The sequence below is a fragment of the Streptomyces sp. NPDC052052 genome (assembly GCF_040680455.1).
In the GTDB taxonomy this organism is placed as follows: Bacteria; Actinomycetota; Actinomycetes; order Streptomycetales; family Streptomycetaceae; genus Streptomyces.
Map to the genome: position 1 here is coordinate 124713 of NZ_JBFAWU010000010.1, position 112643 is coordinate 237355.

The 112643-nt window shown below is 70.0% G+C and carries 107 protein-coding genes, 2 tRNA genes and 1 pseudogene; 52 read left to right on the forward strand and 58 right to left on the reverse strand.

What is annotated here, in order from left to right; genetic code table 11:
* Together AB0L71_RS14380 and AB0L71_RS14385 are read right to left on the reverse strand one after the other, a co-directional pair.
* Positions 1–1067 (reverse strand): annotated as a pseudogene (locus AB0L71_RS14380) (hypothetical protein); the annotation flags it as partial.
* Between the two features lie 5 nt (positions 1068–1072).
* Positions 1073–2050, reverse strand: a complete 978-nt coding sequence (locus AB0L71_RS14385) for an SMI1/KNR4 family protein (protein WP_365242259.1) — start codon at positions 2048–2050, stop codon at positions 1073–1075.
* A 298-nt stretch (positions 2051–2348) separates the two neighbouring features.
* Here AB0L71_RS14385 and AB0L71_RS14390 point away from each other — a divergent pair, with 298 nt between their 5' ends.
* A complete protein-coding gene (locus AB0L71_RS14390) occupies positions 2349–2873 on the forward strand; it encodes a YwqJ-related putative deaminase (RefSeq protein ID WP_365242261.1) in 525 nt (174 codons plus the stop codon).
* 10 nt (positions 2874–2883) lie between these two features.
* Positions 2884–3417, forward strand: a complete 534-nt coding sequence (locus tag AB0L71_RS14395; protein WP_365242263.1) for an SUKH-3 domain-containing protein — start codon at positions 2884–2886, stop codon at positions 3415–3417.
* A gap of 45 nt (positions 3418–3462) precedes the next feature.
* Here the strand turns inward: AB0L71_RS14395 and AB0L71_RS14400 are convergent, their stop codons facing one another.
* Positions 3463–4788 (reverse strand): histidine kinase, encoded by a 1326-nt coding sequence (locus AB0L71_RS14400; protein WP_365242265.1) that lies wholly within the window; start codon positions 4786–4788, stop codon positions 3463–3465.
* A gap of 155 nt (positions 4789–4943) precedes the next feature.
* Between AB0L71_RS14400 and AB0L71_RS14405 the strand changes: the two genes are divergently transcribed.
* From AB0L71_RS14405 to AB0L71_RS14435, 7 genes are all read left to right on the forward strand, one after another.
* On the forward strand, positions 4944–5816 hold the full coding sequence (locus AB0L71_RS14405) for a hypothetical protein (protein ID WP_365242267.1): 873 nt from the start codon (positions 4944–4946) through the stop codon (positions 5814–5816).
* A gap of 11 nt (positions 5817–5827) precedes the next feature.
* A tRNA-Gln gene (locus AB0L71_RS14410) sits at positions 5828–5898 on the forward strand.
* Positions 5899–6007: 109 nt separating this feature from the next.
* Positions 6008–7456, forward strand: coding sequence for a bifunctional UDP-N-acetylglucosamine diphosphorylase/glucosamine-1-phosphate N-acetyltransferase GlmU (gene glmU / locus AB0L71_RS14415; RefSeq protein WP_365242269.1), 1449 nt, complete (start codon positions 6008–6010; stop codon positions 7454–7456).
* 119 nt (positions 7457–7575) lie between these two features.
* A complete protein-coding gene (locus AB0L71_RS14420) occupies positions 7576–8550 on the forward strand; it encodes a ribose-phosphate diphosphokinase (protein WP_365242271.1) in 975 nt (324 codons plus the stop codon).
* Between the two features lie 182 nt (positions 8551–8732).
* Positions 8733–9326, forward strand: a complete 594-nt coding sequence (locus tag AB0L71_RS14425) for a 50S ribosomal protein L25/general stress protein Ctc (RefSeq protein WP_365242273.1) — start codon at positions 8733–8735, stop codon at positions 9324–9326.
* A gap of 133 nt (positions 9327–9459) precedes the next feature.
* Positions 9460–10053, forward strand: coding sequence for an aminoacyl-tRNA hydrolase (gene pth / locus AB0L71_RS14430; RefSeq protein ID WP_365242275.1), 594 nt, complete (start codon positions 9460–9462; stop codon positions 10051–10053).
* A gap of 104 nt (positions 10054–10157) precedes the next feature.
* Positions 10158–10628 (forward strand): hypothetical protein, encoded by a 471-nt coding sequence (locus AB0L71_RS14435; RefSeq protein ID WP_365242276.1) that lies wholly within the window; start codon positions 10158–10160, stop codon positions 10626–10628.
* 56 nt (positions 10629–10684) lie between these two features.
* Here the strand turns inward: AB0L71_RS14435 and ppc are convergent, their stop codons facing one another.
* Positions 10685–13414, reverse strand: coding sequence for a phosphoenolpyruvate carboxylase (gene ppc, locus AB0L71_RS14440; RefSeq protein ID WP_365242278.1), 2730 nt, complete (start codon positions 13412–13414; stop codon positions 10685–10687).
* A 338-nt stretch (positions 13415–13752) separates the two neighbouring features.
* Between ppc and AB0L71_RS14445 the strand changes: the two genes are divergently transcribed.
* The 5 genes from AB0L71_RS14445 (at position 13753) to AB0L71_RS14465 (ending at position 16850) form a co-directional block, all read left to right on the forward strand.
* Positions 13753–14754: a fatty acid desaturase gene (locus tag AB0L71_RS14445; RefSeq protein ID WP_365242280.1), complete on the forward strand. Its 1002-nt coding sequence runs from the start codon at positions 13753–13755 to the stop codon at positions 14752–14754.
* A complete protein-coding gene (locus AB0L71_RS14450) occupies positions 14751–15437 on the forward strand; it encodes a TetR/AcrR family transcriptional regulator (RefSeq protein ID WP_365242282.1) in 687 nt (228 codons plus the stop codon). Before AB0L71_RS14445 ends, AB0L71_RS14450 begins: the two co-directional genes overlap by 4 nt.
* A 92-nt stretch (positions 15438–15529) precedes the next feature.
* Positions 15530–16132 carry a Uma2 family endonuclease gene (locus AB0L71_RS14455; RefSeq protein WP_365242495.1) on the forward strand — a complete coding sequence of 201 codons (603 nt, stop codon included), beginning with the start codon at positions 15530–15532 and terminating at the stop codon, positions 16130–16132.
* Between the two features lie 110 nt (positions 16133–16242).
* Positions 16243–16593 (forward strand): hypothetical protein, encoded by a 351-nt coding sequence (locus AB0L71_RS14460; protein ID WP_365242284.1) that lies wholly within the window; start codon positions 16243–16245, stop codon positions 16591–16593.
* Positions 16590–16850 (forward strand): hypothetical protein, encoded by a 261-nt coding sequence (locus AB0L71_RS14465; RefSeq protein ID WP_365242286.1) that lies wholly within the window; start codon positions 16590–16592, stop codon positions 16848–16850. The genes AB0L71_RS14460 and AB0L71_RS14465 overlap by 4 nt, the downstream gene beginning before the upstream one ends.
* A gap of 13 nt (positions 16851–16863) precedes the next feature.
* On the opposite strand, the gene AB0L71_RS14470 is transcribed toward AB0L71_RS14465, so the two are convergent.
* Positions 16864–17226 (reverse strand): VOC family protein, encoded by a 363-nt coding sequence (locus tag AB0L71_RS14470; RefSeq protein WP_365242288.1) that lies wholly within the window; start codon positions 17224–17226, stop codon positions 16864–16866.
* Entirely contained in the window at positions 17226–18023 is a 798-nt protein-coding gene (locus tag AB0L71_RS14475) for a trans-aconitate 2-methyltransferase (RefSeq protein ID WP_365242290.1), read from the reverse strand. The genes AB0L71_RS14470 and AB0L71_RS14475 overlap by 1 nt, the downstream gene beginning before the upstream one ends.
* An 86-nt stretch (positions 18024–18109) precedes the next feature.
* Here AB0L71_RS14475 and AB0L71_RS14480 point away from each other — a divergent pair, with 86 nt between their 5' ends.
* A complete protein-coding gene (locus AB0L71_RS14480; protein ID WP_365242292.1) occupies positions 18110–18607 on the forward strand; it encodes a MarR family transcriptional regulator in 498 nt (165 codons plus the stop codon).
* Here the strand turns inward: AB0L71_RS14480 and AB0L71_RS14485 are convergent.
* The 4 genes from AB0L71_RS14485 to galT form a co-directional block, all read right to left on the reverse strand.
* Positions 18566–19357 (reverse strand): response regulator transcription factor, encoded by a 792-nt coding sequence (locus AB0L71_RS14485; protein WP_365242497.1) that lies wholly within the window; start codon positions 19355–19357, stop codon positions 18566–18568. The genes AB0L71_RS14480 and AB0L71_RS14485 overlap by 42 nt on opposite strands.
* A 481-nt stretch (positions 19358–19838) precedes the next feature.
* Positions 19839–21005: a galactokinase gene (gene galK / locus AB0L71_RS14490; protein WP_365242294.1), complete on the reverse strand. Its 1167-nt coding sequence runs from the start codon at positions 21003–21005 to the stop codon at positions 19839–19841.
* Positions 21002–21982, reverse strand: coding sequence for a UDP-glucose 4-epimerase GalE (galE, locus tag AB0L71_RS14495; protein WP_365242296.1), 981 nt, complete (start codon positions 21980–21982; stop codon positions 21002–21004). Before galE ends, galK begins: the two co-directional genes overlap by 4 nt.
* Positions 21979–23022 carry a galactose-1-phosphate uridylyltransferase gene (gene galT / locus AB0L71_RS14500; protein WP_365242298.1) on the reverse strand — a complete coding sequence of 348 codons (1044 nt, stop codon included), beginning with the start codon at positions 23020–23022 and terminating at the stop codon, positions 21979–21981. The genes galE and galT overlap by 4 nt, the downstream gene beginning before the upstream one ends.
* A 229-nt stretch (positions 23023–23251) precedes the next feature.
* Between galT and AB0L71_RS14505 the strand changes: the two genes are divergently transcribed.
* Together AB0L71_RS14505 and AB0L71_RS14510 are read left to right on the forward strand one after the other, a co-directional pair.
* The gene (locus AB0L71_RS14505) at positions 23252–24922 is read left to right on the forward strand and encodes a sodium:solute symporter family protein (RefSeq protein WP_365242300.1); all 1671 of its coding nucleotides are present in this window, start codon (positions 23252–23254) and stop codon (positions 24920–24922) included.
* Positions 24923–24937: 15 nt separating this feature from the next.
* Positions 24938–25225: a hypothetical protein gene (locus AB0L71_RS14510; protein WP_365242302.1), complete on the forward strand. Its 288-nt coding sequence runs from the start codon at positions 24938–24940 to the stop codon at positions 25223–25225.
* A gap of 33 nt (positions 25226–25258) precedes the next feature.
* Here AB0L71_RS14510 and AB0L71_RS14515 read toward each other — a convergent pair whose 3' ends face one another.
* The 4 genes from AB0L71_RS14515 to AB0L71_RS14530 form a co-directional block, all read right to left on the reverse strand.
* The gene (locus AB0L71_RS14515; protein ID WP_365242304.1) at positions 25259–25951 is read right to left on the reverse strand and encodes a LuxR C-terminal-related transcriptional regulator; all 693 of its coding nucleotides are present in this window, start codon (positions 25949–25951) and stop codon (positions 25259–25261) included.
* A gap of 213 nt (positions 25952–26164) precedes the next feature.
* Entirely contained in the window at positions 26165–28081 is a 1917-nt protein-coding gene (locus tag AB0L71_RS14520; RefSeq protein ID WP_365242306.1) for a PQQ-binding-like beta-propeller repeat protein, read from the reverse strand.
* A gap of 49 nt (positions 28082–28130) precedes the next feature.
* Entirely contained in the window at positions 28131–29978 is a 1848-nt protein-coding gene (locus AB0L71_RS14525; protein ID WP_365242308.1) for a PQQ-binding-like beta-propeller repeat protein, read from the reverse strand.
* Between the two features lie 464 nt (positions 29979–30442).
* Positions 30443–32260 (reverse strand): ABC-F family ATP-binding cassette domain-containing protein, encoded by a 1818-nt coding sequence (locus AB0L71_RS14530; RefSeq protein WP_365242499.1) that lies wholly within the window; start codon positions 32258–32260, stop codon positions 30443–30445.
* Between the two features lie 160 nt (positions 32261–32420).
* Between AB0L71_RS14530 and AB0L71_RS14535 the strand changes: the two genes are divergently transcribed.
* The gene (locus AB0L71_RS14535; protein ID WP_365242310.1) at positions 32421–33089 is read left to right on the forward strand and encodes a lipoprotein; all 669 of its coding nucleotides are present in this window, start codon (positions 32421–32423) and stop codon (positions 33087–33089) included.
* A 116-nt stretch (positions 33090–33205) separates the two neighbouring features.
* On the opposite strand, the gene AB0L71_RS14540 is transcribed toward AB0L71_RS14535, so the two are convergent.
* From AB0L71_RS14540 to rsmI, 5 genes are all read right to left on the reverse strand, one after another.
* Positions 33206–34099, reverse strand: coding sequence for a 4-(cytidine 5'-diphospho)-2-C-methyl-D-erythritol kinase (locus tag AB0L71_RS14540; protein ID WP_365242312.1), 894 nt, complete (start codon positions 34097–34099; stop codon positions 33206–33208).
* Complete coding sequence (rsmA, locus tag AB0L71_RS14545) at positions 34096–35019, reverse strand: 16S rRNA (adenine(1518)-N(6)/adenine(1519)-N(6))-dimethyltransferase RsmA (protein WP_365242314.1); 924 nt, start codon at positions 35017–35019, stop codon at positions 34096–34098. Before rsmA ends, AB0L71_RS14540 begins: the two co-directional genes overlap by 4 nt.
* 93 nt (positions 35020–35112) lie before the next feature.
* Positions 35113–35979: a TatD family hydrolase gene (locus tag AB0L71_RS14550; RefSeq protein WP_365242316.1), complete on the reverse strand. Its 867-nt coding sequence runs from the start codon at positions 35977–35979 to the stop codon at positions 35113–35115.
* A gap of 84 nt (positions 35980–36063) precedes the next feature.
* On the reverse strand, positions 36064–36453 hold the full coding sequence (locus AB0L71_RS14555) for a hypothetical protein (protein WP_365242318.1): 390 nt from the start codon (positions 36451–36453) through the stop codon (positions 36064–36066).
* 157 nt (positions 36454–36610) lie between these two features.
* Positions 36611–37507, reverse strand: coding sequence for a 16S rRNA (cytidine(1402)-2'-O)-methyltransferase (rsmI, locus tag AB0L71_RS14560; RefSeq protein ID WP_365242320.1), 897 nt, complete (start codon positions 37505–37507; stop codon positions 36611–36613).
* Between the two features lie 53 nt (positions 37508–37560).
* On the opposite strand from rsmI, the gene AB0L71_RS14565 reads away from it, so the two are divergent.
* From AB0L71_RS14565 to AB0L71_RS14585, 5 genes are all read left to right on the forward strand, one after another.
* Positions 37561–39327: a phospholipid carrier-dependent glycosyltransferase gene (locus AB0L71_RS14565; RefSeq protein WP_365242322.1), complete on the forward strand. Its 1767-nt coding sequence runs from the start codon at positions 37561–37563 to the stop codon at positions 39325–39327.
* Between the two features lie 360 nt (positions 39328–39687).
* Positions 39688–39894 (forward strand): hypothetical protein, encoded by a 207-nt coding sequence (locus AB0L71_RS14570; protein WP_365242324.1) that lies wholly within the window; start codon positions 39688–39690, stop codon positions 39892–39894.
* A gap of 252 nt (positions 39895–40146) precedes the next feature.
* Positions 40147–41778, forward strand: coding sequence for a penicillin-binding transpeptidase domain-containing protein (locus AB0L71_RS14575; RefSeq protein ID WP_365242326.1), 1632 nt, complete (start codon positions 40147–40149; stop codon positions 41776–41778).
* Positions 41779–41859: 81 nt separating this feature from the next.
* Entirely contained in the window at positions 41860–42357 is a 498-nt protein-coding gene (locus AB0L71_RS14580; RefSeq protein ID WP_365242327.1) for a YbaK/EbsC family protein, read from the forward strand.
* Positions 42354–43205, forward strand: a complete 852-nt coding sequence (locus tag AB0L71_RS14585; protein WP_365242329.1) for a DMT family transporter — start codon at positions 42354–42356, stop codon at positions 43203–43205. The genes AB0L71_RS14580 and AB0L71_RS14585 overlap by 4 nt, the downstream gene beginning before the upstream one ends.
* 198 nt (positions 43206–43403) lie before the next feature.
* On the opposite strand, the gene AB0L71_RS14590 is transcribed toward AB0L71_RS14585, so the two are convergent.
* Genes AB0L71_RS14590 through AB0L71_RS14610 form a run of 5 tightly spaced genes read right to left on the reverse strand, consistent with a single transcriptional unit; the run spans position 43404 to position 48055 of the window.
* Positions 43404–44204 carry an SDR family NAD(P)-dependent oxidoreductase gene (locus AB0L71_RS14590; protein ID WP_365242331.1) on the reverse strand — a complete coding sequence of 267 codons (801 nt, stop codon included), beginning with the start codon at positions 44202–44204 and terminating at the stop codon, positions 43404–43406.
* Positions 44201–45388: a serine hydrolase domain-containing protein gene (locus AB0L71_RS14595; protein WP_365242332.1), complete on the reverse strand. Its 1188-nt coding sequence runs from the start codon at positions 45386–45388 to the stop codon at positions 44201–44203. The genes AB0L71_RS14590 and AB0L71_RS14595 overlap by 4 nt, the downstream gene beginning before the upstream one ends.
* Positions 45389–45430: 42 nt before the next feature.
* Positions 45431–46201: an ABC transporter ATP-binding protein gene (locus AB0L71_RS14600; protein WP_365242334.1), complete on the reverse strand. Its 771-nt coding sequence runs from the start codon at positions 46199–46201 to the stop codon at positions 45431–45433.
* Positions 46198–46959 carry a cobalt ECF transporter T component CbiQ gene (gene cbiQ / locus AB0L71_RS14605; protein ID WP_365242336.1) on the reverse strand — a complete coding sequence of 254 codons (762 nt, stop codon included), beginning with the start codon at positions 46957–46959 and terminating at the stop codon, positions 46198–46200. Before cbiQ ends, AB0L71_RS14600 begins: the two co-directional genes overlap by 4 nt.
* Position 46960: 1 nt before the next feature.
* A complete protein-coding gene (locus AB0L71_RS14610) occupies positions 46961–48055 on the reverse strand; it encodes an energy-coupling factor ABC transporter permease (RefSeq protein ID WP_365242338.1) in 1095 nt (364 codons plus the stop codon).
* Between the two features lie 173 nt (positions 48056–48228).
* Between AB0L71_RS14610 and AB0L71_RS14615 the strand changes: the two genes are divergently transcribed.
* Positions 48229–48594 carry an SsgA family sporulation/cell division regulator gene (locus AB0L71_RS14615; RefSeq protein ID WP_365242340.1) on the forward strand — a complete coding sequence of 122 codons (366 nt, stop codon included), beginning with the start codon at positions 48229–48231 and terminating at the stop codon, positions 48592–48594.
* A 202-nt stretch (positions 48595–48796) separates the two neighbouring features.
* Here AB0L71_RS14615 and AB0L71_RS14620 read toward each other — a convergent pair whose 3' ends face one another.
* Both AB0L71_RS14620 and AB0L71_RS14625 read right to left on the reverse strand, forming a co-directional pair.
* Positions 48797–51040: an MMPL family transporter gene (locus tag AB0L71_RS14620; protein WP_365242341.1), complete on the reverse strand. Its 2244-nt coding sequence runs from the start codon at positions 51038–51040 to the stop codon at positions 48797–48799.
* Positions 51041–51171: 131 nt separating this feature from the next.
* Positions 51172–51744, reverse strand: a complete 573-nt coding sequence (locus tag AB0L71_RS14625; protein WP_365242343.1) for a TetR/AcrR family transcriptional regulator — start codon at positions 51742–51744, stop codon at positions 51172–51174.
* 212 nt (positions 51745–51956) lie between these two features.
* Here AB0L71_RS14625 and AB0L71_RS14630 point away from each other — a divergent pair, with 212 nt between their 5' ends.
* From AB0L71_RS14630 to AB0L71_RS14640, 3 genes are all read left to right on the forward strand, one after another.
* Positions 51957–55244 carry a S41 family peptidase gene (locus AB0L71_RS14630; RefSeq protein ID WP_365242345.1) on the forward strand — a complete coding sequence of 1096 codons (3288 nt, stop codon included), beginning with the start codon at positions 51957–51959 and terminating at the stop codon, positions 55242–55244.
* A gap of 63 nt (positions 55245–55307) precedes the next feature.
* On the forward strand, positions 55308–55511 hold the full coding sequence (locus AB0L71_RS14635; protein ID WP_365242347.1) for a hypothetical protein: 204 nt from the start codon (positions 55308–55310) through the stop codon (positions 55509–55511).
* 5 nt (positions 55512–55516) lie between these two features.
* A complete protein-coding gene (locus tag AB0L71_RS14640) occupies positions 55517–55924 on the forward strand; it encodes a hypothetical protein (RefSeq protein ID WP_365242348.1) in 408 nt (135 codons plus the stop codon).
* A 103-nt stretch (positions 55925–56027) separates the two neighbouring features.
* Here the strand turns inward: AB0L71_RS14640 and AB0L71_RS14645 are convergent, their stop codons facing one another.
* Positions 56028–56447, reverse strand: coding sequence for an ATP-binding protein (locus AB0L71_RS14645; protein WP_365242350.1), 420 nt, complete (start codon positions 56445–56447; stop codon positions 56028–56030).
* Complete coding sequence (locus tag AB0L71_RS14650; RefSeq protein ID WP_365242352.1) at positions 56444–56704, reverse strand: hypothetical protein; 261 nt, start codon at positions 56702–56704, stop codon at positions 56444–56446. Before AB0L71_RS14650 ends, AB0L71_RS14645 begins: the two co-directional genes overlap by 4 nt.
* Before the next feature lie 117 nt (positions 56705–56821).
* On the opposite strand from AB0L71_RS14650, the gene AB0L71_RS14655 reads away from it, so the two are divergent.
* Positions 56822–57700 (forward strand): helix-turn-helix transcriptional regulator, encoded by an 879-nt coding sequence (locus AB0L71_RS14655; protein ID WP_365242354.1) that lies wholly within the window; start codon positions 56822–56824, stop codon positions 57698–57700.
* Positions 57657–57998: a DUF397 domain-containing protein gene (locus tag AB0L71_RS14660; RefSeq protein ID WP_365242356.1), complete on the forward strand. Its 342-nt coding sequence runs from the start codon at positions 57657–57659 to the stop codon at positions 57996–57998. Before AB0L71_RS14655 ends, AB0L71_RS14660 begins: the two co-directional genes overlap by 44 nt.
* A gap of 115 nt (positions 57999–58113) precedes the next feature.
* Here the strand turns inward: AB0L71_RS14660 and AB0L71_RS14665 are convergent, their stop codons facing one another.
* From AB0L71_RS14665 to AB0L71_RS14680, 4 genes are all read right to left on the reverse strand, one after another.
* Complete coding sequence (locus AB0L71_RS14665; protein WP_365242358.1) at positions 58114–58308, reverse strand: hypothetical protein; 195 nt, start codon at positions 58306–58308, stop codon at positions 58114–58116.
* 82 nt (positions 58309–58390) lie between these two features.
* Positions 58391–59284, reverse strand: a complete 894-nt coding sequence (locus tag AB0L71_RS14670) for an SDR family oxidoreductase (protein WP_365242360.1) — start codon at positions 59282–59284, stop codon at positions 58391–58393.
* Positions 59281–60303 carry an alpha/beta hydrolase gene (locus tag AB0L71_RS14675; protein WP_365242362.1) on the reverse strand — a complete coding sequence of 341 codons (1023 nt, stop codon included), beginning with the start codon at positions 60301–60303 and terminating at the stop codon, positions 59281–59283. Before AB0L71_RS14675 ends, AB0L71_RS14670 begins: the two co-directional genes overlap by 4 nt.
* A complete protein-coding gene (locus tag AB0L71_RS14680; RefSeq protein WP_365242364.1) occupies positions 60300–61847 on the reverse strand; it encodes an NAD(P)/FAD-dependent oxidoreductase in 1548 nt (515 codons plus the stop codon). The genes AB0L71_RS14675 and AB0L71_RS14680 overlap by 4 nt, the downstream gene beginning before the upstream one ends.
* 168 nt (positions 61848–62015) lie before the next feature.
* Between AB0L71_RS14680 and AB0L71_RS14685 the strand changes: the two genes are divergently transcribed.
* On the forward strand, positions 62016–62666 hold the full coding sequence (locus AB0L71_RS14685) for a MerR family transcriptional regulator (RefSeq protein WP_365242501.1): 651 nt from the start codon (positions 62016–62018) through the stop codon (positions 62664–62666).
* A gap of 139 nt (positions 62667–62805) precedes the next feature.
* Here AB0L71_RS14685 and AB0L71_RS14690 read toward each other — a convergent pair whose 3' ends face one another.
* Positions 62806–63621, reverse strand: a complete 816-nt coding sequence (locus tag AB0L71_RS14690) for an exodeoxyribonuclease III (protein WP_365242366.1) — start codon at positions 63619–63621, stop codon at positions 62806–62808.
* Positions 63622–63671: 50 nt separating this feature from the next.
* Between AB0L71_RS14690 and AB0L71_RS14695 the strand changes: the two genes are divergently transcribed.
* A complete protein-coding gene (locus AB0L71_RS14695) occupies positions 63672–64151 on the forward strand; it encodes a GNAT family N-acetyltransferase (protein WP_365242367.1) in 480 nt (159 codons plus the stop codon).
* Positions 64152–64179: 28 nt separating this feature from the next.
* Here AB0L71_RS14695 and AB0L71_RS14700 read toward each other — a convergent pair whose 3' ends face one another.
* Positions 64180–65037 (reverse strand): acyl-CoA thioester hydrolase/BAAT C-terminal domain-containing protein, encoded by an 858-nt coding sequence (locus tag AB0L71_RS14700; protein WP_365242369.1) that lies wholly within the window; start codon positions 65035–65037, stop codon positions 64180–64182.
* Between the two features lie 227 nt (positions 65038–65264).
* On the opposite strand from AB0L71_RS14700, the gene AB0L71_RS14705 reads away from it, so the two are divergent.
* The 4 genes from AB0L71_RS14705 (at position 65265) to AB0L71_RS14720 (ending at position 68912) form a co-directional block, all read left to right on the forward strand.
* Positions 65265–65867, forward strand: coding sequence for an AAA family ATPase (locus AB0L71_RS14705; RefSeq protein WP_365242371.1), 603 nt, complete (start codon positions 65265–65267; stop codon positions 65865–65867).
* Complete coding sequence (locus AB0L71_RS14710) at positions 65864–66508, forward strand: guanylate kinase (protein WP_365242373.1); 645 nt, start codon at positions 65864–65866, stop codon at positions 66506–66508. Before AB0L71_RS14705 ends, AB0L71_RS14710 begins: the two co-directional genes overlap by 4 nt.
* 74 nt (positions 66509–66582) lie before the next feature.
* A complete protein-coding gene (locus AB0L71_RS14715; protein ID WP_365242375.1) occupies positions 66583–68019 on the forward strand; it encodes a hypothetical protein in 1437 nt (478 codons plus the stop codon).
* A 35-nt stretch (positions 68020–68054) separates the two neighbouring features.
* Positions 68055–68912 (forward strand): SDR family oxidoreductase, encoded by an 858-nt coding sequence (locus tag AB0L71_RS14720; protein WP_365242376.1) that lies wholly within the window; start codon positions 68055–68057, stop codon positions 68910–68912.
* 91 nt (positions 68913–69003) lie between these two features.
* Here the strand turns inward: AB0L71_RS14720 and AB0L71_RS14725 are convergent, their stop codons facing one another.
* The gene (locus AB0L71_RS14725) at positions 69004–69666 is read right to left on the reverse strand and encodes a DUF6082 family protein (protein ID WP_365242378.1); all 663 of its coding nucleotides are present in this window, start codon (positions 69664–69666) and stop codon (positions 69004–69006) included.
* A gap of 403 nt (positions 69667–70069) precedes the next feature.
* Here AB0L71_RS14725 and AB0L71_RS14730 point away from each other — a divergent pair, with 403 nt between their 5' ends.
* Positions 70070–70549: a hypothetical protein gene (locus AB0L71_RS14730; RefSeq protein ID WP_365242380.1), complete on the forward strand. Its 480-nt coding sequence runs from the start codon at positions 70070–70072 to the stop codon at positions 70547–70549.
* Positions 70550–70594: 45 nt separating this feature from the next.
* Here the strand turns inward: AB0L71_RS14730 and AB0L71_RS14735 are convergent, their stop codons facing one another.
* The gene (locus AB0L71_RS14735; protein ID WP_365242382.1) at positions 70595–71254 is read right to left on the reverse strand and encodes a DUF1707 domain-containing protein; all 660 of its coding nucleotides are present in this window, start codon (positions 71252–71254) and stop codon (positions 70595–70597) included.
* A gap of 461 nt (positions 71255–71715) precedes the next feature.
* On the opposite strand from AB0L71_RS14735, the gene AB0L71_RS14740 reads away from it, so the two are divergent.
* Positions 71716–72168, forward strand: a complete 453-nt coding sequence (locus tag AB0L71_RS14740) for a GNAT family N-acetyltransferase (RefSeq protein WP_365242384.1) — start codon at positions 71716–71718, stop codon at positions 72166–72168.
* Between the two features lie 64 nt (positions 72169–72232).
* Here AB0L71_RS14740 and AB0L71_RS14745 read toward each other — a convergent pair whose 3' ends face one another.
* Entirely contained in the window at positions 72233–72904 is a 672-nt protein-coding gene (locus AB0L71_RS14745; RefSeq protein ID WP_365242386.1) for a hypothetical protein, read from the reverse strand.
* A 1010-nt stretch (positions 72905–73914) separates the two neighbouring features.
* On the opposite strand from AB0L71_RS14745, the gene AB0L71_RS14750 reads away from it, so the two are divergent.
* On the forward strand, positions 73915–74598 hold the full coding sequence (locus AB0L71_RS14750; protein ID WP_365242388.1) for a YwqG family protein: 684 nt from the start codon (positions 73915–73917) through the stop codon (positions 74596–74598).
* Positions 74599–74633: 35 nt separating this feature from the next.
* Positions 74634–75812, forward strand: a complete 1179-nt coding sequence (locus AB0L71_RS14755) for a hypothetical protein (RefSeq protein WP_365242390.1) — start codon at positions 74634–74636, stop codon at positions 75810–75812.
* 372 nt (positions 75813–76184) lie between these two features.
* Here the strand turns inward: AB0L71_RS14755 and AB0L71_RS14760 are convergent.
* The 7 genes from AB0L71_RS14760 to galU form a co-directional block, all read right to left on the reverse strand.
* Positions 76185–76258, reverse strand: a tRNA-Ala gene (locus AB0L71_RS14760).
* A 97-nt stretch (positions 76259–76355) separates the two neighbouring features.
* Entirely contained in the window at positions 76356–77480 is a 1125-nt protein-coding gene (glpR, locus tag AB0L71_RS14765; protein WP_365242392.1) for a gephyrin-like molybdotransferase receptor GlpR, read from the reverse strand.
* A gap of 157 nt (positions 77481–77637) precedes the next feature.
* The gene (locus tag AB0L71_RS14770; RefSeq protein WP_365242394.1) at positions 77638–78243 is read right to left on the reverse strand and encodes a GNAT family protein; all 606 of its coding nucleotides are present in this window, start codon (positions 78241–78243) and stop codon (positions 77638–77640) included.
* A gap of 17 nt (positions 78244–78260) precedes the next feature.
* Positions 78261–78827 carry a MogA/MoaB family molybdenum cofactor biosynthesis protein gene (locus AB0L71_RS14775; RefSeq protein ID WP_365242396.1) on the reverse strand — a complete coding sequence of 189 codons (567 nt, stop codon included), beginning with the start codon at positions 78825–78827 and terminating at the stop codon, positions 78261–78263.
* Positions 78824–79324, reverse strand: coding sequence for a cyclic pyranopterin monophosphate synthase MoaC (gene moaC / locus AB0L71_RS14780; protein ID WP_365242398.1), 501 nt, complete (start codon positions 79322–79324; stop codon positions 78824–78826). Before moaC ends, AB0L71_RS14775 begins: the two co-directional genes overlap by 4 nt.
* A gap of 123 nt (positions 79325–79447) precedes the next feature.
* A complete protein-coding gene (gene glp / locus AB0L71_RS14785; protein ID WP_365242400.1) occupies positions 79448–80776 on the reverse strand; it encodes a gephyrin-like molybdotransferase Glp in 1329 nt (442 codons plus the stop codon).
* A gap of 4 nt (positions 80777–80780) precedes the next feature.
* Positions 80781–81683: a UTP--glucose-1-phosphate uridylyltransferase GalU gene (galU, locus tag AB0L71_RS14790; protein WP_365242401.1), complete on the reverse strand. Its 903-nt coding sequence runs from the start codon at positions 81681–81683 to the stop codon at positions 80781–80783.
* 105 nt (positions 81684–81788) lie between these two features.
* Here galU and AB0L71_RS14795 point away from each other — a divergent pair, with 105 nt between their 5' ends.
* Positions 81789–82376, forward strand: coding sequence for a 5-formyltetrahydrofolate cyclo-ligase (locus AB0L71_RS14795; protein WP_365242403.1), 588 nt, complete (start codon positions 81789–81791; stop codon positions 82374–82376).
* Here the strand turns inward: AB0L71_RS14795 and AB0L71_RS14800 are convergent.
* The gene (locus tag AB0L71_RS14800; protein WP_365242405.1) at positions 82366–85113 is read right to left on the reverse strand and encodes a penicillin acylase family protein; all 2748 of its coding nucleotides are present in this window, start codon (positions 85111–85113) and stop codon (positions 82366–82368) included. The two genes, AB0L71_RS14795 and AB0L71_RS14800, sit on opposite strands and share 11 nt — an antisense overlap.
* A 288-nt stretch (positions 85114–85401) precedes the next feature.
* Here AB0L71_RS14800 and AB0L71_RS14805 point away from each other — a divergent pair, with 288 nt between their 5' ends.
* The 5 genes from AB0L71_RS14805 (at position 85402) to AB0L71_RS14825 (ending at position 90813) form a co-directional block, all read left to right on the forward strand.
* Positions 85402–86940, forward strand: coding sequence for a potassium/proton antiporter (locus AB0L71_RS14805; RefSeq protein WP_365242407.1), 1539 nt, complete (start codon positions 85402–85404; stop codon positions 86938–86940).
* A 413-nt stretch (positions 86941–87353) separates the two neighbouring features.
* Positions 87354–88637 (forward strand): MFS transporter, encoded by a 1284-nt coding sequence (locus tag AB0L71_RS14810; RefSeq protein ID WP_365242409.1) that lies wholly within the window; start codon positions 87354–87356, stop codon positions 88635–88637.
* Between the two features lie 66 nt (positions 88638–88703).
* A complete protein-coding gene (locus AB0L71_RS14815; protein WP_365242411.1) occupies positions 88704–89039 on the forward strand; it encodes an FmdB family zinc ribbon protein in 336 nt (111 codons plus the stop codon).
* A gap of 106 nt (positions 89040–89145) precedes the next feature.
* Positions 89146–89979 (forward strand): S-methyl-5'-thioadenosine phosphorylase, encoded by an 834-nt coding sequence (locus AB0L71_RS14820; RefSeq protein WP_365242413.1) that lies wholly within the window; start codon positions 89146–89148, stop codon positions 89977–89979.
* 222 nt (positions 89980–90201) lie between these two features.
* Positions 90202–90813, forward strand: a complete 612-nt coding sequence (locus tag AB0L71_RS14825; protein ID WP_365242415.1) for a hypothetical protein — start codon at positions 90202–90204, stop codon at positions 90811–90813.
* 220 nt (positions 90814–91033) lie between these two features.
* Here the strand turns inward: AB0L71_RS14825 and AB0L71_RS14830 are convergent, their stop codons facing one another.
* The 8 genes from AB0L71_RS14830 to pflB all read right to left on the reverse strand — a co-directional run bounded on the left by AB0L71_RS14830 (position 91034) and on the right by pflB (position 99991).
* Positions 91034–91243, reverse strand: a complete 210-nt coding sequence (locus AB0L71_RS14830; protein WP_365242417.1) for a hypothetical protein — start codon at positions 91241–91243, stop codon at positions 91034–91036.
* 21 nt (positions 91244–91264) lie between these two features.
* Positions 91265–91651 carry a hypothetical protein gene (locus tag AB0L71_RS14835; RefSeq protein WP_365242419.1) on the reverse strand — a complete coding sequence of 129 codons (387 nt, stop codon included), beginning with the start codon at positions 91649–91651 and terminating at the stop codon, positions 91265–91267.
* Positions 91648–92379, reverse strand: a complete 732-nt coding sequence (locus AB0L71_RS14840; RefSeq protein WP_365242421.1) for a Rieske (2Fe-2S) protein — start codon at positions 92377–92379, stop codon at positions 91648–91650. Before AB0L71_RS14840 ends, AB0L71_RS14835 begins: the two co-directional genes overlap by 4 nt.
* Positions 92376–92978, reverse strand: a complete 603-nt coding sequence (locus AB0L71_RS14845; RefSeq protein WP_365242423.1) for a 4Fe-4S dicluster domain-containing protein — start codon at positions 92976–92978, stop codon at positions 92376–92378. The genes AB0L71_RS14840 and AB0L71_RS14845 overlap by 4 nt, the downstream gene beginning before the upstream one ends.
* Positions 92979–92985: 7 nt before the next feature.
* Positions 92986–95310: a molybdopterin oxidoreductase family protein gene (locus AB0L71_RS14850; protein ID WP_365242425.1), complete on the reverse strand. Its 2325-nt coding sequence runs from the start codon at positions 95308–95310 to the stop codon at positions 92986–92988.
* On the reverse strand, positions 95307–96455 hold the full coding sequence (locus AB0L71_RS14855) for an MFS transporter (protein WP_365242427.1): 1149 nt from the start codon (positions 96453–96455) through the stop codon (positions 95307–95309). Before AB0L71_RS14855 ends, AB0L71_RS14850 begins: the two co-directional genes overlap by 4 nt.
* Positions 96456–96607: 152 nt before the next feature.
* Entirely contained in the window at positions 96608–97336 is a 729-nt protein-coding gene (pflA, locus tag AB0L71_RS14860) for a pyruvate formate-lyase-activating protein (RefSeq protein ID WP_365242503.1), read from the reverse strand.
* Between the two features lie 396 nt (positions 97337–97732).
* Positions 97733–99991: a formate C-acetyltransferase gene (gene pflB / locus AB0L71_RS14865; protein WP_365242429.1), complete on the reverse strand. Its 2259-nt coding sequence runs from the start codon at positions 99989–99991 to the stop codon at positions 97733–97735.
* A 464-nt stretch (positions 99992–100455) separates the two neighbouring features.
* On the opposite strand from pflB, the gene AB0L71_RS14870 reads away from it, so the two are divergent.
* From AB0L71_RS14870 to AB0L71_RS14880, 3 genes are all read left to right on the forward strand, one after another.
* On the forward strand, positions 100456–101532 hold the full coding sequence (locus AB0L71_RS14870; protein ID WP_365242505.1) for a P1 family peptidase: 1077 nt from the start codon (positions 100456–100458) through the stop codon (positions 101530–101532).
* A gap of 134 nt (positions 101533–101666) precedes the next feature.
* Complete coding sequence (locus tag AB0L71_RS14875; RefSeq protein ID WP_365242431.1) at positions 101667–102437, forward strand: DUF6227 family protein; 771 nt, start codon at positions 101667–101669, stop codon at positions 102435–102437.
* Between the two features lie 159 nt (positions 102438–102596).
* Positions 102597–103610 carry a YafY family protein gene (locus AB0L71_RS14880; protein ID WP_365242433.1) on the forward strand — a complete coding sequence of 338 codons (1014 nt, stop codon included), beginning with the start codon at positions 102597–102599 and terminating at the stop codon, positions 103608–103610.
* A gap of 86 nt (positions 103611–103696) precedes the next feature.
* On the opposite strand, the gene AB0L71_RS14885 is transcribed toward AB0L71_RS14880, so the two are convergent.
* Positions 103697–104695 (reverse strand): sigma-70 family RNA polymerase sigma factor, encoded by a 999-nt coding sequence (locus tag AB0L71_RS14885; RefSeq protein WP_365242435.1) that lies wholly within the window; start codon positions 104693–104695, stop codon positions 103697–103699.
* Between the two features lie 148 nt (positions 104696–104843).
* Here AB0L71_RS14885 and AB0L71_RS14890 point away from each other — a divergent pair, with 148 nt between their 5' ends.
* Together AB0L71_RS14890 and AB0L71_RS14895 are read left to right on the forward strand one after the other, a co-directional pair.
* Positions 104844–105383, forward strand: a complete 540-nt coding sequence (locus AB0L71_RS14890; protein ID WP_365242437.1) for an N-acetyltransferase family protein — start codon at positions 104844–104846, stop codon at positions 105381–105383.
* Positions 105384–105455: 72 nt separating this feature from the next.
* On the forward strand, positions 105456–106547 hold the full coding sequence (locus tag AB0L71_RS14895) for a questin oxidase family protein (RefSeq protein WP_365242439.1): 1092 nt from the start codon (positions 105456–105458) through the stop codon (positions 106545–106547).
* A 15-nt stretch (positions 106548–106562) separates the two neighbouring features.
* Here AB0L71_RS14895 and AB0L71_RS14900 read toward each other — a convergent pair whose 3' ends face one another.
* Entirely contained in the window at positions 106563–107345 is a 783-nt protein-coding gene (locus AB0L71_RS14900) for a class III extradiol ring-cleavage dioxygenase (RefSeq protein WP_365242441.1), read from the reverse strand.
* A 130-nt stretch (positions 107346–107475) separates the two neighbouring features.
* Here AB0L71_RS14900 and AB0L71_RS14905 point away from each other — a divergent pair, with 130 nt between their 5' ends.
* On the forward strand, positions 107476–107988 hold the full coding sequence (locus tag AB0L71_RS14905) for a MarR family transcriptional regulator (RefSeq protein WP_365242443.1): 513 nt from the start codon (positions 107476–107478) through the stop codon (positions 107986–107988).
* Positions 107989–108280: 292 nt separating this feature from the next.
* A complete protein-coding gene (locus tag AB0L71_RS14910) occupies positions 108281–109558 on the forward strand; it encodes a M6 family metalloprotease domain-containing protein (protein ID WP_365242445.1) in 1278 nt (425 codons plus the stop codon).
* Positions 109559–109912: 354 nt separating this feature from the next.
* Here the strand turns inward: AB0L71_RS14910 and AB0L71_RS14915 are convergent, their stop codons facing one another.
* The 3 genes from AB0L71_RS14915 to AB0L71_RS14925 form a co-directional block, all read right to left on the reverse strand.
* A complete protein-coding gene (locus AB0L71_RS14915; RefSeq protein ID WP_365242447.1) occupies positions 109913–110368 on the reverse strand; it encodes a phospholipase in 456 nt (151 codons plus the stop codon).
* A 116-nt stretch (positions 110369–110484) separates the two neighbouring features.
* Positions 110485–111153: a response regulator transcription factor gene (locus tag AB0L71_RS14920; RefSeq protein WP_365242449.1), complete on the reverse strand. Its 669-nt coding sequence runs from the start codon at positions 111151–111153 to the stop codon at positions 110485–110487.
* Complete coding sequence (locus AB0L71_RS14925) at positions 111117–112388, reverse strand: sensor domain-containing protein (RefSeq protein ID WP_365242507.1); 1272 nt, start codon at positions 112386–112388, stop codon at positions 111117–111119. Before AB0L71_RS14925 ends, AB0L71_RS14920 begins: the two co-directional genes overlap by 37 nt.
* Positions 112389–112643: the final 255 nt, after the last annotated feature.

Consider the following 112643-nt stretch of genomic DNA (forward strand, 5'->3'; position numbering starts at 1 on the left):
GCCCCGGGAGGAGCAGACGGTGCGGGTGGGCCGGGCGGTGCGGGCTGAGGTACGCCGGGATCTCCGGCCGGACCCCGCTGAGGGACGAGCTGCGTCGGCAGATACCCGCCCGCCGGGGCGCCGGGCACACCCGGCCCCGAGGGAGGCGGCACAGCCGGGCCGGGCCGGGCGCCCGGGATGCCGGGGGCGCCGGGCGGCGGCGGGGTCGTCGGACCTGCCCCGCGCGCACCGCGCGGCGGCACCACGGCCTTGCTGGTGGCCGCGTCCGCGATGTCCGCGGCGCCGGGCGTGCCGGGTGCGGGGGCACCGCTCTCCTGCGGCTCCAGACCGGGGGCGACCGCCGTCGGGGGCAGCCGGCTACCGCCGGCCATCAGGGCGGTCGGCGCATTCGCCGACACGGACGGCGGCGGGGTCCCGTCGTCGTCGGAGCCCGAGAGCGGCGGTGCGAACACCGTGGCCGGCAGCGGCACCGCGGCACCGTCGGGGTTCGCGTTGGTGTCGGTCCCGGCCCACGGAGTGGATCCGGCGGGCACGTTCGGCGAGGACACCGGAACACCGTCGTTGGCGGTGGGCTCGTATCCCACCGGTCCGCCCCGCCCATCCGCGGGAGCAGCAGGGGCGGCCGGCGCGACGGGCGGGACGGGCGCCGGGGCCGACGGGGAAGCGTCCTCGCCCCGGCCCGTCCGGTGGTCCGGAATGCCCAGCTTGTCGGCCGCTTCCTGGAGCCACTCCGGAGGGCTCAGCAGGAAGGACGTCTGATTCAGGTCGATGCGCTGCGGCGCCTCCGGGGCAACCGGCGCGACATCCTGCGCGCCGTACTCCTCCTCGTACCGCCGTATCACCTCGCCCACCGGCAGCCCGGGCCACAGCGTGGCCTCCCCACTGTCCCGGGCGATCACCAGCCGCTGCCGGCCGCCGTCCGAGACCGGACCCTCGGCACGGTCCTCGGCCCATACGACGAAGCCCAGCTCGAACTCCCGTACCCGCACCTCCCGGTGCTGATACGCGGGCACGTCACCGTTGATCCACTCGTCCGCGTGCTCCTGCGCCTGTGCGAAAGTCACCATCGCGCTCACCCCTCCACCGGGACGGCCCGCGCGAAGCCACCGTCCACCATCAGGTTCGCCACGGTCTCCAGCTCCGGCGGGTTGCCCGCCAGACGCTGCAGGAAGGCGTCGAAGTCGTCACCGCACGGCAACAGCAACCGGTCCACCCGGTCCTGCACGGTCCAGCCGTCCTGGTCCCTGGCGTCGTCGTACGCGCAGAACCACACCGAGCCGATGCCGCCGCCCTTCACCTTCACCGCGAGCAGGCCCCCCTGGACGAAGCCGACGCCCAGGTAGTCCTTGGTCAGGTGGTCCCGCAGACACTTGTTGACGTACACCAGATCATTCACGCCGGCCTCCTCACGCACCGTGAAGAACGGCTGATCGACCAGCAGACCGAGCGCCGCGTCCAGCGCCGCACCCACCGGGGCCGAACCGCCCGCCGCCTTGAGGAAGGAACGGTAGGCACCGGGCAGCCGGTAGCCGAGATCCTCCTCGACCCCCAGGATCTGCTGCTCGCTCACCGCCACCGCACGCTTGGGCAGCCGGAAGTGCGCGGGCCGGGTCTCCTGCAGCGGGCGGGTGCCACGCTTGTTCTGGTCGACCGCCGTGGTGGCGAGGCCGCCGTGGTGCCGGAGCAGCGCCTTGACCTCGACCGGGATCAGCTCCATGCGCCGACTGCCGGGAACGTGGTGCCAGGTCCAGCCGTGCGGGGTGGCCACCGCGGGAACCGTGTCCCACAGCTCATGGCCGCTCGCCGCCAGCGCCGCATTGGCCGAGACATAGTCGGTGAGCCGCAACTCGTCGATACCGAACCCCTGCGGCGGCTCGGCGATCTCCGCGGCAGCGCGCGCATAGGGCGCGAAGTCCGGGCGTCCGTACTCGTCCATGCGCACACCTCTGGGATGGCGGGACGCCCGGACCGGGTCCGGGAAATGCACGAGCTGCCCGGCATAGGCCGCGTTCGGTGGCGCGGCTTGCTGCCCGAGCCGACCTGTCGTCATGGCGGTTGCCCCCTGCTGCGTCTGACGGGTGAGGACCGACCCCAAGGAGGCGGTCCGGCACAGCCTATGCGGTGCCGCAAGAGCAGGTCTCGCCCCTGCACCACCCCTCCCCTTTCCCTCACGGTCCGTCACGACAACGTGACGGACCGGCAATGCTCCCGTCATCGCCGGGCGACACGGACGTGTGTTTCTCCGCCCCCAGCTTTCCCCTCAGCCGGGACATTTGGCAGGCTGTCACCCCGGCTCGGGGGCGTGCACATCACGCAGCTACCGCTGCGGGCACGGGAGGGAAAGCACCATGCACAACACACAGACAGTCACATCCGGGGACCCACGCCTCGGCTGGAGCAGCACCGGAACCAGCAGCACACCCCGTATGCACCACCGCCGCGACGGCATCCTGCCCGCCGTGGCCGCGGCCCTGTCCGTACGCGGCGAAACACTCACCTGCACAGCCGGCAAGGGCGACCAGCCCCCCGTGCTCCACCCCCTGGTCCAGGACTTCCTCGACACCCTCACCAGCAGCCAGCGCGAACGCTTCACCGGCCGCTGCCCCGAAGCGATCCTGCTCTCCCGACAGCTCACCGCGGCCGAGACCGGCCGCTCCAAGCGCGCCCAGCGCAAACCGCTGACCCCCGGCGAAGCACGCCGCGCACTGAAGCACGCGCGGCTCACCGCTCGCCGCATCCGTGAGGACGGCGACCCGATGCACGACAGCTACGCACCCCCGTGCCGCTCCTGCGCGGCGATGCTCGCCCACTTCGGCGTACGCCCCGTCGACCTCACGACCAACGGGGCGGCCACCACCGCCGAGAGGGGCTGACCGCGTTCCGATGCCTGACCGAACCGACCTGCCCGGACAGACCGGCCCCACGGGCCACGACCGGCACTCCACGACCCGCTTCCCCGTCGCCGTCGACGCCGCCCTGCGCGCCGCGGGCTGGCAGCCCGGCCGCTGGGACATGCGACAGGCCGAGGAATGGGCCGACACCCTGCGCGCCCACACCTCACCCGCCGGCCATCAGCACGCGATCTTCCCCGCAGCCGTGGAGGCATGGGCGGAGTTCGGTGGACTGCGCATCACCGCGTCCACACCGGGCCGCCAGATCGCACCGGCCCCGGTACTCATCGATCCCCTGAGCGGACTGCATCTCGCCCGCACCCTCAGCGACCTCGGACGCGCACTGGAGACCGAGGTCAGCCCGCTGGGCGAGGAAGGAAACGGACAAGCGGTCCTGGCCATCGACGCACAGGGACGCGTGTACAGCATCGATCACACCGGGGACTGGTACCTCGGCCCGGACATCGACCACGCACTGGCAAACCTGGTCAGCGGCATCCAGCCGGAGCGCCTCGCCCCGAGCTGAGCTCCACGACACCGGTGACGGACCCGCCCCGGCCGACGGACGTACTCAGGCCACGCTCTCTCGGGCCACGCCCTGGTCCGGCAGCACCGCCGACACCCGGAAACCACCCGCGTCCGTCGGCCCGGACACGAAGACACCACCGAGCCCCAGCACCCGTTCCCGCATCCCGACGAGCCCGTTGCCCCCGCTCGGCAGCCCGGCGTCCGCCGACGCGGCGTCCGACGGACCGTTCTCCACCTGCATCGCCACCTCCGCGTCCCGGTGGGCGAGCCGCACCCATGTCCTCGCCCCTGCCGCGTGCTTGTGCACGTTCGTCAGGGCCTCCTGCACCACCCGGTACGCGGTCTGCTCGACCTCGGGGGCGTAGGTGCGCGCCTCGCCGTCCACCGAGAGCTCCACGGTCATACCGGCCGCCCTGGACTCGCCGACCAGGGTCTCCACCTCGTCCAGCCGGGGACCGTCCTCCGGGACCTCCGCCGCCGCTGCCACCGCCCGGCCGACCGAGGCGAGCGGCACCTGCGCGGCCCCGGGCGGGGTGGGTCCGTCGCTCCGCAGCACCCCGAGCATCTCGCGGAGCTCGGTCAGCGCCTGCCGCCCCATGTCCCCGACCAGGGCGGCGTTCTTCACGGCCTTCGCCGGGTCCTTCGGCGCGACCGCCTGGAGCGCGGCGGCGTGCACCACCATCAGGCTGACCCGGTGGGCGACCACGTCGTGCATCTCGCGGGCGATCCGGTGACGTTCCTCCGTACGCGCCCACTCGGCCCGCTCCTCGGCCCGGTCGGCGAGCAGCGACAGCTCCCTCTCCAGCGAGTGGGCCCGCTCCCGGAGGCTCTCCATCAGCCGCCGCCGGGCCCCTGTGTACAGGCCGAACAGCACGGGCGGCGCGGTCAGGCCGAGCGACATGAAGGCGGCGACCAGCGGTACGTACCAGTCGCCCGGCCCGAAGTCGGCCTGTTCGGAGACGCTCTGCCGCAGCCGCACGTACATGACGATGAACGACCCCGTGAAGGACATCCCCGACAGGACCACGGTGATGCGCCGCGGCACATCGGAGGCGGCCAGCGTGTAGAGGCCGACCAGCCCCATCAGGTAACCCATCTCGGCCGGTGTGATCGCGACCGACACCAGCACCACGGCGATCGGCCAACGCCGCCGCACCACCAGCACGGAACCCAGGAGCAGCCCGAAGACCACACCGACCCCTACCGGCAACCCGGCGTTCCCGGCGAACCCCACCCCCTCCAGCGCGCACTCCAGCGCCGACAGGATCGCGAGCCCCACATCCAGGGCGACACTCCGCCGCCGTTCCCACCACCCGTATCCGCGGGTGGTCGCACCCGCGGCTTCCCGGTATGCCCCCGTTGCGGTCATGCCGTCCACCCTACGGGTGGGCGCACCTCATTTTCGGGCGACCTGGACAGCACACGCGCCGACCGGACAGGGACGGAACCACCACTGATCGCCTGAATTGCTGAATCGCCCAGACTTTCGCACCGGACGTCCGCATTCCGGACGATGCTCACCCCATGACGGACACCACGAGCAAGTACGCCGACTTCGAAGGCCTGCGCGAGAAGGCCGTCGCTCTGCGTCGGGAGGGGTTCAGCCGCCGCCAGATCCGCGACCGGCTGTTCGTGGACAACAACGACATCCTGAACCGCCTCCTCATGGGCGAACCCGCCCCGGAGTGGACGAAGCGACCCAACGCCAAGGACGACCTGCGCGAGAGGGCCCGCGCACTGCGACTCCAGGGCATGACGTACGACCGGATCCAGGTCGAGCTCGGCTGCTCGAAGAGCTCGATCTCGCTGTGGGTACGGGACCTGCCGAAGCCCGAGCACCGGCGGACACGGGAAGAGGCGTCAGCCATCGCCCGGCGCGGCTGGGAGGCCACACTCCAGCGGCGCGAAGTGGAACGCCGGGAGGTCAAGCGGACCGCGCAAGGGGAGATCGGCACGATGTCCGCGCGTGAACTGTTCCTGATCGGTGTGGGCTTGTACTGGTCGGAGGGAAGCAAGGACAAGCCACACGCGCGCCGCGAGAGGGTTACCTTCGTCAACAGCGACCCCGGCATGATCCAGGTCTTCCTGGCCTGGCTCGACCTCCTCGAGGTCTCTCCCGAACAGCTCCGGTTCCACGTGATGATCCACGAGTCCGCCGATGTGGCCGCAGCGGAGCGTTACTGGGCCGACCTTGTCGACACCGACATCTCCGCCCTCGGCAAGACGAGCCTCAAGACACACAACCCGAAGACCATCCGCAAGAACGTCGGAGAGAACTACCGAGGTTGCCTTGTCGTACGTGTCCTCAAAAGCGCCGACCTGTACCGTCGCGTCGAAGGCTGGTGGTACGGCATAGTAGGGGCTGCAAAACGAGCCGATCATCAAATTCGGACATAAAGGACGAGCTATCCCGGGTCGTCTAAAGGCAGGACAAATGGTTTTGGTCCATTGAATGAGGGTTCGATTCCTTCCCCGGGAGCCCACGGCTGCGGGCCCCGACCACTTCGGTCGGGGCCCGCACCCATGTCCGCCTCAGACGCCCCCGGTATCCTTCAGGTGTCCACCACCTGAAGCCGAAGGGCATTTCCGTGAGCTCCGAACGCCCGGCCGCCGTCGTCGTCCTCGCAGCGGGTGAGGGCACCCGTATGAAGTCGAAGACCCCCAAGGTCCTGCACGAGATCTCCGGGCGCTCGCTCGTCGGACATGTCGTCGCCGCCGCCCGTGAACTGACCCCGGAGCACCTCGTCGTGGTCGTCGGTCACGCGAGCGATCAGGTCACCGCGCACCTCACCGCCGTCGACGAGCGGCTGCGGACCGCCTACCAGGCCGAGCAGAAGGGCACCGGAAACGCGGTGCGCGTCGGTCTCGACGAGCTCGGCGGGACTGTCGAGGGCACCGTGATCGTCGTCTGCGGCGACACCCCGCTGCTCTCCGGCGCGACGCTCGGCGCCCTGGCCGCCACGCACGCGGCCGACTCCAACGCCGTGACCGTGCTGACTGCCGAGGTGCCGGACGCCACCGGCTACGGGCGGATCGTCCGCGACCCGGCCGACGGCGCGGTCACCGAGATCGTCGAGCACAAGGACGCCACCGACGCCCAGCGCGCGATCCGGGAGATCAACTCCGGGGTCTTCGCGTTCGACGGCCGGCTGCTTGCGGACGCCCTCGGCCGGCTCCGTACCGACAACAGCCAGGGCGAGGAGTACCTCACCGATGTGCTCTCCATCCTGCGCGAGGCCGGACACCGGGTCGGTGCCTGCGTGGCCGACGACCACCGCGAGATCCTCGGCATCAACAACCGGGTCCAGCTGGCCGAGGCCCGCCGTCTGCTGAACCAGCGGCTGCTGGAGCGGGCGATGCTCGCCGGTGTGACCGTCGTGGACCCGGCGTCCACGCTGATCGACGCCACCGTCACCTTCGAGCGCGACGCGATCGTGCACCCGGGCACCCAGCTGCTCGGCACCACGCACCTGGCCGAGGACGCCGAGGTGGGCCCGAACTCGCGGCTGACGGACACCGCGGTGGGCGCGGGCGCGCGGGTGGACAACACCGTCTCGGACCGGGCCGAGATCGGTGAGGGTGCGACGGTCGGGCCGTACGCCTATCTGCGGCCCGGCACCAGGCTCGGCCCGAAGGCCAAGGCCGGTACGTACGTGGAGATGAAGAACGCCACGATCGGTGAGGGCACCAAGGTCCCGCACCTGAGCTATGTCGGCGACGCGACGATCGGTGATCACACCAACATCGGTGCCGCCAGTGTCTTCGTGAACTACGACGGTGTGGCCAAGCACCACACGACGATCGGCTCCCACTGCCGCACCGGCTCGGACAATATGTTTGTGGCTCCTGTCACGGTCGGGGACGGCGTTTACACCGCGGCCGGCTCGGTCATCACCAAGGACGTACCGTCCGGTTCGCTGGCCGTCGCCCGTGGCCAGCAAAGGAATATCGCGGGTTGGGTGGCGCGCAAGCGTCCGGGGAGCGCCGCCGCGCAGGCGGCTCAGGCCGCCGTCTCGGAGCCCGAAGGCGAAAGCTGACCGGAAACAGGTGCGCCTCGTACGGCGTACCGTGATAGGTGCTCATCCACTTCGGCTGGCTTGTCGCGCATCGGGACACATACGTGCGACGCCAGGAACACGTCTGAGGAGACTGTGCTGTGACCGGGATCAAGACGACCGGCGAGAAGAAACTGATGCTCTTCTCCGGCCGCGCCCACCCCGAGCTGGCCGAGGAGGTTGCGCACCAACTGGGTGTCGGCCTCGTGCCGACGAAGGCCTTCGATTTCGCCAACGGTGAGATCTACGTCCGCTTCCAGGAGTCGGCCCGCGGCGCCGACTGCTTCCTGATCCAGAGCCACACCGCTCCGATCAACAAGTGGATCATGGAGCAGCTCATCATGCTGGACGCGCTGAAGCGCGCGTCGGCCCGTTCCATCACGGTGATCGTGCCGTTCTACGGCTACGCCCGCCAGGACAAGAAGCACCGCGGTCGCGAGCCGATCTCGGCCCGTCTGGTCGCCGATCTGATGAAGACGGCGGGTGCGGACCGCATTCTCACCGTCGACCTGCACACCGACCAGATCCAGGGGTTCTTCGACGGCCCGGTCGACCACCTCTTCGCGCTGCCGATCCTGGCCGACTACGTCGGTGCCAAGGTCGACCGGTCGAAGCTGACGATCGTCTCGCCGGACGCCGGCCGGGTGCGCGTCGCCGACCGCTGGTGCGACCGGCTGGACGCCCCGCTGGCGATCGTGCACAAGCGCCGCGACAAGGACGTCGCCAACCAGGTGACCGTCCACGAGGTCGTCGGCAACGTCAAGGGCCGGGTCTGTGTCCTGGTCGACGACATGATCGACACCGGTGGCACGATCGTGGCCGCCGCCGACGCCCTGTTCGCGCACGGTGCCGAGGACGTCATAGTGACGGCCACGCACGGTGTTCTGTCCGGTCCGGCCGCGGACCGTCTGAAGAACTCCAAGGTCAGCGAGTTCGTCTTCACCGACACCCTGCCGACCCCGAGTGAGCTGGAGCTCGACAAGATCACGGTGCTCTCGATCGCCCCGACGATCGCCCGCGCGGTGCGCGAGGTCTTCGAGGACGGTTCGGTGACCAGCCTCTTCGAGGAGCAGTAAGCAGCACCTCCCGAAGATCCACTTTGGGTTCGGCCTCCCCTGCCGGGTAGACTCATCGAGTTGCTCGGCGAGGGAGGCCGTACTCATGTGTACGGCGGTCCGTTATCGACGCGCTCTTCGTAGCAGGCCTGTCGTGGGCCGGGTGACCGTCCTTTTTCCGTCACCCGACGAGGAGTGCAGTCATGGCTGAGGTCAAGCTCGCCGCCCAGATCCGTACCGAGTTCGGCAAGGGTGCCGCCCGCCGTACCCGCCGCGCCAACCAGGTTCCCGCGGTCGTCTACGGCCACGGTGCCGAGCCGGTCCACATCACGCTGCCGGGCCACGCCCTGATGATGGCGCTCAAGACCGCGAACGTCCTGATCGGTCTGGACATCGACGGCAAGAGCACCCTGGTCATCCCCAAGGCCGTGCAGCGCAACGCGCTCAAGGGCGACATCGAGCACGTCGACCTGCTGACCGTGAAGCGCGGCGAGAAGGTCACCGTCGAGATCGCCGTGCACGCCGAGGGCGAGCTGGCCCCGGGCGGCAACCTCCTGGAGTACGTGCAGAACACCCTGCACGTCGAGGCCGAGGCCACCCACATCCCCGAGTCCGTGACGGTCTCCGTCGAGGGTCTGGACGGCGGCGCGTCCGTCCACGCCAAGGACATCGAGCTGCCCGAGGGCGTCGTGCTGGTCGGTGACGAGGACGCTGTCATCCTGCAGGTCGTCGCCGCGCAGGCCGAGGAGCCGGCCGCCGAGGGCGCCGAGGAGGCGGAAGAGGTCGTCGAGGCCTGAGCCTCGTCCTTCCTGCTTCACTGACGGGGCGGCGGTTCCCTCTGCGGGGTCTGCCGCCCCGTTCCCCTGTCATCGGGCGGGTCCCGCAACCGGGACCGCCGGAACCATCCGTACGCGAGGAGACCGAGCGCAGATGTCCGACGCCACCGCACCCTGGCTCATCGTGGGCCTCGGCAATCCGGGTCCCGAGTACGCGGCGAACCGGCACAACGTGGGTTTCATGGTCGCCGATCTTCTCGCCGAGCGGATCGGCGGGAAGTTCAAGCGCGCCCAGAAGGCCCAGGCGCAGGTCGTCGAGGGCCGTATCGGCCCGCCCGGTCCGGCGAGCCGTCGGGTGATCCTGGCCAAGCCGATGTCGTACATGAACCTCTCCGGGGGCCCTGTCACGGCGCTGCGGGACTTCTACAAGGTGCCGACCGACCACATCGTGGCGATCCATGACGAGCTGGACATCGACTACGGGACGCTCCGGCTCAAGCTGGGTGGCGGCGACAACGGGCACAACGGGCTCAAGTCGATGACCAGGTCGATGGGTGCGGACTACCACCGGGTGCGGTTCGGGATCGGCCGGCCGCCTGGCCGGATGCAGGTCGCCGACTTCGTGCTGAAGGATTTCTCGTCCACCGAGCGCAAGGAGCTCGCGTACGTCGTGGACCGGGCTGCCGACGCGGTGGAGTGCCTGCTCGCGGAGGGCCTGGAGCGCGCGCAGAGCACGTACAACTCCTGACGGCGTGGGGCGGTGCGTGCCCGTGCCGGCATTTCCGTCGGAACCCTGACGATTTTCGGCCATCCGTTGACCGGGGACACTGCCCTGCCCAAGGATCGCTCCCCATGAAGTGGAGCTCCTCCCACCGCGTCCTGATCCATGCCCGCAACGCCGCCCTGGGCGGTGTCGTCCTGGTGCTGCTCCTGGCGGGTGTGCGCTCCTCCTGGAGCACGGCGCACCACATTGTTCTGGCCAAGGGCCGCGAGCACGGCTCCATGACCGTCACGCAGTGCGGTGCCGATGTGTGCAGCGGTCCGTTCACCCCGTCCGGGCAGGGCGCCGCGCGCCCCCGGGTGACGATCGAGAAGTCCGTCGCGGCGCGCAGGGGGGACCATTTCCCCGTCGTGGTGAAGCCGGGCACGGACGATGTCGTGCGCACCGGTGCACCCGGTTTCCTGCATGCCTGGGTGCCGTTGGGGGGTGCGCTGCTGCTGGCCGCTGTGATCATCGGTGGTGGTCTGCGGCTGTCCCGGATCGCCTGGGGCGCCGGGGCCGCGGGCGCGGCCCTGCTGGTGGCGACGTTCTTCGCGCTCTGAGCAGGGCCGCGTCCGCCTGCCGGGGAGGGGGCCGGTGCCCGCCTCCCCGGAGTGGCTCAGCCGGTGTTGCGCAGGCCCGCGGCGACACCGTTGACGGTGAGCAGCAGGGCCCTGGCGAGCAGCGGGTCGGCGGCCTCGCCGCGTGCGGCGGCTTCGCGCTGGCGGGCCAGCAGGGAGACCTGGAGGTAGGAGATCGGGTCCAGGTAGGCGTCGCGGATGGCGAAGGTCTGCTGGAGCACCGGGTTGGTGCCGAGCAGTTCGGAACCGCCGGTGACCTTCAGGACTTCCTGGACGGTGAGGGCGTGCTCGGCCTCGATGTCGTCGAAGACATGCTTGAGTTCGTCCGGGACGAGGGTGTCGACGTAGTGGCGGGCGATCCGCAGATCGGTCTTGGCGAGCGTCATCTCCACGTTCGAGATGAAGTTCCGGAAGAAGTGCCAGTGTTCGTGCATCTCGGTCAGGACGGTGTCCAGGCCGGCCTCGCGCAGTGCCGTGAGTCCGGAGCCGACGCCGTACCAGCCGGGCACGATCTGGCGCGACTGGGTCCAGCCGAAGACCCACGGGATGGCGCGCAGGCCGTCGAGGCCGGCGCCGGAGTCGGGGCGCCGCGAGGGGCGCGAGCCCAGGTGCAGTTCGGCGAGCTGGTCGACCGGGGTGGAGGCGAAGAAGTACGCGGGCAGGTCGGGGTCCTCGACCAGCCTGCGGTACGCGGCGTGGGCGGCGTCGGAGACGGTGTCCATCGCGGCGTCCCAGCGGGCCAGTGCCTCGTCGGACTGGCGGGGTGCGGTGTGCAGTGCGGAGGCCTGGAGGGTGGCCGCGACGGTCAGTTCGAGGTTCTCCCGGGCGAGTGCCGGGATGAGGTACTTGTCGGAGATGACCTCGCCCTGCTCGGTCACCTTGATCTCGCCCTCCAGGGTGCCCCATGGCTGCGCGAGGATCGCGTCGTGCGAGGGGCCGCCGCCGCGGCCGACGGTGCCGCCGCGGCCGTGGAAGAGCCGCAGCCGTACGCCGTAGCGGTGGGCGACGTCGCGGAGTCGGCGCTGGGCCCGGTGGATCTCCCACTGGGAGGTGGTGATGCCGCCGAACTTGGAGGAGTCGGAGTAGCCGAGCATGACCTCCTGGACGTCGCCGCGGAGGGAGACGAGGCGGCGGTACGAGGGGTCGGCGAGCATCTCGTCGAGGATGACGTCGGCGGCGCGCAGTTCGTCGGTGGTCTCCAGGAGCGGCACGATGCCGATCCTGGCCCAGCCGGCGTGCAGGTCGATCAGTCCGGCCTCGCGGGCGAGGACGGCGGCGGCGAAGACGTCGTCGGCGCCCTGGCACATCGAGATGATGTAGGACTCGATGACCTCGGGGCCGAACCGTTCGAAGGCTTCCTTGATGGTGTGGAAGACGCCGAGGGTCTTCTCGCCCGCGGCGTCCAGCGGGGCCGGGGTCGGGGCGAGCGGGCGGCGGGAGCGCAGTTCCTTGGCGAGCAGCTTCTGCCGGTAGTCGCGCGGCATGTCGGCGTAGCGCCAGGATTCCTCGCCGAGCCGGTCGAAGAGCTGGCCGAGGGCGTGGTGGTGGGCGTCCGCGTGCTCGCGTACGTCCATCGTGGCGAGCTGGAGGCCGAATGCGGCGAGGGTACGGATCGTGCGGTCCATCCGCCCGTCGGCGAAGAGGCCGCCGCGGTGTTCGCGCAGCGAGGTCTGGATGAGTTCGAGGTCGCTGAGGAGTTCCGCGGTGCCGAGGTAGTCGCAGCCGGGGCGGTGCGGGGTGCCGCCGGCCAGGCGCCGGCGGGTGTTGACCAGCTTCTGCCGGATGCAGGTGGCCTTGAGGCGGTAGGGCTCCTCGGAGTTCAGCCGCTTGTAGCGGGGGCTGATCTCGGGGAGGCGCTCCAGGTCGGCCTGGAGCGAGGTGAGCAGCTCGTCGGTGGCGCCGGTGTAGCGGATGGAGTTGGAGAGCTGGGCGCGCAGGTGGTCGACGAGTTCCAGGGCGTCGGTGATGCCGTGCTCGTGCTGGAGGATCAGTACGTCCCGGGTGACGGCGGGCGTCACGTTGGGGTTGCCGTCGCGGTCGCCGCCGATCCAGGTGCCGAAGGTGAGCGGGCGGGTGCCTGCGGGGAGTTCGACGCCGACCCGTTCCAGCTCGGCCGCGAGGTCCTCCAGGACGTCCCCGACGGCGCCGGTGTGCAGTTCGTCGAGGTAGTAGATGGCGTTGCGGGCCTCGTCGGCCGGTTCGGGCCGGACCACGCGCAGTTCGTCGGTCTGCCAGATGAGGTCGATGTTCTCGGCGAGCCGCAGGTCCTGGCGGCGCCGGTCGGCTTCGATGACGGGCGTCTCAAGGAGCTCGGCGATGCGGCGGAGCTTGTTCAGCACGGAACGCCGGGCGGCCTCGGTCGGGTGCGCGGTGAAGACGGGCCGTACGTTGAGGTTCTTGACGGTATCGCGCAGGTGGGCCGGGTCGGCGTCCTTGAGGCGGTCGGCGGTGCGGGCGAGGAGGCCGCCCTCGGCGGCGCGCCGGTCGCGCATCTCGCGGGCGCGGTGGACCTGTTCGGTGACGTTGGCGAGGTGGAAGTAGGTGGAGAAGGCGCGTACGAGTCGCGCGGCGGTCTCCAGGTCCGTGTCACCGAGGAGTTCGGCCGCGGCCTCGCCGTCGGTGCGGGTCAGGGCACGGACGCGTTCGACGAGGTCGAGGAGTTCGGGGCCTTCCTGCCGTACGAGGGTCTCGCCCAGCAGATCACCCAGGCGGCGGATGTCGGCGCGCAGCTCCGGGCTGGCGGCGGGGGTCTGGTCGGCACTGCTCACAGTGTGCGGCTCCTTGCAGTGAATGAGGAGGTGCGTCGCGTTGCGGATCCCAGCAGGGGTGATGGTGGGAGACGCGTGGGCGGGTTCTCCGGGCCGCGGCCTCTGCAGCGCTGCTGACGCCGCCCCGGTGAAGGCAGAGTGCGGACCGCGCTGTCCGACGTCTCCAGGATAGGTCTCCCCCGGATCGGCACGGCTCGCGCCCCGATCGGGTTCGCCGTTCATGAACGGCTCGTCGTGCTCTCGTGCGGCGGGCCCGTGCGCTGCCATACTTACGTGGCCGTAGGTTACGGAGGCGTAGCCAGGGCTTTCCGTCATTCCTCATCCCCAGGGGACTCCGCATGAACACCAGCCCCGCCGCGATCGACGACGCCCGGCGATCAGCGGCCGACGATCAGGTCCTTCCCTCCGCCACGCTCGGCGGGGACAACAAACGTTCGGTCGAACAGATCGCCCTTCTGTTGTTCATCGTGCTGCCGTTCGTGGCGCTGGTCGCCGCGGTGCCGCTGGCCTGGGGCCGGGGCGTGAGCTGGCTCGATCTGGGCCTGCTCGTGGTGATGTACTTCATCGGCTGCCACGGCATCACGATCGGCTTCCACCGCTACTTCACCCATGGTTCCTTCAAGGCGAAGCGCCCGCTGCGCATTGCGCTGGCCGTGGCGGGTTCGCTCGCCGTGGAGGGCCCGCTGGTGCGCTGGGTGGCCGATCACCGCAAGCACCACCGGTTCTCCGACGCGGAAGGGGACCCGCACTCGCCGTGGCGTTACGGCGAGAACCTGCCCGCGCTGCTGAAGGGCCTGTGGTGGGCCCATATCGGCTGGATGTTCGACGAGGAGCAGACCCCGCAGAACAAGTACGCGCCCGATCTGATCAAGGATCCGGCGATCCGTGGCATCTCCCGGCACTTCGTCACCTTGACGATCGTGTCGCTGGCGCTGCCGCCGCTGGTCGGCGGTCTGGTGACGATGTCGTGGTGGGGTGCGGCGACCGCGTTCTTCTGGGGGTCTCTGGTGCGGGTGGCCCTGCTGCACCACGTCACCTGGTCGATCAACTCCATCTGCCACGCGGTCGGCAAGCGCCCCTTCAAGTCCCGTGACCGGTCCGGCAACGTGTGGTGGCTGGCGGTCCTGTCCTGCGGCGAGTCCTGGCACAACCTGCACCACGCGGACCCGACCAGCGCGCGGCACGGTGTGATGAAGGGGCAGGTCGATTCCAGCGCCCGGCTGATCCGCTGGTTCGAGAAGCTGGGCTGGGCGCATGACGTGCGCTGGCCGGACTCCGCCCGGATCGCCTCCCGCCGTATCGACTCCCCGCGCGCCCGCGCAGGTGCCGACGCGGCATGATGGAGGACGTGGCGACCGACTCCAGTACCAGCAGCGAGAACTCCCGTTCCTCCCCCGCCCGGCGTACCCGCCGGGTGCGGATGACCGGCAAGGAGCGCCGCGAGCAGCTGCTGGACATCGGTCGCACGCTCTTCGCCGACAAGGGCTTCGAGGGCACCTCGGTCGAGGAGATCGCCTCCCGCGCCGGTGTCTCCAAGCCGGTCGTCTACGAGCACTTCGGCGGCAAGGAGGGGCTGTACGCCGTCGTGGTCGACCGCGAGATGCGCCGGCTCCTCGACATGGTGACCAGCGCCCTGACGGCCGGTCACCCCCGTGAGCTCCTGGAGCAGGCCGCGTTCGCGCTGCTCGACTACATCGAGACGTACACGGACGGCTTCCGCATCCTGGTGCGCGACTCCCCCGTCGCCCAGTCGACGGGCACCTTTGCCTCCCTCATCAGCGACATCGCCACCCAGGTGGAGGACATCCTGGGTCTGGAGTTCAAGGCCCGCGGTTTCGACCCGAAGCTTGCCCCGCTGTACGCCCAGGCGCTGGTCGGCATGGTCGCCCTGACCGGCCAGTGGTGGGTCAACGCCCGCAAGCCGAGGAAGGCGGAGGTCGCTGCCCACCTGGTGAACCTGGCCTGGCACGGTCTGGAGAACCTGGAGTCGAAGCCACGGCTGATAGGGCACCGCAAGAGCTGAACGGGCGGCCGGTCACTCGTTGTGATGACGCGTGGGGAAGACCACCTCTACTGTGGTCGATAGGGCCAAGAATCCCGTCCATGGGAGGAACCATGACCGCCGAGCCGATCACCGGGCACAGCAGCCGCTGGCCGGTGCCCCCGCAGGACGGATACACGGTGGACGACCTGTTCACCTTGCCCGATCTCCCGCCGCACACCGAACTGCTCGACGGGAGCCTGGTTTTTGTGAGTCCACAGCGCGATTTTCACAGCACCATGATCGATCTGCTGATCGTCGGGTTGCGTGGCGCGGCGTCGCCCGAGGTGAAGATTCGCCGCGAGATGACTGTGGTGCTGGACCGCCGGAACGGCCCCGAGCCCGACATCTCCGTGGTCCGCGCCGAAGCCGTCACCGGCCCTGAGCTGACCCACTTCCAGGCAGCCGACGTTCTCCTCGCCGTCGAGGTCGTCTCTCCTGACTCCGAGGCCCGCGACCGCAATGCCAAGCCGCAGAAGTACGCGGCGGCCGGAATCCCGAACTTCTGGCTGGTCGACATGGCCGGCACCGATCAGCACCCGGTGGTGCGGGTCTACGAGCTGGACCCGGTGACCAGGGCATACGCCCTGACCGGGATCCATCACGACCGGCTGAAGACCGGTGTCCCGTTCCCGATCGACATCGACATCACGCTGGACGCGCTGAACGCGCTGTGAGGTCACTGGGCACGGACCATCGCGCACGGTCGATCACCCCGGGCGCACACCCCACCAGCACCACTAGTCGGTACCGTACGAGGACCGAACCACCCGCACCGGAGGTCACCGTGAGCGCTCAGCCCGACGGCCCGTACGGACCGCTGATCCCCATGCCCGAACTCACGCCCGATGCCCTGCGATCCGCAGTTGCCCGGATCGCTCCCAGCCGCATTCCCGCGCTCACCCAACATCTGTTCGAAGCCACGACCCACGCACAACAGGCGCAGAGCCTCGCTCCGCTGCGGGCATTCATCCACTCCTGGGCCGTTTTCGTAGCGATCGAGCGGCACCCCGACCACGCCACCCGGCTGCGCGCACTGGAGCGGATCGTGGACGCGGGCGAGGAGGATCCGACCGAAGCGATCGCTGAGATACGGCGCATCCATGAGACGGCCGAGGCGGAGGCCGGACTGCTGTGACCGGCTGGACGTGGGACTACAACCCCAGTGCGGAATACATCACGGGTGGGCTGCCGCCCGGTGTCGTGGCGGAAGTCGAGCGGCTCGCCACTGAGCTCGCGGCGCTCGGGCACGATGCGGTGAAGGTCGGCAGACCGCTCGACAGAGAAGGTGGCCTCCGAGAGTTCGATCTCATGGGCGGGCGCGGATTCCTCAGCTTCCTCGCCGTCCCACGCCACGCATGCGTGTATATCTGCAACGTCACCTGGTACGGCTGAACCCGGCCGGCCGTCAGGCGACCCGCTCCAGGAACTCCAGCCGGTTGCCCACCGGGTCGTGGCTGAAGAAGCGCCGGTGCCCCGGCAGCTCGTCGTCCCAGCGCACCTCGGCGCCGTGCGCCTCCAGCCGGGCCGCGAAGGCCTCGATGTCCGTGACACGCAGGCCCGGGTGAGCCTTTTTCGCCGGGCGGAAGCCGGGTTCGACGCCCAGGTGGAGCTGGACCGGGCCCACCTGGAACCAGCAGCCGCCGCGGGCCGCGAGAGCCGGGGGTTTGGCGATCTCCGTCATGCCGAGGGTGTCCGCGTAGTAGGCGCGCAGGGCGTCCTCGGAACCTTCGGGGGCGGCCAGTTGGACGTGGTCGAGGGCGGCGATCATCACCGCCCCTTACGGGCCACGGCGAAGATGCGCCGGAACGGAAAGACGGTGCCGTGCGGGCCCTCGGGGTAGGCGGTGCGCAGCAGGTCGCGGTATTCGGCGAGGAAGGCCTCGCGGGCGTCGGGGTCGTCGGCCAGGGCGGTCAGGACAGGGCGCAGGCCGGTGCCCTTCACCCAGTCGAGGACCGGGTCCGCGCCGTGCAGCAGATGCAGATACGTGGTCTCCCAGACATCCGCCGTGATGCCGGGGCGCGTCAGCGCGTCGAGGTAGGCGGTGGGGCTGAGGACGGCGTCGCCGTGGCGCAGTACGCCGGCCAGCCGGTTGTGCCAGCGCGGGGACTGGGCGAGTTCCCGCATCAGGACGTGGCTGGGCCGGTCGAAGTTGCCCGGGACCTGGAAGGCGAACGTGCCGCCGGGGGTGATCGCGTCCAGCCAGGCCGGGAAGCGGTCGACGTGGCCCGGGACCCACTGGAGCAGGGCGTTGGAGACGATCAGGTCGTAGGGCTCCGCGGGGGTCCAGGTCGTGGCGTCGGCCTCGGCGAAGTCCAGCAGCGGGCCGGCGTGGGCGCGGGCCCGCTCCAGCATCTGCGGGGAGTTGTCGTAGCCGGTGATCCGGGCCTGTGGCCAGCGGTCGACGATCAGGGCGGTGACGTTCCCCGCTCCGCAGCCGAGGTCGGCGATGCGTGGCGCGGGGACGGCCGGGGGATCGGCGACACGGGCCAGCAGGTCGAGGAAGGGGCGGGTTCGGTGGTCCGCGTGACGCAGATACTGCTGCGGATCCCAGGAGGGTGCGGTCATGGAACCAGGATCGTCAGAATTATCTCGATGTCAAGACACTTGAATTCAAGAGACTTCATGTCGACAGACCCTCTACACTGATCCACATGGAGGACGAGGTCGACCGACTGGTCGCTGCATGGCGCCGCGAGCGCCCCGACCTCGACGTGGAACCACTCGAGGTACTCAGTCGCGTCTCCCGCCTGGCCCGCCACCTGGACCGGGCCCGCCGCATCGCCTTCTCCGAGCACGAGCTGGAGCCGTGGGAGTTCGACGTACTGACGTCATTGCGCCGCGCCGGCGCCCCCTATCAGCTCTCCCCCGGGCAGCTGCTCACCCAGACCCTGGTCACCTCGGGCACCATGACCAACCGCATCGACCGGCTGGCCAAGAAGAACCTCGTCGAGCGGCTCCCCGACCCCAGCGACCGCCGCGGCGTCCTGGTCCGGCTCACCGCCGAGGGGCGCGACAAGGCCGACCAGTCCCTGGCGGGCCTGCTCGTCCAGGAACGAGCGATTCTGGGCGAGCTCTCCGGTCGGCAGCGCAGTGAACTGGCCGGACTGCTACGCCAGTTGACTGCCCCGTTCGACAACATCCCCGGTTAGCGACCGGCCCGGTTCCGGCTCCGCCGGGCCGACTCCCGCCCGTCGGGCCAGCGCGACCGCGGCCAGCGTCGAGTGCACTCCCAGCTTGCCCAGCACGTTCTGCATGTGGGTACGCACCGTGTGCGGCGAGAGGAAGAGCCGCTCCGCCACCGCCTTGCGCCCCAGACCCGCCACCATGCAGCGCAGCACCTCGTGCTCGCGCGGGGTCAGCGACTCGATCAGCTCCTCGCTCTCGGTGCGGTGCTTCCGCGCCGCCGTCAGCTCCCTCAGCACCCCGGTGAGCAGGGCCGGGGGCAGATGCGTCTCGTCCCGCAGCACGCCCCGGATGACCAGGAGCAGCCGTTGCAGCGAGCAGTCCTTGGCGACCCATCCCGACGCCCCGGCCTGCAGCGCCCGTGCGGCGCGGAGCGGATCGTCCTTCTCGGCGAGCACCACCGTGCGCACCGAGGGCCTGCCCGAACGGACCCCGGCGACCAGTGAGATGCCGTCCACCGGGCCACCCTCCGCGTCACGGGGGACCGGAACCGGAACCCGGCGGCCTCCCGCCGCGGCCAGGACGCCCAGTTCGGCATCGACCAGCATCACGTCGTAGCCCCGCCCCTCCGCGGCCGCACGTTCCAGACATCGCAGCGCGGCGGGCCCGCTGCCCGCCGCCGCCACTTCGACATCCGGCTCGGCCGCGAGCGCCGCCGCGAGCGATTCGGCGAAAATTCGGTGGTCGTCCACCACGAGAACCCGGATACGCGCCACAGGCACCCCCATGCCCTGTCTGTTGCTGGGCCACCCCCGGCCCGTCGGAGGGTCGTAACGGCGCGGGTACGGCCACCCGGTCGAGGCGATGGACCGCAGTCACACGGCCGCCGCCGTGTGTGCCGACTGCAACCCGCCCCGGGGTGCCGTACCCGACTGTCTCGTACCCCTGAATCAGCACCGGCCCCCACCGGCGCTGTGCATCAGAGTAAGGCCGGGACGCCGGAGCGGAAGGCAAATCGCAGAACTGAAAGGCTCCACACCCCGCAGTGTGCGTCAGTTGTTCCGTCTTGTGACAGAAGTGGACAAAGGGTGGCACGGGCCGTGGAGCCGGCGGCTGTGCGATGACAGGCGCCCCCGCTCTCCCCCGCTCCCGGCCGAGGGGCTGGGATGCCGGGATACGGGCCTCTGCCGGAAACACGCGGTGACCCCGGGCGGGACCGTCCGCCCGGGGTCACCGCGGCCGCGCTGGCCGCTTGCCTCAGGCCAGGCGCCGGGCACCCGCCGAAGGAACGGCGGGGAAGATCCGCGGCGTCGCGAAACCCGCAGCGGCGAAGGCCTCCAGCACGGACCGGGAGACGGTGTCCGCCTGCGCCTCGTCCACCAGCACGATCGCCGAGCCGCCGAAGCCGCCGCCGGTCATCCGGGCACCGAGCGCCCCGGCCTTGCCCGCCGCCGACACCACCAGGTCCAGCTCCGCGCAGGAGACCCGCAGATCGTCGCGGAGCGAGGCGTGCCCCGCGTCCAGGACCGGGCCCGCGGCCCGCACGTCGCCGGCGTCGAGGAGGGCGATGACCTGCTCGACCCGGGCGTTGTCGCTGACCACATGGCGTACGTAGCGCACCACGGACTCGTCCGCGCCGCCCTCGGCCAGGGTGTCCAGGGCGGCGTCGAGCCGCTCGTGGGGCAGGTCGCGCAGCGTCCGCAGGCCGAGCGCGGCGGCCCCCGCCTCGCAGCCGGCCCGGCGCTCGGCGTACGCGCCGTCGCCGAGTGCGTGCTTGACCTGGGTGTCGACGACCAGCAGCCGCAGCCCGTGGGCGGCCAGGTCGAAGGGGACCTGGCGCTGGGTGAGGTCGCGGGTGTCGAGGTACAGGGCGTGGCCCTCGGTGCAGCAGGCGGAGGCCATCTGGTCCATGATCCCGCACGGGACACCGACGAACGCGTTCTCGGCGCGTTGGCCGAGGACAGCCAGTTCCGAGGCGGAGAGCCCCAGTTCGAAGAGGTCGTTCAGGGCGAGCGCGGTGACGACTTCGAGGGCCGCGGAGGAGGAGAGCCCGGCACCGGTGGGAACGGTGGAGGTCAGCTGGATGTCCGCGCCGGTGACCGGGTGACCGGCCTCGCGCAGCGCCCAGACGACTCCGGCCGGGTACGCGGCCCAGCCGTGCCCCTGGCGCGGGGCGAGTTCGTCGACCCGCAGCCGGACGACACCGCCCGGCACGTCGGTGGAGTGGAGCCGCAGCTCGCCGTCGGTGCGGCGGGCGACGGCGGCCCGCGCGGTGTGCGGCAGCGCGAGCGGCATCACGAAGCCGTCGTTGAAGTCGGTGTACTCGCCGATCAGGTTCACGCGGCCGGGGGCCGCCCAGATCCCTTCGGGGGCGCTTCCGTACAGCTCGGCGAAGGAGGCGGTCAGCTCACTGTGGTCGGTCATGGGGCGGTGCGCTCCTCACGGCGGGCGAAGGTCCAGGCGTCGGAGACGATGCCGGTCAGGTCCGCGCGGGACGGGGTCCAGCCGAGCCGTTCCCGGGCGGTGGCGGCGGAGGCGACCAGCACGGCGGGGTCGCCGGCCCGGCGCGGGGCCGCGATCTCGGGGACCGGGTGGCCGGTGACCTCGCGGACGGTCTCGATGACCTCGCGCACCGAGAAGCCGTTGCCGTTGCCGAGGTTGCAGATCAGGTGCTCGCCCGCGGTGGCCGCGTCCAGGGCCAGCAGGTGGGCCTCGGCGAGGTCGGCGACGTGGATGTAGTCGCGGACGCAGGTGCCGTCGGGGGTCGGGTAGTCGTCGCCGTACACGGAGATCGACTCGCGCTGCCCGAGCGCGACCTGGAGCACCAGCGGGATGAGGTGCGACTCGGGGCTGTGCCGCTCCCCGCACGCGCCGTAGGCCCCGGCCACGTTGAAGTAGCGCAGCGAGACCGCGGCCAGTCCGTGCGCGGCCGCCTCGCCGGTGATCATGTGGTCGACGGCGAGCTTGGTGGCGCCGTAGGGGTTGGTGGGCGCGGTGGCGTCGGACTCCGTGATGGGGGTGGTGGCCGGCTCGCCGTAGGTCGCGGCGGTGGAGGAGAAGACCAGGGTCCGCACCCCGGCGTCCCGCATCGCGGCGAGCAGCGCGACGGAGCCGCCGACGTTGTTCACCCAGTACTTCTCCGGGTCCGTGACGGACTCGCCGACCTGTGAGTACGCGGCGAAGTGCAGCACTCCGTCGTAGGAGGCGTCCAGCCACTTCGCCGCGTCCTGGACGCGGCCCTCGATGAACGCGGCCCCGGCCGGGACGCCCTCGCGGAACCCGGTCGACAGGTCATCGAGGACGGTGACCGCGTGGCCGGCCTCCAGCAGATGCTGGGCGACCACGCTGCCGACATAACCCGCACCACCGGTGACCAGGTACTTCCTCTGGGGCTTGCTCACTCGCTCGCTACCTCTCGCAGTCGCTGGGCCGCGGCCTCCGGCGGCACATCGTTGATGAACACGTTCATGCCGGATTCCGAACCGGCGAGGAACTTCAGCTTGCCGGAGGTGCGTCGAATGGTGAAAAGCTCCAGGTGCAGCCCGAAGTCCTCACGCCCGGGGACACCGAACGGCGCCTGGTGCCAGGCCGAGATGTACGGGGTCGGCGGCTCCGAGGGGCCGAAGATCCGGTCGAACCGCCTCAGCAGCTCCAGGTAGATCCGCGGGAACTCGGCGCGGGCCGCCTCGTCGAGCTCGCGCAGGTCGGGGACGCGGCGGCGCGGGTGGAGATGGACCTCGTAGGGCCAGTGCGCCGCGTACGGCACGAAGGCGACCCAGTGCTCGCCGCTGAGGACGATCCGTGAGCCGTCCTCCTCCTCGCGGGCCACCACGTCGTCGAAGAGGTTGCGGCCGGTCTCGGTCCGGTGGGCCTCCATCGAGCGGAGCATCAGCTGGGTGCGCGGGGTGACGAAGGGGTAGCCGTAGATCTGCCCGTGCGGATGGCCGAGCGTGACACCGATCTCGGCTCCCCGGTTCTCGAAGCAGAACACCTGGGTGACCTGCTCCAGCTCGGCGAGTTCGGCGGTGCGGTCGGTCCATGCCGCGAGGACCAGGGCGGCCTGCTCCTCGGTGAGGTCGGCGAACGACGCGTCGTGGTCGGAGGTGAAGCAGACGACCTCGCAGCGGCCGGAGTCGCCGGCGAGGGAGGGGAAGCGGTTCTCGAAGACGGCGACCTCGTAGTCCGCCGCGGGGATCTCGCTCAGCCGGCCCTCGCGCGAGGGGCAGAGCGGGCACTCGTCGGCCGGCGGGTGGTAGGTGCGGCCCTGGCGGTGCGAGGCGATGGCGACGCTGTCGCCGAGCAGCGGGTCACGACGGATCTCGGACGAGGTCGAGACGGCGTCGAGGGGCCGTCCGTCGACGGCGTCACGCACCGTGTCCTCGCGGCTGTCGTAGTAGAGCAGCTCCCGGCCGTCAGCGAGCCTCGTAACCGTCTTCTTCACCAGGTTCCTCCAAACATAACCAAACACAAGAAACCACAAGTGAACATTCGCGTCAATGGAATGAGGGGCGAGATGGGGGGTGTGAGCAGAATCTCTCGGGCCTCTCCCCAGGAATCACGGGCATACGATCACGATCAAACAAAGAACCCCAGAGAAAGTGTTCATTTTTTGAACATATGAGCGTAGTTTCCTTCGCGTTAAGTTCGCGCAACGAAGCGGGTACCCCCACATGCACTACCTGGCCGAAGGGCTTCGGCTCCCCACGAACGGGCTCGACTACACGATCCTGGCGATCTACTTCGTCGTCGTCCTCGGTATCGGCTTCGCCGCACGGGCAAGCGTGAAGACGAGCCTCGACTTCTTCCTCTCCGGCCGTTCGCTGCCCGCCTGGGTCACCGGCCTCGCCTTCGTCGCAGCCAACCTCGGTGCCACCGAGATCCTCGGCATGGCGGCGACCGGAGCCCAGTACGGTGTCGCGGTCGTGCACTGGTACTGGATCGGCGCCATCCCGGCCATGGTCTTCCTGGGCCTGGTGATGATGCCGTTCTACTACCGGTCGAAGGTCCGCTCGGTGCCGGAGTTCCTGCTCCAGCGCTTCGACAAGTCGGCGCACCTGCTGAGCTCCGTGCTCTTCGCCTTCGCCGCCATCCTGATCGCGGGCGTCAACCTGTATGCGCTGTCGATCGTCGTCGAGGCGCTGCTCGGCTGGCCGCAGTGGGTCGCCATCGTGGTCGCGGGCCTCTTCGTCCTCGTCTACATCACCATCGGTGGTCTCTCCTCGGCGATCTACAACGAGGTGCTGCAGTTCTTCGTCATCCTCGCCGCCCTGATCCCGCTGACCCTGCTGGGTCTCAAGCGCGTCGGTGGCTGGGACGGTCTGACCGGGTCGCTGGAGAAGAGCCACGGCTCCAACTTCCTCTCCGCCTGGGGCGGCACCGGCATCGGTGACGCGAACCCGCTCGGTGCCAACTGGCTGACGATCGTCCTGGGCCTCGGCTTCGTGCTCTCCTTCGGCTACTGGACGACCAACTTCGCCGAGGTGCAGCGCGCGCTGTCCGCGAAGAACCTCTCCGCCGCCCAGCGCACCCCGCTGATCGCCGCGTTCCCGAAGATGTTCATCGTCTTCCTGGTGATGATCCCGGGCCTGGTGGCCGCCGTCGTCGTGCCGCAGATCGGCACCTCCGGCTCCGACCTGACCTACAACGACGCCATCCCCGTGCTGATGCAGGAACTGCTGCCCAACGGTGTGCTCGGCATCGCGGTGACCGGTCTGCTGGCCGCGTTCATGGCCGGTATGGCGGCAAACGTGTCGTCGTTCAACACGGTGTTCACGACCGACATCTGGGCGCGGTACGTCAAGAAGGACCGCCCGGACACGTACTACCTGCGCTTCGGCCGGCTCATCACGGCGATCGGCGTGCTGGCCTCCATCGGCACGGCCTTCATCGCCGCGAGCTTCTCGAACATCATGAGCTACCTCCAGACGCTGTTCTCCTTCTTCAACGTCCCGATGTTCGTGGTCTTCATCATCGGCATGTTCTGGAAGCGCGCCTCGATGAAGTCCGGTGTCTGGGGCCTGGTCGCGGGTACCACCGCCGCGATGATCAACTACTTCGTGATCTACAAGCAGGGAATCATCAGCATTCCCACCGACCAGGGCGCCAACTTCGTCTCCGCGATCGTCGGTTTCGTCGCCGGTGCGGTGGTCATGGTCGTCGTCACGCTGTTCACGGCCCCGAAGCCGGAGAAGGAACTGGCCGGTCTGGTCTACGGAACCGAATCCCCGGACGCCGACGAGGCACCGGAGGAGGGCGACAGCGCCTGGTACCGCAAGCCGGCCCTGCTCGGCTGGGGCGCCGTCGTCCTCGCCGCCCTGTGCTACATCCCCTACTCGTTCTGATCGGAGGAACTCACCATGTCCGACCTGCGCAAGGAAGTCTCCGAACTGGAGCAGAAGTCCGCGACCGCGGCCCGTCTCTTCGACATCCGGCGGATCATCGGCGGCCTCTTCGTGGTCTACGGCGTGATCGTCACCATCGCCGGGATCAACCCGTCCGACGCGGACCTGAAGAAGGCCGAGGGCGTCCACATCAACCTGTGGACCGGCCTGGCCATGCTGGTCCTCGGTCTGCTTTTCCTGCTCTGGCTGAAGCTGCGTCCGATGAAGACGCCGTCCGACGCTCCGGCTCCGGCCGACGACTGACGCACACCGCTCCGGCGCCCGGGCCCGGCGGCATCAACCGATGCCGCCGGGCCCGGGTCTGTCCGTGGCCACCCGGTCCAGCAGTCCCGTGCGGGCCGCGAGCGCCGCTGCCTCCAGCCGTGAGCCGACGCCCAGTTTCATCAGCACCCGCTGCACATGCGTCCGCGCGGTGCTCGACGCGATCCGCATCCCGGCCGCGATCATCCGGGTGTCCTCGCCCTCGACGACCCGCATCAGGACCTCGACCTCGCGCGGGGTGAGCGTCTCCAGGAGCCGCTGCCCCTCGTCGTCCGGCGCCGCGGTCGGATCGAGCAGCTCGGCGAAGGCGTCCTGCAGCAGCTGCGGCGCCACCGCGGCCTCTCCGGCCCGCGCCTTGATCATCGCCCGCTCGACGCCCTCCATGCGCTCGTCGTGCCGCACATAGCCCGCGGCACCCGCCGCGAAGGCCGCCGCGATGCCGAGCGGGCTGGGCACCGGCCCGAGCACCACCACGGCCACCTGCGGGCGCTCCCGCCGGATCCGTACGACCGGATCGAAGGCACCGGGTTCGGCCGGTGCCGCGGTGCCGAACAGACAGACCTCCGGAGCCCTGCTGACCACCAGCTCCGCGGCCCCGGCCGTCGGCGCGGTCGCCGCGAGCACCCGGTGGCCCCGCAGTTTCAACGCCGAGGCGAGCGCCTCGGCGAGCAGCCTGTGATCATCGACCACCATGAGCCGCACGCCCATCGAGCACCCCCAAAGCACCGGCGCCAGGCCCCCCGGCCCGCCCTGACCCGGCAAGCTACACGCTTGTTCGACGTTCTGGAGCCCTTACCCCTGAGAAGGCCCCAGAAGTGTCGGATTATGCGCTGCCCGAGGCTGACCGGCAGACGGAAAACGATCGGCCCTGCCGGTCGAATGATCGACCGGCAGGGCCGGATGCCAGGTGCCGCCGGTGGATCAGCCGGTGGCGAAGGAGAGGGCGAGGTAGTCCTTGTCGTCCAGCGAGCTCCCGCTCGGCTTGCTGACCATCATCTCGGATATGTACAGGTGACCGTCGGAGTAGAGCATCTCGGAGTAGTCCGAGGAGAAGCCGCTCTCGGCGTCACGGACGGCCTCGTCGCTCGGGTTCTCCATCAGCACGGTCTGCTTGAAGGTGGTGCCGTCGATGGAGACGATCTGGCCACCCTTGTCGTACGGGGGCGTCTTGTACGCGATGATGTTTCCGCCGTCCATGCGGAGCGGGAACATCGTGTAGCGGTCGCCCGCGTCGGCCCGGTCACCGGTCAGCTTTCCGGTGGTGAGGTCGAAGGCGACGATCTCGTTGGTGTCGCCGTACTCGCCGGTGCCCTCGTGGTCCTCGGTCGGCACATAGATGCGGTTGTTGCCGACGGCCAGCTTCCGGCAGCTCTCGACCTCGGTGGAACCACAGCGCGCGGCGTACTTCTCGCCGTCCGCCGCGATCCGGGTGAGCAGCTTGCCGGTGGAGGCGTCGATCGAGAAGAAGTCCGATATGCCGCTGCCGTCACCCGCGGTTTCGCCGACGTCGGCCGCGACGACGAGCGGCTTGGTGGACACGATGCTCGCGTACTCGACGCCGGGCGGCATCTTGTACGAGGAGAGCGGGGCGCCCGTGGTCGGGTTCAGCGCCTGGATGACGAGCTGCGGGTCGTCGTACGTACCGCACCTGCGGACCACGGCGAGCGCCTCGCCGCCGGCGTAACCCGCGTCGTAGCAGCCGTCGGTGGAGACCTTCGGCTTCCAGCGCTCGGCGCCGGTCTCCAGGTCGAACGCCACGCCGCCCTGGGTGCCGGCCGCGGCGACCGTGGTGCCGCTGAGCGTGATCTCGTCGTACCGGACCGGCTCGTCACCGCTGGTGGCGGCGACCACCGACTTGTTCCACATCATCTTGCCGGTGTTCAGGTCGATCGCGCCGACCTGGTTGCACGGCGGGTACTTCTTGGCCTTGGTCGGCTTGCCGGCCTGGAAGGCGATGGCCGTCTTGTAGTCCTTGGACATGTGCCGGGAGGCCGCGCAGAGCTGGCCCTCCAGCGGGAGGGACCACAGCTTGGTGCCCTTGGCCAGGTCGTAGCCGACGATCTCGTTGACGCCGGTCTTCACATACGCCTTGTCGGTCAGCCAGGAACCGTCGACCGTGGTGACGTCACCGACCTTCGGTTCCGGAAGCTTGAAGGCCACCTTGGACGTGGTGTCCGTCGGCGCCTTCTCCTTCCCTGCGCCATCGGCGGCCCCGCCCTGACCGGCGTCCTTGCCCGCGGTGGCGCCGCCGGACCGGGACGCCTCGTCCTTCTTCCCGTCGTCGCCCCCGCCGGCGGAGAACCAGACACCCACGCCGATGATCAGCACCACGGCGACGGCCGCGGCAACGATGATCTGCATCTGGGTGCTGAACTTCTTGCCCCCCTTGTCCGGCCCGTTCTGCTGCGGCGGGTACGGCTGCTGCATCGGGCTCGTCGGATAGCCGTATCCCTGCTGCGGCGGCTGGCCCGGCGGCAGACCTTGCGAGAACCCGTACCCCTGAGGCGGCTGACCGGGCGCGGCCGCCTGCGGATAGCCGTAACCGGGCTGCGGCGGCTGGGCCTGCGGATAGCCGTAACCCGGCTGCGGGGGCTGCCCCTGCGGATAGCCGTAGCCAGGAGCCGGCTGCTGCGCCGGGCCTGCGGGCGGCGGGGCCTGCGGGGTCTGCGGGGCGCCGAATCCGCCTGCGGGCGGCGGGGTCGGGGCGCCGAACCCCCCTGCCGGAGGCGGGGTCGGGGCACCGAATCCTTCCGCGGACGGCGGATTCTGCGGGGCACCGGTGCCGCTCTGGGGCGGCTTGTCGGACGGCTCGTTGGGCGGCTGCGGGGGCTGCGTCATGTCGTACGTACCTCTGGAGGGGGGAGGGAGTCGGTGGGGCGATGAGCCGTCAGTTGCCGAAGGCCATCATGGTCTTCGTCTCCAGCTCTTCCTTGTCGTTGCGCGCGCTGACCCGTCCGCTCGCGATGAGGGAACGGCCGTCCGCGTAGACGATCTTCTCGTTGTAGAAGGTGCTCTCGATCCCGGCCGTCGACGCGGGGTGCTGCAGCAGCATCCGCACGGTGCCGCCGGTCGGTGCGAGGGTGGCGATCCCGCCGCCCTTCTCGTATCCGGCCTCCACGTAGAGCAGCACGTTGCCGCCCTCCATCCGCAGCGGCTTCACCGTGCGACCGGCCGGGGCGGCGGCCTTCCACTTCGACTTGCCGGTGTTCAGGTCGAACGCCACGACCTTGTTCGTGCGGGCGCTGCCGCTGGAGTCGGGCGAGGTCGACATGTAGAAGGTGTTGGCGTCGGCGGCCACACCGGTGCACCCGTCCAGGGACTTGCCGAAGATGGCGAAGGAGCTGCCGCAGTCCGGTGCGAACGTGTCGCCCTTGTCACTGACGATCGAGGAGCGCAAGGTGCCGTTCTCCTTGAGGGCGAGGACGCTCCACTGCTTGTCCTTCTTCAGGGAGACCACGAGCGGGCTCACCGAGTAGACCCGGTCGATCTCCCAGCCGCGCTTGGGCTGATACGTCCACCTGGGCTTCCCGGTGACCGGGTCGAGCTCCTGGATCTGATGCTGCGGATTGTCGACGTCGTCGGTGCGGCAGCTGGCGGCGGCGATCAGCTTGGCCCCGCCCGCGAAGGCGAACGGCTGGCAGATGCCCGACGGCTTGCCGAACAGCTCCTTGCCGTCGCTGACCCGGTAGGCGTTGGAGTTGCCGGTGCGCCCGACCGTCACGGTGTCACCGCTGATGGCCAGCGAGATGTCCGACATCATGTCCCAGACACCGTTCTGCTTGACCGACTTCTTCCAGCCGGCCTTGCCGGTGTTGAGGTCGATCATCTGGAGGTCGGCGCAGTCCGCCTTGTCGGTGGTGCCGTTCTCGACCCCGATGACGATCTTGCCGTCGGTGGTGGGCTGCGAGGGCGCCGCGCACAGGTCGGCGGGCAGCTTCAGCGTCCACTTCTTCTTGCCGTCGGCCACCGAGTAGCCGACGACCGAGCGGTACATGCCCTTGACCACGGTGTCGCCGGCGACCCAGGGGCCGTACACGTCCGAGCCGTTGCGCGGCAGGTCGACATCGTTCTTCTGCAGCCAGAGAACCTTCGCCTCGCCCTTCTTGCGACCGGCGTTGAGGTCGTCGTCGGCATCGCGGCCGTCCCCACTGCCGTCGCCCTCGTCGACGGAGGGCGAACTGCTCGGACCGGCCTCACCGCTCTTCTCCGCGACGGGCTTCTTCTCGTCGTCACCGCCGCTCACGGCAACGAAGACGCCGGTGCCTATCACCAGGAGCGCGGCAGCCGCGGCACCGATGATCAGCCCGGTCCTGCGCTTGGAGGAGCCGCCGCCCCCCGGGCCACCGGGGACCGGAGCGCCGGGGTACTGCTGCGGATAGCCGTAACCGGGCTGTGCCGGCTGGGCGTAGGGGCCCGGCTGCTGGGCATACGGACCGGGCTGGGCGTAGGGGCCCGGCTGCTGTGCATACGGGCCGGGCTGCGCCTGCTGACCGTACGGACCGGGCTGCTGGGGGTAGCCGTAACCGGGGGCCTGACCCGGTGCCTGGCCGGGGGCGGGCGGGTATGCGTAGCCGGGCTGCGCGGGCGGCGGAGCCTGGGGCGGCATGCCCGGCGGCGGAGCCTGGGGTGGCACGCCCGGCGGTGGACCCTGGGGCGGCTGAGGACTCCCCTGCGGCGGCTCCTGCGGCGCGCCGAACCCTCCCTGCGGCGATGGCTGGCTGGGTGGCTGAGTCATCAGCGCGTCCCCCTTTGTGCGGTCCGGTGCCCGTTCCGTTCTCCCCCGCGATTCCGCAGGCCCCAAGGAGTCCGACAAGCCCCCTTGAACTCTCCGGAAAGGAGCGAATCAGGCATGGATCCCGCGGCGTCACGACAGTCGAGCGGGGCTTCTTTGTACCACCGACCGTCCCTCGGCGACCGGGACAGTCCACCCCCTGTTCCCAAGGAAAAACCGGCCCGTGATGCCCTCGTTACGCCTGGGGCGCTCGTTCGGATCCGGCCCCACCTCGGCTTCCAGGGCCCGCTGTCGGCTTCAGCGGCTCCGTCGGCTTCTCGGCCCCGCGGCCGACCCCGCCGATCCTCGCGCGCACGAGGAAGGGGCGCCCGTTCGGACAGGCGCCCCCACATTCCCGCACCGGACGGGCTCTCGTCCCGTCACCCGCCCCACGGACCCCACCGGTCGCACCGATGGGGCCCCAGCGATCAGGCGTCCTCGGCCAGTTCCAACCAGCGCATCTCCAACTCATCGCGCTCCGAGGCCAGTTCACGCAGCTCCGCGTCCAGCTTCGCCACCTTCTCGAAGTCCGTCGCATGCTCCGCGATCTGGGCGTGCAGCGCGGTCTCCCGCGTGGAGATCTTGTCGAGCTGCCGCTCCACCTTCTGGAGTTCCTTCTTCGCCGCGCGTGCGGCCTGCGGGGAGAGGGCCGGGGCCGAAGCCGGCTTCTCCGTGGCCGCCACGGGTACGGCGGAGGGCGTGGCCGCCTCCTCCATCCGCTGCCTGCGCTCCAGGTACTCGTCGATTCCCCGCGGCAGCATCCGCAGCGTGCGGTCGCCGAGCAGTGCCATCACCCGGTCCGTGGTCCGCTCGATGAAGAACCGGTCGTGGGAGATGACGATCATCGATCCGGGCCAGCCGTCGAGGAGGTCCTCCAGCTGGGTCAGGGTCTCGATGTCGAGGTCGTTGGTGGGCTCGTCGAGGAAGAGGACGTTCGGCTCGTCCATCAGCAGGCGCAGGATCTGGAGCCGGCGCCGCTCGCCACCCGAGAGGTCGCCCACCGGGGTCCACTGCTTCTCCTTCGAGAAGCCGAACTGCTCGCAGAGCTGACCGGCGGTCATCTCCCGGCCCTTGCCCAGATCGACCCGGTCGCGTACCTGCTGGACCGCTTCGAGCACCCGCAGGTTCGGGTTGAGCTCGTGCACCTCCTGGGAGAGGTAGGCCAGCCTGACGGTCTTGCCGGCGACGATCTTCCCGGCGGCGGGCTGGACGTCGCCCTCGGTACGGGCCGCCTCGGCCAGCGCCCGCAGCAGCGAGGTCTTCCCCGCGCCGTTGACCCCGACCAGACCGATCCGGTCGCCGGGGCCGAGCTGCCAGGTGAGGTGGGTGAGCAGCGTCTTGGGGCCGGCCTGGACCGTCACGTCCTCCAGATCGAAGACGGTCTTGCCGAGCCGGGCGTTGGCGAACTTCATCAGCTCGCTCGTGTCGCGCGGCGGCGGCACGTCGGCGATCAGTTCGTTGGCCGCCTCGATGCGGTAGCGGGGCTTGGAGGTGCGGGCGGGGGCGCCGCGGCGCAGCCAGGCCAGCTCCTTGCGCATCAGGTTCTGCCGCTTGGACTCCTCGGTGGCGGCGATCCGTTCGCGTTCGGCCCGTGCGAAGACGTAGTCGCTGTAGCCGCCCTCGTACTCGTGGACGGTGCCGCGCTGGACGTCCCACATGCGCGTGCAGACCTGGTCGAGGAACCAGCGGTCGTGGGTGACGCAGACGAGGGCCGAGCGGCGCGCCCGCAGATGGCCGGCCAGCCAGGCGATGCCCTCGACGTCGAGGTGGTTGGTCGGCTCGTCGAGCACGATCAGGTCCTGCTCGGCGATGAGCAGCTTGGCCAGGGCGATGCGGCGGCGTTCCCCGCCGGAGAGCGGGGCGATGACGGTGTCCAGGCCGTGCTCGAAGCCCGGCAGGGCGAGGCCGCCGAAGAGCCCGGTGAGCACGTCGCGGATCTTCGCGCTGCCCGCCCACTCGTGGTCGGCCAGGTCGCCGATCACCTCATGGCGGATGGTCGCCTGCGGGTCGAGCGAATCGTGCTGGGTGAGAACGCCGAGGCGCAGCCCGCCGCTGTGGGTGACCCGGCCGCTGTCCGCCTCCTCCAGCTTGGCGAGCATCCGGATGAGGGTCGTCTTGCCGTCGCCGTTGCGGCCCACGACACCGATCCGGTCTCCCTCGGACACTCCGAGGGACACACCGTCGAGCAGGGCACGGGTGCCGTACACCTTGCTGACCTGCTCGACATTGATCAGATTGACGGCCATTTCGCTCCTGCTCACGGGGGATCGATCGATATCCCAGGGTAATCGGCTCGCGGCTGCGCTAGCGTGCGGCAACCGATCAAGGGGCGCGACCCCGGTCGGAAGCGCTCGGGGCATCTCGGAAGTGGGGACATCGGTGGGGAATTCCAAGGTGCGTGGCACCGTGCGCGGCGCTGTGCGCAGACCCGTGCGGGGCATGGTTCCGGCGGCGCTGCTGGCGGCGTTCGTGCTGGTGGGCTGTGCGTCCGAGTCGCGGTACGCGGACGTCGGGGAGGACACGGGGGCGTCCGGCGAGAAGCCGGCGCAGAAGACGGAGGCAGCCGGGAAGACCGCCGCCAAGGCGGGCTCGGTCGGCGCCCCCGGCTCGGCCTGCCCGATGCCCGTCTCCTTCGACCTCGCGGCGTCCTGGAAGCCGAAGGCCGCCCATGTCGACAAGGACTCCGAGATAGGCGCCGCGCTGGGGGTGCAGGGCGGGGCCGTCCTGATCTGCGAGATCGACGCGAAGCCCACGGGGAACATCGGGTATCTGCGGGTGTGGCAGGGCGAGAAGTCCGACGGCACCCCACGACGGGCCCTGGAGAGGTTCGCGGCGGACGAGGACGGCGCGGAGAAGTTCACCTACACCGAGATCAAGGCCGGTGACCTGACCGCGACCGAGGTCGATTACACGGTCTACAGCGAGCTGCTGGACGAGCGCAAGAAGGAGCGGGCGTTCGCCGTCTCCACCCCGGACGGCCCGGTCGTGGTCCACCTGGGCGGGATGGACACGGAGGAGCACGAGGCGATGCTCCCGGCGTACGAGCTGGCGAAGAAGAGCGTGCGGCTGGGGTGACGGGGCGGCGGGGACGGGCGTCCGCTCACCCTTGCCCGCCCCCTTACGCAAGACGTACGCGTTTACTCGTCGCACAGGGTGCGGAGTCTACGGGCGACGGGCGACGTACCCGGAGTTCACAGGACCACGGCCCCCGGCGCCGCGGAGACCGCGGTCCGCGCGTTGCGGCACGTCCCCGAGACGACCAGCGCCTCGGCCACCTTCCGGGCCGACTCCTCGTCCGCCACCAGGAACGCGGTGGTCGGCCCGGAGCCCGAGACCAGGGCGGCCAGGGCGCCGGCCGCGGTGCCCGCGGCGAGGGTGTCGGCCAGGGACGGGCGCAGGGAGAGCGCGGCGGGCTGGAGGTCGTTGCTCAAGGCGTCCGCCAGGGCGGCGGTGTCACCGGTCCGCAGCGCGTCCAGGAGCGTGGCGGAGGCGGCGGGCTCCGGGACGTTCGTGCCGGCCGTGAGCCGGTCGAACTCGCCGTAGACGGCCGGGGTGGAGAGGCCGCCGTCGGCGACCGCGAAGACCCAGTGGAAGGTGCCGCCGACCTCGATCGGGGTCAGCTGCTCACCGCGCCCGACGCCGAGGGCCGCGCCGCCGACCAGGCTGAACGGGACGTCGCTGCCCAGCTCCGCGCAGATGTCGAGGAGCTCCTGCCGGGTGGCGCCGGTGGACCAGAGGGTGTCGCAGGCCAGCAGGGCGGCCGCACCGTCGGCGCTGCCGCCCGCCATGCCTCCCGCGACGGGGATGTCCTTGGCGATGTGGAGGTGCACCCGGGGTTCGATGCCGTGCCGTTCGGCCAGCGCGATCGCGGCGCGGGCGGCGAGGTTCGTCGTGTCCAGGGGGACCTTCGCGGCGTCCGGACCCGAGCAGGTGATGCGCAGCTCGTCGGCGGGGGTGGCGGTGACCTCGTCGTACAGGCCGACGGCGAGGAAGACGTTGGCCAGGTCGTGGAAGCCGTCGGGGCGCGCGGCACCGACCGCGAGCTGGACGTTGACCTTGGCGGGGACGCGGACGGTGACGCTCACTCGCCCGTCCCGGGGTGCGTGCTGCCGGAGGTCTCGGAGGTGTTGTCCCCGGCCGGCCCGGACGGCTTGTTCTCGGCGATGGCGGCGAACTCCTCGACCGTCAGCGCCTCGCCGCGGGCCTGGGGCGAGATCCCGGCCGCGACCAGGGCCGCTTCGGCGGCGGGTGCGGAACCCGCCCAGCCGGCCAGGGCCGCCCGCAGCGTCTTGCGGCGCTGGGCGAAGGCCGCGTCGACGACTGCGAAGACCTCGGTCCTGCTCGCGCTCGTGGTGACCGGCTCGGTGCGCCGGACCAGCGAGACCAGACCGGAGTCGACGTTGGGCGCGGGCCAGAAGACGTTGCGGCCGATGGCCCCGGCCCGCTTGACGTCGGCGTACCAGTTGGCCTTCACCGACGGCACACCGTAGACCTTGTTGCCCGGCCGCGCGGCCAGCCGGTCGGCGACCTCGGACTGGACCATGACGAGGGTCCGCTCGATGGACGGGAAGCGCTCCAGCATGGTCAGCAGGACCGGCACGGCGACGTTGTACGGAAGGTTCGCGACCAGCGCGGTCGGTGCCGGGCCCGGCAGCTCACGGACCAGCATCGCGTCGGAGTGCACCAGGGTGAATCGGTCGGCGCGCCCCGGCATGCGGGCGGCGACCGTGGCCGGCAGCGCGCCCGCCAGTACGTCGTCGATCTCGACGGCGACGACCCGGTCCGCCGCCTCCAGCAGCGCCAGGGTCAGCGAACCGAGCCCCGGACCGACCTCGACGACGACGTCGTCCGGGCGGACCTCCGCCGTCCGCACGATCCTGCGGACCGTATTGGCGTCGATGACGAAGTTCTGGCCGCGCTGCTTGGTCGGGCGTACGCCCAGTTTCGCGGCCAGCTCGCGGATGTCTGCGGGGCCCAGGAGGGCATCGGGCTCAGTGGTGCTCACCCGGTAAGCCTACGGCCGCGGCACGGCCGTGGTCCCCGCCACGTCCCGCGCACGGTCCGGTCGGCCGGCTGGCGGGATGCCGGCCGGCACCGGTCAGTAGTCGAATGCGCGGGCCGTGTTGTCGAAGACGGCCGACGCCAGGGTGTCCTCGTCCACGCCCTTCACCTCCGCCATGGCCCGCAGCGTGACCGGGATCAGATACGGCGCGTTGGGCCGCCCGCGGTAGGGGGCGGGGGTGAGGAACGGCGCGTCCGTCTCGACCAGGACCAGTTCCGTCGGCGCGACGGCCAGCGCGTCGCGCAGCGGCTGGGCGTTCTTGAAGGTGACGTTGCCCGCGAAGGACATGAAATACCCGGCGTCCGCGCAGATCCGGGCCATCTCCGCATCGCCGGAGTAGCAGTGGAACACGGTGCGCTCGGGGGCGCCCGCGTCGGCGAGGATGCGCAGCACGTCCGCGTGCGCGTCGCGGTCGTGGATGACGAGCGCCTTGCCGTGCCGTTTGGCGATCTCGATGTGGGCGCGGAAGGACTCCTCCTGCGCGGCCATGCCCTCCGGCCCGGTACGGAAGTAGTCGAGCCCGGTCTCGCCGACGCCCCGTACGTGGTCGAGCGCGGCCAGCGCGTCGATCTCGGCGAGGGCCTCGTGCAGCGCCGCCTGCCCGCCGCCCTCGCGTGCGCCCTGCCGCGACCAGCCGTCGGGGTCGCCGTGCACGATGCGCGGCGCCTCGTTGGGGTGCAGGGCGACCGCGGCGTGCACGTTCGGGTGTGCGGCGGCGGTCTCGGCGGCCCACTGCGAACCGGCCACGTCGCAGCCCACCTGGATCACGGTGGTCACATTGACCGCCGCGGCCCGGGCCAGGCCCTCCTCGACGGTCGCGTCCTGCATGTCCAGGTGGGTGTGCGAATCGGCGACCGGCACCCGGAGGGGTTCGGGCAGCGGCGGGGCTTCGGTACGGCTCATGAAGACGATCGTACGAGCACCGGGCCGATGGGCCCTGCGGTGGAAGCCGGTGCCGCTGCGCGTGGGGGGAGCTGGTCGGTGCCGCTACCCGCGGTGGAAAGGGCGCAGCAGGCTGGAGAGCTGCCGGTGGCGTCCACCACCCGCGGGTGCGACCGCGGCGGCCACCGGGTCGCCCGCGCGGACGTCGGCGGGGCCGCCCGCCGACCGGGTCCGACGGGGGGTGCGGAGCGCCTGCTGGACGGTCGAGACCCGGCCGGACCGCATGATCCGGACCACGTGCCCGTCGCAGTTCAGGCAGGTCGGTGTGGACAGGGGTGAGGGCACCCGTTCGCCGTCCGCCTTGTATATGACGAAGGCGTTGTCCGAACCGTCGACGTGGTGCTCTATCTCGTAAGCCTGTTCCCAGCCGTATCCGCACCTCATGCAGGCGAAGGCATAGGCCTCGTGCACGGTGGTCACTGCGCTCTCACTCATGGCTGCTCCTTGGTCCGTCGGACAGGCACTCCGAAGAACGTGTCCTTGGTCCAGTGGACGCCCTCACCAGCCCAAAGGCATCAGGCCTGTCGAGTGTTGGAGCGGTTTTGGCCTCCGCGTGGCAGAAGAGCCCGGCGCGCGGCTCGCGCTTTACCTTTCACGCCCGTCCTTTGCCGTCCGCGGAACCGGTTCGCTCCGCGTTCTTTGCCGCGACGACGGCATCGAAGACGTCCCGCTTGGGCAGCCCCGCCTCCGCGGCGACGGCGGCGATCGCCTCCTTGCGCCGCTCCCCCGCCTCCTCGCGCACCCGCACCCGGCGTACCAGTTCCGCGGCGTCCAGTTCCTCGGGGCCGGATTCGGCCGCGCCCTCGACGACGACGGTGATCTCGCCGCGTACCCCTTCGGCCGCCCAGGCCGCCAGCTCGCCCAGCGGGCCGCGCTTCACTTCCTCGTAGGTCTTGGTCAGCTCCCGGCACACGGCCGCCCTGCGGTCGTCGCCGAAGACCTCGGCCATCGCCGCGAGGGTGTCGTCGAGCCGGTGCGGGGCCTCGAAGAAGACCAGGGTGCGGCGCTCGTCGGCGACCTCGCGCAGCCGGCCGAGCCGCTCGCCCGCCTTGCGCGGCAGGAAGCCCTCGAAGCAGAACCGGTCGACGGGCAGTCCGGACAGGGCGAGCGCGGTGAGCACGGCGGACGGGCCGGGGACCGCGGTGACCCTGATGTCCTTCTCCACGGCGGCGGCCACGAGCCGGTAGCCGGGGTCGGAGACCGACGGCATTCCGGCGTCGGTGACCAGCAGGACGCGCGCGCCGCCGGTCAGCGCCTCGACGAGTTCGGGCGTACGGGCCGACTCGTTGCCCTCGAAGTAGGAGACGACCCGCCCCGTGGTGTGGACCCCGAGTGCCTGGGTGAGCCGGCGCAGCCGCCGGGTGTCCTCGGCGGCGACGACATCGGCCGTCTCCAGTTCGACGGCGAGGCGGGGCGGGGCGTCCGCCACATCGCCGATGGGGGTTCCTGCGAGTACCAGCGTTCCAGTCGTTCCAGTCACAGAAGCCATCCTCCCAGCACGGGCGACAGCATTCGCACAGACGCGTTCCCTACGATGGCGCAGTGACGAGTACTGCGCCCGAAGCCCCACAGGGTCAAGACGCCGGGACACCGCACGGCGAAGAGCCGGCCTTCTGGCAGCAGCGGCTGCGCCGCTTCGGCCATCGGCCCCGGCCCGGGATCGGGCTGCGCGAACGGCTGGTTCCGCCGTACACCAGGCCCAGCACCCAGATGTGGGCGGTGCTCGGCATCTCCCCGCCCAGGGCCGAGCGCCTGGTGCGGTGGTCCGCCTGGGGCGGTCCGCTGCTGGTGGCGCTGGTCGCGGGGGTGCTGCGGTTCTGGAACCTGGGCAGCCCGCACGCGCTGATATTCGACGAGACGTACTACGCCAAGGACTCCTGGGCCCTGATCCACCGCGGGTACGAGGGGAACTGGCCCAAGGACGTCGACAAGCTGATCCTCGACGACCCGTCGAAGGTGCAGATCCCGGTGGATCCGGGCTATGTGGTGCATCCGCCGGTCGGCAAGTGGGTCATCGGGCTCGGTGAGCAGCTCTTCGGCTTCACACCGTTCGGCTGGCGGTTCATGGTGGCGGTGCTCGGCACGCTGTCGGTGCTGATGCTGTGCCGGATCGGGCGGCGGCTGTTCCGCTCGACGTTCCTGGGATGTCTGGCGGGCACCCTGCTGGCCGTGGACGGGCTGCACTTCGTGATGAGCCGCACCGCGCTGCTCGACCTGGTGCTGATGTTCTTCGTGCTGGCGGCGTTCGGTGCGCTGCTGATCGACCGCGACTGGGCGCGGAGCCGACTCGCCGCCGCGCTGCCGGTCGACGAGGAGGGGGTGCTGCGCCCGGATGCCGGTGTCGCGGAGCGGCTGCGCCTCGGCCTGCGTCCCTGGCGCCTGGTCGCCGGTCTGATGCTGGGGCTGGCCTTCGCCACCAAGTGGAACGGCCTGTACATCCTGGTCGGCTTCGGTCTGATGACGGTGCTGTGGGACGTGGGCGCGCGCCGGACCGCCGGCGCGGTCCGCCCGTACACGGCGGTGCTGAAGCGGGACCTGCTGCCCGCGTTCGTCTCGACGGTCCCGGTCGCGATCCTCACGTATCTCGTCTCCTGGACCGGCTGGATCGTCACCGACAAGGGCTACTACCGCGACTGGGCGCAGACCGACGGCCGGGGCGGCAACTGGACGTGGCTGCCCGACTGGCTGCGCAGCCTGTGGCACTACGAGTACCAGGTCTACGAATTCCATGTGAACCTGACGTCCGGACACACCTACCAGTCCAACCCCTGGAGCTGGATCGTGCTCGGCCGGCCCGTCTCGTACTTCTGGGCGGAGGAACCGGGCTGCGCGGCCTCGGAGACCGGCAAGTGCTCCCGTGAGGTGCTGGCGATCGGGACGCCGCTGCTGTGGTGGGCGGCGTGCTTCGCCCTGGCGTACATCCTGTGGCGGTGGTTCTTCCGGCGCGACTGGCGCGCGGGCGCGATCGCCTGCGGGGTGGCGGCGGGCTGGCTGCCCTGGTTCCTCTACCAGGAGCGGACGATCTTCCTCTTCTACGCGGTCGTCTTCGTGCCGTTCCTGTGTCTGGCGGTCACGATGATGATCGGCGCGATGCTGGGGCCCGCGGCGGGGTCCGGGTCCCGGGAGGAACCCGTCCTGGTGGCCGGTGATCCGCCGGGAGAACGGCGGCGGATGGTGGGGGCGATCGCAGCGGGCGTGCTGGTGCTGCTGATCATCTGGAACTTCATCTACTTCTGGCCGATCTACACGGGCACACCGATTCCGGACGGGTCCTGGCGGAACCGGATGTGGCTGGACACCTGGATCTGACTGGGAAAACGCACCAAGAGGCCGCAGTCGACGACTGCGGCCTCTTGGTGGTTGTTGGCCATCATCGGTAGCCGTGTGGCCCCACACCCCACACAGACACACACGGCAACCCGCTACTAGCTACTGGAGCGTGTCCGACGGGTCGCTTCATGCAGACCGTCCCCACCTCCAGGACTGCCGTCGCTCCGCCGTCCGTACGGCCTTCCCAGCCGGCCGCGAAGGCCTTGGGCGGGCCGGGGCAGCGGCCCCGCTCCCGACAGCCATGCCACCTGAATGGGGCAACATGACGTGCCGCCCACGTGGGCGATGATCAAGCTGGCTAGTACCCCCCACCGAGGCAATCCGTGAAAGGGGAACCACATGCGCATTCGACGAATCCTCTCCGCCGTCATCGCCACGGCAGCCCTCGCCGGACTCGGTCTCACAGGCGCCGCCACCGCCACCGCACAGGGTGCCCCATCCGTCGTCAGCCCTTCTCAGTGCAGGGAGGGCGGCGGGGAGCCCCGCATCGACTTGCCGGGCAACCCCTGCATGGGCGGTACATACGACGGCCAGGCGGTCGACTAAACCCCTACAAGGCGCCCCGCAGCCACGCGCTGCGGGGCGCTCCCGCGCGAGCGTGGCCGGGAGAGTCGCAGGGACTGTGCCGACCCGCACCAGCGTTCGCGGCCAGGCGTGGGGTGAGGCGCCGACGCGTTCACATCCCACGTATCGCATTCCGGTAACAACGGTCCTCCCTGTCCCTGCCCTCACATAGCCTCCACAGCAGCAACACCCTGAACACGTTCAGGGCGAGCTCCTGGGGAGGGGACTGCAGGGATGCGCAGCGGAGCGAAGGTGGCCATCGTCGGCGGAGTGTTCGCGGTCGTCGTCGGCGGGGTGGGCTACGGGGCGTACAACGTCCTGGACGGCCTGACCGGCGGCGGGGGCACGGACAACAGGACCACGTCCGCCGAGGTGAAAACGGGGCCGGTCACCGAGGCGGAGATCGCCGAGGTGTCGAAGAAGTTCCTCAAGGCCTGGGCGAGCGGTGACGCGACCGTCGCCGCCCAGCTCACCAACAACGCGACCGAGGCCGAACCGCTCCTGAGCGGGTACCGCGAGAACGCCCATGTCACCCGGGCCGCGATCACTCCGGGCGCGGCAACCGGCACGAAGGTGCCGTACACGGTCAAGGCGACCGTCTCGTTCGAGGGCAAGTCCGCGCCCTGGTCGTACTCCTCCGCGCTGACCGTGGTGCGCGGCCTGACCACCGGCAGGCCGCTGGTCGACTGGGACCCCGCCCTGATCCACCCGGAACTGACGGCCGGTGCGTCGCTCCGGACGGGCCGGGCGGCCACGCCGTCGATCGAGGCCGTCGACCACAACGGCGAGGTTCTCACCAAGGAGAAGTACCCCTCCTTGGGATCGATCCTGGACGCGCTCCGCGAGAAGTACGGGGAGAAGGCCGGCGGGACCGCGGGCATCGAGACCTGGATCGAGAGCGCGGACGCGGGCAGCCCGGACAAGACCCTGCTGACCCTCGCCAAGGGCACGCCGGGCAAGCTGCGCACCACGCTGGACGCGGGCGCACAGGCGGCGGCCGAGGCGGCCGTGAAGAAGTTCAGCCAGGCCTCGGTGGTCGCGGTCAGGCCCTCCACGGGCGCGATCCGCGCGGTGGCGAACAATCCGGCCACCGGATTCAACGCGGCGATGCAGGGCAAGCAGGCGCCCGGCTCGACGATGAAGATCGTGACGGCGGCGATGCTGATCGAGAAGGGCCTCACCTCGGCCGGCCAGAAGATCGAGTGCCCGCCGACCGCGATGTACATGGGCCGCACCTTCAAGAACCTGGACGGCTTCTCCATCCCCGACGGCACACTGACGACCAGCTTCGCCCGGTCCTGCAACACCGCCTTCATCAAGCTGATCGACGACACCAAGGACGACGCGGCGCTCGCCAAGGAGGCCCGCGACGTCTTCGGGATCGGCCTGAACTGGCAGACCGGTTTGGTGACCTACGACGGCAGCGTGCCCGAGGCCACCGGGGGCGAGGCGGCCGCCCAGTACATCGGTCAGGGCACGGTCCAGATGAACGCGCTCAACATGGCCTCCATCACCGCCACCGCACGCAACGGCACCTTCCGCCAGCCGATCCTGGTCGACCCCGACCTGGACGGCCGGCCGATCGCCACCGCCTCCAGGTCGTTGTCCCCGAACGTCTCCCAGCAGCTCACCAACATGATGCGGCAGACCGCCAGTTGGGGCACCGGCAAGGCCGCGATGGCATCGGTCGGTGGCGACAAGGGGGCCAAGACGGGCTCGGCGGAGGTGGACGGCCAGGCCACGTCCAACAGTTGGTTCACCGGCTTCAGCAACGACCTGGCCGCGGCAGCGGTCGTCCAGTCCGGCGGGCACGGCGGCGACGCGGCGGGGCCGGTGGTGGCGGCGGTGCTGCGCGCGGGGTCCTGACGCGTCGGTGCCGTTGACGCTCATGCCCGCGCGCCCGGAATCTCGTCGCACGCGCCGCGCCGTTTTCGCTAGCGTGCGGGCATGAGTACCCCCGACACCACCGCTGCCGAAGCCCACCCCCGATTCGCCGAAGCCCTGCGGGAGCTGGGCATCCAGGTCGAGGTCCGCCGGTTCCCGGAGGCCACCCGTACCGCCGCAGAGGCCGCCGCCGCGATCGGCTGCGAGCTCAGCGAGATCGTCAAGTCCCTGATCTTCGAGGCCGACGGCGTCCCGGTCCTGGTCCTGATGGACGGCTCCTCACGCGTCGATGTCGAGCTCGTCCGCGCGGAGTTGGGCGTCGGGAAGGTCAAGCGGGCCGGGGCCGACCTGGTCCGGGAGACGACCGGGTACGCCATCGGGGGCGTACCGCCCTTCGGGCACCGCACCAGGACCCGGGTGCTGGCGGACCGCGGGCTGCTGGACCACGATGTGGTGTGGGCGGCGGCGGGCACCCCGCACACGGTCTTCCCCCTCGACCCCAAGACGCTGATCGGGCACGCCGGCGCAACCGTGGTGGATGTGCGCGAGCAGTCGAAGTGACGCCGCTGGTCGCCCTCGCCGTCCTGATCGCCGCGGTCACGCACGCCAGTTGGAACGCGATCGCGCACGCCCTCAAGGACCAGCTGCTCTCCTTCACCCTGATCTCCGGGGGCGGGCTGCTGTTCAGCGCGGTCATCGCCTGCTTCGCCCCGTTGCCGGCCGCCGGGGCCTGGCCGTATCTGCTGACCTCGGCCGCGCTTCATGTGGCGTACATGATGCTGCTGATGCGTTCGTTCACGCTGGGCGACTTCGGCCAGATGTACCCGATCGCCCGGGGCACGGCGCCGCTGGTGGTGACGGTCCTGGCCGCGGTCTTCGTCGGTGAACGCCCCGACGGCTGGGCCACGGCGGGCGTCGCGGTGGCCTCGGCCGGACTCGTCGGGCTCGCCCTGTGGGGCATCCGGGGCTCCGGCACCCGCCCGGACTGGCCCGCCCTGATGGCCGCCCTCGCGACCGGCCTGGCGATCGCCGGGTACACCACCGTGGACGGGGTCGGGGTGCGCGCCTCGGGTACCTCGCTCGGTTACGTCGCCTGGTTGCTGATCCTGCAGGGGGCGGCCGTCCCGGCCTACGCCCTGTACCAACGCAGGGGCGAACTCGCCTCGCAGATACGGCCGTTCCTCGTACGCGGGCTGCTGGGTGCGGCGCTTTCGGTGGCGGCGTACGGCCTGGTCCTGTGGGCGCAGACCCGCGCGGCACTGGCCCCGGTCGCGGCACTCCGTGAGTCCTCGATCATCGTGGGCGCGGCCATAGGCGCGGTGTTCTTCAAGGAACGGTTCGGCACGCCGCGTATCGCGGCGGCGGGGCTGATGGTCGTGGGCATCGGCCTGATACTGCACGCGGCCTGAGCGGCGCGGTGCGCGCGGGCCGGGGTCACACACGGGCCCCGCCGCCGTTCACGGAGCGGGCGCGCGCCGATGCCGCACGCGGCGTGAACGCCGGGAGCGTCGGGCCGACGCCTCACGCGGACCGCTTCCGGCCACGACGTGTCGCGATGCCGGGCCACTGCCCTGGGCAACAGCCCAGCACCGCCGCAACCGCCCCCGCTACTCGCCCGAAATCGCCTGCTGGAAGCCGTAGTTCACCGCGGTCAGCCCGCCGTCCACCCGCAGCATGGTCCCGGTGATCCAGGACGCGTCGCGCGAGGCGAGGAAGGCGACGGCGGAGGCGATGTCGTCCGGTTCGCCGACCCGGCCGAGCGGGTAGAGGCCGCTCACCCGGGACAGTTCGGCGTCACGGCCCGCCCAGGCGTCGGTGCGGATCGTGCCGGGGACGACCATGTTGACGCGGACCCCGCGCGGTCCGGCGTGGCCCGCGAGGGTACGGGTCAGGCTGGCCAGGCCGGCCTTGGCCGCGCTGTAGGCGTGACCGCCGAAGTCCTGCTCGCCGTTGACCGAGCCGATGTTGACGATCGCGCCCCGGCCGGAGGCCACCAGGTGCGGCAGCGCGGCGCGGGCGCAGCGGTAGGGGCCGGTGAGCGTGATGTCCAGGTCGCGCTGCCAGGTGGCGTCGGGCTCGTCCTCGAAGAGCGAGGCGTCGTCCGAGGCCGCGTAGGCGTTGTTCACCAGCACGTCGAGGGAGCCGAAGGCGGCGACGGCGTGGGCGACCGCGGCCTCGACCGCCGCCCGGTCGCCCACGTCGCAGGGGAGCGATGCGGCTGTCGCGCCCGTCTCGCGTATCTCCGCCGCGGTGCGTGCGGCGCGGTCGCCGTCCAGGTCGGTGACCAGGACGCGGGCGCCCTCCGAGGCCAGTCGGCGAGCTGTGGCCGCGCCGATGCCGCGGCCCGCTCCGGTGATGAGTACGCCGTGTCCGTCGAACCGTGAACCGGCGGAGTAGGGAGGAGTCATAGGGCCGACCGTACTGCCCTGATCAGGGCCTGGGCGCGAGGGTCGGCGGTGACTCCCTTCTGCAGACCGTTCGTCACATAGCCCAGGGCGATGCCGGATTCGGGGTCGGCGAAGCCGAGCGAGCCGCCCCGGCCGGGGTGGCCGAACGAGCCGGGGGCCAGGAGCGGGGCCGCCGGTCCGTGCAGCATGTAGCCGAGGCCGAAGCGGGTGTTGACGACCAGGACCCGGTCCGGGCCGGCGGACTCCTCGGTGCGGGCAAGGGTGAGTGTGGCCGGGGCGAACAGGCGCTGGCCGTCGACCGGGCCGATCATGGCGGCGTAGCAGCGGGCCAGTGCGCGGGCGGTGGCGATGCCGTTGGAGGCGGGCAGTTCGGCCGCCCGGTAGGCGGGGTCGTTCTCGTCGGGCTGGGGCGTGATGGCCCCGAAGGCGCGGCGGGTGAGGGACTCCGGGTCGCGGTAGGCCTCGGTGACGGACCGCTTGGCGCGCATCCGCAGGGTGCCGCCGTTCGCCGGGCCGGCCGGGAGATCGACGGGGCCTATCCGGCCCACCCGGTGTGCCTCGTCGGCCGGGAGGCCGAACCAGAAGTCCAGGCCGAGCGGGCGGGCGATCTCCTCGGCGACCCAGCGGCCGACGGTGCGGCCGGTGACCCGTCGTACCAGTTCGCCGATGAGCCAGCTGTACGTCTGGGCGTGGTAGCCGTGGCCGGTGCCGGGCTCCCACTGGGGGCACTGGGCCGCGACGGCATCGGGCCCGGAGATCCCGTCGGCCGCCTCGGAGGGGGTCAGCGGACGGTCGAGGGCGGGGACGCCGGCCCGGTGGGAGAGGAGGTGGCGGACGAGGACGCGTTCCTTGCCGGCCGCCTTGAACTCGGGCCAGTAGGTGCCGACCGGGGCGTCGAGGTCGACCTGGCCGCGCTGGTGCAGCATCAGCGGGACGGCGGCTGCGATGCCCTTGCCCGCCGAGCGGACGATCTGCACGGTGTCGACGGCCCACGGTTCGACGCCGTCGACGTCTCTCGTACCGGCCCACAGGTCGACGACCTTGTGGCCGTCCCGGTAGACCGTGACGGCCGCGCCGCGTTCGCCGCGCTGCTCGAAGTTACGGACGAAGGCGTCCCGGACCGGTTCGAATCCGGCTGCCACCGTGCCCCGTATGTCGACATCTGCTTCTGCGCTCCCGCTCATCCCCCCATGGTGCATCCCGGCGCGGACCGGACGCGGGGCGGGTCACCCCGTGGGCAGCGTCACCGAACGCGGGTCGAAGCCGAAGGGCAGCTCCAGGCGGTGGGAGCGCATCAGCTCCTCGTCGCAGAGCAGGTCCTGGGTGCGGTCGTCGGCGGCGATGACGCCGTCGCTCAGCACGACCGCGCGCGGGCAGAGCTCCAGGGCGTAGGGCAGGTCGTGGGTGACCATGAGCACGGTGACGTCCAGGGACCGCAGGATGTCGGCGAGTTCGCGCCGCGAGGCCGGGTCCAGGTTGGAGGACGGCTCGTCCAGGACGAGGATCTCCGGTCGCATCGCGAGGACGGTGGCGACGGCGACGCGGCGGCGCTGGCCGAAGGAGAGGTGGTGCGGCGGCCGGTCGGCGTACTCCTCCATGCCGACCTGTCGCAGGGCCTCGACGACGCGTTCCTCCAGTGCGGCGCCGCGCAGCCCGGAGGCGGCGGGGCCGAAGGCGACGTCCTCGCGGACGGTGGGCATGAAGAGCTGGTCGTCGGGGTCCTGGAAGACGATGCCGACGCGGCGGCGGATCTCGGCGAGGTTGCGCTTCTCGACCGGGAGACCGGCGACCCGGACGGTGCCGGCTCCGGCGTCGAGGATGCCGTTGAGGTGGAGGACAAGGGTGGTCTTGCCGGCCCCGTTGGGGCCGAGCAGGGCGACGCGTTCGCCTCGGGCGACCGTCAGGTTCACCCCGAAGAGCGCCTGATGGCCGTCGGGGTAGGCGTAGGCGAGGCCGCTGACCTCCAGGGACGGTCCGGGGGCGGGGGGTGTGCTCATAGGGTCCATCCCAGCAGACAGATGACGAGGGCGAGTACGGGGAGTGCCGAGGCGTGGGCCCACTGGGTCCGGGAGGCGGTCACCTCGTCGATGACCGGCATGGATCCGGCGTAGCCGCGGCTGACCATCGCGAGATGGACGCGTTCGCCGCGCTCGTAGGAGCGGATGAAGAGCGCGCCCGCCGTTTTGGCCAGGACGCCCCAGTGCCGTACGCCGCGCGCCTCGAAGCCCCGGGAGCGGCGGGCGATGGACATACGGCGCATCTCGTCGGTGATCACATCGCCGTACCGGATCATGAAGGAGGCGATCTGTACGAGCATCGGCGGCAGCTTGAGCCGTTGCAGGCCGAGCAGGAGTGCGCGCAGTTCGGTGGTGGAGGCCAGGAGTACGGAGGCGGCGACGCCGAGGGTGCCCTTGGCCAGGACGTTCCAGGCGCCCCAGAGTCCGGGGACGCTGACGGAGAGGCCGAGGACGTGGGTCTGCTCGCCGGGCACCACGAACGGCATGAGCAGCGCGAACGCGACGAACGGCACCTCGATGAGCAGCCGCTTGAGCAGCAGGAGCGCGGGGATGCGGGCCAGTGCGGCGACGGCCCCGATCAGCACCGCGTAGAGCGCGAACGCCCAGACCGCCTCGCGTGGTGTGGAGACGACGACCACGACGAAGCCGAGGGCGGCGGCGATCTTGCAGTGCGGTGGCAGGGCGTGGACGGGCGAGTGCCCGGGCCGGTAGAGCCGGTGAACGTGTCCGGCGCCCATGTCAGACCGGTTCCCGGACGTGCGGGCCGGCCGCGGGCGCGTCCGGGGTGCGGCGCCGGCGGACCAGGTAGAAGACCCCGGTGCCGACCACGACCGTGGCGCCCACTCCGATCGCCCCGGCGAGGCCGCCGGAGATGCGGGCGTTGGACACGTCCTTGACGCCGTAGTCGGCGAGTGGGGAGTCCTTGGCCGCGTGCTCCTCGGTCTTCCGGTCGATGCCCTGGTCGGCTGCGACCTTCTCCAGGCCGTCGGGGCTGGCGGAGGCGTAGAAGGAGACGAAGCCCGCCAGGACGAGGGCGGTGACCAGGCCGGTGATCCAGATCCTGCGGGAGGAGCGGGCGGCGACCGGGGCGACGGGCTGCCGGGTCGGGGCGTCGACGAGTTCGCCGTCGACCCGGAGCTTGAGCGGGGTGGTGAGCCCGCGGGCGCCGTGGACCAGGTCGGGGCGTACGGCGACGACGGCACCGACGGTCAGCGCGGTGATCACCGCCTCGCCGATCCCGATGAGGACGTGGACTCCGACCATGGCGGTGAAGACCTTGCCGATCGGGATGTCGGTGGTGCCGCCGATCCAGTAGATCAGCGTGAAGACGCAGGCAGCGGCCGGTACGGAGACCAGGGCGGCGACGAAGGACGCGGCCGTCAGCGAGCGGCGGGTGCGTGGCAGCACGCCGAGGAGCAGGCGGAAGAGCGCGTAGGCGACGACGGTGGTCGTGACGCCCATGACGACCACGTTCACGCCGAGCGCGCTGAGGCCGCCGTCGGCGAAGAGGACGCCCTGCATGAGCAGGACGACGGAGATGCAGAGCACGCCGGTCCAGGGTCCGACCAGGATCGCGGCGAGCGCCCCGCCCAGCAGATGCCCGCTGGTGCCCGCCGCGACCGGGAAGTTCAGCATCTGTACGGCGAAGATGAACGCGGCGACGAGTCCGGCGAGCGGCGCGGTGCGTTCCGCCCCGGTCCCGGCCCCGCTCGCACCGGAGGCGCCCCCCAGTTCCCGGCGGGCGCCGCGCAGGCTGACGGCTACGGCACCGGCGGCGACGACACCGGCGACGGCTGAGACGGGTGCGTCGATGAATCCGTCGGGTACATGCATGGGGGCTCCGCTTCCTGCGCTCCTGCGGACGGCGTGGTGAACCGTTCGATGATAGAGCCTTGTTGCGAACTGTTCGCAAGAGCGGGGACGGCACAACTATTCTCTCGACGTGCCCATGTCGGACAATATGGGACATTAGATAACGAATGAGGAAATACAGGAGGAGTCTGCCCATGCCCCCCGTGATCCATGAGCAGGCCGAGGCCTGGCTCGTCAATGACACCCCTGATCTGCCGGCGGTGCCGGTGGACCTGCTGTACGACTCCGACGACGACGCCCAGACCGTCCATGTCTCCTTCCCCGGCGGTACCGACTGGGCCTTCGACCGCGACCTGCTGGAACGCGGGCTGCGCTCCCCCGCCGAATGCGACGACGTCCGGGTGTGGCCGTGCGGGCGGACCCAACTGGTCGTGGAGCTCCACTCGAAGGACGGCGTGGAGGTCGTGCAGCTGGACAACGCGCCGGTGATCCGTTTCCTGCACCGCACACACGACGAGAACGCCGCCGGTGCCGCACCCGAGGCACATCTGCACGCCTGACACGCACGGACAGACAGCCCCGCACAGCCCCGTAGAGCCCCGTACAGACATGCCGGAAGCCCCCGCGCCGCTCGCACGGGGGCTTCCGCACCCGGTCCCCGTCCCCACAGGTGACCGGCACATCCGGGGCCGCGTTCCGCTCAGACGCGGCCCCGGAGTTCCATGGTCCGGACACGGGGCTCCCGCCCCGCCCGGAACCGGCTCAGACGCCGACGAGCTTGCGCCCGCCGTCACCGTCACCGCCGCGTCCGGCGCCGTCGGCGTCCTCCTCGGACGTCTCGCCGAGCTGCTTGCGCAGCCCCTCGCCCTCGACGTCCACGTTCGGCAGGACCCGGTCCAGCCAGCGCGGCAGCCACCAGGCGCGCTTGCCGAGCAGCGCGAGGACCGCGGGCACGATCGCCATCCGGACCACGAACGCGTCGAAGAAGACGGCGATGGCGAGCCCGAAGCCGATCATCTTGACCATCTGCTCGCTGGAGCCGATGAAGCCGGAGAAGACCGCCATCATGATCACGGCCGCGGCCACGACGACCCGGGCGCCGTGCCGGAAGCCGGTGACGATCGCCTGACGGGGCTCCTCGCCGTGTACGTACGCCTCACGCATCCGGGTCACGAGGAAGACCTCGTAGTCCATCGCGAGGCCGAAGACCACACCCACCATGAAGATCGGCATCATCGACATGATCGGGCCGGTCTGTTCCACACCGAAGAGCGAGCCGAGCCAGCCCCACTGGAAGACCGCGACCACCGCGCCCAGGGCCGCGACGACCGAGAGCAGGAAGCCGAGGGCCGCCTTCAGCGGCACCAGGATCGACCGGAAGACCAGCATCAGCAGCAGGAAGGCCAGGCCGACGACGAGCGCCAGATACGGCAGCAGCGCGTCGTTCATCTTCTGCGAGAAGTCGATGTTCATCGCCGTGGAGCCGGTGACCAGGACCTCGGCGCCGGTGCTGGACGTGATGTCCTTGCCGGTGTCACGGATCGTGTGGACCACGTTCTCGGTCTCGGTGGAGCTCGGCCGGTCCTTCGGGATGACGGTGATCATCGCGGTGTCGCCGGCCTTGTTGAACTGGGCCGGGGTGACGGCGACGACGCCCGGAATGCCCGAGATCTCGTCGGAGACCTGCTGGACGGCGGTCTTGCCGTCGGAGCTCTTCGCGGTGTCGACGACGACCATCAGCGGCCCGTTGAAACCGGGACCGAATCCGTCGGAGAGCAGGTCGTAGGCGCGGCGCTGGGTGGTGCTGGTGGGCTGGGAGCCGTCGTCCGGCAGGCCCATCTCCAGGGACGTGGCCGGGACCGCGATCGCGCCGAGGCCGAGGACTCCGACCAGCAGCACCCACACCGGCTTGCGCAGCACGAACCGCGCCCAGCGGGTGCCCATGTTCGGCTTCGCGTCGGGCCGTTCCGCCGCCTCGGCGGCCTTGCGCGCCTTGCGTCCCATGACCCGCTTGCCCGCGAAGCCCAGCATCGCCGGGACCATGGTGAGCGCGATGAGGACCGCGATCGCGACCGTGCCGGCCGCGGCGAAGCCCATCTTCGACAGCATCGGGATGTTCACGACGGCGAGGCCGACCAGCGCGATGATGACGGTGAGACCGGCGAAGACGACCGCGGAACCGGCCGTGCCGACGGCCCGTCCGGCCGCTTCCTCGCGCTCCCGGCCCTCGGCCAGCTCGGCGCGGTAGCGGGAGACGATGAACAGCGCGTAGTCGATGCCGACCGCGAGGCCGATCATCATCGCGAGGACGGAGGTGGTGGAGCCCAGGTCGAGCACGTTCGCCAGTGCGGTGATCGTCGCGACCCCGATGCCGACCCCGATCAGGGCGGTGAGCAGCGGCAGCCCTGCGGCGACCAGCGAGCCGAAGGTGATGACCAGCACCACCGCGGCGATCGCGACACCGATGACCTCGGTGGCCCCGGTCTCCGGCACCGCCTGGAGCGCGTCACCGCCGATCTCCACGGTCATCCCGCTCTTCTGCGCCGCGTGGCCCGTGTCCTCCAGGGCGTCCCGGGTCTCGTCGGTCAGCTCCATCGAGGTGACCTTGTAGGACACCGAGACATACGCGGTGGAGCCGTCCTTGCTGACGGCGTTGCCGGTGTACGGGTCGGTGACCGAGGCGACCTGGTCCGAGCCGGACTTCAGCTCGCCGGCGATCTTCTTGACCTCGGCCTTGTTCGCCGGGTCGGTCATCTTCTCGCCGTCGGGGGCCTTGAAGACGACCCGGGCGGTCGCACCGTCCGCGCTGGCTCCGGGGAAGCGCTGTTCCAGCAGGTCGAAGGCCTTCTGCGCCTCCGTACCCGGGATCGAGAAGGAGCTGGAGGTGGCGGTGGACGCGGAGGCCGCACCGAATCCGGCGAGCGCCAGCAGAGCCACCCAGATCAGGGCGACATAGCGGCGACGCCGGAAGGTGAGCCTTCCGAGCTTGTAGAGGAAAGTGGCCACGGGGGCGTACTCCCGGTCAGGTCGTGAGGGGAAATGGGCGTGTGGAACCAGCCCGACGACGAGAGCGGCGTGTCAGGTGGAGCATGGGGAGAGGCCGTGCGAAGGGGACATCCGCACGAAGGGGACCGAGGTCAGACTCCGAGAGCGGGGAGGATCACGGAGTCGACGTAGTCGAGCAGGAACGCCCGGTCGACGGGGCGGCCGTCGACGAATTGCCGAGCGGCGAGGGCGCCTATCAGCATGTGCGGTACATATCTCAGCGCCGGGTGGTCCGGACGCAGTTCACCCCGGTCCACGGCTCGGCGCAGCATGGTTTCGAGGCCGGTCATTTCCGGCTCGACCAGCAGGTCACGCAGGGCCTGGAGCAGATCGGGATTGTCGTGGACGGCATGGCTCAGGCCCCGCATCAGCGCGGAGTCCTTCTCCATCTGGCAGTCGTCGGAACGGTTCACCACGGCGTGGAAGTCACCACGCAGCGATCCCGTGTCGACATCCGCGAGAGACACCGGCTTGTTGTGCCGCAGGGCCGTGACGACCAGCTTGGGCTTGCTCCCCCACTGGCGGTAGAGGGTGGCCTTGCTGGAACGGGTGCGGGCGGCGACGGCGTCCATGGTCAGGGCGTCGTAACCGACCTCGCGGAGCAGGTCGAGAACGGCGGCGAACAGCTCGCTCTCGCGCTCGGGTGTGAGCCGGGTGCGGGCCATGGGGCCACTCTCCTCTCTCTGCTTCAGTCCGTGATCAACGAACCGTAGTCGACCGGACCGCGGTTGATCGAACCGCGGTCGATCAACCACCACACGAACGAAACCGTTTCGTACAGTTCGACGTTACCCCACCCCCCGAGCGAAACGAAATCGTTTCGCAGTGTTCCGCACCACAAGTTGCCGGGACCCTCTCGCGCGGAAAGCATGGGAACGTGAGTGACGACGTCGCGTATCTCCGTTTCCCGCACCTCCATGAGGATCTGCTCTGCTTCGCGGCCGAGGACGACCTCTGGGTCGCACCCCTCGCCGCCGAGGGGCAGCGGCCCGGTCGGGCGTGGCGGCTGACCGTCGACCGGACCAGGGTCAGCCACCCACGGTTCTCCCCCGACGGAAGCCGTATCGCCTACACGACCTGGCGCACCCTCGACCCCGAGATCCATCTCGTACCGGTCTCCGGAGGCCCGGCCCGCCGGCTCACCTACTGGGGGTCGATGGACGCCCGGGTCCGCGGCTGGACCCCCGACCCGGAGGACACCGCCCACATCCTCGCCGTGTCCTCGCACAGGCAGCCTTTCTCGCACACCTCCTGGGCCTACGCGGTCCCGACGGACGGCAGCCCCGGCGGCAAGCTGCCCTGGGGACCCGTCTCGGACATCGCCGTCGGCACCATCGACGGCCAACGCCGGACCCTGCTGCTGACCGGCACACCGCCGCACGAACCGGCCTCCTGGAAGCGGTACCGGGGCGGCGCGATGGGGCGGCTGTGGCTGCACGGCGAGCGCCTGCTCCCCGACATCGGCGGACACCTCGACTCCCCCATGTTCGTCGGTGGCCGGATCGCGTTCCTCTCCGACCACGAGGGCGTCGGCAACCTGTACTCCTGCCTGCCCGACGGCACCGATCTGCGCCGCCACACGGACCACGACGCCTTCTACGCCCGGCACGCCTCCACCGACGGCACCCGGGTCGTGTACCAGTGCGCCGGCGACCTCTGGCTGGTGGACGACCTGACCTCACCGGACGCCCGGCCCCGGAAGCTGGAGGTACGGCTCGGCGGGCCGCGCGCCGGACGGCGTACGTACCAGGTGCCGGCCGCCAACAACGTCGACGCACTGTCCGTGGACGAGACGGGCCGGGCCAGCGCCGTCTCCGTACGCGGCAGCCTGTACTGGCTCACCCACCGCGACGGACCGGCCCGGACGATCGCCGACACCCCCGGGGTCCGGGTCCGGCTGCCCGAGATGCTCGGCAGCGGCGGCGAGGTCGCCTACGTCACCGACGCGGACGGCGAGGACGCGATCGAGATCGCCTCCCTGCCGCGCGCCAGCGGCGACCGCGAGCCCCGGCGGCTGGCCTCCGGACTGATAGGACGGGTCCACGAACTGATCTCCGACCCGGACGGCGAACGGCTGGCCATCGCCACCAACGACGGACGACTGCTGCTCCTGGACACGGCCGAGGAGTCCACCGGCGAACCCACCGAACTGATCCGGTCCGTGAACGGACCGGTCCGCGACATGGCGTTCTCACCCGACGGCGCCTGGCTGACCTGGTCCCACCCCGGGGTCGGCCGTTCGCTGCGGCAGATCAAACTGGCCCGCATCCTGGGGACCGGCTCCCCCGTGATCGTCGACGTCACCAACGGCCGCTTCGAGGACGAGAATCCCGTCTTCACCGGCGACGGACGCTATCTCGCCTTCCTCTCCTGGCGCGGCTTCGACCCCGTGTACGACGTCCACACCGGGGACCTCTCCTTCCCGCTGGGCTGCCGCCCCTACCTGGTACCGCTCTCCTCGGCCACACCCTCCCCGTTCGCCCTGACCCCCGAGGGGCGCCCGGCCGCGGGCGGTCTCGACCCGACCGGCGACGTCGTCGGCGCCGTCACCGGCGAGGGGCCGTCCACGGTCACCGTCGAGTTCGAGGGCCTGGAGAACCGCGTCACGCCGTTCCCGGTCTCCGCGTCGAAGTACTCGGCCCTGCGTCCGGTGAGCGGCGGCGGCCTCGTCTGGCTGCGCTGGCCGATCTCGGGCGCGCTCGGCGAGACCTTCGCCAACCCGGCGGACATGTCGGGCCGCCCCACCCTCGAACACTTCAACATCTCCAAGGCCAGGAAGACCGAACTCGTCGGCCATCTCGACTGGTTCGCGGTCAGCGGCGACGCGACCCGGCTGGTCGTCATGGACGAGGGCGAACTGCGCGCCGTCCCCGCCAACGAGCCCGGCGACAGCGACTCGACCGTCTACATCGACCTGCGCCGCATCCTGCACGACGTCGACCCGGCCGCGGAGTGGCGCCAGGCGTACGGAGAGGCCGGCCGCATCATCCGCTCCTACTTCTGGGAGCCCAACATGTGCGGCATCGACTGGGACGGGGTGCTCGACCAGTACCGCCCCCTGGTCGAACGGGTCGCATCCCCCGACGAGTTCGCCGACCTGATGCGCGAGGTCCTCGGCGAACTCGGCACCTCCCACGCCTATGTGGCACCGGCCCGCCGCAACGAGGGCCCGCCGCACTACCAGCGGGCGATCGGACTGCTCGGCGTGAACTTCGTGTGCCGGGAAGGCGACTGGACGATCGAACGCATCCTGCCCGGCGACTCCTCCGACTCCAAGGCCCGCTCCCCGCTGGCCGGTACCGGCATCCGGGCGGGCGCGGTCCTCACCCACGTCGACGGCCGCCCGGTCGACCCGGTGGCGGGCCCCTACCAGCTGCTGGCCGCTGCGGGGGGCACCACGGTCGAGCTGACGTTCCGTCCCGCGGACGGCGACGGCCGCTCGCGTCGCGTCGCCATCGTCCCCCTCGTCGACGAACGACCGCTGCGCTACCAGGACTGGGTGGCCAAACGCCGTGAGGTCGTGAGGGAGTTGAGCGGCGGCAAGTGCGGCTACCTGCACATCCCCGACATGGGCGGCTCGGGCTGGGCGCAGTTCAACCGGGATCTGCGCCTGGAGGTCTCCCGTCCCGCCCTGATCGTCGACGTACGCGGCAACGCGGGCGGCCACATCAGCGAGCTGGTCGTCGAGAAGCTCACCCGCACGATCCTCGGCTGGGACCTCACCCGCAACGCCCAGCCGGTCAGTTACGCCTCCAACGCCCCGCGCGGTCCGGTGGTGGCCCTGGCCGACGAGGCGACGTCCTCCGACGGCGACATGATCACCGCTGTGTTCCGCCTGCTGAAGCTGGGCCCCGTGGTGGGCCAGCGGACCTGGGGCGGTGTGGTCGGCATGACCGGCCGGCACCGGCTGGGCGACGGAACGGTGATCACGGTGCCGATGAACGCGGCCTGGTTCGACACCTACGGCTGGTCGGTGGAGAACTACGGCGTCGAACCGGACCTGGAGGCCCTGCGCACCCCGCTCGACTGGGCCGAGGGCCGGTACGCGGTCCTGGACGACGCGGTACGCATGGCCCTGGACCTGCTGGAGGCGACCCCGGCGGCCACCCCGCCGACATACGACTCGGTCCCGGACCGCCGGCGGCCACCCCTGCCGCCGCGGTAGCCGGACCAGGCCGATTCGTTCGAATCACTCCCGTGGGCCGAGGTCGTCGTTGATGATGTTCGTGTGACTCCCCGCATCAGCGCACTGATCTCGGCCTCCGGCGTCCTCGCCGCCTTGGTCCTGCTCGTCGTCGGCATTCACGAGTACTCCGAGACATCGGCCCTCTGGCTCGGAGCAGAAGCCATCCTCTTCCTCGGCGCCTTGTGCACACTCGTGCGGGACGTGCGGCGGCTGCGCACGGGCCGACGGCCTGAGCAGGCGGTTTGAGCCCCGTGGACTGGTTCGAGCAGGCCAGGGTGGCGGAACAGGGACAGGACTGGGACGTGGCGATCGCACTGGTGAGCGCCCACGCCGAGTGCTTTGCCGACGATCCCTGCCTGCACGACAACCACCTGTGGCACATGGATCTGCTGGCCCGCGCGGAACGGATCCCGGAGCTCACGGAACGCGCTCTGACGGATGTCCACGCCCATCGGAGACTCAACAGGTTGCTTGGCGAGCGGGGCATGGAAGCAGCGCTGCGTAACCGAGCCGAAGACGGTGACCGTGGCGCCCTGTACGTTCTCGTTCACCTGTTGTGCGGGACGAATCGCGTGCAGGAGGCTCAGCAAGCCATTCAAGAGATCGACCCGGAGAACGAGTACGCACGCCAGATCGTGGCCGGGGCTTCTGGGTCATAGGCGTCTGACTATCGCTTCCTGGTGAAGTCGACGGTGCCGGCTTCGGCGCAGGACCGGGCCCGGTTGCGCAGGCGACTCCCCCCAAGGACGCGGCCTTCCCTACTCAAGGCGACCACCCCGTGATCAGTTCCTTGGTCCGGAACAGGGCGGGCGCCCGCAGCTCGCACCAGACCGTCTTCCCGTACGGCCCCGGCTCCACGCCCCACCGCAACGCCAGCGCGTCCACCAGCAACAGCCCCCGCCCCGACTCGTCGCCAGCGGTCGCAGTCCGCAGGGCCGGCCAGGCGCGCGGCTCGGGATCGCTCAGCTCGACGCGGATGCGGCCGGAGCACGTACCGCTGACCCGCAGCGTCACCGGCGTCCCCTCACCGAGATGCACGATGACATTGGTCAGTAACTCACTGACGCAGAGCAGAAGATCGGACGTATCGCCGCCCCCGAACCGCTCCCGCAGCATGTGCCGCAGCTCAGGGACGGCCTTCGGCACGGCGAGCAGGTTCACCGCGAACGGCAGCGGGGTCATCCACCGGCCGCCGCATGCAGCACCTCGGCCAGCCGACGCGCGGTCGCCACATTGCAGTTGCCGAGCGCGACCAGGGGCGGCCCGGCCGTCCGCCCGGCGAGGGTCAGCGGATCGACGCCGAGCGAGGGCAGGGTGATGCCGTGCGCGGCGAGAGCGGCGCGGAGGGTGCCGATGTCCGCGCGGATGTCGTGCGGGGGTGTGCCGGGTGGGGGTGCGGCGTGGGTGTCGCCCGCCGTTTCGTTCAGCGTTCCGTCCATGATGAGCCGTCCACCTTTCGTTGCGTATGGTGACGAACCCCTCACACGCTGCCGCACAGTTCCCTACCTTGAAAGGGTTTCCCGCTCCACAACGCACAGCGCGAAAGGTGGTCAGAAGTGGCTACGCGCAAGGAGATCGACGGCTCGGCAGGCGTCCCGCAGTTCTACGGCAAGGAACTCCGCTTCAAACGGGAGGAGGCGGGCCTGACTCTGGAGAAGCTGGTGGACGGCAGCTTCTACGGCATCACGTACCTCAGCGAGATCGAGCACGGCCATCGCCGGATGCCCGTGGACCTGGCCCAGCATGTGGACCGGGTGCTGAGCACGGACGGGTTCTTCCAACGGCGGTGCGAGGACGTACGGAAGGCGCGGCGCAAGGGTCACGCGGAGTACTTCGAGCGTGTACTGGATGCGGAGAAGCACGCCGAAACCATCGACGAGTGGTCCCCAACGGTCTTCCCTGGCCTGCTTCAGACGAGGCCGTACGCGCGGGCCGTAATCTGCGCCGAGCGGCTACCGGAGCCCCAGGAAGAGACCGACGCGAAGGTCGACGCACGGCTGGAGCGAGCGCAGCTCTTCGAGAAAAACCACCGAACCCCGCAGTACTGGACCGTGCTGAGCGAGTCCCTACTGCGCCTGCCGATCCTGCCGTCACACCAAATGGCCGAGCAACTCGACCACGTCGCCGCTCTCACCCGGCGCGGCCGAATCTTTACGCAAATCCTTCCGTGGAACACAGGAGCTCACGCCCTCATGATGGGCAACGCCCTGATTCTGGACTTCGCGGACGCTCCCCCGTTGGCCTACACAGAAGGCCAGCACCACGGAATTACCGTCGACGATCCGGGCCTCGTGAAGCAGTATCGGAGGTCGTACGATCTCCTGAGGGCCGCCGCTTTGCCGCTGGAGGCGTCCCTCGCCATGATCGAGGATGCGGCAGAGGAATACCGACATGGTGCGCAATCTCATCGACTTGAGCGCCGCGACCTGGCGTAAGAGCAGCCACAGCAACTCCTCCGGAGGCAACTGCCTCGAAGTCGCCGAGGAGTTCGCTCACTGGCGCAAGAGCAGCCACAGCAACGGCAGTGGCGGCAACTGCGTCGAAGTCGCCGACGGGTTCGCCCAGTGGCGCAAGAGCAGCCACAGCAACGGCGATGGCGGCGAATGCCTCGAAGTCTCGGACGGACTCCCCGGCCTCGTCCCCGTCCGCGACTCCAAGCGCCCCGAAGGACCCGCGCTCGTCGTCACCGCATCCGCCTGGACCCCGTTCATCGAGTCCGTCAAGGCGGCCTGACCGCACCACCGCTCACCGCAAGACCCGGGGCGCACCCCGCACCGCGCCACGTGCAAAAGGTGCACCCGGCGTCCCGGGTGCACCTTTCACAGACAATGCGTAGGGTTACGCAGCGTCAGCGGCCGAACTCGTCGCGGAATTCACCGGCCGACTCCTGGGCCTCGTCGTAGCCCTGCTCCGACAGCTCCGAGGCGCGCTCGGACACGTCCTGCGTCCGCTCCTGGACCTCTTCGCGACCCTCTTCCTGACTGCTCTTCGCCTGGTCGGCGAGGTCCTGCGCCTTGTCCTTGAACTGGTCTGCGATGCCCATGCTATTCACTCCTCGTGAGATGCCTGGTGGCCCGTAACGGCCTCGACAAGAGTGACACGATCGGACATTTGGCGCATTTCGATCATCCGGACTGTGAGCGTTCCGCCCGTGCGTCCCGGTCCGCGGCACCCCCCGCGCCCACCAATCCCTTGCTCACGCCCTCCAACCGCGGCCCGAACCGTCGCATCTCCCGCTGCCCGACGACACCGATCAACGAGGGCAGGTAGCCCCGCACGGACTGCATCCCGCGCAGCCACCACTGCGCGTACACGTGCGGGGAACGCCGCTCGATCCCGGCCACCAGCCGGTCGACGGCCGGGCCCAGCGGATACGTACGGTTCGACGGCCAGGGCAGCCGCTGCCGCAGCTCTCGCATCACGTCGTCCTGGTCGGCGCCCCGCACCATGTCCGTGTCGGTCCAGGACAGATAGCCGACCCCGACCTTCACCCCGCGATAGCCGACCTCGGCGCGCAGGCTGTGCGCGAACGCCTCCACACCCGACTTGGACGCGCAGTACGCCGTCATCATCGGCGCGGGCGTGATCGCCGCGAGCGAGGCGATCTGCAGGAAGTACCCCCGGCTCTCCATGAGCACCGGCAGGAACGCCCGCCCGGTCACCGCGCCGCCGATCAGGTTGACCTCGATGACCCGGCGCCACGCCTCTGGATCCGAGTCGACGAACGGACCGCCCGTCGCGACACCGGCGTTGGCGACGACGATGTCGACCTTCCCGAACCGCTCCTTGACCTGCTCGGCGACCCGCACCATCGCCTCGTGGTCGGTGACGTCCGCGAACCAGTGGTCGCTCTCCGAGTACAGCCGCTCCGAGACCTTCTTCAACTCGTCCGGCTCCAGGCCGACCAGCGCCAACGTGGCTCCGCGCGCCGAGAGTTTGCGGGCCAACAGCTCACCCACACCGCGCGCCGCACCCGTGACGACGACGACCTGTCCTTCGAGACTCCGCCTGCCGCTCATGCGACCCCCTCCTTCTCGGCCGTACCGTCCGCACTGTCCACGGCAGCCGCACTCTCCACGGCAGCCGCGCTGTCCACGCCATCCACTCTGTCCGCACCGGCCGCGTCGCAAGCGCCGCCCGCCGGGAGGTACGCGGTGACGAGTTCCCGGATCCTCCCGGTGACCGCCTCCGGTGCCTCCACCGGTGTCATGTGGCCCATGCCCGCCAGTTCGGTGAGCCCCAGGCAGTCGGGCAGAGCTGCGGCGATGGCACGGGCGTGCACGAGCGGCGTCAGCCGGTCCTCCGTACCCGCGATCACGGCCGTGGGCACCCTCAACTCCCGTACCCCCGCGTCGAGATCGAGTTCCGCCAGGACGTGCCCCCAGGCCACCCGGGCCCCCGTCGGGCAGGCGTGCACGATCCGGGCACAGGTGTCGACCCGTTCGGGGGCCGAACCCGCCCCCATCGTCCCGTACTTGAGGAACCGCCTGGACACCGGCGTGACCGGCCCCAGCGGCGCCCGCGCCCCCAGGATCGCGCGGGTCATCCGGGTCCGGGTCGCCCCGGCCCGCATCGGAACCACCAGCGACTCGGCGATCAGCCGCGAACTCCCGGTACTGCACAGCAGTACCGCGGCGGCGTGGTCGCGCAGCCCGGACCGCCGCGCGGCGGCCATCATCGTCATCCCGCCCATGGAGTGCCCGGCGAGCACGGCCTTCTCGCCCGGCTGGAGGGTGGCGTCCAGAACCGCTTCGAGGTCGTCGGCGAGGGCGTTGGTGCTGTATCCGTCGCGGCCGGCCGCGGGTGAACGGCCGTGGCCCCGCTGGTCGTAGGCGATGACCCGGTGGTCCACGGCCAGGTCCCGGATCTGCGCGGCCCAGAAGTGGGTGCTACAGGTCCAGCCGTGTGCGAGAACCACCGCGGGCGCGCTGTCCGGCCCGTGCACCTCGACATGGATCCGGGCGCCGTCGGCGGAGGTCGCGGCCAGTTCCCGCGCGGGGACGGGCGGGGCGTCGTGGAGTCGCAGCAGCCGGCTCATCGCGCGACCTCCTCGGCGACGGACTGCGCGGTGGTGGATTGTGCGGTGGCGGACTGCGCGGCGGCCCGCTCCGGTGCGCGGACGACCTCGTACTCCGCAAGGTCGACCGACCGCGTCACCCTGCGGAACTCGGCGGTCGTACCCGGCCACACCGTCGTGTTGCGCCCGTTGTCGTCCAGGTACCAGCTCGTGCAGCCGCCGGTGTTCCACACGGTGCGCTTCATCCGCTCCTGGACCCGGCGGTTCCAGGCCCCGACCGCCGAGGCGCGCGCGTCGAGCGCGGCGCCACCGCCCAGCACCTTCAACTGACGCAGATAGTCGGCCATGTAGTTCAGCTGGGACTCGATCATGAGGATCATCGAGGAGTTCCCCAGACCCGTGTTGGGGCCGATGATCGTCATGAAGTTGGGGAATCCGGACGCGCTCGCGCCGCGCAGGGCCTGCACGCCGTCCTTCCAGGACTCCGCGAGCGTGATCCCTTCCGCGCCCACCACCCGCTCGGCGACCGGCATGTCGGTCACATGGAAGCCGGTGCCGAAGATGATCGCGTCGACCTCGGCCTGCGTACCGTCGGAGGCGACGAGCGTGGAGCCGCGCACCTCGGCCAGACCGGAGGCGACCACGTCCACGTTGGGCTGGGCGAGCGCCGGGTAGTAGGTGTTGGAGAGCAGGATGCGCTTGCAGCCGATGCGGTACGAGGGGGTCAGCTTGGCGCGCAGGGCCGGGTCCTTGATGGACCGGGCCATGTTGGACTTGGCGATCCGCTCGACCATGCCCAGCTCGTTCGGGTGCTTGGTGAAGGCGCTGACCTGCAACTCCCGTATGCCCCACAGCAGTCCGCGGCGGGCGGTAGCGGTGAGGGGGAGGGTGCGGTGCAGCCAGCGTTCGGCGCCGCTGATCCTGCGGTCCATCCGCGGCATGACCCAGGGCGGGGTGCGCTGGAAGAGCGTCAACCTGGCGGCCTCGGGCTGGATCGAGGGCACGATCTGGATGGCGGAGGCGCCGGTGCCGACCATCGCGACGCGCTTGCCGGTCAGGTCGTAGTCGTGGTCCCAGCGGGCCGAGTGGAAGATCTTGCCGGGGAAGCTGTCGAGTCCGGGGATGTCCGGTGTCTTCGGGTCGGAGAGCGGACCGGTCGCGGAGACGACGACATCGGCAGTGAAGGTGGCCCCGTTGCCGGTCTCTATGACCCAGTGGAGCGCGTCGCGGTCCCAGCTCATCCTCATCACTTCATGGTTCAGCCGGATGTGCGGGCGCAGCCCGAAGGTGTCCGCGACGTGTTCCAGGTAGGCGCGTATGTGTTCCTGCCCGGAAAAGGTGCGCGGCCACTCGGGGTTGGGGGCGAACGAGAACGAGTAGAGGTGGGACGGCACGTCGCAGGCGCAGCCCGGGTAGCTGTTGTCGCGCCAGGTGCCGCCGACGGAGTCGGCCCGTTCCAGGACGACGAAGTCCGTGATGCCTTCACGGCGCAGCCGGACCGCGGCACCGAGGCCCCCGAATCCGGATCCGATCACCGCCACTCGTACGTGCTCGTGCTGGGCCATGCTGCCGCCTCCCGCGGTACGTCACACGACTCTGCCAGCAATCACTGGCAATGTTGGGAGAGTAGAGCAGCTCCGTACCGATGGGTAGGGGCACGACAAGGGAAAGTTACCGGCGGCACAACATAGGGTGCGGGGGTGGCAGAAGGACGCGAGCACCGCGAATACCGCATGGAGGAGCTGGCCAAGGAGGCCGGCATCCCGGTACGGACCGTGCGCTTCTACCGGGAGCGTGGCCTGATCTCACCGCCCCGCCGCGAAGGCCGTATCGCCTGGTACGACGACCACCACCTGGCCCGACTCCGCACCATCGCGGGCCTGTTGGAGCGCGGCCACACCCTCACCGGCATCGCCGACCTCGCCCGCACCTTCGAGAGCGGCCGCGATGTCGCCGAAGTGCTGGGCCTGGGCGAACCGACCGAGGAGACCCCGGTCCGCCTCACACCGGAACAGCTCGCGGACTACTTCGAGGGCGAGGTCACCCCGGAAAACCTGGCCACCGCCCTGGACCTGGGCTATCTGGCCATCGACGGGGACGAGATCGTCCACATCAGCCGACGCCTGCTGAAGGTGTCGGCCGAGCTGGTACGGGAAGGAGTGCCCCTCGCCACGGTGCTGGCGGCCGGCCGCCGGGTCCGCGAGCACGCGGACGCACTCGCCGAACTCTTCGTGACCACCCTCGAAGCCCACGGCGACAAACCCGAACCGGCCCCACTGCGCCCGCTGGCCCACGCGGTGGTGGACGCCGAACTCTCCATGGCCCTGGACCGCCGCCTGCGCCGCGCGGACGGCGCCGCCCCGCCGCAGGAATCCAGCACCTGACCGGAGGGGGCCCGGCCCCTGCCCCTACCCCTGTACTCCGGGCGGACCCCGCCCCTACCCCCTGCGTCACATACTCCGGGCGGACCCCGGCCCCTGCCCCGCACACTCCGCGCGGGGCAGGACCGCCCCCTCCGCCCTCCTACAGCTCGTAGACCACCGTCACCGGGGCATGGTCGCTCCACCGCTCGCCATGCGTCGCGGCCCGTTCGACCCAGCCCTTCACCGCACGCCCGGCCAGCCCAGGCGTCGCCACCTGGTAGTCGATCCTCCAACCCGTGTCATTGTCGAAGGCCCGCCCCCGGTAGGACCACCACGAGTACGGCCCCTCCTCCTCCGGATGCAGCGCGCGCACCACATCGACGTACGCGGCCTCGTCGAAGACCTGGGTCAGCCACGCGCGCTCCTCGGGGAGGAAGCCGGAGTTCTTCTTGTTGCCCTTCCAGTTCTTCAGGTCGGCCTCCTGGTGGGCGATGTTCCAGTCGCCGCACACCACGACCTCACGGCCGTCCGCCGCCGCCCGCTCCTTCAGGCCCTTCAGATACGGAAGGAAGGCGGCCATGAACCGCTCCTTCTCGTCCTGCTTCTCCGTGCCGACCTCGCCGGAGGGCAGATAGAGGCTCGCGACCGTGACACCGGGCAGGTCGACCTCGACATACCGGCCGCTCGCGTCGAACTCCTCGCTCCCGGGATCACCGAAGCCGCCGAACCCTATCTGCACCCGCTCGGGCGCCCGGCGTGTGTAGAGGGAGACGCCGGCCCGCCCCTTGGCGGCGGCCGGGGCATGCACGGTGTGCCAGCCCTCGGGTTCGCGCACCTCAGCGGGCAGCTGGCCCGGTTCGGCCCGCACTTCCTGGAGGCAGATCACGTCGGCTTTGGTGCCGGCCAGCCACTCGACGAAACCCTTTTTGGCGGCAGCACGGAGTCCATTTACATTGACGGTGGTCACAGTGAGCATTCCGGAACGATACCGACACTTCCGTTCCGCATACATGTACCATCGAACGCATGATTATCCACCCTCGGCCCTTCGATCACGCCGACGCCGTCAAACTCAACGACCAGGTGCAGCTCGAATACGCGGCACGGTACGGCGACGAGGGCGATGTCACACCACTCGACGCATCGATGTTCGAGCCGCCGCACGGTCTGTATCTCCTCGCCTACGACGAGCAGGGCCGCCCGGTCGCCACCGGCGGCTGGCGCTCCCAGGAACAGAACGCCGAGGGCTACTCCGACGGCGACGCCGAGCTCAAGCGGATGTTCGTGATACCCGAGGGCCGCGGCAAGGGCCTGGCACGCCGCATCCTGGCCGCCCTGGAGGCCGACGCACGGGCGGCGGGCCGGACCCGCATGGTGCTGGAGACGGGTGCCCAGCAGCCCGAGGCAATCGGGCTGTACACCTCCAGCGGTTACGCCCCGTGCGAGAAGTTCGGCCTCTACCGCACCTACGACAGCAGCCTCTGCTACGCGAAGCCGCTGCAGTAGAGGACGCCCGGCAACCGCCCGGAACCCGTCACCCTTCGCCACCGAGCGCATCGAGGATGTGGGGCCACGCCTCCTCGCCCAGGAGTACGTCAGCTTGAGGTGTGCCCCCGTACCTGAAGTGCGGGGACACCGATGCCGGGCTCTCGCCGGGAAGGCGTACGCGGTGACCGGCGTCGTCGCGGGCGATCAGCCGCACGCTCGCCCCGGCCGAGCGCCGGCGCCGAGCCAGTTGTTCGGCGAAGGGAAGCGACGGCCACATCGCGTCGTCGCCGCCCGCGACGAGGAGCAGATCGGCTCTGGCCGCCTCCACCGGGATCTCCGTCGACGGAAGCGAACGGCCGAAAGTCCGCTCGCTCAGTTCGTACCATCCACGGATCGCCACGGGGCCACTGTCCGGCTCCGCGGGAGTCCAGGAATCGTCCATCGGCACAAAAGGCAGCGGCTGCTCCCGCCACGTCCAGGACGACCGATACGGCTGTTCCGCTCCGTCGCGTCCCGGACCGACGTTGCACCAGACCCGCGACGTGGGCGACAGCGCAATGACCACATCCACCCGCGGGTCGTACACCGCAGTGAGCAAGGCTGCTTCGGCACCCTTGGAGGTGCCGAGGACCCCTATGCGTCGGGCTCCGCCCCGCCGAAGGAAGTCGACGGCAGCGGTGAACGTCTCCAGCGGCACTTCGCAGATCCCCGGGCACTGCCCAGGCCCACCGAACCAGCGGATCGCCAAGGCGGTGAAGCCCTGCTGAGCCAGGATGCGCGCCCGCTCACGTTCGATGCGCCCGCTGGATCCCGCCAGGACCAGAACACCGACATCACTGCCGCGGGCCGGAGCGGCCAGGACACCTTCCCAGGGATCGGTCAGCTCGCGCTCGGTGATGTCCACGCGCTCCCCCTGTCGTCACCACTCGCGGAAACCTCTGCCCAGAACACGGTACGGCTCACCCGCCTCAACAACGTCGCATCCTGCCTCCGCTCACCGCGTCAGAGGACCGTGAGTCCGCGGGTCTCATGGTTCGATGGCCGACAACTTGCCAAAAGTGCGAGCACCACAGTGCCCAGCCGCCTTTAAGCTGAGCCCAGTTGTGTCGAGACACCTCGGGGGCGGACCGCGTGACCACTGCATTAGGCACGAGCACCATCACCCTTGTTCTTGTCGCCGGGTATGCCGGATCGGGCAAGTCGGAGGCCGGCAAGCTACTGGCGGCGGCGACCGGTTGGGCCATGCTGGACAAGGACACCATCAGCCGCCCGATGACCGAGCGACTTCTGTTGGCCCTGGGTGGGGATCCGGATGACCGCCACAGTCCGGTCTACCTGGAGCACGCCAGGCCGCTGGAGTACGAGTGCTTGATGAAGGCGGTCTGGGAGAACCTCGAGTGCGGAACATCAGTGGTCGCCGTGGCGCCGTTCCTCGCCGAGAGCGCCGATGCGCAATGGACTTCTCGGGTGGCGCGTCGATGCCGTAGGACCGGAGCCCGTTTCGAGGCACTGTGGGTGGACAGCGACCTGGAATCGATGCGCGACCGGCTGATTTCACGCAATGCCTCACGCGATACGTGGAAGCTGACGCACTGGCCCACATACACAAGCGGCCTCGACCTCGGCCTCCGGCCGGTGACGTCTCACCACCTCATCGACAACCGCATCGGAACCCCACGCCCCCTGGCCGAGCAGGTGGAGTCCGTCGCGCAACGGTTGCTGGAGGGCTCATGAGCGCGATTGTCCTGTACGGCCCACCCACGGCCGGCAAAGACACCGTGACGACAGCGCTCTGCGCCGCCCATGCACGCTTCGAATCAGTCATCAAACTCAAGCATGGGAGCGGCCGGTCGGCCGGATACCGGTTCGTCACCGCAGAGGAACTCGACGACCTGCGCCATCAGGGCAGGATCGTTGTGGAGACCCGGCGCTACGGCAACATCTACGCAGTCGATGACCTCTCCCTCACGCAGCCGCAGGAGCGGGGACGGATCCCCATCACCCACATCGGCAACGTCACCGACATGCGCACACTGCTCGACCGCAGTCGGACCACCTCATGGCTGCGCGTGCTCCTCTGGGTCCCAAGGGACGTGTGCGAGGCGCGGTCCCGCGAGCGGGGAGACACCGATACGCCGAAGCGGCTCACCGCCTGGGCCGAGACCGCCCAGGACGTTCTCGAATCCGACGTATGGAACCTGTTCGACCTGGTGGTACGCACGGACCATACGGATCCGGAGACGGCGGCCAAACAGATCACCCACGCACTCGACGGGTCCCCGGACGCCTTGAGCACGGAGCAGTTGATTGCGGCTCTCGGGCTCGGAGCGGACAAAGGCAGGGCTCGCCGGACCGCGGCTCGGCGCCGTACGTGAGTACCTCCGAGAAAACGCACAGGAACATCAACAGCCACAAGCAGTAGGGGATGCCGGTGGGAGTTGTCCGGACGTTGGAGGACCTGGCGAGAATCGGCCGCCAGCGCACCGTCAGCGATCGCAGCGTGCATCTGTATCAGGACGAGGTCGCGACGGACCTTCTGCTCGACAACGTATCGGCCGACCGTGTCTCCCTGGACCGTATGAGCATCGACGGGACACTCACCGTACGTTCCTGCCACGTCGATGAACTGGTTGTCGACCACGTGGAGACGGACGCACTCCTGGTGGTCAACTCCCGGATCGGCCGCCTGACCATCCGCAATGTTCCGGTGGGCTGCGAGATCACGATCACCGACTCTGCCCTGGGCTTTCTTGCTCTGCACTCCTGTGGGCAGACTCGGCTGGAGCGGCTCCGTGTGGAAGAGCTCGTACAGGTCAACGCGCTGCGCGGACCGATTCGGATCAGCAACACGCGCGTGTCCTCGCTCACGGTCCGCAGCCAGGCCACGGGTGGCCGTCTCGGCCGCCCCCGTGTGGTGGTGCGAGGGCTGCGGGCCCGTGAGGACATCACCTTCGACGATCTCTGGTTGTCCGCGATCGAGATCGACGACGTCGAGACGCCGGAACTCACCTTGCAGCGTGTGCGACTCGACGAGCCGCTGCGGGCGAACGAGCTGCGTTGCAGCGAGACCGTGCGCGTGAACGGATTGGTCATTCCCGCAGAGGACAGCACCATCAGCAACAGCACCGTCAGAGGCCCCGTGGAGGTACACAACCTCGGGCTCTGTGACAGCCCGGACAGCAATCGAACTGATGCGACCGCTCGCCTTTCCCTTCACAACACCACGGTCATGTCGCTCACTTCGGCGTCCGATACGGCATCTGTGATCAGCCTGCACGGCTCCGCGGTCACGGGCACCCTCGGACTTCCGTCCGGCGGCTCCCGTTACAGCCTCGACAGTTCCTCCAGCGTCGGTGACATGGAACTGGCCGGTGAGGTCTTCCGTAACGGGACTCAAGTCCTTTCCTTCCTGGAGCGCTCTTTCACTGAAGTGACCGCTGCCGCACTGGAGTCCGTGCGCTCGGCGCTGGCCAGAAGGAACCGCAACCGCGAAGTCGACGAGCTCTACTACCTCGCGCGACAGCGTGAGGCAGCAGCTCTACCGCCCCTGCGACGCACCATCGAGCGAGGCATCCTCGGCGGGGTCCTCGGCTGGGGAGTGCGCGCACGCAACCCGGCACGTGTGCTGGCGGTGGGGGTCGTACTGACCGGCTTAGTACTTCATCTGGCCGGGGCAGTACGCGAATCAGGACGAGATCTCACGGACGTGACCAGCGCAGGTAAGAGCTTCGTTCTGGCACTCGCCCTGTGGTTGAACGTCGGCACCGGCATGCCGTCCGAACTCAAAACGGCCGCATGGTCAGCGCTTGCGGTCTCGTTCACGGCTGCGGGAATGCTGTTCACCACCCTCATTGTGGGCATCGTCATCCGCAAGCTGGTGCGTTGACCTCCGACGCACGACCGGATGACAGAGTGACGCCCATGGACCAGCGTGAAGAAGCCGAAAAGAGCGCGCCAGCCGCACCTGCTGTCGCGTACGGACTGCGTGGCACATCGTTCCTGGTCACCGGTGGCAGCAGGGGGCTGGGCTACGCGACCGCCCGGCTTCTCGCTGCCGAGGGAGCATCTCTCGCGATCTGTGGCCGCGACCCCGACGCCCTTGCACGAGCCTCGTCCGAGCTTCGCAAGGACTTCGACGCCCAGGTCGTGACGGGTTCCGTGGACGTCCTGGCACCGGATGAACTGGAGGACTTCACCCGGCAGGCAGGGAGTGCGCTCGGCGGCCTCGACGGCCTGGTCGCCAACATCGGAGGCAAGCGGGGCGGCGGCCTCCTCGACTCGACCCGCGAGGACTGGCAGGCGACCTGGGAACTGAACAGCGGCCACGCGGTGCGTACCGTGCGGTCGGCGCTGGACAGTCTGCGTCCCGGCAGCTCCGTGGTGATCGTGGCCTCCATCTCCGGCTGGAAGCCCCGGTTCCCAGCTCAGTACGGGGCTGCCAAGGCGTCGGAGATCTACCTCGCGGGTGCCCTGTGTCAGGAACTCGCCCCGTACGGGATCCGGGTCAACACCGTCAGCCCTGGTTCGATTCTCCTGCCGGGCAAGAGCTGGGATCGCCTGCGCCGGCGCGACCCCGATACCTATGAGGCATACGCGGAACGCAACCCGAGCGGGCGCCTGTTGAATGCCGATGAGGTCGCCCGGGTCATCGCCTTCCTCCTGTCCCCGGCCTCCGCAGCCGTGAACGGCGCGCACATCCCGGTGGACGGCGGCCAGCCGCAGGCGGGGCTGGGGCAGGGTACAGACAGGCAGGGCGGCGGGGCCAAGCCCGGTTGCTGAGGTCTTCAGAGTGGGTCGATGCTGTGTCTGGGCCTGAACAAGTGTGGGTCGGCTATGTGAAGCCGCCGCAGGCGGGGCTCTCCCAGGTCGGCTAAGCCGTGCCCGACGGATCTTGAAACTCTTCGACAGCACGCGCCGGCCCTGCGGCTGCAGCCGCTCGATAGCGCTCATCTACCAAGCGAACAAACACCCGGTCGCGGCGATCACCAGCCTCCATGGTGCGGCGCCAGCCAGATCCTTCGCGTTCCCACTGCTCGCGCGCGATCTCACCGCAGAAGTGTCCGTCGAGTTTTACTGCGAGTTTTTCGACGGACAGGTGGCCGATGCGGAAGCGCTGCAGCAACTCGCCGAGGGCAAGCGACGTGATCAGATGCTGCTGATGCCGTTTTAAGGTGATCGGCGCAACTGGCGGTGACCATGCCTGAAGTAGATCTGGGTTGCTCAGCGCGAGTGTCGCGAGCTGGAGATGGCTGTCCCTGATGGCTTGCTCATTGCTCGTACGAGCCTGACGGGCCTGATAGAGGAGCGAGAGCGCTACCCCGGCCAGAGCGATGGTCGAGAGCACGACAGACACGGCCCCGTATGCCTGGCTGATGTCACTGAGCTCCCCCCAGTCGGTGTTAGCGGGAGCCAAGGCGGCCAGCGCGAATGGTGTGGAAGTGATCAGCCCTAGCAGTCCAAGTCCGAGGAGCCCGTACACCAGGGCCATACGTAAGATCTGCGTGCGTTGAGAGCTGTCTCTTCCGGTTGTCACGTATCCCCCTCAGGTCCCGAATGCAGATCCTTTGACCAGGATGAAGTCGGCCTTAGTACCAGACAAGGGGGACTGACGCAGGTAGATCACCTGCCGATGCTCCCTCTCACTGCGGTGAACCGCCGCCGACGAGTTGCCAGGTTGAGGACGACGCTCAGGACGATCACCGAAACGGGCACCCGTAGGTCCCACCAGTGCACAGTGAGCTGCACAGCTCCTCCCACTCACTGCTCTGAGCCCTGCCGATACGGGCGGTGAACCTGTCGCGCGGTCGGCGGCGTACTCTCTCCCCACTGGGGCGACGGCAGCATCGAGCGGGCCGAAAGCAGCAGCGTTGATCGTTCCCCTGCCACCCACTTCTGGGTGATGCCCCCGGGGCGAGTCTCGAAGTAGTTTCACAGTCATGGGCACCGATAACGCGGCCGTGAATTTCTCCGAGCTGGTGAACAAGAACAAGCAGACGCTTGCCCGGCTCCAGGAATCGCCAAGACTGCTCCTGCGCCGCAGAGATGGCGAGGATCTGGTCCTCACCACCGCGGCGCGGACCGAGCAGGACCAGACGGTGGTGTCGGCAGCCACCCGGATGCTGGCTGCGATGGTGCGCCGGGAGCCCGGCGGCACGGAGCTGCTCCTGGACATACTGACGGACGCGTTTCCCTGGGTCCGCTTCCTTCCCGAGACCGACGTCCACGCCTTCGCCGTCGAGCTGGTCGACACCATGCGGGCCGCCGACTCCGTCGGCAACCACGCATCCGTTGCCCAGTTGCTCATCGCCTGGCAGCACACCGCCGAGGTCCACTCCGACCCCGAACTACTGGCCGCGCTGACCCAGGACCACGGCGAAGACTACGGCCCGGTACCGGGCCCGCGGGGCGTTGCATGACCACTGGCCGTGGCGACCACTCCGCACCGCCGGCACCCGACGGAGTCAATCACTGGCAGAAGGCGATGCGGACCTGCGCAGCAGCCACTGCCCGAACGTCCGACGCGGGGGCCGCACCACCACGCGGCCGTGGGCCTTCTTACCTACCAGCTCCACGCGTAGGGTGACCGGTGTTCCAGGATTCGTCGGACTTTTAAGGTACTTGACCCTGCTGTGCGTCAGACGCAGCCCATCGGTATCGACCACGACGCCCGGCCTCGTGATCAGCGTCAGGGTCTTCCCCACCGCGTCCACGTTGATCCGCAAGGTGTCGTGCGTGATCACGGCCTCGGTGAAGTCGAGCGTCACCTTGCACCATTTCACCGCGAGTTCCAGCCTCCGTGGTACCACCCAGCGCCCCACCCGCTCGATCGCGCCGCTGTGGACCTGTTCGATCCGGACTACGTCCTTGACCTCTGCTCCTGTTATGCCACCCGTAACCGAAAGGGGCGGCAAGTCAGTGGTGAGACCGGCCAGTTCACTCAGAGTCCGTGCCGACAGGGCAACTTCCAGCCGCTCGTCCAACTCATCGGCGGTCAGCAGGCCGTCCCCCGCCGCGATACGCAGCACATCCACCACCCGGTCCCGGTCCGCGTGGGAAGCCCGAAGCTCGGGCGACGAGCCGGGGCCGGAGCCCTTCCCGGTGGGCAAAGTCTCTCCCGACATACTTCCGTCCTGGTTCCGTCGAACGTCTCTGCGCGACGCGGGCAGCGGCGCGAGCAAAAGGCTAACGCCGTATCGCGACATGGATCCCGGCCGGGCTCGATCTCGGAGGAGCAAGGGATGGCCGAGCCGGCTCCGCGGCAGTGTCCCGCGCCTGAGCCGTTGATCTTCCGGCGTTCGACGGGCCCCAACTCCCGCCTTGGGGAGTGCTGGTGCATCCATAGCGGGCCAACAGCCGTCCGGAACCACACTTCCGGTTCGTTCCGTCGAGCTTCTGGTGCGGAAAGCCGTCGATGGCCCCAGAGTCAGCATGGCTCGGATCGCGAGGCGGGCCACGGAACCAGATGCGCTTTTCTGTTCCCGAATATGGGAGTTCCCCGGTGAATACAGGTTGAACGATGGCGCCCGCTCCCCTGTCTGCACGGCCCGCTTTGGCGCGGGGATGCCTGGTTAGCATGCACCGCATGACAAAAATCGACATCCGCCACGCGATACGGGAGGACATCCCGGCCATCGTCTCCATGCTCGCGGACGACGCGCTGGGGGCGACCCGCGAGTCGCCGGACGATCTGACTCCCTACCAGTCCGCCTTTGAGCGACTGCAAAACGACCCGAATCAGCTGCTCCTGGTTGCCGACCGCGACGGCAAGGTCGTCGGCACCCTCCAGCTCACGATCATCCCGGGCCTGTCCCGTAAGGGATCGACCCGCTCGATCATCGAGGGCGTACGGGTGCACAGCTCCGAGCGCGGCCATGGCCTCGGCACCCAGCTCATCGAGTGGGCCGTCGATGAATCCCGCCGCCAGAGTTGCCACTTGGTCCAGTTGACCTCGGACTTGACACGGACCGACGCCCACCGCTTCTACGAACGCCTCGGCTTCACCGGCTCGCACGTAGGCTTCAAGCTGCAGCTTTGACCGCCTGGTGAGGGGCCGAACGGGTTCTGCGATCGCGCACAACTTCCTGTGGGCGGTGATTACTTCAGGAACCGGAATGCCCGGTCCGCATGTGGTCGTCAATGCTCCGGACGATCTCGCGCAGCGCGTCGTGCGATACCCAGGGAATCCATCGCGTCACATTGGCTGACAGCGCCGCACGCTGCGGAAAGTTCACGAGTATCGATTGGGCATCGGCTGCCAGTCGGGAGAACGTCTCACTGCAGAACGGATGCTCCGCTTCGACGAAAGCCGCGAGCGAATCGGACAGCAAGGGGTACTCACCGTCATAGCTCCAGTTGGCGCCGAAACCGAAAAGCTCCGGGAAACGGGCTGCCGCCTCCCAGTCCGCCAGGGGGAGATCGGCGAATCCTGCATCCGGCTCCTGGTCGACCACCCTGATCCGGCTGGCCAGCGTGCGCAGGTAGTCGTCCCCCGGAGCACCGTCTCGCGCCTCATCCAGCCGTTCGTTGAACGTACGTGGGAAGAATGCCGGGCCCTCCGACCGCAACAGGTCGGCCGTGTGGTCGAGGAGGGCGGCAACGGACGCGATGGGAAACAGCCAGCGCGACGTGTCGGCAGCACACGTGGTGCGGACGAAGCGCCTGAGCTCGTCGTCCAGGTCGAGGGCACCCTGCGACTGCTGGGCGCGCAGAGCCGTCTCGACCACGCGTCTGACCGGTCCGTCGTTGAAAAGGGTGCCGGTGTGCGAGATCACGTCGCGATCACCTCCATGAAAGTTCCGAGGGTCTCAGGGGGACACGGGGTATGACGTGATCACCACGAGGGGAGGCTCCGGGCGATCGTCCACCCAACACGGACTGCTGGCGTGGGACTCCAGGCCACTGCACCACGCGCCCGCCCCGCAACAGAGAAACGACGATATCCCGCCCGATCTTGCGATCGGACGGGATCTCATGTGTTGCGTTGGCCGTTCACGGGTGGGTCTGAGCTGGGGAACGGGGACGCACTGCGAAGGCTTCCCAGGGCCGAGAAGGCCATTTCCCACCTGATTGCAGAGTGCATGCGGTGGCCCCGCACCTTGCCGTCGTCCCACATGGGGACGGGGGTGACTTCGGTCGGTTCCGGAAACGACGAAGACCCCGTCGATGCGAACTACGAGCGGGAGGAGGGGTGAGGTCTGCAAGGCTGGTCGGGTGGCCGGCCGGAAACGGTGACGGTCGACTGCGGTCACAGTGGTCGCTGTATTTTCCTGCTGTACGGCGGCCGCACGCTCGGGGGGATCATGGCAGCGCTGGGGCTCTTCTTCATCACGCTGCCGTGCCTCTCCATCATCAGCTTCACCTGCTTTGCCGCATGTCGAGCCCAGAGACACAAGGTGTTCAAGGCTTTGGCCTACGCGTTCCTGTGCCTTGGCCTCGTATGCGGACTCACTCCCATCGGGGTTGTCGTCTGGGCGTCGTCCCTGTAGGCGAGGTGCGGCGGCTCCTTGCGAGCGGAGTGCAGCTGACGGCCTGAGCAGCTGTGCGTGCCAGGAGAGGGCTGCCGAGGGCCCTGTCAGTGGTGCCGTGGATGATCGGGCACATGACACATGGTTCCCGAGATGCCTTGCGCTCCCGCGCCTTGCAGCACCTGCCGTCTGAGGTTGCCGAGAAGTGGCTCCGCACGCTTCGCCCGGGTGTACGTCTGGCGGCAGCGGCTGACTCCGACCATGGCGTCGGTCATCTTGGCGGCGTCCCCGCCTTGCCGGCCACGGCGGAGTGGCCGGTGTGGGACGGGCATGGGCCGCTCTCCTTCATTGCCTCGATCGACTGCGCCGGCCTGCCGGCAGACGCGCTGGACGTCGACCTGCCCGAGGCGGGAACACTGCTGTTCTTCTACTTCGACGGGCAGTTGGACGACGGCGAGGCTCTCGTTCTGGCCGAGGACCGGGAGAGCTGGGCGGGCGCCCGCGTGCTCTACGTGGCGGCTGACGAGAGGGTGGCGGAGCGTGAGACACCTTCCGGGCTCAAGCCGTACCCGATGGTGCCGCTGGCCGCTCGGGTGGAGATGACAGCAACCGAACCCTGGCATCCGTCCGTCCGGGACGCCTTCGCTCCAGGTGCCCCGCTCGGGAACCGGTACGACCACCCCGTCTGCTCGCAGGAGTTCCTTGACGCACTGTGGGAGTTCGACGACGAGATAGGACATCAGATCGGCGGCCACCCTCACTCGGTGCAGAACCCGGTCGAGATCGAGATCGCGGAGGCGGTCCTGGACGGCGAGGTGTCCTGGGACGACCCGCGGTTGTCGGAGGAGGCGGGGGGCTGGGTGCTTCTGGCCCAGTTCGACAGCGAGGACGCCGCCGACATGATGTGGGGTGACGCCGGAGCCCTGTACTGGCTGATCCGCCCGCGCGACCTGGCCGAGCAGCGCTTCGAGCGGGCGATGTTCACCTGGCAGTGCGGCTGATGGCCGCCGCACCTCCCGCCTGGGGAGTCCAGTACATGCTGAGCCTCCCGAGCGAGGGCGCCGCCCGCGCGGCCGCAGCCGAGCTCTCCACGATGGGGCACCGTCTGACGGCCGTGCGCGTCCACGATCACTTCCGGTTCGTACCGTCGAGCTTCTGGTACGGAAGGCCGTCGATGGACCCGGAGCTGGAGGGGTGGTGGCAGGTCTTCTCGCTGGCCGTCTACAGCGGGTACGAGCGCATGGCCCTCGAGCCATTCTTCCGGAGTGAACGGATGCGGGTGGCCGGCGTGGCCCGCGCCCACTGCGGTTTCCAGCAAGGGGGCAGCGAGGGTCATGCTTCGACTCTCGAAGGAGTCTTCACCAGGGACGGCCTGGTCCATGACCAGCCCGGCGCCGAGGTCGCCCTGCCCACTCCTCTGCCCGAAGATCCCGCGCGCCCGCCGGGCGGTCCTCCGTGGAACTGCGGCGGAGTCGGTGAGCCCACAGCGGTCGTCCAAGCCGTGGTGGCCGTCGCAGAGCGCCTGTACGGCAGCACGGAGGGTGCGCCGGATGCCGTGGGGTGGCTACTCGACGAGGAGTTCGCGTCCGGGGAGCCCTACGGGTCGACAGGCGAGTTCCTCGGCGACCTCGCGAATGCCGTAGCTCACCAGGGCACCTGCACCGACACCACGGTCGAGGCTGTCCCGTTCCTCATCGAGCTGGTCTGCGACGACAGCATCGCGCCCGGCAGCCGGCTGGTTCTGCTCAACGACCTGTCGCGGCTCGCTGCCACAGGGCCGGCGGCAGCAGTCTCCCTGTCCGACCGCATCACCGCGCTCGGGGGTGCCTGGGAGGAGTCTGCGGCCGAGTACCTGACACGGCGGGCCATCGGCAGCGAGCTGCCGAGGCTGCTGTCTCGCTGGGAGGACGAGAGCGATGCGGTCCGGTTCTCTCTCGCCGCCCTCGCGGCGCTGTGTGGTGCCCATGACCAGCGCGTGCGCTCGGGTCTGGCCGCACTCCCGGCTCCGGCGGCCAGCTCCCGCGCCGACGTCGTTTCGCTCATGGCGGCACTACTCAGTGACGGCCAGGAAGGCTTGCTGTCTGCACTGGACCGGCTGTCCTCCTGGCTGCCCAGCATTGCCGAGAAAGCCGCCAGCCCGAATGTGGATCCTCAGAGTCTGGGACTGGCCATCCTTCCGAACCTCGTCCTCGAAGACCTGGGACTACTGGGTTGACACGGCGAAGACCGTCTTCGCCTTCCTCGACGTCTCGCTTTCAAAGGGCAGTTGCCGACCGTCGTCCCCTGAGATTCCGCCCGGTCCGATGGAGAGCCGTGCGGGAGGTGCCCGCTTCGCGGGCGAGCATCTTGATGTCGCAGACGAGTCGCGACTACCACAAGCCCGCGAGCCCTGGGCCTCACCGGGTGAAACCGGACAAGATCACTTCACGCAAAGAGCCTGGCTCGCCGTTCGAGGCGACCCGGAAGGCGCTGCCCGAGTTCGACGAGTACCCGAGGCGACAAGATCCGAAGCAGTTGCCGTGCTCCGCTGCTGTACGACAACTCAAAGCCCCTACCGGGCGAACCCGGTAGGGGCTTTGATGTGCGGTGGACCTGTGGGGATTTGAACCCCAGACCCCCTCGATGCGAACGAGGTGCGCTACCAGACTGCGCCACAGGCCCTTGCAACGAGTGAAACTCTAGCATCCCCATCGGGGTGCTCGGAAATCCGGTCCGCGCTGGTCAGCCGAGTCGACGTCACAGCGCGGAGCCGCGGGCTTCACTCGTTGGCGGCGCGGGGGCGTTCCCCGTCCTCGTACTGGTCGAAGAGCGGGGTCCGGCCGCGGTCGCGGGTGCGGCGCGCCTGGCCGGTGCGCTGGCGGGGCGCCGGCTCGACGGGGGGTGCCACGGGGTGCGCGGTGCCCGTCGAGGAGGGGTCCGCGGTGCTGGAGCGGGCCGCGCTCCAGGTCTCCGGGTTGCCGACCTCGACCCCGCCCGTGGCGCGCGGGGCGACGGGTGCGGTGACGTAGGTCGGCAGCGGGACCGGGACCGGCTCCCAGCTGTCGCCCTGGACCCGGCCGCGGTCACGCTGCTGGTCGACCCATTCGGCATGGTCCGTCTGCTCGACCAGGGCGCGGCGTCCGGCCTCCTGCGGGGAGACCGTCGGCGCGGGTTCGGGCTCCGGGCGGCGGGACTCGGGCTCCTCGTCGGCCTCGGCGGGGGCCGTGGCGGCGGGCTGGTGCCTGCGGGGGCGGTTCTCGCGCAGATGCTGCGCGGCCACCTCGGCGCGGCGCCGGTCCATGGTGAAGGCGAACCTGCGTCGCTCCTGGGTCCGCAGATGCACGATGTACGCGCTCAGCAGCACCGCCGGGACCGCGGGGGCCCAGAGGAAGCCGAGGCCGCCGACCGCCGCGACGATCGCGCCGAGGGTGAAGGCGAGAAAGAGGACGACGGTGGTACGCCGACGGCGCGCGAGGACCTGGAGGCGCTGGGCGCGCCGGGCGCGCTCGGCCTCCTGCCCGTCGAAGGGCTTGCCTGCGCGCCGAGCGAGGCCGGATTCCGGGCGCTGCCGGTCCGCGCGCGCGGGCGCGTGCACCGGGTCGTGCGCTGGGGCTCCGGCCTGCGTCTTGGGCGCGGCAAAGGCCCGGACGTCCACGGATTCCATTCGGTCCGTGACAACGTCCGGGTCGGCGTCGGGCTCGGCCTCCTCGGCGGTGCGTCCCCGCAACTCCTTGGCATAACGGCGCTCCATGGCCGCCCGTCCGGACAGCAGCCGGATGGCGGTGCTGAAGCGTTCCGTCGGACGGGCCTCATTGAGCTCGTCCTGCCTGCGGAGCCACATCGGCACCAAGTAGGCGGCCCAGGCCCCGACGATGACTGCGTAGATGAGGCCGCTGCTGCTCACATCTCACACCGTAGAGGGGTTTGCGCGGAGGCATCCGCCAATTGGCCCGGTGTGTCGCACGATCCGGCCGAGATCAAGGACCTTTTTTGTGATTGTTCAGACCATCGAGAGGGGTTTACGGGCTCATGTGCGGTCATCAGCGGCCACTATCGAATACTTATTCGATTTTTCGTGGAGGGCGGGTTCGGTGCCAGCGCTGCAGCAGGCTGTCAGGGACTTCCTCCGCGGTGAGCACATAGATGAGGTGGTCCCGCCATGCGCCGTCGATGTGGAGATAGCGCGGGCGCAGCCCCTCTTCACGGAATCCGAGTTTCTCGACGACTCTTCTGCTGGGCCCGTTCTCCGGCCGGATGCACACCTCGATGCGGTGCAGCCCGACCGTGTGGAAGCAGTGGTCCACGGCGAGGGCGACCGCGGTCGGCATCACGCCGCGGCCCGCCACGTCCTGGTCGACCCAGTAGCCGACATGGCCCGAGCACATCGAGCCCCAGGTGATCCCGGCGACCGTGAGCTGGCCGACCAGACGGCCCTCGTACTCGATGACGAAGGGCATCATCCGGCCCGCGTGGGCCTCGGAGCGCAGGTGACGGACCATCTGACGGTAGGTGGGGCGGCGGGCCACCGGGCCGCCCGGGGCAGGTGGCGGCACGGTCGCCTCCCAGGGGCGCAGCCAGTCGCGGTTGCGCCGGTTGACCTCGCGCCAGGCGTTCTGGTCGCGCGGCTTGATCGGACGGAGGGTGATCGGGCCGTCCTTGAGGACCACCGGCCAGGTCGGGACGTTCAGCTCGGGCTCCCCGGTCGGGGGTGGTCGCCGCCGCGCAGCTGGTCGACGGCGTGCACCAGAAGGCGTCCGAGGACGGCGAGGCCGTCACGGACCCCGCCGGTGGAGCCCGGCAGGTTCACGATGAGGGTGCGGTCGGCGACGCCCGCGAGGCCGCGGGAGAGCGCGGCGGTGGGCACCTTGTCGCGGCCCTCGGCGCGGATCGCCTCGGGGATTCCGGGGACCTCGTGGTCGAGGACGCGGCGGGTGGCCTCGGGGGTGCGGTCGGTGGGCGAGATGCCCGTACCGCCGGTCGTGACGATGACGTCGTACCCGGCGGCGACCCCGTCGCGCAGGGCCTGTTCCACCGGGTCGCCGTCGGGCACGACCCGGGGGCCGTCGACGGCGAAGCCGAGCTGCCCGAGCGCCTCGGCGATCAGGGGGCCGCCCCGGTCCTCGTAGACGCCGGCGGATGCGCGGTTGGACGCGGTGACGACGAGGGCGGCGTACGGGGCGGTCGGGGCGCCGACGGGCGGCCGCCCGGCCGGGGCGTCGTCGCCGGGCCGGTCGGTTCCGGGCGGCGTCACGCGTCCGCTCCGTCGGAGGCCGTGCGCCGGTAGTCGCCGGACTTGCCGCCCGACTTCGACTCGACCCGGACGTCCGTGATGACCGCCGCCTTGTCGACCGCCTTGACCATGTCGATGACGGTGAGCGCGGCGACCGAGACGGCGGTCAGGGCCTCCATCTCCACGCCGGTGCGGTCCGTGGTCTTCACCGTGGCGGCGATCTCGACCGCGTCGTCGGCGACGCTCAGGTCGACCTTCACGCCGGAGACGGCGAGTGGGTGGCAGAGCGGGATCAGGTCGGGGGTCCGCTTGGCGCCCATGATCCCGGCGATGCGAGCGGTGGCGAGGGCGTCCCCCTTGGGGACTCCCTCGCCGCGGAGCAGTTCGACGACGCGCGGCGAGACCAGGACCCGGCCGCTCGCGCGGGCGACGCGCGCGGTGACGTCCTTCTCGGACACGTCGACCATGCGGGCCGCGCCCGCCTCGTCGATGTGCGTCAGCCCGTTCTGTGTACTCAACTCACTCCGCCTCGCGGTAGGGCGCCGGTTGCCCGCTGGGCCCGCACCGGGGTGCGGCCCCGGGGCCCGGGGAGGACCCCGGGAAGGCACAGCGGCAGATACCGTACCGCCACCGCCACGGGATCAGTGGAGCAGGATCACCTCGGTGTCCGTGCCGGGCTCGGCGGAGGTGACGTCCTCGGGGATCACGATCAGCGCGTCGGCGCGGGCGAGCGCGGCGATCAGATGCGATCCGGAGCCGCCGACCGGGGTGACGGTGCCGGCCTCCGCGTCGTACGTGCCGCGCAGGAACTGCCGCTTGCCGGACGGCGAGGTGAGTGCCTTCTCGGTGGTGAGCGTGGCCCGGACGGTGGGGCGGTTCACCTCCTGGAGACCCATCAGCGCGCGGATCACGGGCCGTACGAACAGCTCGAAGGAGACGTACGAGGAGACCGGGTTGCCCGGGAGCGCCAGCAGCGGTGTGTGCTCGGGGCCGATCGAGCCGAAGCCCTGCGGCTTGCCGGGCTGCATGGCGAGGGTGCGAAAGTCGATGCCGCTGCCGGACTCGCCCTCGTCCTCGCCCTCGCCCTCGTCGCCGACCGACGACAGGGCTTCCTTGACGACGTCGTACGCGCCGACGCTGACGCCTCCGGTGGTGACGACGATGTCGGCACGGATCAGCTGGTCCTCGATCGTGGCGCGGAGCGTGTCGGCGTCGTCGGTGACGGCGCCGACCCGGTAGGCGATCGCTCCGGCGTCCCGGGCGGCGGCCGTCAGCGCGAAGCTGTTCGAGTCGTAGATCTGGCCGGGGGTCAGTTCCTCGCCGGGCTGGACGAGTTCGCTGCCGGTCGAGATGACGACGACGCGCGGCCGGGGCCGCACCGTGACCGTCGACCGGCCGATCGCGGCAAGCAGTCCGATCTGCGGCGGCCCGATCACCGATCCGGCGCTCAGGGCCAGATCGCCCGGTTCGACGTCGCTACCGCGGGCCCTGACGTGGGCGCGGGCCTCGACGGGGCGGTGGACACGGACCTCGCCGCCCGCGCCCTCCGGGGCATCGCGGTGGGCGCGCATGGTGTCGGCCGGGCCGCCGCCGGTACCGCCGTCGGTCCATTCGACCGGGACCACGGCCTCGGCGCCGGGCGGCAGCGGGGCGCCGGTCATGATGCGGGCGGCCTCGCCCGGCCCCACGCTCCGGTCGCCGGACAGCCCGCCGCTGCCGGCCGCGACGTCACCGATCACGGTGAGTACCGCGGGGAACTCCTCGTCGGCGCCCTGGACATCGGCGACACGGACCGCGTAGCCGTCCATCGAGCTGTTGTCGAAGGGCGGCAGGGCGATCTCCACGACGACGTCCTCGACCAGGACGCAGCCCTGGGCGTCGTGCAGTTGCAGCTCGATGGGTTCGAGCGGTCGCACCGCGCCGAGGATGTCCTGCAGGTGTTCGTCCACCGACCAGACCGTCATGCTCAAGGTGCTACATCTCCTCGGTGACGTAACTGCGGAGCCAGGACCTGAAGTCCGGTCCCAGGTCTTCACGTTCGCACGCGAGTCGGACAATGGCACGGAGGTAGTCGCCCCGGTCGCCGGTGTCGTAGCGGCGTCCCGTGAAGACGACACCGTGCACGGGGCCGCCGATCTTCTCGTCCTCGGCGAGGAGTTGCAGGGCGTCGGTGAGCTGGATCTCGCCGCCGCGGCCCGGCTCCGTCTTCCGCAGTATGCCGAAGACGGCGGGATCCAGGACATAGCGGCCGATGACGGCGAGGTTGCTGGGCGCCTCGGCCGCGTCCGGCTTCTCGACCAGGCCGGTGACCCGCACCACGTCGCCCTCGGCGGTGGGCTCGATGGCGGCGCAGCCGTACAGGTGGATCTGCTCCGGGGCGACCTCCATCAGCGCGACGACACTGCCGCCCTCGCGCTCCTGGACGTCGACCATGCGGGCCAGCAGCGGGTCGCGCGGGTCGATCAGGTCGTCACCGAGAAGGACGGCGAACGGCTGGTCGCCGACGTGCGGTGCGGCACACAGCACGGCATGGCCGAGGCCGCGCGGGTCTCCCTGCCGGACGTAGTGGATGGTGGCCAGGTCGCTCGACTCCTGGACCTTCTGGAGCCGTTCGGCGTCCCCCTTGCGGGTGAGTGCGGACTCCAGCTCGTAATTCCGGTCGAAATGGTCCTCGAGGGGACGCTTGTTGCGACCGGTGACCATCAGGACGTCGGAGAGGCCGGCGGTCACCGCCTCCTCGACGACGTACTGGATCGCGGGCTTGTCGACAACAGGCAGCATCTCCTTGGGAGTGGCCTTGGTTGCCGGCAGGAATCGGGTACCGAGTCCTGCGGCTGGAATGACGGCCTTGCTGATCCTGGAGTGCGACTGAGTCATGCGCAGAACCATAACCGGTGCGTATGGGCGGAAGGCGAGACTCCGGTTAACTTTGTACGCCTATACGCCCATACGAAAGACCCAGGGGGACCCTTGAATACCGAAATGTCGCACAAGGCTCTTCTGAGACATGAACTGCTGGCCGCGCGACGGCTCCTGACCAAGGAAGACGTGGAACACGCCGCAACGGTTCTGTCCCGGGGTGCGTGGGAGCTTCCGGAGTTGCGCGAGGCACGCACCGTTGCCGCGTATGTCTCGGTGGGCAGCGAACCGGGCACCCGCGCCCTGCTGGACGCACTGCGGGAGCGGGGCGTCCGAGTCCTGCTGCCGGTGCTCCTGGCGGACAACGATCTGGACTGGGCGCCGTACGAAGGAGCCGACCGCCTGGTCCGGGCCGGTCGCGGGCTGCTGGAGCCGGACGGGGAGCGGCTCGGCCCGGACGCGGTCCTGGACGCCGACACGGTCCTGCTCCCCGGCCTCGCGGTGGACGCCCGGGGGATGCGGCTCGGCCGTGGCGGCGGCAGCTACGACCGGGTGCTGGCCCGGCTCGCCGCGGCGGGGGCGCACCCGACGCTCGTCGTCCTGCTGTACGACGACGAGGTGATCGCGCAGGTCCCGGTGGAACCGCACGACCACCCCGTCGACGTGGTGGTGACACCGGTCCGGATCCGGTGGACGAACCCTACGGCTTGAGGGTCAGGGTGTCCTTCGTCGTGTGGGCGACGGCGTTCGTCCCGAAGGACCAGTCGAGCAGTTCACCGTTGACCCACTTGTCGGTCTGATCGGTGTAGTGCGCGCTGAACGCGTGCCCGGAGGCGCCGGTGAGGTTGATCCAGCGGGACTTGTCCCAGTCCCCCACGTTGACGACCATCCGCATCGACGGCACCCAGACGACCTCGTAGCCTCCCGCCGCGTTCCAGCCGGTGGCGTTCACCGCGGCCTCTCCGCCGCCGAGGTTCCACGGGCCGCGGTTGAGGACCCGCTGGAGCAGACCGGGGCCCTCGGTGCCGAGGGTCTGGTTCTTCAGGTTCAGCTGGTGGAGCCGGCCCCAGCTCCAGGTGGTGATGTCCTTGCCGAGCTTGGCGGTCAGCTCCCAGCGGGCGTCCTTCATCGCGCGGGCGAAGAGCTGGTCCCGGGTCTCGGTCGCGGTGTCCCGGCCGCTCTTCGGGGACTTCCACCAGTCGCTGTCCTGGTCGTCCAGCAGGTTCTTGACCACCTGGTACCAGCGGTCGCCGCCGTCCGGCTGCGCCGTGTCCGCGTCGCGCCGGCCGCACTCGCGCACCAGGGTGTTCTGCTCGTCGACCGGGCCCGAGGTGTCGGCCCGGGGCACGTTGAGGCACTCGCCCTCGACCCGCAGTTCCTTGGGCAGCTTGTCGCCGAAGGCCAGCTTGAGGATGTTGCGCCAGACCGCGTTGAAGTACGCGGCAGCGGCCGAGTCGGGCTCCTGGGTGGAGTCCCAGCCCTCCAGGAGCTTCTGTGCCTCGCGGACGTTCTTGTCCGCGATATTGATCTTCAGAAGCTTGGGCACCAGCAGCGCGGCGATCTCGCTGGTGTTGTCCATCTGCATCTTCTGCATGTCTTCGGTCGAGATCTTCCCGCCGCCCTTGATCTTCGACTGGATGAGGTCGTTGATCCGCTGGCTGCGAGTGCCGTATCCCCAGTCCTTGGTCAGCAGGTAGGGGTACTCCTCGCCGATGACGGCCTGGTTGGCGGTGACGATGTAGCCGCGCTCCGGGTTGTACTCGTAGGGCAGCTCGTCGAACGGGATCGACTCCTTCTTCCAGCCGTACTCCGACGACCAGCCGGGGCTGGGCATCGTGCCGTCGCCCTTGAGGCGCACCGGGATCTTTCCGGGGGCCTGGTAGCCGATGTTGCCCTTGGTGTCGGCGTAGATCAGGTTCTGCGAGGGGACCTCGAAGTGCTGGGCCGCCTTGCGGAAGGACGTGAAGTCCTTGGCCCGGTTGAGCTCGAAGACCGCGTCCATGGAGTGGCCGGGATCCAGCGCGGTCCACTTGAGGGCGACGGCGTAACCGTCGGCCCGGTCCGGTGCGGCGTTGGTGACGGGGGCCTTCTGGCCGACCTTCTCCAGTTCGCTGTCGCGGTCGGAGACCAGCGGACCGTTGTTGGTCTCGCGGACGGTGATCTTCCGGCTCTTGCCGCCGGCGACCTTGATGGTCTCCTCACGGACGGTGAAGGGCTTGACCTTGCCGTCGTACAGGTAGCCGTCGGCGGAGACCTTCTCCAGGAAGAGGTCGGTGACGTCCGCGCCGAGGTTGGTGAAGCCCCAGGCGATGTCCTGGTTGTGGCCGATGATCACGCCGGGCATGCCGGAGAAGGTGTAACCGGCGGTGTCGTACTGGCACTTCGCCGAGATCTCACGGCAGTGCAGGCCCATCTGGTACCAGAGCGAGGGAAGTTGCGGTGCCAGGTGCGGGTCGTTGGCGAGCAGCGGCTGGCCGGTCGTCGTGTATTCGCCCGAGACCACCCAGGAGTTGGAGCCGATGCCGGTGCCGTTCGGGCCGAGCAGTGCCGGGATCTCGTCGAGGGTGTCGGAGAGCGAGGCGAGCTGGGTGTTCAGGCCGTCGGTGGCGCCCGCCACGGTGGTCGACCCGAGAGAGGCGGACGCGGTCGCCTCCGAGTCGAACTTCCCGGTGACCGAGGAGATCGCCCCCTCGCTGACGATCGGGTCGTGCTTGTCGTACGGGTAGTCCGGGTAGAGGTCCTCGATCTGCTTCGTGTCGAGCCTGCTGGTCATCAGCGAGCGGTCGATCTCGTCCTGCATGTTGCCGCGCAGGTCCCAGGCCATGGCCTTGAGCCAGGCGACCGAGTCGACGGGGGTCCACTTGGCCGGCTTGTAGTCGTTGGTGAGGCCGAGTGCGGCGTACTCGACGGAGATGTCCTTGCCGTCGCGCCCCTCGAGGTAGGCGTTCACGCCGTCCGCGTACGCCTGGAGGTTCTTCTTGGTGTCCTCGGACAGGACGTCGTCGTACTCCTCCTGCGCGACCTTGTGCCAGCCGAGCGTGCGCAGGAAGGCGTCCGTCTCGACCTGCCCGGAGCCGAACATCTCGGAGAGCCGGCCGGCCGTCAGGTGACGGCGGACGTCCATCTCCCAGAAACGGTCCTGCGCCTGCACGAAGCCCTGGGCGCGGAAGAGGTCCGCGTCGGAGTCCGCGTACAGCTGAGGAATTCCGTAGCTGTCCCGCTTGACGTCGACGGTGCCGTCGAGGCCGTCGAGCTTGAGGGAGCCGGTCGTCTGCGGGTAGGAGGCCCGCACGGTCGAGACGGACCAGAACGCGCCGTATCCGATACCCGCGACAAGCGCCAGCACCAGAACGATCACGATCAGGCGGGCACGTCGCCCCTTCTTCCTGCCGGTCTTCCCACCGGCGGAACCGGTGGTGCCGGAAGGGGCGGTTGTGTTGGCGGGCATCGCTGTCCTTCAGAAGGCAGGTGGTCCTGGGAGTGCAGGAGCAACCATAGGCGCAGCGCGCAGGCGGCTCGGACGCGGTATCGGCCTGATTCGAATTGCCCAGCGATCGTACGGATGCGCGATCGCGTCAAGAAGGCGTTAAAGATTAGGTAAGGTAACGAAGTACCGGTCGGCCACGGCCGATGCCGAGAGTCGAATCGGCAGGCGTACGCGGGGAAGGAACGGCCACTGACTGTCCACACGCTCAACGAACTCCTGCTCGTCTGCTCACTCGTCCTGCTCGTCGCCGTGGCAGCGGTGCGCGTCTCCTCCCGCAGCGGGCTCCCCAGCCTGCTCCTGTACCTCGGCATCGGGGTCGTGATGGGGCAGGACGGCATCTTCGACGTCAAGTTCAACAACGCGGAACTGACCCAGGTGATCGGTTACGCCGCACTCGTCGTGATCCTCGCCGAGGGTGGCCTGGGCACGAAGTGGAAAGAGATCAGACCCGCCCTGCCGGCCGCCGCGATGCTCTCCACCGTCGGCGTCGCGGTGAGCGTCGGCATCACCGCGGCCGGGGCGCACTATCTGGTCGGCCTGGACTGGCGCCAGTCACTGATCATCGCCGCGGTCGTCTCGTCGACGGACGCCGCCGCGGTCTTCTCCGTCCTGCGCAAGGTGCCCCTGCCCGCCCGGCTCACCGGCGTCCTGGAGGCGGAGTCGGGCTTCAACGACGCCCCCGTCGTGATCCTGGTGGTGGCCTTCTCCGCCCGGGGACCGGTGGAGCACTGGTACATACTGCTCGGCGAGATCGCGCTGGAGCTCGCGATCGGTGCGGCGATCGGTCTCGCCGTCGGCTGGCTCGGCGCCTACGGGCTGCGCCATGTGGCACTGCCCGCGTCCGGTCTGTATCCGATCGCCGTGATGGCGATCGCGGTGTCGGCGTACGCGGCGGGCGCCCTGGCCCACGGCAGCGGCTTCCTCGCCGTGTACCTGGCCGCGATGATCCTCGGCAACGCCAAGCTGCCGCACTGGCCCGCGACCCGCGGTTTCGCCGACGGACTCGGCTGGCTGGCCCAGATCGGCATGTTCGTCCTGCTCGGACTCCTGGTCACCCCGCACGACCTGCTCGACGACTTCTGGCCCGCGGTGATCGTGGGACTGGTCCTGACCATGGTGGCCCGTCCGCTGGAGGTCTTCATCTCGCTGGTGCCGTTCGGGCTTCCCTGGCAGGAGAAGGCGTTCATGTCCTGGGCGGGGCTGCGGGGAGCCGTACCGATCATCCTGGCGACCATTCCGATGGTGTCCGGGATCGAGGGCTCCACCCGGGTCTTCAACATCGTCTTCGTGCTCGTCGTCGTCTACACGCTCATCCAGGGGCCGACCCTGCCCTGGGTGGCGAAGGCCCTGAAGATCACCGAGGATCCGGCCGAGACCGCCGACCTGGGCATCGAGTCCGCGCCGCTGGAGCGGCTGCGCGGCCATCTGCTGTCGGTGGCGATCCCCGCCATGTCCAAGATGCACGGTGTGGAGGTCGGCGAGCTGCGGCTGCCCGCCGGGGCGGCGGTCACCCTGGTCGTACGGGACGACAAGAGCTTCGTGCCGGCGCCGTCGACCGTGCTGCGGCGCGGCGACGAACTGCTGGTCGTCACCACCGACCCGGTGCGCGACGCGGCGGAGGACCGGCTGCGCGCCATCGGTGCGGGCGGCAAGCTCGCCGGCTGGCTCGGAACGACCGGCAGCGGCGGCGAGAGCCTCGCCGGGCAGCACGTGGCCCAGGATGTGGCGCACGCCCTGAAGTCGGTCAAGCGGATGGGGAAGGCGGACGGGCCGAGGACGCCCCGCTGACCCCGGCCCGGTCTCCGATCGCGGCGGGCGGTCTCCGTGCGCACGGTGGTGTGCGCGCGGCGGCCGTCCGCCGTGCGCGGGTACCGTGCACGGCCGGTCCCGGCGGGTACGGAAGCCGCGGGCGCACGATCCGGACGGTGCGGGTGAACCGTCTGTATCATGAACGAAACCTGGCCGGCCCCTGCGAAGAGGCCGGTCGACCCGATCGACCAACCTGAACGACCAACTCTGCCTGATGCAGAGCTGGCGCGACCGTATGGCGGTCGTGGCGTCCTCCGCCTCTGCTGAGCGCCCGACATCTACCGCAGTCCCGCGCGAAGAGGACAGCTCTCGGCAGCACCCCGCACGAGCCCGCACCCCCGGTGCCGGCCGGACCGGGCGCTCGGCCACCAGGCGGCAGAAAGGCATGGACCGTGGCGTCCACGGTCTCCGACCGCCCCGGTTACGGGCAGTTGCTGCGCACCCCTGGTGCGTGGACCTTCCTTCTTCCGGGCTTCGCCGCACGGCAGCCCTTCGCGATGCTGACGATCGGCATCGTGCTCCTGGTCCAGCACACCACCGGTTCGTACGGAAGCGCGGGCTCCGTCGCCGCCGTGACCGGGGTCTCCATGGCCCTGTTCGCACCGCAGACCGGCAAGCTCGCCGATCGCTTGGGCCAGCGTGCCGTGCTGCTGCCGGGCGTCCTGGTGCACGCGGCATCCGTGTCGGCGCTGACGGCGCTGGCGCTGGCGGACGCACCCCTGTGGGCCCTGTTCGTGGCGGCCGTACCGACCGGGGCGTCGGTTCCGCAGATAGGCCCGATGGTGCGGGCCCGCTGGGCGGCCGTGCTGGGCGCGACACCGGGCCGCAGGGCCTCCTCGCTGATGTCCACCGCGGCGGCCTTCGAATCGGTGACGGACGAGTTCACCTTTGTCATCGGCCCGGTGCTCGCCACCGCGCTGTGCACCGGCGTGCACCCGGCGGCCGGTCTGGTCGCGGAGGCCGGACTGACCCTGGTCGGCGGGCTGCTGTTCGCCGCGCAGCGCCGCACCCAGCCCTCGGTACGCAACGCCGCGTCCGGCACCTCCCGGCCGCACACGTCCGCCCTGGCCGTGCCGGGCGTACGGGTGCTCGCGGTGGCGTTCCTGGGGATCGGGGCGGTCTTCGGTGGCATGCAGGTCTCGCTGACCGCCTTCGCCGAGGAGATCGGCCGGCCCGGAGCGAACGGTCTGCTGTACGGGATCTTCGCGGCCGGCAACATGCTGTCCGGGATCGCCTGCGGCGCCATCGCCTGGCGGAGCGGGCCACGACGACGGCTGATGACCGGGTACACGGCGCTGGCCCTGACCGCGTCCGGGCTGTGGGCGGTGCACTCCGTCCCCCTGCTGGCCGGGCTCGGGCTGCTGGTCGGGCTCTCCATCGCGCCGGCCCTGATCAGCGGCTACACCCTGGTCGATGCACTGGTGCCGGGGTCCGCCCGGACCGAGGCGTTCACCTGGCTGACCGGATCGGTCGCCCTCGGCCAGGCGGCCGCGGTGACGGTCGCCGGCCGGCTGGCCGACGCCCACGGAGCGAGCACCGGGTTCGTCGTGCCGCTGGTGGGGACGGTGCTGGCGCTGGCCACCCTGGTGACACTGCGTTCCAGACTCGCGACCCCCGCTCGGGATCGGGCCGTGGCACGTGGTATAGGTCACCGGGAGCCGGTGACGGTGGACTGATCCAGCGGAATACGTCAGTATGGAACGTCGTTAGCACTCATTGAGTCAGAGTGCCAGGAGGAGCAAGTGCCGACCTATCAGTACCAGTGCACCGAATGTGGCGAGGGCCTCGAGGCGGTGCAGAAGTTCACCGACGATGCCCTGACCGTGTGCCCGAGCTGCGATGGACGCCTGAAGAAGGTGTTCTCGGCGGTCGGTATCGTCTTCAAGGGCTCCGGTTTCTACCGGAACGACAGCCGTGGCTCGTCGTCGAGCAGTTCACCGGCGTCGTCCTCGACGAAGTCGTCCAGTTCCGGTTCGTCGTCGACGGGCTCGGACACGAAGGCAGCCACTGCCTCCTCGTCCACCGCCTCGGCGTCGTCTTCCTCGTCGTCCTCGACGAGCGGTTCGTCGGCCGCCTGAGCCGCGTTGCACTTCCCCAGGACCCCGCCGGACGAATCGGCGGGGTCCTGGGCTTTCCCCTCTCGGCCGCCGTGTTCGGAGTTCCGCACGCCATTACTGTGATCGCATGGCAAACGCAGAGATTGGCGTCATCGGCGGCTCGGGCTTGTACTCCTTCCTGGAGGACGTCACGGAGGTGCGCGTGGACACCCCGTACGGACCGCCGAGCGACTCCCTTTTCCTCGGCGAGGTGGGCGGCCGTCGGGTCGCTTTCCTGCCCCGCCACGGCCGCGGCCATCATCTGCCGCCGCACCGCATCAACTACCGGGCCAACCTCTGGGCGCTTCGCTCCGTCGGCGTACGTCAGGTGCTCGGCCCGTGTGCGGTGGGCGGCCTGCGTCCGGAGTACGGGCCCGGCACCCTGCTCGTACCCGACCAGTTGGTCGACCGCACCAAGTCCCGGACGCAGACGTACTACGACGGACTGACCCGGCCCGATGGTGCGGAGCCCAACGTCCTGCACCTGGGCTTCGCCGATCCGTACTGCCCCGACGGGCGCCGGGCCGCGCTGGCGGCGGCTCGCGCGAACAACTGGGAGCCGGTGGACGGCGGGACCCTGGTGGTGGTCGAGGGGCCGCGTTTCTCGACCCGTGCGGAATCACGCTGGCATGCTGCGATGGGCTGGTCCGTGGTCGGGATGACCGGGCACCCGGAGGCGGTCCTCGCCCGTGAACTGGGCCTGTGCTACACGACGATGACACTCGTGACGGACCTCGACGCGGGTGCGGAGGCCGGGGAGGGCGTCTCGCACGAGGAGGTGCTGAAGGTGTTCGCGGCCAATGTGGACCGGCTGCGTGCGGTGCTCTTCGACGTGGTCGCCACGCTTCCGGCGGAGGTGGACCGCGACTGCCCGTGCTCGCATGCGCTGGACGGGCTGGAGACGGGGATCACGCTCCCCTAGCGGCCAACGGTGCGCGCGGGGCTCCGGGGCGCGGGTGAGCGCCGGGGCGCGTCGTGCTCACGGCCGCGGGTGCGGGAGCGAGTGCAGTGACGGCCGCGACGCGGGTGGGTGACGGAGTTGTCCACAACGCCGGGGCCGTCCACAGGCCTCGGCGGGAAACCCGCGGACGGTGGATCGTGAGGGGTGTTCGCCCAAAGCCCCTCACGACAGGTGGTGTTGACCATGTTTCCGTCGCCCCGACCCTCCCAGCCCTCGCCCAGCCCGGCCCGGTTTGCCCCGTCGCTCGGCTCGCCCCGGCCGCTCCCGCCTGGACCACCGGGTCCGCCGGGACCTCCGGCGCCTGCTCCCCCACCCTGTGGGGTGCCCGCGTTCGAACCGTTACGCGTACGCGGAGGCGGCGTGCACCGACTGCGGCGGGCCCTGTGGCGGCAGCGCCGCGCTCTGGCCGCCGGACTGGCCTTGACGGCTGCCGCACTCGCCACGGCGGGAGGCGGAGGTGCAGTGCGAGGGACAGGGGCAGGTCCTGCGGCGGGGTCAGCGCCGGAGCCCGTACGGCGCCCCATTCCGTCGGTGTTCGCGCCGGTGCGCATCGCCGATGCGGCGACCGTGCGGCTGTTGCGGCCGGGGGACCGTGTCGATGTGATCGCCGCGGAGGGGGCCGGAGCCGCTGCCCGGATCGTGGCCAGAGGGGTCCGGGTGGCCGACGTACCGCAGGCCGCGGCCGAAGGCCCGGCGGAGGACGGGGCACTGGTCGTGCTGTCCGTTCCCCGGGGCACGGCCACGTCCCTGGCCGGTGCGGGCGTGGGGAAGAGGCTGGCGGTGACCCTGTGGTGATTCGAGCTGATGTGGTGTCAACTCAGCCCAGCACGGCCATGAACGGGGCGCATTCGTGTCGCTCGACGCGGTGGTTCGGGAGATGGGACCCGCGTCCCGCAACGCGACGGTTCGGGCGACGGGGGCAGTGGCCAGGATTCCGGCCCGGGGCACGGCCGGTCGCACGGTACACGCCAGGAGCACCGGTAGCAGCGTCGCCGGACCGCCACCGAGCCGGGGCTCAGATGTGGTGGGGCGGCTTCTCGTCGAGGAAGCGCGCCAGATCGGCGGCGCTGCCACTGGCCGGGGCCCGCTCACCCCACCCCCGGTCCGTATCGTCCGCGGACTGCTGGTCCAGCGGATCGTCGAAGACCAGTGCCGGTTTCGGTTTCGGATGTTCCGGCTGGGTCGGCTTCGCATCACGCGAGCCGGAGGTGGGGGCGGTACTCATACATCCAGGGTACGACCGTGGTCATCGGTCCTTCGGGTCGAGCGCCCACAGCCCGAGGACGACGAGGAACGACAGGCAGAGGAAGCCGGCACCCCACCACGCCGCACCGGTCTTTCCTTCCATCCACATGTTGATGACGACGGTCAGACCCCACAGCTGTCCGACGACGACGGTCATCGCCAGCACCAGCCTGGCGGTCAGTTTCGAGGAACGCTCGGGTTCCTGTTCGGTGCCCGCCCCCGGGCCGGGGCCGGTGTGGCGGACCCGGGGGTCGCCATAGCCGCTGGTGGGGCGGATCTGTGGGTAGCGCTCGTGGACGGGGCGGTTGAGTTCGGGTCGGGCGCTGCCCGGGTGGTACTCCGGGTACGCGGGGGGTACCTGGTCACGGGGCTGCCGGGCCTCGGTCATGCCTGCCTCCCGAGGGTCTCGTCCTGGGCCGCGCGGACATGGGACGTCCCTGCTCGCGGGCCGGTGGCGCCGGACGCCTTGGCCGTTCCCTTGGCGGCGGGTGCCTCCGCGCCGCCGTCCTTGACCGCGGGGCAGCCGATACGGGACGCGAGGTCCGGACGGCTGGCGTTGAGCTGACGGCACAGGCCGTGCTCGATGCTCTCGCCCGAGCGCGTCGTGCCGACCGCCCACACACTGCCGTCGGTCTGCTCGGTGAGCACCACCTTGGGCAGGGCGCGGGGTGGCGGCCCGGCGGTGACATCGCCGGTGCGGGCATCAAAGATGCCCTCGTGGCAGGGGCAGTACAGCTCGCCCTCGGAGCCCCGGTCCTTCCGCCACAGCACGGCACAGGCCAGGTGGGTGCAGATCGCGGAGTAGCCGACGAGCGTGCCGTCGTCGAGCCGGACGGCGACCGCCCGGTCCTCCTCCTCCGGGTAGGTGAAGGCGATGGACTCACCGGGAAGGAGCTGGGAGGCGATCTTCTTCGGAGAGGGTGCCTTCCCGTCCTCGGTGTCTCCGTGGCGCGGGAGGATTCCGGCAGCCACACCGAGGCCGCCGACGGCGAGTCCGCCCGAGACGGTGGTGACGATCCGGAGGTAGTCGCGCCGGGTGGTGAGGGAGTCGGCGGCGACCCGGTCGTGCAGGGCTTCGCGAGGGTCCCCGGAAGGCGGCTGGTCGGTGACGCTCATCGGCGGACGTCCTTCCCGTTGATCTCGACGACAGGGAGGCCGCCCGGCACCGGCCACTGGGCCTTGTCCGCAGGGACGACCATGGCGACGCCGGTACGGACCTCGGTCCGGCCGAAGACGAAGCTGTCGACGACCTGGACGCCGGGGCGCTCGGCCTGGAGCTCCTCGACGGTCCCGTAGAACAGCGCTCCCGTCGGGCAGACGGTCGCGCACATGGGGGCGAGACCGTAGGCGGTGCGGTCGTAGCAGAGGTTGCACTTCATCTGCAGCTTCGCCTGAAGATCGATCTTCGGTACTCCGAAGGGGCAGGCGTTGACGCAGTTGGCGCAGCCGATGCAACGGGTGGTGTCGGCCTGCTGGACCACGCCGTCGGCGGTCACCAGGATCGCGTCGGCGGGACAGACCTCGGCACACGGGGCGACCGGGTCCTCGCAGTGCATGCAGACAGTGGGGAGGGAGGCCACCGAGCTGCCCTCGTCGGTGTAGTCGAGGTGGATCATCGACTTGCCGCGGTGCGAGTCGCACTCCCGGCAGGCGGAGACACAGGCCTGGCAGCCGATGCAGCGCCCGGGATCGATGAAGATCGTTCTGCCCATCATGCGGTGATCAGCTCCTCTCCGAGGTGCCCCGGCCCTGGGGCGACGAGGGCGGCAGCGGGTCGGTACGGGAGACCTGGGTCTCCGGGTAGGCGACATGGCCGGGTGCGACCGGGGGTGCGGGGACCTCGTCGATCGACCCGGCGTGCTCGATACGGCAGGCGCACACCTTGTACTCGGGAATCTTCGAGCGGGGGTCCAGGGCGTCGATGGTCAGGATGTTGGCCGCGGTGGGGACGGGCCAGTGGTAGGGGACGAAGACGGTGTCGGGGCGGATCGCCTCGGTGACCAGGGCGGGGTAGACCGCGCTTCCGCGCCGGGTGACGACGCGGACCGGCTCGCCGTTGCGGAACCCGTGGGAGGGGTGGAGCTCGGCCCAGGGGCGCGGGGTCTGTTCGACGAGGGCGCCCATGCGACGGGTCTGGTTGCCGGAGAGGAAGTGGGCGACGGTGCGGCCGGTGGTCAGTGACATCGGGTGCTCGTCGTCGTACGGATCCATCGGCGGGTGCCACTCGACGACCTGGAGGTGGATCTTGCCGTCGGGGTGGTAGGTCTTCCCGTCCTCGAAGAGCCGGGGGGTCCCGGGGTGGTCGGTGGAGGGGCAGGGCCAGGCGATACCGCCGGTCTCCTCCAGCCGTTCGTAGGTGATGCCGTAGTAGTCGTTGACGGTGCCGGCGGAGGCGATCCGCAGCTCGTCGAAGACCTCGCGGGAGTCGGCGAAGGCGAACTTGTCGCCCGCACCCAGGCGCCTGGCGAGTTCGCACAGCACCCAGGTGTCGGTCCGTACGCCGGGGGGCGGGTCCTGGGCCTTGTTGTGCTTGACCACGCGTGCCTCGGCGTTGGCCATCACCCCGTCGTCCTCGGCCCAGGTGGTGACGGGGAAGACGACATGTGCGTTGGCCGCGGTCTCGGAAAGGAAGAAGTCGAATTGGGCATGGAACTCAGTGGTGTCGTAGCCCTCCTTGACCACCTTGTAGTTGGGCAGGGAGACGAACGGGTTGTTGCAGATGCCGATCAGTCCGCGGATCTCGCGGCGCTGCATCTGCCAGATCATCTCCATCATCGAGGTTCCCGCGGGCGGGAGTTCGGACTCCTCGATGCCCCAGATCTCACAGATCTGCCTGCGGTGCTCCTCGTTCATGATCGAGCGGCCGCCGGGAAGGAGGTCGGACTTCTGGCCGTGCTCGCGGCCGCCCTGCCCGTTGCCCTGGCCGGTGATGGTGCCGTAACCGGCACCGGGTTTGCCGATGTGGCCGGTGGCGGTGCAGAGGTTGATCACGCTCAGGCAGTTCTCGACACCCTGCGAGTGGTGTTCGATGCCGCGGGCGTGCCAGGCCATCGCCTTCGGGGCGCGGGCGAAGACGCGGGCGACCTGGACGATCTGCTCGGCGGGGATGCCGCAGATCTCGGCGACGCGGGACGGCGGATACTCGGCGACCTTGGCCTTCACCTCCTCCCAGCCCGTGGCGTGGTCGGCGAGATAGGCCTCGTCGGTGAGCCCCTCCTCGATGACCACGTGCAGCACGGAGTTGAAGAAGGCCGAGTCGGTGCCTGGCTTCAGCGCCACATGGATGTCGGCGGTGCGGGCGATCGCGGTCTGCCGCGGGTCGATGACGATCAGGCTCGCACCGCGGTCACGGGCCCCCCACACGTACTGGGTCATCACGGGGAAGCACTCGCCGATGTTGGAGCCCGCGATCAGCAGGCAGTCGGTGAGCAGGATGTCGGAGAAGGGGTTGCCGGCCCGGTCGATACCGAAGGCGAGCTTGTTGGCACCGGCGGCGCTGACCATGCAGAGCCGGCCGTTGTAGTCGACATGCCGGGACTTGAGGGCGACCCGGGCGAATTTGCCGACCAGATAGGTCTTCTCGGAGAAGAGGCTGGCGCCGCCGAGGAGCCCGAAGGCGTCGTTCCCGTACGTCTGCTGAATGCGCCTGATCTCGGAGACGGTGAAGTCGAGTGCCTCGTCCCAGGAGACCTCGCGGAACTCCTCGTCACGGGAGCGCCGCATGAGCGGGGCGGTGAGCCGGTCGGGGTGGTTGACCTGCTGATACGCGTTGATGCCCTTGGGACACAGCCGCATCCGGTTGATGTCGTGGTTGCGGGGTTCGACGCCGAAGACCTTGCCTCCCCGGTCGACGCGCAGATACATCCCGCACTGGACCCCGCAGAAGCAGCAGTGGGTGGGGACGAGCGTCTCGCCCCCCTGGTCGGCGCGCCACCGGTCGGCGGGGATGCCTCCGGCGTCCCGGAAGGCGCGGGTGCCGGGCGGTGCGAGGGAAGGGTCGAGGGGAACGACCGCACGGGAGTCGGCCGCTCGCGGTTGCGAGGTCACTTGAAGCCCTTCTTCACCTGGGAGAGATAGGCGCTGCCGCGCAGCACCCGCTTGCAGCGCGGGCAGTACTCGGCCCACTCGTCGAAGTCGAGGCTGAGGTCGCGCATGGTGCCGCGCAGGTTCTCGACGTACGGACCGGTGTCGATGGGCTCCTCGCAGCGGCGGCAGCTGAAGACCTCCTGGTCCTGCCGGGCGGTGTACTTGAACAGCTGCATACCGACGGCGGCCGGGCGCTGGACGATGTGGAAGAACTTTCCGAACGGGATGTAGATGAGGGTGAAGACCACCGACACCATGTGCAGGATCGCCAGGACCTCATAGCCGCCGCCGTGCAGGAAGAGCGACGAGAAGGTGAGCAGCAGACCGGTCACGGAGACGACGACCAGGGCGATCAGCGGGACCAGGTCGTAGGCGAAGCGCTGACCGGTGATGGCTCCGCGGTCCTTCATCCGCCGCCAGATGAAGTAGGAGGCGCCGGGGATGACGAGCACGGCGGCGATGTCCAGCCCGTGGAACATCAGCCAGCCCAGGATGTTCAGGGAGTCGAAGCCAATGATCTTGTAGCCCCAGACGCGCATCTCGTATCCGGGCCCCGAACCGGTGTCGGAGGTGAAGGTGAACCAGCCCCAGGTCAGCGGAAAGGTGATCAGGGCGGCCAGAATGCAGCCCCAGAAGATCAGCTGGTGAGCGGCCCAGCGGGCATGGGAGCGGGCTCCCAGGAATTTCTGGAAGCCCAGATAGGTGGCGATCATCCTGGGCACTGCGGTGGGGGCCCGGCGGAAGTTGGCCATCGAGAAGAAGCTCCGCCACCCCTGCTTGAACAGGCGCCGGGCGCCGGGCGCGGCGACCCAGACCGTGTAGCGGTAGGCGACGCCGAAGGCGAGGAACACGGTGGCGACGGCGTAGGGAAGCAGGGCGGAGTCGAAGTTCTCCAGCAGGCGGCTGCCGAACACGATCGCGAGGATCAGGGCCACGGAGACCGCGGTGCCGACCGCGGTCGCGCGGGCGGTGACGGATCGGGACGCTGCGGCCCCGGGCCCGGCGTCCCCGGCAGGCGGCGGGGTGCCGGGCACTCCGGTGGAGCCGGTGGGTGCACCGGGGGCGGGCTGCGCAGCTGCTGCGGAGGCGTCAGGTGGCTCGGTCACCTCGCCACCGTAGGGCCTTATGGGTTATTCGTCCTGTTTTATGGATCGCCTGGGTGAGCCGTTTTCCTGGCCCAGCCGGGTGAGCCGCTCCAACCGGCCTGTCGTCGCGTACGCCGACAGCCCCCGGTGCCACCGGACGGTCTGCGACGCCGTCAGACCGCCACCACTCCATGGGATGCGAAGACCTCGCGGGCCGAGGCGACCTGTTCGGGGGTGGGCGACGGGGTGTCATGCAGGGTGAAGCGCCTGCCCAGCGCCTGCCACTTCGCCTCGCCGAGCTTGTGGAAAGGAAGGACGTCGACACGGGAGACATTGCCGAGGGAGGCGGCGAAGGCGGCGACACCGTCGATGTTGGCCGGATCATCGGTCAGTCCCGGCACCAGCACGAAACGGACGTGCACCTCCTTGCCGAGGTCGGCGAGGCGGCGGGCGAAGTCCAGGGTCGGCTCCAGCGGGCGACCGGTGACCCTGCGGTACGTGGCCCGGTCCCAGGACTTGATGTCGAGCAGGACCAGATCGACATCGCGCAGCAGGGCATCGGTGGCCCGGGCGCCCAGAAAACCAGAGGTGTCCAGGGCGGTGTGCAGCCCGAGCTCGTGCTTGAAACGGTGGAAGAGCTCACCGGTGAAGACCGGCTGCAGCAGCGGTTCACCGCCGCTGATCGTGGCGCCACCGCCCGCGGCCCGGATGAAGGTCGTGTACTTGTCCGCCTCGGCGACGAGGTCGTCGGCTGCCATCCGGGTACCGCTGCGCATCTTCAGCGTGTCGGGGTTGTGGCAGTAGAGACAGGCGAGCGGGCAGCCGGCCAGGAAGGCCACGAAACGGGCGCCGGGTCCGTCGACACCCGTCGAAAGGTCCCAGGAGTGGACCGATCCGGATATCGGCCGCCGGGTCGCCGCACCCGCCGGGGTGACGGAGGTTGCGCTGTTCCCGACGCCACCGGCGCGGTCGAAGGCGTCGACGCAGTCGGCGGCGCCGAAGGCGCTCTCGCCGTCCGGGCGATCGGGGGCGGAGCGTTCACCGTCCGGACGGTCGGAGACGGAACGGTCGGAGACGGAACGGTCGGAGGCAGAACGGTCGCCGTCCGGGCGGCCGGGGAGGGAGCGGTCGAAGTCGGTGTCGTCGAGGAGTGCGGCCATGGCAGGGCCTCCTGTGCGGACGGTTCGTCCGGTGGTCGGGCTCGATGGGCGTACGTGTACGGGGCGCGCGGCCCCGGGGCCCTGCGGGGAGGGGGCTCCCGGCGCCGCGCGGTTCAGGGGGCTCGGAACGATCGGGGATCAGAGCGAGCCGTGGAAGGTGCGGTGGATGACATCGAGCTGCTGCTCCCGGGTCAGCCGCACGAAGTTGACGGCGTACCCGGAGACCCTGATGGTCAGCTGGGGATAGTTCTCCGGGTGCTCCATGGCGTCTTCGAGCGTCGCCTTGTCGAGCACGTTGACGTTCATGTGGAAGCCGCCGCTCGCCACGTAGCCGTCCAGTACCCCGGCCAGGTTCCGGACCCGGTCCTCGGGTGTCCGTCCGAGCGCGTCCGGCGTGATGGTGTTGGTCAGCGAGATGCCGTCCTCCGCGTCGTCGTACGGCAGCTTCGCGACCGACAGCGCGGAGGCGATGTAGCCGTGCTCGTCGCGCCCGTTCATCGGATTCGCGCCCGGGGCGAACGGGGCGCCGGAGCGGCGGCCGTCCGGGGTGTTGCCGGTCTTCCTGCCGTAGACGACGTTCGAGGTGATGGTCAGCACCGACTGGGTGTGCACCGCACCCCGGTAGGTCGGGTGCTCACGGATCTTCTCCATGAAGTCGTGGACGATGCCGCGGGCGAGAGCGTCGGCACGGTCGTCGTTGTTGCCGTACGCCGGGTAGTCGCCCTCGATCTCGTAGTCCGTCGCGAGCCCCGTCTCGTCCCGGATGACCCTGACCCGGGCGTACTTGATGGCGGAGAGCGAGTCGGCGGCGACCGACAGGCCCGCGATGCCGCAGGCCATGGTGCGCAGGACCTCCCGGTCGTGGAGGGCCATCTCCAGGCGCTCGTAGGCGTACTTGTCGTGCATGTAGTGGATGACGTCGAGCGCGTGCACATACGTCCTGGCCAGCCAGGAGAGCATCGCGTCGTACCGCTCGGCGACGGTCTCGTGGTCGAGGTACTCGTCGGTGATGGGCTCGAAGCCGCTCACCACGAGCTTGCCGGTCATCTCGTCACGGCCGCCGTTGATCGCGTAGAGCAGCGCCTTGGCGACATTGACGCGGGCTCCGAAGAACTGCATCTGCTTGCCCGTCGCCATCGCGGAGACGCAGCAGGCGATCGCCGTGTCGTCGCCGTACTTGGGACGCATCAGCTCGTCCGACTCGAACTGGAGGGCCGAGGTGTCGATGGCGACCTTCGAGGCGAACTCCTTGAATCCGACGGGGAGTTCCCGCGACCAGAAGACCGTGAGATTCGGCTCGGGGGCCGGTCCCAGGTTGTAGAGGGTCTGCAGGGCCCGGAAGGTCGTACGGGAGACGAGCGGACGGCCGTCCTCACCGATCCCGGCCATCGACCAGGTGACCCAGGTCGGGTCGCCGGAGTACAGCTCGTTGTACTCCGGGGTGCGCAGGAAGCGGACGATACGGAGCTTGATGACGAAGTCGTCGATGAACTCCTGGGCCCGTTCCTCCGTGATGAGTCCGCGCTCGATGTCACGCTGGAGGTAGATGTCCAGGAAGTTGTCGATGCGGCCGATCGACATGGCCGCGCCGTTCTGCTCCTTCACGGCGCCGAGATAGCCGAAGTACAGCCATTGCACGGCCTCGCGGCCGGTGCGGGCGGGCCCGGAGATGTCGTAGCCGTACGACCTGGCCATCGCCTTGAGCTCGTGCAGGGCCCTGATCTGCTCGGCGACCTCCTCGCGGTCCCTGATGACGTGCTCGCTCGGCCACTGCTCACCGAGGGCGGCGCGGTCGGCCTCCTTGTCCGCGATCAGCCGGTCGACTCCGTAGAGGGCGACGCGGCGGTAGTCGCCGATGATGCGGCCGCGGCCGTAGGCATCCGGCAGTCCGGTGATGATGCCGGAGGAACGGCAGGCCCGGATCTCGGGGGTGTACGCGTCGAAGACGCCGTCGTTGTGGGTCTTGCGGAGGCGGGTGTAGACCTCCCGCATCTCCGGATCGGCCTCGTAGCCGTACGCGTTCAGCGCGCCCTCGACCATCCGCCAGCCGCCGTTGGGCATGACGGCGCGCTTGAGCGGGGCATCGGTCTGGAGTCCGACGATCAGATCGCGGTCGGCATCGATGTACCCGGGCTCGAAGGCGTCGATCCGGGACGGCGTCTTCAGGTCGACGTCGTGGATGCCCCGGGCGATCTCGTCCGGGAACATCGCGAGGAGCTTCTCCCACACCGCGGTGGTCCGGGCGGTGGGACCGGCGAGGAAGGAACCGTCGCCCTCGTAGGGGGTGTAGTTCTGCTGGACGAAGTCACGGACATCGATCGCGTCGCGCCACAGCCCGCCCCTGAAGCCGTCCCAGGCCCCGCTGCCCGCCGCCGTCTCTGCCGCAGTCGCCGTCATCGCCCGCACCGCACCTTCCGAGATCGTCCGTGCGCCTCTTTGTCGCAGCCTCCATTCCACCCCCGTTTTCCAGGGTTCCGGGCCCGCAATGGTCCCTACCGAAAGGACCAAGGTCCCGCCAAATACCTCGTCCCTCCGTGCATAACTTCGCTGACCTGCGGTTTTCATGAGGACTTCAGTCCCTGCGAATGCTTGTGAACGCATTCACAACTATTGCTCCGTCTGGGTAACCCGCACTCTTCCTCGTGCCGACGGCGATCTCCGTTCCGCCCTGCGATACGGCCTGATCGCGATCATCCCGCTGGACGAGACACTGCACGGTGGCCACCATGACGGTCCGGAACGCGGCGAACGGAAAGAGTGGATCCGATGAGGAGCACGTCGTGACAGAAGAACCGCGGAAGTCGCCGGCCCTCTCCGCACCGGCCCCCTCCGCACCGGCCACCACCGGCCCGCTCGACGCCCTGACCGATGTGGCGGGGCTGCGCGTCGGTCATGCGCAGCTGGCGGACGCCGACGCGCTGAGCGGCACCACCGTCGTCCTCGCCCCCGAGGGCGGCGTGGTCGCGGCCGTCGACGTACGCGGCGGCGGCCCCGGCACCCGGGAGACGGACGCGCTCGATCCGCGCAATCTGGTGCAGCGCATCGACGCCGTCGTCCTGACGGGCGGCAGTGCGTACGGCCTGGACGCGGCATCCGGCGTGATGGCCTGGCTGGAGGAGCAGGGACGCGGGGTGCGGGTCGGCGCCGACCCGGCACAGGTGGTGCCGGTGGTTCCTGCCGCCTGCCTCTTCGACCTGGGGCGGGGCGGCGACTGGCGGGCCCGCCCGGATGCCTCGACCGGCCGCGCCGCGGTGGAGGAGGCGGCGGGTACACCACCGGGGGCGCCGGTCGCCGAAGGGTGCGTCGGCGCCGGTACCGGCGCGGTCGCCGGGCAGCTCAAGGGCGGCGTGGGCACGGCGAGCGTGCGGCTGGCGTCCGGGATCACGGTGGGCGCGCTCGTCGTGGTGAACGCCGCGGGTTCGGTCCTCGACCCGGTTACCGGAGTGCTGTACGGGGAGTACGGCGCCATCGAACCACCGACGTTCCCCGCACCCGAGGTCCACCGGGCGGCGCAGCGGCGCCTGGCCGAGGCGCGGGCGGCGGACGCGCGTCCCCCGCTCAACACCACACTCGCCGTCGTCGCCACCGACGCCGAACTCACTCGCGCCCAGGCGCAGAAGCTCGCGGGGACGGCGCACGACGGACTGGCGCGCGCCGTGCGTCCGGTGCATCTGCTGACCGACGGGGACACTGTTTTCGCCCTCGCCACCGGCGCCCGGTCACTGGATCCGCGCAACCCGGTCGCACTCAACGACCTTCTGACAGCCGGTGCGGACACGCTGACCCGTGCCATCGTGAAGGCCGTCCGGGCAGCTCAGAGCGTCAACCGCCGAAACGGCGGCGGCTACCCCTCGTACAGTGATCTCTACGGCGCACGGCCGCCGCTCCCGCAACCGCCGCCGTACCGCGACCGGAACCCCGACTCGCCTTCCACGTAAGGCAGTTCGGATGAAAACACAGGAATGAACCGTGGGCACCGTACGTTTCCCTGAACCCCGGTCACGATGTCGGACCCAGGGACTACCTTAAGCATGCACCCAGTAACACGCGGCGACGGCCTGGAGACAGCACCTTGAGCGATCCGTACGAGACAACCGAGCAGCACCTCGAGCGACTCCTGCGACGCGCACTCAACTCGATCGACCTGCCCGACAGCACGGTCGAAAGACTCGGTACCGCACTCGCCCACAGCAGTTCCCTGCACTCCTCGCACCACAGTTCCGTACTCCAGCGAGAGACCTACCGGCATACCTACCTGCTGGCCGACGGCACCACTCTCACCCTGTGGGAGCTGGTGCAGGACGGCCGGCTGAGCACGGCGGGCCGGTGGCCGGGGACGCGGCCCGGCCTCCGGCACCACGAGGTGTACGACGACGAGGCCGAGCTCCGTGTCGCCGTCGCCCGGCTGAGCGGCGGTGTCGGCGAGGCCCCGGAGTTCGGGGACGACGGGCCGCAGGCCGACCTGGAGATCATCACCGTCCTGATGGCGGCCCCCTCGGTCCCGCTGCCCCGTATGTACGCCCCGGACAACTCCGCCGACCACGCCCGCCGTGTCCTGCGCCGGGCGGAGAACCGCGACGGCCCCGGCGAGGCCACCGCCCAACTGCTGCGCAACGCGTTCGCCCACCACATCACCCAGGTGTTCGGCCAGCAGTGCCAGGTGGACGGGCGGGAGGCCGGTTTCACGCTGTACGAGCACGCCTTCCTGCTCCTCGACGGCAGCGAGACGAGCCTGTGGGAGGTCGAGCACACGGCCACGCCGGACGGCCGCCACATGTGCGAGGTGTACGGCGACGAGGAGTCCGCGCGCGGGGCGATGGAGAACCGTACGCACATCTGCTGACGGAACCGCCCCGCACAACCGCCGCGTGCCCGCACCCCTGGGGGAGGTGCGGGCACGCGGCGGCCGTCATCGCGGCGCCGGTCGTCATGCGGTCAGGTGATGGCCTAATGGAGGACCACTCTGAGGGCATGACCGAGACCCCTGCAAGAGGCTGAGCCCATGACCGACACCCCGGCACGGCTGCTGAATCTGCTGTCGCTCCTCCAGACGCCGCGGGAGTGGCCGGGCAGCGAACTCGCGGAGCGGCTCGACGTCAGCCCGCGCACCATCCGCCGCGACATCGGCCGGCTCCGCGCGCTGGGCTACCCGGTCGAGTCCTCGCGCGGATCGGTGGGCGGATACCGCCTCGTCGCGGGCACCGCCATGCCGCCCCTGCTCCTGGACGACGAGGAGGCGGTGGCCATCGCGGTGGGTCTGCGGGCCGGTGCGGGCCATGCCATCGAGGGGGTGGACGAGGCATCCGTACGGGCGCTCGCGAAGCTGGAGCAGGTCCTGCCGTCACGGCTGCGGCACCGGGTGTCGACCTTGCAGAACGCGACGGTGCCCCTGACCCGCGGGGACGGTTCGACGATCGATCCACGCACGCTGACGGTGATGGCGGCGGCGGTCACCGCACGGGAGCGGCTGCGGTTCACGTACCGGGCGGGCGACGGTGCCGAGACGAAGCGGCAGGCCGAACCGTACCGGTTGGTGAGCACGGGGTGGCGCTGGTATCTCGTGGCGTACGACCTGGAGCGCGAGGACTGGCGTACGTTCCGGGTCGACCGAGTCAGCGAGCCGTTCGCGACCGGGGCCCGTTTCACACCGCGTGAGCTGCCCACGGGTGATGCGGCGGAGTTCCTCAGCAGCTCCCTGTCCTGGCGGAAGCCCGAGCTGACGGTCGATGTGAGCTTCGCGGCCCCGGCGGACTTCGTGTCCGCACGACTGCCGGCCGGGATCGCTCCGTTGGAGCGGACCGGCGAGAACAGCTGTCGGCTGAGGACCGTGGTGTCGGACGCGCTGGAGTGGGTGGTGTTCCGACTGGCCCTGGTGGACTGCGAATTCACCGTGCACGAGCCACCGCAGCTGGTGGAGTACATGAGCCGGCTGGGCGCCCGCCTGACGCGGGCGGTACCGCCCGGCGGCGCCGGCGGAGAAGAGCTGCGCGGAGAAGAGAGGTGGAGAAAAGAATGAGCCCCGGCGCCAGGGGGGGTGAGCGCCGGGACTCAGCTCAGGGGGTCACACGAAGCGACCTATTTCGGAGGTTACTGGACTCGCGCTCATGCCGCAGCGTCAAAACCCGTGTCGTGGGCCATTCGCTTCAGTTCGAGCAGTGCGTGCTTCTCGATCTGGCGGATCCGCTCGCGGGTCAGTCCGTGCTGCTTGCCCACCTCGGTGAGGGTCCGCTCGCGGCCGTCCTCGATGCCGTACCGCATGCGGATGATCGACGCGGTGCGGTTGTCGAGCTTGCCGATCAGGTCGTCCAGCTCCTCGCTGCGCAGCAGCGTCATCACCGACTGCTCGGGCGACACCGCGGAGGTGTCCTCCAGCAGATCGCCGAACTGCGTGTCGCCGTCGTCGTCCACGGACATGTTGAGGCTGACCGGGTCACGGGCCCAGTCCAGGACGTCGCCCACGCGCTCCGGCGTGGAGCCCAGCTCGGCGGCGATCTCCGTGTGGTCGGGCTCACGCCCGTGCCCGCGGTTGAACTCGCGCTGCACCCGGCGGATCCGTCCGAGCTCCTCCACCAGATGGACAGGGAGCCGGATCGTGCGGGACTGGTCGGCTATGGACCGGGTGATGGCCTGACGGATCCACCACGTCGCATACGTGGAGAACTTGAAGCCCTTGGCGTAGTCGAACTTCTCGACCGCGCGCACCAGGCCCGCGTTGCCCTCCTGGATCAGGTCGAGCAGAGGCAGCCCGGCCCGCGGATAGCGGCGGGCGACGGCCACGACCAGTCGGAGGTTGGAGCGGATGAATACGTCCTTGGCGCGCTCGCCGTCGGCGACCAGCGCCTCCAGCTCCTCGCGCGTGGCTCCGCCCGCGTCGCTCTCCACCACGCCGTCGAGCACCTGTCGCGCATACACGCCCGCTTCGACGGCCTGCGACAGCTCGACCTCCTTCGCGGCATCGAGCAGCGGCGTACGCGCGATCTCGTCCAGGTACATGCCGACCAGGTCGCGATCGGCGATCTCTCCGCTCGCTGCGCGAACACTGCTTGCCCGGTTGGTCCCACCGGTGGCGGACGAACGGCGGGCGACGGCCCGGGTTGCCATGCGTGCTCCCTTGTTGAGTAGGTCGCGACACCCGCTCGGGTGCCCTGCATCCGATGGAAACAACGACTGGAATCCGGACAGAATTCCCATGCCTGGCATTCACTTTCGTGATCATGCAGTATCCTGCACCGCCACAGAGGGGGCGAGCATGGCGAGCAACCGGACAGAAGTGCAGGTCAGGCCAGGCATCGAGGGTGATCTGGAAGCCCTCACGGACCTCTACAACCACTACGTGCGTGAGACCGCGGTCACATTCGACATGGTCCCCTTTACACCTCAACAGCGGCTGCCGTGGCTTCGTTCCCATCCCGAGGACGGGCCGCACCGTCTTCTGGTTGCCCAGGACGTCCGGACCACCGGCCCGGCCTCGATCCTGGGGTACGCCACCAGCAGCGCCTTTCGCCCCAAGGCCGCGTATGCGACCTCCGTCGAGGTGAGCGTGTACTGCGCGGCGCAGGCCACCGGCCGCGGCATCGGCACGCTCCTCTACTCCGCGCTGTTCGAGGCGCTCGCCGAGGAGGACGTGCACCGCGCGTACGCGGGCATCACCCAGCCCAACCGGGCCTCCGTCCGGCTGCACGAGCGCTTCGGTTTCCGCCATGTCGGCACGTACGCCGAGGTGGGCCGGAAGCTCGGCACGTACTGGGACGTGGCCTGGTACGAGAAGCCGCTGGGACCGCAGTCCTAGGACGTGCGGGGGGCGCGGCGTACGTCCGCAGCCCGTTACGTGCCGAAGGCGCCGCCCCTAGCGTGCTGCCGCATGACCGGGACGACGAACAGGAACGGCACGGCCGACAACGACAGCGCGGCCCGCGACGACGGCACGACGAGCGAGGCCGCCGACGACCCCACCGGCACCCTCGACGAGGCGCTGGAACGCCTGCACTCGGCGGGACCCGAACGGAACGGCTGGCTGAGCAATCATGGCCCGATGGCCGTCGAGGCGCTGGTCCGGCACGGTCAGGCACCGGCCGTCCATCGATGGCTCGACCACTACAGCCACAAGCTGGAGGACATGCCGGACCCCACCTCACGGGTGACCGCCCGGAACTGGCACGAGGCCCTGGGCGACCCGCGCCGTATCGCGGACTGGACGGCGTACTTCGAGCAGGAGACGGCCGAGCGCCCCTGGCGCGACGTCCTGACCGAGTGGTGGCCACGACTGCTGCCCGGCATCGCAGCGGGCGCCACCCACCCCGTGATCCGGGTCGGCCACTCCGTACGCACCCTGCTCACCGGTGAGGCGAGCGCACCGCGCGTCGCCGAGCTCGCCCATGGCCTCGGCTACTGGGCCGCCCGCCACCAGACCCTGCCCACGGCAACATGGACGGCACCCGCATCGAGCGCCGCGGCCGCACTGGACGCCGTACCGCCCGTGCTCGAACAGAGCGGCGGCATCCGGGACCGGCTGGCCCAGCTCGCCGCGTTGCCCGTCTGGCCGCAGCGGTTCCCCGACGACCCGGGCGAGGCGCGGGACCGGCTGGAGGAGCTGGTGCGGGCGGCCACCCATCGCTATGCCACGCACGGGCACGGCGAACCGATCATGCTGGTGCATGCCGCGACCGCACCCAACGCCGTGCTGCGCACACTGCCCGCACTCCCCCGCCCTCTGTGGGCACCGAGCCTGGCGGCTGCCTGGGCGGCGAGCGCGGCGGTCACCGCCGCCTACACCCCGGGCGGACCGTCCCCGTACGAGCCGACGACGGCGTCCGCCGAGGAACTCTTCGCACGGGCGGCGGCGCACGGCGACGACCACACGATCAAGTTCACGGACACCGCGCTGGACGTCGGCGACGCGACGGCCCTCGCCGCCGCGCTGCGCTCGATCGAGCTGAATCCGCCGGTCCTGTGAGGGCCCCGGCCGTCCTCAGCCGAACTGCACCGAGCGCTTGGCGAGTCCCATCCAGAACCCGTCGATGACGCTGCGGCCCCGGTCCAGCTCGCCCTCCGAGGCGCCGAGCGTCACGAAGAGCGGCGCGAAGTGCTCGGTGCGCGGGTGGGCCAGGCGGCCGGCCGGGGACTTGTGCTCGAAGTCCAGCAGCGCGTCGACGTCGCGGGCCTGCAGCGCCCGGTTCCCCCAGTCGTCGAACTCCGCCGACCAGCCGGGGACGCCACCGCCGGCGTGCCGCAGGGCGGCCAGGTTGTGGGTGAAGAAACCGCTGCCGACGATGAGGACGCCCTCGTCGCGCAGCGGTGCGAGCTTGCGCCCGATGTCCATCAGCTTCTGCGGGTCCAGCGTGGGCATGGAGATCTGGAGCACGGGGATGTCGGCGTCGGGGAACATCTCCACCAGCGGAACGTACGCCCCGTGGTCGAGCCCGCGGTCCGGGATGTCCTGGACCGGCGTACCGGCTCCGCGCAGCAGTTTGCGTACGTTCTCGGCCAGCTCCGGGGCGCCCGGGGCGGCGTACCGCACCCGGTAGTAGTGCTCGGGGAAGCCCCAGAAGTCGTAGACGAGCGGAACCGTCTGCGTCGCGCCGAGGGCGAGGGGGGCCTCCTCCCAGTGCGCGGAGACCATCAGGATCGCGCGGGGGCGGGGCAGCCCGGCGGACCATGCGGCCAGTTCACCGGGCCAGACCGGGTCGTCGGCCAGCGGCGGTGCACCGTGGGAGAGATAGAGGGCGGGCATGCGCTCCGCGGTGACAGTCATGGCACTCCCATCCACTGCGATCAAGGCAGGTCTTCTGCGGGTCTCGTCGAGAAGGACTTTTCTTTAACCTTCAAGCTCCCACTCCCGGAGACCTTAGCCCTATCTAGTTAAACTTTCAAAAAGTCGTACAGTGGAGCCCATGACCACGGCATCCTCCGGCGGGACCCGCTGGCTCTCCGACGAAGAGCAGACCGTCTGGCGTGCGTATCTCCACGCCACCACGCTCCTGGAGGACCATCTCGACCGCCAGTTGCAGCGCGATGCCGGGATGCCGCACATCTACTACGGACTGCTCGTCCAGCTCTCCCAGGCACCGCACCACCGGATGCGGATGACCGAGCTCGCCAAGGACGCCAAGATCACGCGCTCCCGGCTCTCCCACGCCGTGGCGCGGCTGGAGAAGAACGGCTGGGTGCGCCGCGAGAACTGCCCGTCCGACAAGCGCGGCCAGAACGCGGTCCTCACCGACGCCGGCCACGAGATGCTCCGCCGGTCCGCGCCGGGCCATGTCGACGCCGTACGCCAGGCCCTGTTCGACCGGCTCACCCCCGAGCAGCTGGCCTCGCTCGGCGAGATCATGCAGGCCGTCGCCACCGGACTGCAGCCGGAGGGCACCGGCGCGGACCTGCCCTGGCTGCGCTGAGCCGCACGAATCCCGCACCATGACCGGGGAGCGCCTCGTGCGCTCCCCCGCTTGCGCGGGGACACGTGTGCGCGCGGGCGCGCGCGTGCGCACAGGGACATGGGTATGCAGGGAGAGAAGCCCCCCGCCCGTCCCCCACCACAGACCGGCTCGGGGCACATCTCGAGGACGGGCGGATCCGGGAAAACCAGCCGATCGGCGCACTCAGCGAGCGGCACCTCGTCAGCCGTCACAGGCTGAACCGCAGAGCGCAGTCCGGGCCGGCGGACTGCCGCGGACCCGAGGCGCCTCTATGCACAAGTCCCGCCACCGGATACGCAGTCGCCGTCACCCGATCGCGCTCGGGTCGGCAACAGCCCTGGTGATAGCGGCGACGGCCACGGCCAGCGACACTCTCCCGATACCCAGCAGGGCCTCGGCCGGCCCGACGGCCGCGGCCCAGGCGGCAGGGCTCGCCCCGTGCCGGATCACGGCAACCATGGGCGTGCAGATGTCGGAGGGACTTCCGACCTCGAAGAACTACGCCCGCTCCACGGGCAAGGTCCGCGCCCTCAACCTGATGATCGACTTCCCGGACGCCCCGGGCACCGAACCGGCGATGGACCGGTACGCCGAGTTCTTCCCGCAGACCACCAAGTGGTTCCGGACGGCGTCGTACGGACGGCTCACCTACGTCCCCGACGCCCCCGTGAAGTCCTGGCTGCGGATGCCACTGCCGTTCTCCGAGTACGGGATCGACCGCGGATCGCCGTACGAGCCGGGCTACCGCCAGCTCGTCCAGGACATCGTCGCCGCCGCTGATCCGAAGGTCGACTTCAGCAAGTACGACCTGTTCAACATCCTGGTCACACCGAACGCCGGGCCCTCCGCCCTGGACACCGTCCTGTCCGTGACGTTCTCCGGCAACGACGACGCCCCGCACGCGGACGGGGTGGCCCTCACCAACGCGTCCTTCATCTACAGCCGCCAGGACGACGGCTCGGGGTCGTTCGAAAAGACCGGGTACCGCGTCCTGCCGCACGAGAACGGTCACATCTTCGGCCTGCCCGACCTCTACACCCCGGACGGCGGCGGCTCGGTCGGGCACTGGGACATCATGTCCGAGGACTGGGGCGCCAACAACGACCTGCTGGGCTGGCACAAGTGGAAGCTCGGCTGGCTCGACAACAAACAGGTCAGCTGCGCCGCGAAGTCCGGCACCAGCGAGCATGTCCTTGCGCCACTGGCCACCAAGGGCGGCGCGAAGCTCGCGTTCATACCGCTGAGCAGCGAGTCCGGTTACGCGGTGGAGGTCCGGACCCGGGCGGGCAACGACCAGGCGGTCTGCCGGCCCGGCGTGCTGATCTACAAGGTGAAATCGGACGTCGACACGGGCCAGGGGCCGGTGTCGGTGATGGACAGCACCAAGAAGAGCAGCGGCTGCACCGATCTGCCCAACGTCCACACCGAACTCTCCGACGCCCCGTACCAGCCCGGCGAGACCTTCACCGACCGGACCCACGGGATACGCATATCCGTGACCGACAAGGACGGCAAGGGGAACTACCACGTCCGGATCACTCGCCCCTGACGGCCTCGATCGCCCGCGGCCGGCGGTGGCCGGGCGCAGGTGAGCCATCTGCCAGGGCATCATCGAAGTGGTCCGTCAACACCCTGACGAGAAGCGGACGTTGAAGACCTTCGCCGTCTCGCCTTCCTGCGTGAGTTCCGTATGCGCCCCAGGGATCCCGGAAGAAGGCGTGCGACGTCGAATGCCGCGTGATCATCCGGCCCACCGGGTCCGCCTCATGACCGGCCCCGATTTCGGCGTTCCGATCACCGAGTGGCAGCGTGCCGCCCTACGCCGGTTCGTCGCCGGGTGACGCCGGGCCGGGCTCCTGCGCGTCCGTTGTTGTCGCCGCTCTTGTCTCGTTCTCTGCGCCGGTCAGCCGAGCTTGTCGACCGCCTGGTAGTACGTCCAGGCGGTCGCGTCGCACGAGGTCTTCTTCAGGCCGGAGTAGGTGGCGCAGACCCGCTGGAGATCCGCGTAGAAGGCGCTGTCCAGACGGGCCTTGTTGGCGTCGAACGTCCCGGCCGCCGTGTAGTTGCGGTAGCCGAAGTCGTGGCGCACACACGCGTTGGCGAAGGGGAAGCCGAACGGGTTGTCCGGCGAGGTGGTGCAGTAGTCGGTGGACCAGTCGAAGCCATAGGCGCTCCACGCACCCTGATTCGCACGGGCGGCGAAGAACGCGTCGTAGGCGGCGGAGCTGGTCTGGGTCCAGCTGCTGAGCACGGCGCCCTTGTCCGCGGGAGCGGCGGTCGCCGAGGCGGCGGGCAGGACGGCGACGGCCACGGCCGCGACGGCAACGGCGGTCAGTCGGGCGAAGGGACGGCGGCGCATGGGCTCTCCTCCGGGTCTGGCCCGGTGGGTGGTCCACCGGGGCCTGGGCAGCCTGCGCCGGAGGCCTACACCGCTCCCATGCCGCCTCTATGTCGCCCCGTGCACCGGTCTCTCGCTCATGCCCTGAGGTAGGCGAGGACGGCGAGGACCCGGCGGTGCGTCTCGTCCGCCTGTGGCAGGTCGAGCTTGGTGAGGATGCTGCTGATGTGCTTGCCGACGGCCGCCTCGGACACCACCAGTTCGCGGGCGATCGCCCCGTTCGACTTGCCCTCCGCGATCAGCGCGAGGACCTCGCGTTCGCGCGGGGTGAGCCGCTCCAGCGGGTCGCGGCGGCGGCGCAGCAGCTGGCGCACCACCTCGGGGTCGACCACGGTGCCCCCGTCGGCGACCTCGCACAGGGCGTCCACGAACTCCTCGACCTGGCCGACCCGGTCCTTGAGCAGATAGCCGACGCCCGAGCCGTCCCCGGAGTCGAGCAGCTCCGCCGCGTAGGTCCGCTGCACGTACTGGCTCAGGACGAGCACCGGCAGCGCGGGCCGCTTCTCGCGCAGCCGGACGGCCGCGTGCAGCCCCTCGTCCTGGAATCCGGGCGGCATCCGCACATCGGTGACGACGATGTCCGGCACGTGCTCCTCGACCGCGGCGATCAGTGCCGGGGCGTCCCCCACGGCGGCGACCACCTCGTGGCCGAGGCGGCCGAGCAGGCCGATGAGCCCTTCGCGCAACAGCACGCTGTCCTCGGCCAGGACTACCCGCAGCGATCGGCCGGATCGGTCAACTCGCAAGGAAACTCCACCCTCAGCTCGGTCGGTCCGCCGGGCGGACTGGACAGGGAGAGTCTGCCATCGAGAACCGACACCCGGTCCGCGAGTCCGGTCAGTCCGCTGCCGCCCCGCACGTCCGCACCGCCGCGCCCGTCGTCGCGCACCCGCAGGGCGAGACGGCCGTCGGACCAGCCGCCGGACACCTGCGCGCGGTCCGCCCCGCTGTGCTTGGCGACATTGGCGAGCGCCTCGCACACCACGAAGTACGCGGCCGCCTCCACCGACTGGGAGAACCGTCCGGGCAGGTCGAGGTCGACGTCGACGGGGACCGGCGAGCGGTCGGCGGCGTCGCTGACGGCGGCCTCGAGACCGTAGTCGGCGAGCACCTTGGGGTGGATGCCGTGGATCAGTTCCCGCAGCTCCGCCAGGGCCTTGCCGGCCTCGTCGTGGGCGCGGGCGAGCTGGTCGGCGAGGGCCCCTTCGGGGGCGTCGAGGCGGGCCAGGCCGAGGGTCATCGTCAGGGCGACCAGGCGTTGTTGGGCGCCGTCGTGCAGATCGCGCTCGATGCGCCGGCGCTCCGCCTCGAAGGCGTCCACCAACCGGACGCGCGAGCGGCTCAGTTCCACCACCTTGACGCCCAGGTCACCGTCACGCGGGGCGATCAGCAGGCGGGTCAGCTCGGCGCGGGCGCCGGCCGCCGTCCCCAGCACGTACGCGCCCAGGGCCAGCAGCACGACGCCCAGCACGGCGAAGCCGAACGCGGACGGCCAGGTGGTGACCGTCCACTGCTTGAGCACCTTGGCCTCCTCGCCGCCGCCCACCGTCGCCATCATCACCGGGGTGGCGACCACGGAGAGCGGGAAGAGCAGGGCCACGGTGACCGCGAGCGCGTCGACCGGCCACAACAGGCCCGCGAACAGCAGCGCGTAGCCCAGCTCCCGCCAGGTCGCCTGCTCGCGCAGCCGCGTCGTCAGCCAGGCCCACAGCCCCTCGGCGCCGGGCGCCTGGTGCTGCGGCGGGGCCGGGTCCAGGTCGACCAGGCCGAGCCGGCGGCGCTCGGCCCAGGCCACCGGCAGACCCGCGAGCGCCGTCAGCACGAGCAGCGGCAGCCCCACGAGGACCACGGCGAGCGCCCCGCCCAGGACCGCGGTGGTCACGATCCCCACCAGGGCGACGACTCCGGCCAGGGCTCCGCTGAGGAGGTAGACGGCGCTGCGCCAGGGCCAGGCGGAGCGCAGATAACCGGGCCGGGACATGGCCTGCCACACATTGCGAGGGTGCATGGCAGCACGGTAGGAGTCCGCTCCCCCCGCAGGCCAGGGGGGCAGATGCCGGATGCGGGGTAGGGCCGGCCCTACCCCCGCGGGCCCGCGCCCCGGGGTTACGGGTGGCCCCGTGCAGGCTCTTGCCACCGCAAGCTGCTGCCAAATTGAACGCGTAATTCCGCCAACGCCGGGCGCAAACATGACGGAAGAACGACGCTTCGGCGTTTCGCACCGGTCGCGCCGCCA

Coding starts and splice junctions, on each gene's coding strand:
- AB0L71_RS14885 (WP_365242435.1), bottom strand. CDS start 104,695: ATGGCAACCCGGGCCGTCGCCCGCCGTTCGTCCGCCACCGGTGGGACC.
- AB0L71_RS14425 (WP_365242273.1), top strand. CDS start 8,733: ATGGCTGAGGTCAAGCTCGCCGCCCAGATCCGTACCGAGTTCGGCAAG.
- AB0L71_RS14515 (WP_365242304.1), bottom strand. CDS start 25,951: ATGGGCGTGCGGCTCATGGTGGTCGATGATCACAGGCTGCTCGCCGAG.
- AB0L71_RS14595 (WP_365242332.1), bottom strand. CDS start 45,388: ATGAGCGGGAGCGCAGAAGCAGATGTCGACATACGGGGCACGGTGGCA.
- AB0L71_RS14475 (WP_365242290.1), bottom strand. CDS start 18,023: ATGACCGCACCCTCCTGGGATCCGCAGCAGTATCTGCGTCACGCGGAC.
- AB0L71_RS14670 (WP_365242360.1), bottom strand. CDS start 59,284: ATGAGCGGCAGGCGGAGTCTCGAAGGACAGGTCGTCGTCGTCACGGGT.
- AB0L71_RS14660 (WP_365242356.1), top strand. CDS start 57,657: ATGGTGCGCAATCTCATCGACTTGAGCGCCGCGACCTGGCGTAAGAGC.
- AB0L71_RS14830 (WP_365242417.1), bottom strand. CDS start 91,243: ATGAGTACCGCCCCCACCTCCGGCTCGCGTGATGCGAAGCCGACCCAG.
- AB0L71_RS14915 (WP_365242447.1), bottom strand. CDS start 110,368: ATGCGCCGCCGTCCCTTCGCCCGACTGACCGCCGTTGCCGTCGCGGCC.
- AB0L71_RS14840 (WP_365242421.1), bottom strand. CDS start 92,379: ATGAGCGTCACCGACCAGCCGCCTTCCGGGGACCCTCGCGAAGCCCTG.
- pth (WP_365242275.1), top strand. CDS start 9,460: ATGTCCGACGCCACCGCACCCTGGCTCATCGTGGGCCTCGGCAATCCG.
- AB0L71_RS14610 (WP_365242338.1), bottom strand. CDS start 48,055: ATGCATGTACCCGACGGATTCATCGACGCACCCGTCTCAGCCGTCGCC.
- AB0L71_RS14580 (WP_365242327.1), top strand. CDS start 41,860: ATGAGTACCCCCGACACCACCGCTGCCGAAGCCCACCCCCGATTCGCC.
- AB0L71_RS14735 (WP_365242382.1), bottom strand. CDS start 71,254: ATGTCGGGAGAGACTTTGCCCACCGGGAAGGGCTCCGGCCCCGGCTCG.
- AB0L71_RS14680 (WP_365242364.1), bottom strand. CDS start 61,847: ATGGCCCAGCACGAGCACGTACGAGTGGCGGTGATCGGATCCGGATTC.
- AB0L71_RS14525 (WP_365242308.1), bottom strand. CDS start 29,978: ATGACTCAGCCACCCAGCCAGCCATCGCCGCAGGGAGGGTTCGGCGCG.
- AB0L71_RS14710 (WP_365242373.1), top strand. CDS start 65,864: ATGAGCGCGATTGTCCTGTACGGCCCACCCACGGCCGGCAAAGACACC.
- AB0L71_RS14505 (WP_365242300.1), top strand. CDS start 23,252: ATGCACTACCTGGCCGAAGGGCTTCGGCTCCCCACGAACGGGCTCGAC.
- AB0L71_RS14590 (WP_365242331.1), bottom strand. CDS start 44,204: ATGACTCCTCCCTACTCCGCCGGTTCACGGTTCGACGGACACGGCGTA.
- AB0L71_RS14385 (WP_365242259.1), bottom strand. CDS start 2,050: ATGACGACAGGTCGGCTCGGGCAGCAAGCCGCGCCACCGAACGCGGCC.
- AB0L71_RS14820 (WP_365242413.1), top strand. CDS start 89,146: ATGGCAAACGCAGAGATTGGCGTCATCGGCGGCTCGGGCTTGTACTCC.
- AB0L71_RS14395 (WP_365242263.1), top strand. CDS start 2,884: ATGCCTGACCGAACCGACCTGCCCGGACAGACCGGCCCCACGGGCCAC.
- AB0L71_RS14720 (WP_365242376.1), top strand. CDS start 68,055: ATGGACCAGCGTGAAGAAGCCGAAAAGAGCGCGCCAGCCGCACCTGCT.
- AB0L71_RS14400 (WP_365242265.1), bottom strand. CDS start 4,788: ATGACCGCAACGGGGGCATACCGGGAAGCCGCGGGTGCGACCACCCGC.
- AB0L71_RS14925 (WP_365242507.1), bottom strand. CDS start 112,388: ATGTCCCGGCCCGGTTATCTGCGCTCCGCCTGGCCCTGGCGCAGCGCC.
- AB0L71_RS14600 (WP_365242334.1), bottom strand. CDS start 46,201: ATGAGCACACCCCCCGCCCCCGGACCGTCCCTGGAGGTCAGCGGCCTC.
- galU (WP_365242401.1), bottom strand. CDS start 81,683: ATGACTCAGTCGCACTCCAGGATCAGCAAGGCCGTCATTCCAGCCGCA.
- AB0L71_RS14445 (WP_365242280.1), top strand. CDS start 13,753: ATGAACACCAGCCCCGCCGCGATCGACGACGCCCGGCGATCAGCGGCC.
- AB0L71_RS14435 (WP_365242276.1), top strand. CDS start 10,158: ATGAAGTGGAGCTCCTCCCACCGCGTCCTGATCCATGCCCGCAACGCC.
- rsmI (WP_365242320.1), bottom strand. CDS start 37,507: ATGGCTTCTGTGACTGGAACGACTGGAACGCTGGTACTCGCAGGAACC.
- AB0L71_RS14575 (WP_365242326.1), top strand. CDS start 40,147: ATGCGCAGCGGAGCGAAGGTGGCCATCGTCGGCGGAGTGTTCGCGGTC.
- pflB (WP_365242429.1), bottom strand. CDS start 99,991: ATGACGGCGACTGCGGCAGAGACGGCGGCGGGCAGCGGGGCCTGGGAC.
- AB0L71_RS14625 (WP_365242343.1), bottom strand. CDS start 51,744: ATGGCCCGCACCCGGCTCACACCCGAGCGCGAGAGCGAGCTGTTCGCC.
- AB0L71_RS14690 (WP_365242366.1), bottom strand. CDS start 63,621: ATGCTCACTGTGACCACCGTCAATGTAAATGGACTCCGTGCTGCCGCC.
- AB0L71_RS14835 (WP_365242419.1), bottom strand. CDS start 91,651: ATGACCGAGGCCCGGCAGCCCCGTGACCAGGTACCCCCCGCGTACCCG.
- AB0L71_RS14520 (WP_365242306.1), bottom strand. CDS start 28,081: ATGACGCAGCCCCCGCAGCCGCCCAACGAGCCGTCCGACAAGCCGCCC.
- AB0L71_RS14825 (WP_365242415.1), top strand. CDS start 90,202: ATGTTTCCGTCGCCCCGACCCTCCCAGCCCTCGCCCAGCCCGGCCCGG.
- AB0L71_RS14740 (WP_365242384.1), top strand. CDS start 71,716: ATGACAAAAATCGACATCCGCCACGCGATACGGGAGGACATCCCGGCC.
- AB0L71_RS14900 (WP_365242441.1), bottom strand. CDS start 107,345: ATGACTGTCACCGCGGAGCGCATGCCCGCCCTCTATCTCTCCCACGGT.
- AB0L71_RS14880 (WP_365242433.1), top strand. CDS start 102,597: ATGACCGACACCCCGGCACGGCTGCTGAATCTGCTGTCGCTCCTCCAG.
- AB0L71_RS14845 (WP_365242423.1), bottom strand. CDS start 92,978: ATGATGGGCAGAACGATCTTCATCGATCCCGGGCGCTGCATCGGCTGC.
- AB0L71_RS14895 (WP_365242439.1), top strand. CDS start 105,456: ATGACCGGGACGACGAACAGGAACGGCACGGCCGACAACGACAGCGCG.
- AB0L71_RS14480 (WP_365242292.1), top strand. CDS start 18,110: ATGGAGGACGAGGTCGACCGACTGGTCGCTGCATGGCGCCGCGAGCGC.
- galK (WP_365242294.1), bottom strand. CDS start 21,005: ATGACCGACCACAGTGAGCTGACCGCCTCCTTCGCCGAGCTGTACGGA.
- AB0L71_RS14675 (WP_365242362.1), bottom strand. CDS start 60,303: ATGAGCCGGCTGCTGCGACTCCACGACGCCCCGCCCGTCCCCGCGCGG.
- AB0L71_RS14795 (WP_365242403.1), top strand. CDS start 81,789: ATGTCGCACAAGGCTCTTCTGAGACATGAACTGCTGGCCGCGCGACGG.
- AB0L71_RS14450 (WP_365242282.1), top strand. CDS start 14,751: ATGATGGAGGACGTGGCGACCGACTCCAGTACCAGCAGCGAGAACTCC.
- AB0L71_RS14390 (WP_365242261.1), top strand. CDS start 2,349: ATGCACAACACACAGACAGTCACATCCGGGGACCCACGCCTCGGCTGG.
- AB0L71_RS14530 (WP_365242499.1), bottom strand. CDS start 32,260: ATGGCCGTCAATCTGATCAATGTCGAGCAGGTCAGCAAGGTGTACGGC.
- AB0L71_RS14510 (WP_365242302.1), top strand. CDS start 24,938: ATGTCCGACCTGCGCAAGGAAGTCTCCGAACTGGAGCAGAAGTCCGCG.
- AB0L71_RS14910 (WP_365242445.1), top strand. CDS start 108,281: ATGCACAAGTCCCGCCACCGGATACGCAGTCGCCGTCACCCGATCGCG.
- AB0L71_RS14555 (WP_365242318.1), bottom strand. CDS start 36,453: ATGAGTGAGAGCGCAGTGACCACCGTGCACGAGGCCTATGCCTTCGCC.
- AB0L71_RS14645 (WP_365242350.1), bottom strand. CDS start 56,447: ATGACCCCGCTGCCGTTCGCGGTGAACCTGCTCGCCGTGCCGAAGGCC.
- AB0L71_RS14550 (WP_365242316.1), bottom strand. CDS start 35,979: ATGAGCCGTACCGAAGCCCCGCCGCTGCCCGAACCCCTCCGGGTGCCG.
- AB0L71_RS14470 (WP_365242288.1), bottom strand. CDS start 17,226: ATGATCGCCGCCCTCGACCACGTCCAACTGGCCGCCCCCGAAGGTTCC.
- AB0L71_RS14615 (WP_365242340.1), top strand. CDS start 48,229: ATGCCCCCCGTGATCCATGAGCAGGCCGAGGCCTGGCTCGTCAATGAC.
- AB0L71_RS14730 (WP_365242380.1), top strand. CDS start 70,070: ATGGGCACCGATAACGCGGCCGTGAATTTCTCCGAGCTGGTGAACAAG.
- AB0L71_RS14650 (WP_365242352.1), bottom strand. CDS start 56,704: ATGGACGGAACGCTGAACGAAACGGCGGGCGACACCCACGCCGCACCC.
- AB0L71_RS14890 (WP_365242437.1), top strand. CDS start 104,844: ATGGCGAGCAACCGGACAGAAGTGCAGGTCAGGCCAGGCATCGAGGGT.
- AB0L71_RS14800 (WP_365242405.1), bottom strand. CDS start 85,113: ATGCCCGCCAACACAACCGCCCCTTCCGGCACCACCGGTTCCGCCGGT.
- AB0L71_RS14695 (WP_365242367.1), top strand. CDS start 63,672: ATGATTATCCACCCTCGGCCCTTCGATCACGCCGACGCCGTCAAACTC.
- AB0L71_RS14665 (WP_365242358.1), bottom strand. CDS start 58,308: ATGGGCATCGCAGACCAGTTCAAGGACAAGGCGCAGGACCTCGCCGAC.
- AB0L71_RS14405 (WP_365242267.1), top strand. CDS start 4,944: ATGACGGACACCACGAGCAAGTACGCCGACTTCGAAGGCCTGCGCGAG.
- cbiQ (WP_365242336.1), bottom strand. CDS start 46,959: ATGGGCGCCGGACACGTTCACCGGCTCTACCGGCCCGGGCACTCGCCC.
- AB0L71_RS14570 (WP_365242324.1), top strand. CDS start 39,688: ATGCGCATTCGACGAATCCTCTCCGCCGTCATCGCCACGGCAGCCCTC.
- AB0L71_RS14755 (WP_365242390.1), top strand. CDS start 74,634: ATGCTGAGCCTCCCGAGCGAGGGCGCCGCCCGCGCGGCCGCAGCCGAG.
- AB0L71_RS14685 (WP_365242501.1), top strand. CDS start 62,016: ATGGAGGAGCTGGCCAAGGAGGCCGGCATCCCGGTACGGACCGTGCGC.
- AB0L71_RS14455 (WP_365242495.1), top strand. CDS start 15,530: ATGACCGCCGAGCCGATCACCGGGCACAGCAGCCGCTGGCCGGTGCCC.